This is a genomic window from Burkholderia sp. 572, from assembly GCF_040545135.1.
In the GTDB taxonomy this organism is placed as follows: domain Bacteria; phylum Pseudomonadota; class Gammaproteobacteria; order Burkholderiales; family Burkholderiaceae; genus Burkholderia; species Burkholderia cepacia.
This window is the reverse complement of record NZ_JBEPLH010000001.1, coordinates 564,347-674,824: the sequence shown is the minus strand read 5'-3', so window position 1 is coordinate 674,824 and position 110,478 is coordinate 564,347. Positions and strand designations below refer to the sequence as shown.

The 110,478-nt window shown below is 68.6% G+C and carries 107 protein-coding genes and 2 pseudogenes (1 of these 109 running past the window's edge); 59 read left to right on the top strand and 50 right to left on the bottom strand.

What is annotated here, in order from left to right; all coding sequences use genetic code 11:
* Window positions 1-65 precede the first annotated feature (65 nt).
* Complete coding sequence (locus ABIC51_RS03105; RefSeq protein WP_027790450.1) at window positions 66-1,052, top strand: LysR family transcriptional regulator; 987 nt, start codon at window positions 66-68, stop codon at window positions 1,050-1,052.
* A 159-nt stretch (window positions 1,053-1,211) separates the two neighbouring features.
* Here the strand turns inward: ABIC51_RS03105 and ABIC51_RS03100 are convergent, their stop codons facing one another.
* Both ABIC51_RS03100 and ABIC51_RS03095 read right to left on the bottom strand, forming a co-directional pair.
* Window positions 1,212-2,327: a succinylglutamate desuccinylase/aspartoacylase family protein gene (locus ABIC51_RS03100; protein WP_175854566.1), complete on the bottom strand. Its 1,116-nt coding sequence runs from the start codon at window positions 2,325-2,327 to the stop codon at window positions 1,212-1,214.
* A gap of 59 nt (window positions 2,328-2,386) precedes the next feature.
* Window positions 2,387-3,160 carry a transporter substrate-binding domain-containing protein gene (locus tag ABIC51_RS03095; protein WP_059699752.1) on the bottom strand — a complete coding sequence of 258 codons (774 nt, stop codon included), beginning with the start codon at window positions 3,158-3,160 and terminating at the stop codon, window positions 2,387-2,389.
* A 136-nt stretch (window positions 3,161-3,296) separates the two neighbouring features.
* On the opposite strand from ABIC51_RS03095, the gene ABIC51_RS03090 reads away from it, so the two are divergent.
* The gene (locus ABIC51_RS03090) at window positions 3,297-4,217 is read left to right on the top strand and encodes a LysR family transcriptional regulator (RefSeq protein WP_059523296.1); all 921 of its coding nucleotides are present in this window, start codon (window positions 3,297-3,299) and stop codon (window positions 4,215-4,217) included.
* A 41-nt stretch (window positions 4,218-4,258) separates the two neighbouring features.
* On the opposite strand, the gene ABIC51_RS03085 is transcribed toward ABIC51_RS03090, so the two are convergent.
* Together ABIC51_RS03085 and ABIC51_RS03080 are read right to left on the bottom strand one after the other, a co-directional pair.
* Window positions 4,259-5,590 (bottom strand): MFS transporter, encoded by a 1,332-nt coding sequence (locus ABIC51_RS03085; protein ID WP_175854564.1) that lies wholly within the window; start codon window positions 5,588-5,590, stop codon window positions 4,259-4,261.
* A gap of 59 nt (window positions 5,591-5,649) precedes the next feature.
* Window positions 5,650-6,840 carry a M20 aminoacylase family protein gene (locus ABIC51_RS03080; RefSeq protein WP_060194062.1) on the bottom strand — a complete coding sequence of 397 codons (1,191 nt, stop codon included), beginning with the start codon at window positions 6,838-6,840 and terminating at the stop codon, window positions 5,650-5,652.
* 218 nt (window positions 6,841-7,058) lie between these two features.
* On the opposite strand from ABIC51_RS03080, the gene acuR reads away from it, so the two are divergent.
* The 4 genes from acuR (at window position 7,059) to zwf (ending at window position 11,342) form a co-directional block, all read left to right on the top strand.
* Window positions 7,059-7,697 (top strand): acrylate utilization transcriptional regulator AcuR, encoded by a 639-nt coding sequence (gene acuR / locus ABIC51_RS03075; RefSeq protein ID WP_059684112.1) that lies wholly within the window; start codon window positions 7,059-7,061, stop codon window positions 7,695-7,697.
* A gap of 45 nt (window positions 7,698-7,742) precedes the next feature.
* Window positions 7,743-8,726 carry an acrylyl-CoA reductase (NADPH) gene (gene acuI, locus ABIC51_RS03070; protein WP_175854562.1) on the top strand — a complete coding sequence of 328 codons (984 nt, stop codon included), beginning with the start codon at window positions 7,743-7,745 and terminating at the stop codon, window positions 8,724-8,726.
* Between the two features lie 85 nt (window positions 8,727-8,811).
* Window positions 8,812-9,390, top strand: coding sequence for a peroxidase-related enzyme (locus tag ABIC51_RS03065; protein ID WP_048023467.1), 579 nt, complete (start codon window positions 8,812-8,814; stop codon window positions 9,388-9,390).
* A gap of 476 nt (window positions 9,391-9,866) precedes the next feature.
* Window positions 9,867-11,342, top strand: coding sequence for a glucose-6-phosphate dehydrogenase (gene zwf / locus ABIC51_RS03060; protein ID WP_060083781.1), 1,476 nt, complete (start codon window positions 9,867-9,869; stop codon window positions 11,340-11,342).
* Window positions 11,343-11,516: 174 nt separating this feature from the next.
* Here the strand turns inward: zwf and ABIC51_RS03055 are convergent, their stop codons facing one another.
* A complete protein-coding gene (locus tag ABIC51_RS03055; RefSeq protein ID WP_059684104.1) occupies window positions 11,517-12,461 on the bottom strand; it encodes a LysR family transcriptional regulator in 945 nt (314 codons plus the stop codon).
* 101 nt (window positions 12,462-12,562) lie between these two features.
* Between ABIC51_RS03055 and ABIC51_RS03050 the strand changes: the two genes are divergently transcribed.
* The 7 genes and pseudogenes from ABIC51_RS03050 (at window position 12,563) to ABIC51_RS03020 (ending at window position 18,085) form a co-directional block, all read left to right on the top strand.
* Window positions 12,563-13,765, top strand: a complete 1,203-nt coding sequence (locus ABIC51_RS03050; protein ID WP_059699765.1) for an MFS transporter — start codon at window positions 12,563-12,565, stop codon at window positions 13,763-13,765.
* Window positions 13,766-13,793: 28 nt separating this feature from the next.
* Window positions 13,794-14,117 carry a MoaF-related domain-containing protein gene (locus tag ABIC51_RS03045; RefSeq protein WP_060173973.1) on the top strand — a complete coding sequence of 108 codons (324 nt, stop codon included), beginning with the start codon at window positions 13,794-13,796 and terminating at the stop codon, window positions 14,115-14,117.
* 13 nt (window positions 14,118-14,130) lie between these two features.
* Window positions 14,131-15,087, top strand: coding sequence for an LLM class oxidoreductase (locus ABIC51_RS03040; protein WP_059684101.1), 957 nt, complete (start codon window positions 14,131-14,133; stop codon window positions 15,085-15,087).
* A 151-nt stretch (window positions 15,088-15,238) separates the two neighbouring features.
* The gene (gene dkgB / locus ABIC51_RS03035) at window positions 15,239-16,045 is read left to right on the top strand and encodes a 2,5-didehydrogluconate reductase DkgB (protein ID WP_146253739.1); all 807 of its coding nucleotides are present in this window, start codon (window positions 15,239-15,241) and stop codon (window positions 16,043-16,045) included.
* 64 nt (window positions 16,046-16,109) lie between these two features.
* Window positions 16,110-17,225, top strand: coding sequence for an alkene reductase (locus ABIC51_RS03030; RefSeq protein WP_175898374.1), 1,116 nt, complete (start codon window positions 16,110-16,112; stop codon window positions 17,223-17,225).
* Window positions 17,226-17,236: 11 nt separating this feature from the next.
* Window positions 17,237-17,425: pseudogene (locus ABIC51_RS03025) on the top strand (cyclase family protein); the annotation flags it as partial.
* A gap of 141 nt (window positions 17,426-17,566) precedes the next feature.
* Entirely contained in the window at window positions 17,567-18,085 is a 519-nt protein-coding gene (locus ABIC51_RS03020) for a DUF3455 domain-containing protein (protein ID WP_059699776.1), read from the top strand.
* A gap of 138 nt (window positions 18,086-18,223) precedes the next feature.
* Here ABIC51_RS03020 and ABIC51_RS03015 read toward each other — a convergent pair whose 3' ends face one another.
* Window positions 18,224-18,889, bottom strand: a complete 666-nt coding sequence (locus ABIC51_RS03015) for an O-methyltransferase (RefSeq protein WP_175898376.1) — start codon at window positions 18,887-18,889, stop codon at window positions 18,224-18,226.
* A 48-nt stretch (window positions 18,890-18,937) separates the two neighbouring features.
* Here ABIC51_RS03015 and ABIC51_RS03010 point away from each other — a divergent pair, with 48 nt between their 5' ends.
* The 3 genes from ABIC51_RS03010 (at window position 18,938) to ABIC51_RS03000 (ending at window position 22,378) form a co-directional block, all read left to right on the top strand.
* Entirely contained in the window at window positions 18,938-19,615 is a 678-nt protein-coding gene (locus tag ABIC51_RS03010) for a TetR/AcrR family transcriptional regulator (protein ID WP_146253741.1), read from the top strand.
* Window positions 19,616-20,170: 555 nt separating this feature from the next.
* Window positions 20,171-21,559, top strand: a complete 1,389-nt coding sequence (locus ABIC51_RS03005) for an NCS2 family permease (protein WP_021156467.1) — start codon at window positions 20,171-20,173, stop codon at window positions 21,557-21,559.
* Between the two features lie 216 nt (window positions 21,560-21,775).
* Complete coding sequence (locus ABIC51_RS03000) at window positions 21,776-22,378, top strand: hypothetical protein (protein WP_136470183.1); 603 nt, start codon at window positions 21,776-21,778, stop codon at window positions 22,376-22,378.
* Here the strand turns inward: ABIC51_RS03000 and ABIC51_RS02995 are convergent.
* Together ABIC51_RS02995 and ABIC51_RS02990 are read right to left on the bottom strand one after the other, a co-directional pair.
* A complete protein-coding gene (locus ABIC51_RS02995) occupies window positions 22,365-22,766 on the bottom strand; it encodes a CopD family protein (protein WP_027790419.1) in 402 nt (133 codons plus the stop codon). The two genes, ABIC51_RS03000 and ABIC51_RS02995, sit on opposite strands and share 14 nt — an antisense overlap.
* The gene (locus ABIC51_RS02990; RefSeq protein ID WP_027790418.1) at window positions 22,763-23,071 is read right to left on the bottom strand and encodes a DUF3817 domain-containing protein; all 309 of its coding nucleotides are present in this window, start codon (window positions 23,069-23,071) and stop codon (window positions 22,763-22,765) included. The genes ABIC51_RS02995 and ABIC51_RS02990 overlap by 4 nt, the downstream gene beginning before the upstream one ends.
* Window positions 23,072-23,177: 106 nt before the next feature.
* Here ABIC51_RS02990 and ABIC51_RS02985 point away from each other — a divergent pair, with 106 nt between their 5' ends.
* The 4 genes from ABIC51_RS02985 (at window position 23,178) to ABIC51_RS02970 (ending at window position 27,462) form a co-directional block, all read left to right on the top strand.
* Window positions 23,178-24,125 carry a GlxA family transcriptional regulator gene (locus ABIC51_RS02985; RefSeq protein WP_175898378.1) on the top strand — a complete coding sequence of 316 codons (948 nt, stop codon included), beginning with the start codon at window positions 23,178-23,180 and terminating at the stop codon, window positions 24,123-24,125.
* Between the two features lie 67 nt (window positions 24,126-24,192).
* Complete coding sequence (locus ABIC51_RS02980) at window positions 24,193-25,113, top strand: LysR family transcriptional regulator (protein WP_021156472.1); 921 nt, start codon at window positions 24,193-24,195, stop codon at window positions 25,111-25,113.
* A gap of 226 nt (window positions 25,114-25,339) precedes the next feature.
* A complete protein-coding gene (locus ABIC51_RS02975; RefSeq protein WP_027790415.1) occupies window positions 25,340-26,122 on the top strand; it encodes an ABC transporter substrate-binding protein in 783 nt (260 codons plus the stop codon).
* A gap of 224 nt (window positions 26,123-26,346) precedes the next feature.
* The gene (locus ABIC51_RS02970; RefSeq protein WP_027790414.1) at window positions 26,347-27,462 is read left to right on the top strand and encodes a succinylglutamate desuccinylase/aspartoacylase family protein; all 1,116 of its coding nucleotides are present in this window, start codon (window positions 26,347-26,349) and stop codon (window positions 27,460-27,462) included.
* A 150-nt stretch (window positions 27,463-27,612) separates the two neighbouring features.
* Here the strand turns inward: ABIC51_RS02970 and ABIC51_RS02965 are convergent, their stop codons facing one another.
* Entirely contained in the window at window positions 27,613-28,419 is an 807-nt protein-coding gene (locus tag ABIC51_RS02965; protein WP_027790413.1) for a MetQ/NlpA family ABC transporter substrate-binding protein, read from the bottom strand.
* Window positions 28,420-28,727: 308 nt separating this feature from the next.
* On the opposite strand from ABIC51_RS02965, the gene ABIC51_RS02960 reads away from it, so the two are divergent.
* The 10 genes from ABIC51_RS02960 to ABIC51_RS02915 all read left to right on the top strand — a co-directional run bounded on the left by ABIC51_RS02960 (window position 28,728) and on the right by ABIC51_RS02915 (window position 38,308).
* Window positions 28,728-29,885: a porin gene (locus tag ABIC51_RS02960; protein ID WP_027790412.1), complete on the top strand. Its 1,158-nt coding sequence runs from the start codon at window positions 28,728-28,730 to the stop codon at window positions 29,883-29,885.
* Window positions 29,886-30,092: 207 nt separating this feature from the next.
* The gene (locus ABIC51_RS02955; protein ID WP_011353838.1) at window positions 30,093-30,353 is read left to right on the top strand and encodes a DUF2866 domain-containing protein; all 261 of its coding nucleotides are present in this window, start codon (window positions 30,093-30,095) and stop codon (window positions 30,351-30,353) included.
* A 124-nt stretch (window positions 30,354-30,477) separates the two neighbouring features.
* Entirely contained in the window at window positions 30,478-30,861 is a 384-nt protein-coding gene (locus ABIC51_RS02950; RefSeq protein WP_027790411.1) for a DUF6232 family protein, read from the top strand.
* A gap of 187 nt (window positions 30,862-31,048) precedes the next feature.
* The gene (locus ABIC51_RS02945) at window positions 31,049-31,276 is read left to right on the top strand and encodes a hypothetical protein (protein ID WP_060372861.1); all 228 of its coding nucleotides are present in this window, start codon (window positions 31,049-31,051) and stop codon (window positions 31,274-31,276) included.
* Between the two features lie 268 nt (window positions 31,277-31,544).
* Window positions 31,545-33,815: a TonB-dependent hemoglobin/transferrin/lactoferrin family receptor gene (locus ABIC51_RS02940; RefSeq protein WP_175898380.1), complete on the top strand. Its 2,271-nt coding sequence runs from the start codon at window positions 31,545-31,547 to the stop codon at window positions 33,813-33,815.
* Window positions 33,816-33,864: 49 nt separating this feature from the next.
* The gene (locus ABIC51_RS02935; protein ID WP_027790408.1) at window positions 33,865-34,956 is read left to right on the top strand and encodes a hemin-degrading factor; all 1,092 of its coding nucleotides are present in this window, start codon (window positions 33,865-33,867) and stop codon (window positions 34,954-34,956) included.
* Window positions 34,953-35,870, top strand: coding sequence for a heme/hemin ABC transporter substrate-binding protein (locus tag ABIC51_RS02930; protein ID WP_027790407.1), 918 nt, complete (start codon window positions 34,953-34,955; stop codon window positions 35,868-35,870). Before ABIC51_RS02935 ends, ABIC51_RS02930 begins: the two co-directional genes overlap by 4 nt.
* Window positions 35,871-35,885: 15 nt before the next feature.
* Window positions 35,886-36,974: a FecCD family ABC transporter permease gene (locus ABIC51_RS02925; RefSeq protein WP_027790406.1), complete on the top strand. Its 1,089-nt coding sequence runs from the start codon at window positions 35,886-35,888 to the stop codon at window positions 36,972-36,974.
* 19 nt (window positions 36,975-36,993) lie between these two features.
* Window positions 36,994-37,815 (top strand): heme ABC transporter ATP-binding protein, encoded by an 822-nt coding sequence (locus tag ABIC51_RS02920; protein WP_119338817.1) that lies wholly within the window; start codon window positions 36,994-36,996, stop codon window positions 37,813-37,815.
* Between the two features lie 109 nt (window positions 37,816-37,924).
* Window positions 37,925-38,308, top strand: coding sequence for a VOC family protein (locus ABIC51_RS02915; RefSeq protein WP_059496288.1), 384 nt, complete (start codon window positions 37,925-37,927; stop codon window positions 38,306-38,308).
* Window positions 38,309-38,329: 21 nt separating this feature from the next.
* On the opposite strand, the gene ABIC51_RS02910 is transcribed toward ABIC51_RS02915, so the two are convergent.
* Window positions 38,330-38,941 (bottom strand): trimeric intracellular cation channel family protein, encoded by a 612-nt coding sequence (locus tag ABIC51_RS02910; protein WP_027790403.1) that lies wholly within the window; start codon window positions 38,939-38,941, stop codon window positions 38,330-38,332.
* An 8-nt stretch (window positions 38,942-38,949) separates the two neighbouring features.
* Window positions 38,950-41,070: a penicillin-binding protein 1A gene (locus ABIC51_RS02905; protein ID WP_175898384.1), complete on the bottom strand. Its 2,121-nt coding sequence runs from the start codon at window positions 41,068-41,070 to the stop codon at window positions 38,950-38,952.
* A gap of 237 nt (window positions 41,071-41,307) precedes the next feature.
* Here ABIC51_RS02905 and ABIC51_RS02900 point away from each other — a divergent pair, with 237 nt between their 5' ends.
* Window positions 41,308-42,102, top strand: coding sequence for an aminoglycoside phosphotransferase family protein (locus ABIC51_RS02900; RefSeq protein WP_175898386.1), 795 nt, complete (start codon window positions 41,308-41,310; stop codon window positions 42,100-42,102).
* A 302-nt stretch (window positions 42,103-42,404) separates the two neighbouring features.
* Here ABIC51_RS02900 and ABIC51_RS02895 read toward each other — a convergent pair whose 3' ends face one another.
* A complete protein-coding gene (locus ABIC51_RS02895; RefSeq protein WP_175898388.1) occupies window positions 42,405-43,838 on the bottom strand; it encodes an aldehyde dehydrogenase family protein in 1,434 nt (477 codons plus the stop codon).
* Between the two features lie 119 nt (window positions 43,839-43,957).
* Between ABIC51_RS02895 and ABIC51_RS02890 the strand changes: the two genes are divergently transcribed.
* Entirely contained in the window at window positions 43,958-44,884 is a 927-nt protein-coding gene (locus ABIC51_RS02890; RefSeq protein ID WP_166741981.1) for a LysR family transcriptional regulator, read from the top strand.
* Between the two features lie 150 nt (window positions 44,885-45,034).
* On the opposite strand, the gene ABIC51_RS02885 is transcribed toward ABIC51_RS02890, so the two are convergent.
* From ABIC51_RS02885 to ABIC51_RS02865, 5 genes are all read right to left on the bottom strand, one after another.
* Window positions 45,035-45,871, bottom strand: a complete 837-nt coding sequence (locus tag ABIC51_RS02885; RefSeq protein WP_027790398.1) for a bifunctional allantoicase/(S)-ureidoglycine aminohydrolase — start codon at window positions 45,869-45,871, stop codon at window positions 45,035-45,037.
* Between the two features lie 892 nt (window positions 45,872-46,763).
* Entirely contained in the window at window positions 46,764-47,201 is a 438-nt protein-coding gene (locus ABIC51_RS02880; RefSeq protein WP_027790397.1) for a hypothetical protein, read from the bottom strand.
* 378 nt (window positions 47,202-47,579) lie between these two features.
* The gene (locus ABIC51_RS02875; RefSeq protein WP_027790396.1) at window positions 47,580-48,239 is read right to left on the bottom strand and encodes a methyltransferase family protein; all 660 of its coding nucleotides are present in this window, start codon (window positions 48,237-48,239) and stop codon (window positions 47,580-47,582) included.
* Window positions 48,240-48,395: 156 nt separating this feature from the next.
* The gene (locus ABIC51_RS02870) at window positions 48,396-48,560 is read right to left on the bottom strand and encodes a hypothetical protein (RefSeq protein WP_162836114.1); all 165 of its coding nucleotides are present in this window, start codon (window positions 48,558-48,560) and stop codon (window positions 48,396-48,398) included.
* 254 nt (window positions 48,561-48,814) lie between these two features.
* Window positions 48,815-49,234 (bottom strand): HIT family protein, encoded by a 420-nt coding sequence (locus tag ABIC51_RS02865; protein ID WP_021159927.1) that lies wholly within the window; start codon window positions 49,232-49,234, stop codon window positions 48,815-48,817.
* A gap of 80 nt (window positions 49,235-49,314) precedes the next feature.
* Between ABIC51_RS02865 and ABIC51_RS02860 the strand changes: the two are divergent.
* A pseudogene (locus ABIC51_RS02860) lies at window positions 49,315-49,597 on the top strand (hypothetical protein); the annotation flags it as partial.
* 191 nt (window positions 49,598-49,788) lie between these two features.
* Window positions 49,789-51,198: a serine hydrolase domain-containing protein gene (locus ABIC51_RS02855; RefSeq protein ID WP_175898391.1), complete on the top strand. Its 1,410-nt coding sequence runs from the start codon at window positions 49,789-49,791 to the stop codon at window positions 51,196-51,198.
* A gap of 79 nt (window positions 51,199-51,277) precedes the next feature.
* On the opposite strand, the gene ABIC51_RS02850 is transcribed toward ABIC51_RS02855, so the two are convergent.
* From ABIC51_RS02850 to ABIC51_RS02825, 6 genes are all read right to left on the bottom strand, one after another.
* A complete protein-coding gene (locus ABIC51_RS02850) occupies window positions 51,278-51,901 on the bottom strand; it encodes a glutathione S-transferase family protein (protein ID WP_027790394.1) in 624 nt (207 codons plus the stop codon).
* A gap of 72 nt (window positions 51,902-51,973) precedes the next feature.
* Complete coding sequence (locus ABIC51_RS02845) at window positions 51,974-53,473, bottom strand: TIGR01777 family oxidoreductase (protein WP_175898393.1); 1,500 nt, start codon at window positions 53,471-53,473, stop codon at window positions 51,974-51,976.
* The gene (locus tag ABIC51_RS02840; RefSeq protein WP_354006344.1) at window positions 53,470-54,363 is read right to left on the bottom strand and encodes a thiol-disulfide oxidoreductase DCC family protein; all 894 of its coding nucleotides are present in this window, start codon (window positions 54,361-54,363) and stop codon (window positions 53,470-53,472) included. The genes ABIC51_RS02845 and ABIC51_RS02840 overlap by 4 nt, the downstream gene beginning before the upstream one ends.
* A 96-nt stretch (window positions 54,364-54,459) precedes the next feature.
* Window positions 54,460-54,930: a DUF2269 family protein gene (locus tag ABIC51_RS02835; RefSeq protein WP_021159932.1), complete on the bottom strand. Its 471-nt coding sequence runs from the start codon at window positions 54,928-54,930 to the stop codon at window positions 54,460-54,462.
* A complete protein-coding gene (locus ABIC51_RS02830; protein WP_354006343.1) occupies window positions 54,927-56,246 on the bottom strand; it encodes an SDR family oxidoreductase in 1,320 nt (439 codons plus the stop codon). The genes ABIC51_RS02835 and ABIC51_RS02830 overlap by 4 nt, the downstream gene beginning before the upstream one ends.
* A gap of 88 nt (window positions 56,247-56,334) precedes the next feature.
* Window positions 56,335-56,868 carry a GbsR/MarR family transcriptional regulator gene (locus ABIC51_RS02825; protein WP_006480371.1) on the bottom strand — a complete coding sequence of 178 codons (534 nt, stop codon included), beginning with the start codon at window positions 56,866-56,868 and terminating at the stop codon, window positions 56,335-56,337.
* A 161-nt stretch (window positions 56,869-57,029) separates the two neighbouring features.
* On the opposite strand from ABIC51_RS02825, the gene fabV reads away from it, so the two are divergent.
* Complete coding sequence (gene fabV, locus ABIC51_RS02820; RefSeq protein WP_175860373.1) at window positions 57,030-58,232, top strand: enoyl-ACP reductase FabV; 1,203 nt, start codon at window positions 57,030-57,032, stop codon at window positions 58,230-58,232.
* Between the two features lie 64 nt (window positions 58,233-58,296).
* Here fabV and ABIC51_RS02815 read toward each other — a convergent pair whose 3' ends face one another.
* Window positions 58,297-59,001, bottom strand: coding sequence for an SDR family oxidoreductase (locus tag ABIC51_RS02815; protein WP_048023522.1), 705 nt, complete (start codon window positions 58,999-59,001; stop codon window positions 58,297-58,299).
* Window positions 59,002-59,347: 346 nt separating this feature from the next.
* On the opposite strand from ABIC51_RS02815, the gene ABIC51_RS02810 reads away from it, so the two are divergent.
* On the top strand, window positions 59,348-59,932 hold the full coding sequence (locus tag ABIC51_RS02810) for a TetR/AcrR family transcriptional regulator (protein ID WP_175898405.1): 585 nt from the start codon (window positions 59,348-59,350) through the stop codon (window positions 59,930-59,932).
* A gap of 46 nt (window positions 59,933-59,978) precedes the next feature.
* Here the strand turns inward: ABIC51_RS02810 and ABIC51_RS02805 are convergent, their stop codons facing one another.
* The 3 genes from ABIC51_RS02805 to ABIC51_RS02795 form a co-directional block, all read right to left on the bottom strand.
* A complete protein-coding gene (locus ABIC51_RS02805) occupies window positions 59,979-60,557 on the bottom strand; it encodes a membrane protein (RefSeq protein ID WP_027790388.1) in 579 nt (192 codons plus the stop codon).
* A gap of 273 nt (window positions 60,558-60,830) precedes the next feature.
* Entirely contained in the window at window positions 60,831-61,616 is a 786-nt protein-coding gene (locus ABIC51_RS02800) for a YhfC family intramembrane metalloprotease (protein WP_354006342.1), read from the bottom strand.
* An 11-nt stretch (window positions 61,617-61,627) separates the two neighbouring features.
* Window positions 61,628-62,158 carry a GNAT family N-acetyltransferase gene (locus tag ABIC51_RS02795; RefSeq protein WP_027790386.1) on the bottom strand — a complete coding sequence of 177 codons (531 nt, stop codon included), beginning with the start codon at window positions 62,156-62,158 and terminating at the stop codon, window positions 61,628-61,630.
* A gap of 203 nt (window positions 62,159-62,361) precedes the next feature.
* Here ABIC51_RS02795 and ABIC51_RS02790 point away from each other — a divergent pair, with 203 nt between their 5' ends.
* The 3 genes from ABIC51_RS02790 (at window position 62,362) to ABIC51_RS02780 (ending at window position 63,780) form a co-directional block, all read left to right on the top strand.
* Window positions 62,362-62,727, top strand: a complete 366-nt coding sequence (locus ABIC51_RS02790) for an ArsR/SmtB family transcription factor (protein ID WP_027790385.1) — start codon at window positions 62,362-62,364, stop codon at window positions 62,725-62,727.
* Complete coding sequence (locus tag ABIC51_RS02785) at window positions 62,699-63,184, top strand: SRPBCC family protein (protein ID WP_354006341.1); 486 nt, start codon at window positions 62,699-62,701, stop codon at window positions 63,182-63,184. The genes ABIC51_RS02790 and ABIC51_RS02785 overlap by 29 nt, the downstream gene beginning before the upstream one ends.
* Window positions 63,185-63,303: 119 nt before the next feature.
* Entirely contained in the window at window positions 63,304-63,780 is a 477-nt protein-coding gene (locus tag ABIC51_RS02780; protein WP_027790383.1) for an SRPBCC family protein, read from the top strand.
* A gap of 31 nt (window positions 63,781-63,811) precedes the next feature.
* On the opposite strand, the gene ABIC51_RS02775 is transcribed toward ABIC51_RS02780, so the two are convergent.
* The 4 genes from ABIC51_RS02775 to ABIC51_RS02760 all read right to left on the bottom strand — a co-directional run bounded on the left by ABIC51_RS02775 (window position 63,812) and on the right by ABIC51_RS02760 (window position 68,601).
* Window positions 63,812-64,945, bottom strand: a complete 1,134-nt coding sequence (locus ABIC51_RS02775; protein WP_146253758.1) for an amidohydrolase family protein — start codon at window positions 64,943-64,945, stop codon at window positions 63,812-63,814.
* 1 nt (window position 64,946) lies between these two features.
* The gene (locus tag ABIC51_RS02770) at window positions 64,947-66,254 is read right to left on the bottom strand and encodes an MFS transporter (protein WP_175860383.1); all 1,308 of its coding nucleotides are present in this window, start codon (window positions 66,252-66,254) and stop codon (window positions 64,947-64,949) included.
* An 83-nt stretch (window positions 66,255-66,337) separates the two neighbouring features.
* Window positions 66,338-67,618 (bottom strand): CaiB/BaiF CoA transferase family protein, encoded by a 1,281-nt coding sequence (locus tag ABIC51_RS02765; RefSeq protein WP_059699830.1) that lies wholly within the window; start codon window positions 67,616-67,618, stop codon window positions 66,338-66,340.
* A complete protein-coding gene (locus ABIC51_RS02760) occupies window positions 67,615-68,601 on the bottom strand; it encodes a hydroxymethylglutaryl-CoA lyase (protein WP_027790379.1) in 987 nt (328 codons plus the stop codon). Before ABIC51_RS02760 ends, ABIC51_RS02765 begins: the two co-directional genes overlap by 4 nt.
* A 172-nt stretch (window positions 68,602-68,773) precedes the next feature.
* Between ABIC51_RS02760 and ABIC51_RS02755 the strand changes: the two genes are divergently transcribed.
* The 3 genes from ABIC51_RS02755 to ABIC51_RS02745 all read left to right on the top strand — a co-directional run bounded on the left by ABIC51_RS02755 (window position 68,774) and on the right by ABIC51_RS02745 (window position 71,554).
* Window positions 68,774-69,595: an IclR family transcriptional regulator gene (locus tag ABIC51_RS02755; protein WP_060083806.1), complete on the top strand. Its 822-nt coding sequence runs from the start codon at window positions 68,774-68,776 to the stop codon at window positions 69,593-69,595.
* Between the two features lie 152 nt (window positions 69,596-69,747).
* Window positions 69,748-70,386, top strand: a complete 639-nt coding sequence (locus ABIC51_RS02750) for a 2-hydroxychromene-2-carboxylate isomerase (RefSeq protein WP_060083919.1) — start codon at window positions 69,748-69,750, stop codon at window positions 70,384-70,386.
* A gap of 475 nt (window positions 70,387-70,861) precedes the next feature.
* Entirely contained in the window at window positions 70,862-71,554 is a 693-nt protein-coding gene (locus ABIC51_RS02745) for a phosphatase PAP2 family protein (protein WP_146253761.1), read from the top strand.
* Window positions 71,555-71,653: 99 nt separating this feature from the next.
* Here the strand turns inward: ABIC51_RS02745 and ABIC51_RS02740 are convergent, their stop codons facing one another.
* From ABIC51_RS02740 to ABIC51_RS02730, 3 genes are all read right to left on the bottom strand, one after another.
* A complete protein-coding gene (locus tag ABIC51_RS02740; RefSeq protein ID WP_226188805.1) occupies window positions 71,654-72,313 on the bottom strand; it encodes a glutathione S-transferase family protein in 660 nt (219 codons plus the stop codon).
* Between the two features lie 123 nt (window positions 72,314-72,436).
* The gene (locus ABIC51_RS02735) at window positions 72,437-73,507 is read right to left on the bottom strand and encodes a rhodanese-like domain-containing protein (RefSeq protein WP_354006340.1); all 1,071 of its coding nucleotides are present in this window, start codon (window positions 73,505-73,507) and stop codon (window positions 72,437-72,439) included.
* 124 nt (window positions 73,508-73,631) lie between these two features.
* Window positions 73,632-74,285, bottom strand: a complete 654-nt coding sequence (locus ABIC51_RS02730; protein ID WP_027790373.1) for a peroxiredoxin — start codon at window positions 74,283-74,285, stop codon at window positions 73,632-73,634.
* A gap of 293 nt (window positions 74,286-74,578) precedes the next feature.
* Here ABIC51_RS02730 and ABIC51_RS02725 point away from each other — a divergent pair, with 293 nt between their 5' ends.
* Window positions 74,579-75,484: an HTH-type transcriptional regulator ArgP gene (locus ABIC51_RS02725; protein WP_354006339.1), complete on the top strand. Its 906-nt coding sequence runs from the start codon at window positions 74,579-74,581 to the stop codon at window positions 75,482-75,484.
* Window positions 75,485-75,650: 166 nt separating this feature from the next.
* Window positions 75,651-75,863 (top strand): DUF1059 domain-containing protein, encoded by a 213-nt coding sequence (locus tag ABIC51_RS02720; RefSeq protein ID WP_027790372.1) that lies wholly within the window; start codon window positions 75,651-75,653, stop codon window positions 75,861-75,863.
* 114 nt (window positions 75,864-75,977) lie between these two features.
* Here ABIC51_RS02720 and ltaE read toward each other — a convergent pair whose 3' ends face one another.
* The 3 genes from ltaE to ABIC51_RS02705 all read right to left on the bottom strand — a co-directional run bounded on the left by ltaE (window position 75,978) and on the right by ABIC51_RS02705 (window position 78,044).
* Window positions 75,978-76,991, bottom strand: a complete 1,014-nt coding sequence (gene ltaE, locus ABIC51_RS02715) for a low-specificity L-threonine aldolase (protein WP_027790371.1) — start codon at window positions 76,989-76,991, stop codon at window positions 75,978-75,980.
* 158 nt (window positions 76,992-77,149) lie between these two features.
* On the bottom strand, window positions 77,150-77,704 hold the full coding sequence (locus tag ABIC51_RS02710; protein ID WP_027790370.1) for a YMGG-like glycine zipper-containing protein: 555 nt from the start codon (window positions 77,702-77,704) through the stop codon (window positions 77,150-77,152).
* 13 nt (window positions 77,705-77,717) lie between these two features.
* A complete protein-coding gene (locus ABIC51_RS02705) occupies window positions 77,718-78,044 on the bottom strand; it encodes a hypothetical protein (protein ID WP_175854527.1) in 327 nt (108 codons plus the stop codon).
* Window positions 78,045-78,545: 501 nt separating this feature from the next.
* Here ABIC51_RS02705 and ABIC51_RS02700 point away from each other — a divergent pair.
* Genes ABIC51_RS02700 through ABIC51_RS02690 form a run of 3 tightly spaced genes read left to right on the top strand, consistent with a single transcriptional unit; the run spans window position 78,546 to window position 81,150 of the window.
* Window positions 78,546-79,958 (top strand): cytochrome ubiquinol oxidase subunit I, encoded by a 1,413-nt coding sequence (locus ABIC51_RS02700; RefSeq protein WP_175854525.1) that lies wholly within the window; start codon window positions 78,546-78,548, stop codon window positions 79,956-79,958.
* A gap of 30 nt (window positions 79,959-79,988) precedes the next feature.
* A complete protein-coding gene (cydB, locus tag ABIC51_RS02695; protein WP_027790367.1) occupies window positions 79,989-80,996 on the top strand; it encodes a cytochrome d ubiquinol oxidase subunit II in 1,008 nt (335 codons plus the stop codon).
* Window positions 80,968-81,150 carry a hypothetical protein gene (locus ABIC51_RS02690; RefSeq protein WP_027790366.1) on the top strand — a complete coding sequence of 61 codons (183 nt, stop codon included), beginning with the start codon at window positions 80,968-80,970 and terminating at the stop codon, window positions 81,148-81,150. Before cydB ends, ABIC51_RS02690 begins: the two co-directional genes overlap by 29 nt.
* Before the next feature lie 144 nt (window positions 81,151-81,294).
* Here ABIC51_RS02690 and ABIC51_RS02685 read toward each other — a convergent pair whose 3' ends face one another.
* Window positions 81,295-81,909: a hypothetical protein gene (locus ABIC51_RS02685; RefSeq protein WP_226128786.1), complete on the bottom strand. Its 615-nt coding sequence runs from the start codon at window positions 81,907-81,909 to the stop codon at window positions 81,295-81,297.
* Window positions 81,910-82,090: 181 nt separating this feature from the next.
* Between ABIC51_RS02685 and ABIC51_RS02680 the strand changes: the two genes are divergently transcribed.
* Window positions 82,091-82,996 carry a LysR substrate-binding domain-containing protein gene (locus ABIC51_RS02680; RefSeq protein WP_060083813.1) on the top strand — a complete coding sequence of 302 codons (906 nt, stop codon included), beginning with the start codon at window positions 82,091-82,093 and terminating at the stop codon, window positions 82,994-82,996.
* Between the two features lie 76 nt (window positions 82,997-83,072).
* Here the strand turns inward: ABIC51_RS02680 and ABIC51_RS02675 are convergent, their stop codons facing one another.
* Window positions 83,073-83,267 carry a YqaE/Pmp3 family membrane protein gene (locus tag ABIC51_RS02675; RefSeq protein ID WP_354006338.1) on the bottom strand — a complete coding sequence of 65 codons (195 nt, stop codon included), beginning with the start codon at window positions 83,265-83,267 and terminating at the stop codon, window positions 83,073-83,075.
* Window positions 83,268-83,421: 154 nt separating this feature from the next.
* Between ABIC51_RS02675 and ABIC51_RS02670 the strand changes: the two genes are divergently transcribed.
* Entirely contained in the window at window positions 83,422-84,558 is a 1,137-nt protein-coding gene (locus tag ABIC51_RS02670) for a hypothetical protein (RefSeq protein WP_175898419.1), read from the top strand.
* A 90-nt stretch (window positions 84,559-84,648) separates the two neighbouring features.
* On the opposite strand, the gene ABIC51_RS02665 is transcribed toward ABIC51_RS02670, so the two are convergent.
* Window positions 84,649-86,322 (bottom strand): alkaline phosphatase family protein, encoded by a 1,674-nt coding sequence (locus ABIC51_RS02665; protein ID WP_264165554.1) that lies wholly within the window; start codon window positions 86,320-86,322, stop codon window positions 84,649-84,651.
* Between the two features lie 316 nt (window positions 86,323-86,638).
* Here ABIC51_RS02665 and ABIC51_RS02660 point away from each other — a divergent pair, with 316 nt between their 5' ends.
* Window positions 86,639-86,863 (top strand): hypothetical protein, encoded by a 225-nt coding sequence (locus tag ABIC51_RS02660; protein WP_027790361.1) that lies wholly within the window; start codon window positions 86,639-86,641, stop codon window positions 86,861-86,863.
* A 59-nt stretch (window positions 86,864-86,922) separates the two neighbouring features.
* On the opposite strand, the gene ABIC51_RS02655 is transcribed toward ABIC51_RS02660, so the two are convergent.
* A complete protein-coding gene (locus ABIC51_RS02655) occupies window positions 86,923-90,702 on the bottom strand; it encodes a DUF748 domain-containing protein (RefSeq protein ID WP_354006337.1) in 3,780 nt (1,259 codons plus the stop codon).
* 147 nt (window positions 90,703-90,849) lie between these two features.
* Entirely contained in the window at window positions 90,850-92,286 is a 1,437-nt protein-coding gene (locus tag ABIC51_RS02650) for a DUF1254 domain-containing protein (RefSeq protein ID WP_027790359.1), read from the bottom strand.
* Window positions 92,287-92,738: 452 nt separating this feature from the next.
* On the opposite strand from ABIC51_RS02650, the gene ABIC51_RS02645 reads away from it, so the two are divergent.
* Together ABIC51_RS02645 and ABIC51_RS02640 are read left to right on the top strand one after the other, a co-directional pair.
* Window positions 92,739-93,062, top strand: a complete 324-nt coding sequence (locus tag ABIC51_RS02645) for a type II toxin-antitoxin system HicB family antitoxin (RefSeq protein WP_060060997.1) — start codon at window positions 92,739-92,741, stop codon at window positions 93,060-93,062.
* A gap of 184 nt (window positions 93,063-93,246) precedes the next feature.
* The gene (locus tag ABIC51_RS02640; protein WP_175898423.1) at window positions 93,247-96,321 is read left to right on the top strand and encodes a heavy metal translocating P-type ATPase; all 3,075 of its coding nucleotides are present in this window, start codon (window positions 93,247-93,249) and stop codon (window positions 96,319-96,321) included.
* 206 nt (window positions 96,322-96,527) lie between these two features.
* Here the strand turns inward: ABIC51_RS02640 and ABIC51_RS02635 are convergent, their stop codons facing one another.
* The 4 genes from ABIC51_RS02635 to ABIC51_RS02620 form a co-directional block, all read right to left on the bottom strand.
* Window positions 96,528-97,007: a GNAT family N-acetyltransferase gene (locus ABIC51_RS02635; RefSeq protein WP_060083820.1), complete on the bottom strand. Its 480-nt coding sequence runs from the start codon at window positions 97,005-97,007 to the stop codon at window positions 96,528-96,530.
* 149 nt (window positions 97,008-97,156) lie between these two features.
* Window positions 97,157-97,312 carry a hypothetical protein gene (locus ABIC51_RS02630; protein WP_006481665.1) on the bottom strand — a complete coding sequence of 52 codons (156 nt, stop codon included), beginning with the start codon at window positions 97,310-97,312 and terminating at the stop codon, window positions 97,157-97,159.
* A gap of 175 nt (window positions 97,313-97,487) precedes the next feature.
* A complete protein-coding gene (locus tag ABIC51_RS02625; RefSeq protein ID WP_354006336.1) occupies window positions 97,488-98,903 on the bottom strand; it encodes a flagellar hook-length control protein FliK in 1,416 nt (471 codons plus the stop codon).
* A 92-nt stretch (window positions 98,904-98,995) separates the two neighbouring features.
* Window positions 98,996-99,694 (bottom strand): MgtC/SapB family protein, encoded by a 699-nt coding sequence (locus tag ABIC51_RS02620; RefSeq protein ID WP_027790353.1) that lies wholly within the window; start codon window positions 99,692-99,694, stop codon window positions 98,996-98,998.
* 114 nt (window positions 99,695-99,808) lie between these two features.
* Between ABIC51_RS02620 and ABIC51_RS02615 the strand changes: the two genes are divergently transcribed.
* The gene (locus ABIC51_RS02615) at window positions 99,809-100,918 is read left to right on the top strand and encodes an AGE family epimerase/isomerase (RefSeq protein ID WP_301764055.1); all 1,110 of its coding nucleotides are present in this window, start codon (window positions 99,809-99,811) and stop codon (window positions 100,916-100,918) included.
* Here the strand turns inward: ABIC51_RS02615 and ABIC51_RS02610 are convergent.
* Window positions 100,891-102,510: a methyl-accepting chemotaxis protein gene (locus ABIC51_RS02610; RefSeq protein ID WP_301764056.1), complete on the bottom strand. Its 1,620-nt coding sequence runs from the start codon at window positions 102,508-102,510 to the stop codon at window positions 100,891-100,893. The two genes, ABIC51_RS02615 and ABIC51_RS02610, sit on opposite strands and share 28 nt — an antisense overlap.
* A 271-nt stretch (window positions 102,511-102,781) precedes the next feature.
* Here ABIC51_RS02610 and ABIC51_RS02605 point away from each other — a divergent pair, with 271 nt between their 5' ends.
* Window positions 102,782-103,225 (top strand): PaaI family thioesterase, encoded by a 444-nt coding sequence (locus ABIC51_RS02605; protein WP_011353771.1) that lies wholly within the window; start codon window positions 102,782-102,784, stop codon window positions 103,223-103,225.
* Window positions 103,226-103,410: 185 nt separating this feature from the next.
* Here ABIC51_RS02605 and ABIC51_RS02600 read toward each other — a convergent pair whose 3' ends face one another.
* The 3 genes from ABIC51_RS02600 to ABIC51_RS02590 all read right to left on the bottom strand — a co-directional run bounded on the left by ABIC51_RS02600 (window position 103,411) and on the right by ABIC51_RS02590 (window position 105,683).
* The gene (locus ABIC51_RS02600) at window positions 103,411-103,659 is read right to left on the bottom strand and encodes a type II toxin-antitoxin system Phd/YefM family antitoxin (RefSeq protein WP_175898431.1); all 249 of its coding nucleotides are present in this window, start codon (window positions 103,657-103,659) and stop codon (window positions 103,411-103,413) included.
* 117 nt (window positions 103,660-103,776) lie between these two features.
* Complete coding sequence (locus ABIC51_RS02595) at window positions 103,777-104,829, bottom strand: CaiB/BaiF CoA transferase family protein (RefSeq protein WP_175898433.1); 1,053 nt, start codon at window positions 104,827-104,829, stop codon at window positions 103,777-103,779.
* Between the two features lie 86 nt (window positions 104,830-104,915).
* Window positions 104,916-105,683, bottom strand: coding sequence for an IclR family transcriptional regulator (locus tag ABIC51_RS02590; protein ID WP_089437261.1), 768 nt, complete (start codon window positions 105,681-105,683; stop codon window positions 104,916-104,918).
* A 134-nt stretch (window positions 105,684-105,817) separates the two neighbouring features.
* Here ABIC51_RS02590 and ABIC51_RS02585 point away from each other — a divergent pair, with 134 nt between their 5' ends.
* From ABIC51_RS02585 to ABIC51_RS02565, 5 genes are all read left to right on the top strand, one after another.
* Window positions 105,818-106,600: a crotonase/enoyl-CoA hydratase family protein gene (locus ABIC51_RS02585; RefSeq protein ID WP_175898435.1), complete on the top strand. Its 783-nt coding sequence runs from the start codon at window positions 105,818-105,820 to the stop codon at window positions 106,598-106,600.
* Between the two features lie 79 nt (window positions 106,601-106,679).
* Window positions 106,680-107,900 (top strand): CaiB/BaiF CoA transferase family protein, encoded by a 1,221-nt coding sequence (locus tag ABIC51_RS02580; protein WP_175854512.1) that lies wholly within the window; start codon window positions 106,680-106,682, stop codon window positions 107,898-107,900.
* Window positions 107,897-108,697, top strand: coding sequence for an enoyl-CoA hydratase/isomerase family protein (locus ABIC51_RS02575; RefSeq protein WP_175854510.1), 801 nt, complete (start codon window positions 107,897-107,899; stop codon window positions 108,695-108,697). Before ABIC51_RS02580 ends, ABIC51_RS02575 begins: the two co-directional genes overlap by 4 nt.
* A gap of 85 nt (window positions 108,698-108,782) precedes the next feature.
* Window positions 108,783-109,835 carry a porin gene (locus ABIC51_RS02570; RefSeq protein ID WP_027790344.1) on the top strand — a complete coding sequence of 351 codons (1,053 nt, stop codon included), beginning with the start codon at window positions 108,783-108,785 and terminating at the stop codon, window positions 109,833-109,835.
* 10 nt (window positions 109,836-109,845) lie between these two features.
* A protein-coding gene (locus tag ABIC51_RS02565; RefSeq protein ID WP_175898437.1) for an MFS transporter crosses the window boundary here: on the top strand, window positions 109,846-110,478 show its beginning. Its footprint extends 690 nt past the window's final position; 633 of the gene's 1,323 nt are visible here — the first part of the coding sequence; its start codon is at window positions 109,846-109,848; its stop codon lies off the right edge, out of view.

Here is a 110,478-nt window from a genome sequence, read left to right as displayed (position 1 = left end):
ATAGCAACCTAAGCGAGTTATCGTTGCTCAACGAGCAACACTTCAACGGCAAACGGACCGACACCATGCGCGAACTGAACCAGCGCCGCCTGCGCTATTTCCATGAAGTCCTGACGCACGGCTCGATCCGCGGCGCGGCCGACAGCATCAACACGTCGCCGTCCGTCATCACGCGGCAGATCCGGCTGCTCGAGGAAGAAATCGGGGCGCCGCTGTTCGAGCGCCAGCCGCGCGGCGTCCGGCCGACCGAAGCCGCGGCGCACCTGCTCGAATACTGGCGCGGCTGCCGCTCCCAGCAGGAACTGTTCGAAGACCGCCTGCAGGCGCTGCACGGCCTGCAACACGGCCAGATCCGCCTCGCCACCAGCGAAGGCTATATCGACTGCCTGATGGACGAGGTGCTCACCGATTTTTGCGCGCGTTATCCGAAGCTCGACGTCACCGTCGATATCCTTCCGGTCAGCACATTGCTGCAGGAAGTCGCCGAGAGCCGCGCGCATATCGGCCTCGCCTACAATCCCCCGGCGCATCCGGATATCGAGTACGTCGCCACCGCGCCGCAGCCGGTGGTGGCGCTCGTGCATCCCGGGCACCCGCTCGCCGTGCGGGGCCGGCCCGTCGCGGTACACGAACTCGCCGGGTATCCGCTCGCGCTGATGCCGCCGGCGTTCGGTCTCGGGCAGGCCGTGCAGATGCTCGCCTATGCGGAGAACATCCAGCTCCACCCGACGCTGACCACCAACTCGCTGGCCGTGCTGCGCCACTTCGTCAGGCGCAACGACGGCGTCACGCTGCTCGCGGCGTTCGCGGCCTATCAGGAACTGGAGGCGGGAGAACTCGTCGCCGTTCCCGTCGCCCATCCGCTGCTCGAGGCAGCCAACGCGCGGCTGCTGGTCAAGGCCGGCCGCACGCTCGGGGTGGCAGCCGATACGCTGCTGCGCGGCATTCTTCGGGACATGAAGATGTTTTCGGACGCGGGCGGGCGCAACGGCGGGACGACGGCGCGCGGCAAGCCAGGCAAGCGTGCTGCCGTGCGTCGCGGCGGGCCATGAACGTCCCTGCTGACGATGCAGCCTGCGTCCGCCGGCCGTCTCCAGGCGGCCGACCCGGTTCGGGGCCGGGATCGAGCGGCGAGCGATTATCTGAGGAAACCGAAGTTTCTCGACGATTTCGTAAAGGTCGGGTTCGTCGCACGCGACGCGCGCCGCTCGTCACGCGCCGAGCAACATCCCCTTGCGCACGGGCACTGCGCCCGTCACGCGGCCGAGCGGCGCGCCGGCCGTGACGAAACGGATCGCGCGGCGCATGTAGAACACGCCGTCGGTCCCGCTCGAGATCGTCGTGATCGCATCGGTCAGCGGATCGACGATGTCGAACAGCGGATCGCCGGCGCGGATCGTCGCGCCGATCGCCGCGCGGTGCACGAGGATCCCGCTCACCGGTGCGTAGAACTGCTCGCTGCCCGCGAGCGGCGTGGCCGGCGCGGCGAGCGGCGGCAGCGGCACGCGTTCGCCGCGTACCGCGCCGCGCCACACGAGATAGGCGACGAGCGCATCGGCATCGCGCTCCGCATGGTCGTACGTGACGTCGCGCTGCCCCCGGCACTCGACCGTCACGGCCACGGCGCCGGCCGCCATCGGCGTGCCGGCCGGCAAGTGCTGCCGCAACTGCGACCACAGCAGATGATGCGCATCGTCGAACGCGTGCCCGCCCGAATCCTCGGCGAGCAGCGACACCTGCGCGCCGAGATAGCGCGCAAGCGGCTCGACTTGCGGCCACGCGGTATCGCTCGTGTACATGTGCATCACCGCTTCGAGCGAGCAATGCAGGTCGATCACGACCTCGGCGTCGAACGACAGCTTCAGCAGCGCCAGTTGAAGCGCATCGAATTCCGTACGCGGTGCGATATCGTCGAGCGCCGCGCCGACACATTCGCGCACGATCGCGCGATTGCGTTCACCGTCGTCGCCGAGCCGGTCGCGCGCACGCGCGGCGAGGTCCGCGAGCGGCAGGAAGCCGCGATTGAAGTTGCGGCCGCTCGCAAGGTCGAAACGGCCGATGAACTGCCCGAGCAGATGATGATTGAGGCCGACCGGGTTCGCGACCGGCGCGAGCACGATCTCGGCCGCGAGCCGGCCTTCGGCCTCGAGCTGCGCGAGACGCCGCTTCAGCACGAACGCCGCGAGCATCGCGGGCGTCTCGTCCGCGTGCAGCGCGGCCTGCAGGTAGATCTTGCGGCCGGTGCCGGCCGGCCCGAAATGAAAGCTCGTCAGCGTGCGCTGCGTGCCGATCGACGGCGACAGGAGTGGCGTGGTGCGAATCTGCATCGAGGGTCTCGAACGGATGAAAACGGGGCCGCGGGTACAACGGCGCGGTGGCTCGGCGCTCAGTCGCCGTACGGGTTGAAGTCGAAATACTTCTTCGCGATCCGGTCGTAAGTACCGTCCTTCAGCATCGACGCGATCGCGCCGTCGATCGACGCCTTGAGCGCCGTATCCGACTGCCGCATGCCGATGCCGACGCCGCGATCGCCCATGTCGAGCGGCGCGCCGACGAACGCGAAACCGTTGCCCTTCGGCGTGCGCAGGAAGCCGTAGTCGGCTTCCACGGTGCCGAGCAGCGCCGCGTCGAGGCGGCCGTTGACGAGATCGGCGAACACGTCGTCCTGGCTCTTGTACGGCACCACGCTCACGCCGGCGGTCGCCCAGTGCGCGAGCGCCCACGATTCGAACTGCGTGCCCGACTGCACGCCGACACGCTTGCCGGCCAGCGACGCGGTCGTGCTGCCGAGGCCGCTTCCGGGCCGCGCGACGAGCCGCGACTTGAAGCGGAACAGCTTCGACGAGAACAGGATCTGCTTCTCGCGCTTTTCGGTGATCGCCATCGACGACAGGATCGCGTCGATCTTGCGCGCCTGCAGCGCGGGAATCATCCCGGAGAATTCGAGCTCGACCCACTGGCAGCGCAACTGCGCGCGGCGGCAGATCTCGTTGCCGAGATCGACGTCGAAGCCCTTCAGGCTGCCGTCGGGCGCCTTCGAATCCATCGGCGGATAGGTCGGATCGATGCCGAGGCGCACGACGTGCGCGTCGAGTGCAAACGCGGACGTGGCAGCCCAGCCAAGGCACAGGGAAACGAGCGGGACGAGGATACGTTTCATGGTCGACGGAGGACAGGAAGGAAGGCAAACGGCATCAGCCGGACTGCCTGCGATCGTAGGCGGCACGGGCCGCCGCCGGAACCATCGACTGTCTTATCATGATCGGTATTTCCGATCACCGGCCCCGCGCGTGCCCATGGCGTTCACGCTCTCCCAGCTCCGCATCTTCCAGGCCGTCGTCGAGCACGGCAGCCTGCGCGCCGCCGCACGCGCGCTCGATCTCGCGCAGAGCGGTGTCACGCAGCAGCTGCAGAGCCTCGAGGCAACGCTCGGCGCGACGCTGTTCACGCGCACCAATCGCGGGATCGTGCCGACGGCCGTCGGCCAGCGGCTGCTCGCGCGCTCCGGTTCGATCCTCGGCGAATGCGAGCAGGTCGAGCGGGAGATCCGGCAGTTGAGCGGCGCGTACGAAGGCACCGTCACGCTCGGCCTCGTGGCCGAACCGCTGATCGACGCGTTCGCGCCCGTGCTGAGCGCGTTCCGCGCGCGCTTCGACAAGGTCGACGTGCACCTGCGCACCGGCACGTCGCGGATGATGATCGGCTGGCTGCGCGAAAGCGCGGTGGATTTCGCGATCGCACTCGTCGCGAAGCAGACCGACACGACCGATCTCGCGGTCACGCCGTTGCGTGCGTCAGCGCCGGTGGTCGTGTGCCGCAACGGGCATCCGGCGATGCACGCAAAATCGCTCGCCGAACTGGCCGGCTACCCGTGGGTGTCGACGCGCTCGCCGAACCTGAGCGCCGACCCGGTCGTGAACCGGCTGCTCGCGTACTTCGACGCGCACGGCCAGCCGCCGCCGAGGATTCTCGCGACCGTCGAAGGGATGTTCGAGACGCTGCAGATCGTCACGCAGACCGATTCCCTCGCGCTCGAAACCGAAGCCATCACGCGGCACGGGCCGTTCGCCGGCGCGCTCGCGAAGGTGCCCGTGCGCGAACAGGCGGAATCGCAGGACATCTGCCTGCTGCAGCGCGCGGCCGTGCCGCTGACGCCGGCCGCGCAGGAACTCGCGACGATGCTCGCGTCGTACCTGCGGATGGTGCGCGGGCGGTAAGCGCGTACTGCAGCCCGCCGCCCGCCGTGCTGTGCCGCGCGTCAGTCGATCGAATCCCGCGCCGTCTCGCGCAGCATCGCGACCGCGATCAGCGACAGCACCACGCACGCGGCCACGTAGCCGGCCGGCGCGAGCTTGCTGCCGGTCGTCTTCACGAGCCAGCTCGCGATCAGCTGCGCGGTGCCGCCGAAGATCGTCACAGCGAGCGCATAGGCAATCGAGATGCCGGTCGCCCGCACGTGGCGCGGCAGCGACTCGCACATCAGCGCCATTTCCGACGCCGAGCCGAGCGAATAGAACAGCAGCATCAGCGCGGTCAGCGGCAGGATCACCGACAGCGTCGGGTGATGGTTCATCAGCCAGAATGCCGGGAACAGCAACAGGACCAGCACGCCGCGGCCGACGAAGATCGGCAGGCGGCGGCTGCCGAGCCGGTCCGACAGCCACCCGAACAGCGGGCACGTGACCAGCATCACGCAGCCCGACGCGACGCCGACGAACATCGACAGCTTCATCGGCAGGCCGAGCGTGTGGATCGCGTAGGTCGGCATGTAGAACGTCAGGATGTAGGTCGACACCGTGCCGCCCATCACCGTGAGCATCAGCAGCAGCACCGTGCGCGTGTGCTTCGAGAACAGCTCGTGCAGCACGCCGCGTTCGATCCCGTGATGGCTGTCGCCGGGCGCATCGTCCGCGAGCCGGCGGCGCAGGTACATGCCGACCGGCGCGATCAGCACGCCGACGAGGAACGGCAGCCGCCAGCCCCAGCTTTCGAGCGCGTCCTTCGTCATCGTGTTCGACAGCAGCGCCGCGAAACCCGAGCCCATCAGCGCGGCGCCGCCCTGCGTCGCCAGTTGCCAGCTCGCGCGGAACGCGCGGCGCGACGTGCCGCCCTGCTCGAGCAGCGTCGACGTCGCCGCGCCGAATTCACCGCCCTGCGAGAAGCCCTGCATCAGCCGCGCGAACACGACGAGCAGCGGCGCGGCCACGCCGACCTGCGCATACGTCGGCGCGATCGCGATCAGGCCCGTGCCGAGCGCCATCAGCATGATCGTCAGGTTCAGCGCGGCCTTGCGCCCCTTGCGGTCCGCGTAGACGCCGAGCACGACGCTGCCGAGCGGCCGCGTGAAGAAGCCGGCGGCGAACGTCGCGACCGACAGCAGCAGCGACGTGGTCGGGTCGCTCGACGGGAAGAACAGCTTGCCGATCAGCACCGCGAAGAAGCCGTACACGGTGAAATCGAAAAATTCCAGCCAGTTGCCGATCACGGCCGCCGCGATCGCACCGCGCCGCGTGACGGCCGGTGCGCGCAACGTGCCGACTTCGGTGCCCCCCGTCGACGCGGGGTGCAGCGCGAGATGGTCTTTCTGCATCGTTGTCCTCTCCTCTCAATGCGGCCGGAAGCGCCGGCCGCGCGCCACCGCCGCCGGAATCACCGCCCGAGGTAACGCTCCACGAGACGCGTCCAGAACGCCGCACCGATCGGCAGGTTGCGATCGTTGAAGTCGTATTTCGGGTTGTGCACCATGCAGCCGTCCTCGCCTTCGCCGTTGCCGAGCCGCACGAACGAGCCCGGCCGCTGCTGCAGCATGAACGCGAAATCCTCGCTGCCCATCAGCAGGTCGGTCTGCTCGACCACGTGCGCGTCGCCGACCAGTTCGCGCGCGACCTGCGCGGCGAAATCCGTTTCGGCATCCGTGTTGACGACGACCGGATAACCTTCGATGTACTCGACGCTGGCCGTCGCGCCGTAGCTCGCGGCCTGCGATTCGGCCAGCTCGGTGATGCGGCGCTTGAGCAGCGCGCGCACGTCGGGGCTGAACGAACGCACGCTGAGTTCGAGGCGCGCGCCGTTCGGGATCACGTTGTTCGCGGTGCCCGCGTGCATCGAGCCGACCGTGACGACCGCCGGCTGCGCGGGGTCGACGTTGCGCGCGACGATCGTCTGCAGCGCCATCACGATGCTGGCCGCGACGACGACCGGGTCGACCGTCAGGTGCGGCCGTGCCGCGTGGCCGCCGACGCCTTCGATCGTGACGATCGCCTTGTCGCCGGCCGACATGAACGGGCCGCGCCGCGTGAGGAACACGCCCGGCGCCGCGCCCGGATGGTTGTGCATGCCGAACACGGCGTCGCACGGGAAGCGTTCGAACAGGCCGTCGTCGATCATCTTCTTCGCGCCGCTGTCGACGCCGTGCTCTTCCGCCGGCTGGAAATACAGATGCACGGTGCCGGAAAAATTGCGTGTCTTCGCGAGCTGCTGCGCGGCGCCGAGCAGCATCGTCGTGTGGCCGTCGTGGCCGCAGGCGTGCATCTTGCCGTGCGTGCCGCTCGCATAGGGCAGCCCCGTCGCCTCGACGATCGGCAACGCGTCCATGTCGGCGCGAATGCCGATGCTGCGCGTGCCGTCGCCCACGCGCAGCGTGCCGACCACGCCCGTCCTGCCGACCCCGCGCGTCACCTGCCAGCCCCACTGTTCGAGCTTCTCGGCGACGAGCGCGGCCGTGTCGTGCTCTTCGTATGCAAGCTCGGGATGGTGGTGGATGTGGTGACGGATCTCGCGCAACCCGCCGGCGGCGGGCATCAGATCCTCGATTTCGGTGAAGCGGGTATCGGTGGTCATCAAGGGGCTCCTGCTGTTTGTCTGCACACGCAACCGGTGCGTGCGGGAAAGCGAGCCACTATATCGAGCCGATATCGGTTCAATAAGATGCGGAATTTTTCACCGCGATAAGGTTTTTTAATCAGGGTTAATACGGGCGTCGCTCGCCGTCCGTGCCCGATCGGATGGGCTCGACACGCGCCCGTTGATTTTTGAGACAAACGGTCTATTATTCGCGCATGGACGTTCGAACTGATCCGCCTCGCCGTCGCGGCAGGCCACCGAAGCAGCATGAAGACCTCGTCGCCACGCGGGACATGCTGTTGCGCACCGGGCTGGAAGTGCTCACCGAGAAGGGGTTTTCGGCCACCGGGCTCGACGAGATCCTCGGGCGCGCCGGGGTGCCCAAGGGCTCCTTCTATCACTACTTCGACAGCAAGGAAGCGTTCGGCCTCGAACTGATCGACCGTTATGCCGACTTCTTCGCGCGCAAGCTGGACCGCCATTTCAGCGACGCGGCGCGCTCGCCGTTGCAGCGCGTGCGCGCGTTCGTCGACGATGCCCGGGACGGCATGGCCCGCTACGAATACAGCCGGGGCTGCCTGATCGGCAACCTCGGGCAGGAAATGGGCGCACTGCCCGAAAGCTTCCGCGCACGCCTGCGCACCACCTTCGAGGACTGGCAACGCCGCCTCGCCGATTGCCTGGCCGCCGCGCAGCAAGCCGGCGAACTGGCCGGCTCGGCCGACCCTGCCGAACTCGCCGCATTCTTCTGGATCGGCTGGGAAGGCGCCGTGCTGCGCGCGAAGCTGGAGCGCAGCGATACGCCGCTGGCCCTGTTCGCGCAGTTCTTCTTCAACGGACTGCCCCGCCGCTGAATTTTTTTGCCATTAACTAGACGATCGGTCTAGAAAGGAGGACGCATGTTTCAAGGCATCGTGATCGACAGGCATGAAACCGGCCAGCAAGCGCGGCTCGAGACGCTGGACGACGCGCAGCTGCCGGCCGGCAACGTGACGGTACGCGTGGGCTATTCGACGCTGAACTACAAGGACGGGCTGGCGATCACCGGCAAGAGCCCGGTGGTCCGCAAGTTCCCGATGGTGCCCGGCATCGATCTGGTCGGGGAAGTCGAGGACAGCACGCACCCGGACTATCGCCCCGGTGACCAGGTCGTGCTCAACGGCTGGGGCGTCGGCGAAACGCACTGGGGCGGCCTGGCGCAGAAGGCCCGCGTCGATGGCGACTGGCTGGTGCCGCTGCCGTCCGCCTTTTCGCCGCAACAGGCGATGGCCATCGGCACGGCGGGCTACACCGCGATGCTGTGCGTGATGGCACTGGAGCGGCATGGCGTGCGCCCGGACGACGGCGAGATCGTGGTGACCGGCGCGGCAGGCGGGGTAGGCAGCGTCGCCACGGCCCTTCTCGCGCGGCTGGGATACCGCGTCGTCGCCGTCACCGGCCGCCCCGCCGATGCCGACTACCTGCGGCAGCTCGGCGCGGGGGAGATCCTGGAGCGGGCGCAATTCAGCGAGCCCGGCAAGCCGCTGGGCAAGGAACGATGGGCCGGCGCGGTCGACGTGGCGGGCAGCCATGTGCTCGCCAACGTGTGCGCGACCACGCGGTACCGCGGCGTCGTGACGGCCTGCGGCCTGGCCGCCGGCATGGATTTCCCCGCGACCGTCATGCCGTTCATCCTGCGCGGCGTCACGCTTGTCGGGATCGACAGCGTCATGTGCCCGCGCGCCGACCGCCTGGAGGCGTGGCGCCGGCTCGCGTCCGATCTCGACGTCGGGAAGCTGGGCGCGATCAGCCACCAGGTCGGCCTGGGCGACGTCATCCCGCTTGCCGGGGAGTTGATCGCCGGCAAGGTTCGCGGCCGTATCGTCGTCGACGTCAACGCGTAACGTCGCCGCCGACCACCGGCGCTTCATTTTTCGGACGGCCGCCCGCGCATCGAGCGCGGCCGCGCCGTCTTATCCAGGAGACCTCATGACCGCCGCAAGCACCGCCCCCATCAGCCGCTTTCCCGTGCCCGCGCTCGAAGACCTGCCCGAGGACATTCGCGAACGCATCGCGGCCGTCCAGGAAAAGTCGGGCTTCATCCCGAACGTCTTCCTGACCCTCGCGCATCGCCCGGACGAGTTTCGCGCGTTCATGGCTTACCACGACGCGCTGATGGACAAGCCGGGCAACCTGAGCAAGGCCGAACGGGAAATGATCGTCGTGGCCACCAGCAGCGTGAACCAGTGCCAGTACTGCGTGATCGCGCACGGTGCGATCCTGCGCATTCGCGCGAAGGATCCGCTGATTGCCGACCAGGTCGCCACCAACTATCGCAAGGCCGACATCACCGCCCGGCAGAAGGCGATGCTCGACTTCGCGATGAAGGTGTCGCAGGCCGCGCACCAGGTCGGCGAAGCGGATTTCGACACGCTCAAGTCGCAGGGCTTCGTCGAAGAAGACATCTGGGACATCGCGGCGATCTCGGCCTTCTTCGGCATGTCCAATCGCATCGCGAACGTGACGAACATGCGGCCGAACGCGGAGTTTTACGCGCTGGGGCGCTGAGCGCTCGGCGGGCAGTCGTGCGCTCACGCGGGCGGGACGGCCACCGGGCTGCCGAGCTTCGCAGCGTTCTTTCATGTGCCGAGCCTGACCGCTCACGCGGCATGACCCGATTCCGGCCGACGGTTTCGCGATCGTCTGTACGCTCGCGATCCAGGCCGTGTCGCTATACCGGATGCGCATGCCGAACGCCGTACCGATCGAGTGAGGCGACGCGGCTCGCAGGCCGGCGGCGCCACACCCTGCCGGCGAGCCGCCGCCCGACGACCGTCCATGCCGCTCGCCCGCTCCGGCAGCGGCCCGGCTCCTTCAACGCCCGCACCGCCTGCGACCCGCCTGCGCCCCATCCACCAGCTGCGCGACAGGAAACGGACACACACGCGATCCATCAAATGCGTGCACTATTAGGGTTTTGCCGTACCGGCGCCCGGCGCCTTCGACGTTCGTTCCACGCTCACCGTTTCAGACGCGAACCTCCCATGACGAATCAGCCTACCCAGACCGCGGCCGACCGGCCCGTTGACATGATCATCTTCGGCGGCGGCGGCGACCTGGCCGCCCGCAAGCTGTTGCCCGCGCTGTACATGGCGCACCTGCACTGCAACCTGCCGCCCGAGACGCGCATCATCGCGGTCGGCCGCCGCGACTGGGGCATCGACGGCTATCGCAAGTTCATGGACGAGCAGTCGCGCCCGTTCATCGACGAAAAGGCGTTCGATCCCGCCGCCTGGAGCCGTTTCCTCGACCTGTTCAAGTACGTGCTGATCGACGTGAACGCGCCGGACGACTACCTGCGGCTCGCGGAAGCGGCGCGCGGCGACGCGATCCGCGTGTTCTACCTGTCGACGTCGCCGGAGCTGTTTACGACGATCTGCGACAACCTGTCGGCCGCGCATCTCGTCGACAGGCACTCGCGCGTCGTCCTCGAAAAACCGCTCGGTCACGACCTCGCGTCCGCGAAGGCGATCAACAATGCGGTCGGCAAGCACTTCGAGGAATCGCAGATCTACCGGATCGACCACTATCTCGGCAAGGAAACCGTGCAGAACCTGATGGTGCTGCGCTTCGGCAACCCGATCTTCGGGCCGCTGTGGCAGGCGCCGAGCATCCGCAGCGTGCAGATCACGGTGGCGGAGACGGTGGGTGTCGGCAGCCGTGCGGGCTTCTACGACCATACCGGCGCGCTGCGCGACATGGTGCAGAACCACCTGCTGCAGCTGCTGTGCATCGTCGCGATGGAGCCGCCCGTGTCGCTCGACCCGGACGCGGTGCGCGACGAGAAGCTGAAGGTGCTGCGCTCGCTGCGGCCGATGGCGCTCTCCGACGTCGCCCGCGACACGGTGCGCGGCCAGTACACGGCCGGCGCGGTCGACGGCCAGCCGGTGAAGGGCTACCTCGAGGAAGACAACGTGCCGGCCGACAGCCGCGCGGAAACCTTCGTCGCGCTGCGCGCGCACATCAACAACTGGCGCTGGGCGAACGTGCCGTTCTTCCTGCGCACCGGCAAGCGTCTGCAGCGCCGCCAGTCGGAAATCGTGATCGAGTTCGCGGACATGCCGTTCTCGATCATCCCGACCGGCCCGCGCCACTACAGCAACCGCCTCGTGATCCAGTTGCAGCCGGAAGAGTCGATCCAACTGCAGATGCTCGCGAAGGAACCGGGCAGCGGGATGAACATGGTGCCCGTGAGCCTGAACCTCGACCTGCAGCAGGCGATTCCGGAGCGGCGCGCGGAAGCATACGAACGGCTGCTGATCGACGTGATCCGCGGCCGCCTCACGCACTTCATGCGGCGCGACGAGCTCGAAGCTGCCTGGTCGTGGGTCGAGCCGATCCTCGACGGCTGGAAGCAGCTCGGCGACCGGCCGCGCCTGTACACGGCCGGCACGTTCGGGCCCGCGGCTTCGTCGGCGCTGCTCGCGCGCGACGGGATGTCGTGGTCCGAGGAAGCGTAGGAAGCGCGGCACGCGACGGCATGTCGGCAGCGCAAGCGCCGTCGGCATGCCGAATCACATCGGCGCGCCCGCCGCGCACCGCCCGCCTCCGCGCCGTTCGCTTCGGCCGGAGGACGTCCGCCGAGCTGTCCTGCGCGGGAACGGCGCCCGGCGGCAACGATGCAGCCGCCCCGGCTACACCGTCCCCATCCACGCCGCCTTGCGCCGCGCCGGCGCATCGCTGCCGCCGCTCCCGCCGCCCAGCACCTCGATCATGTAATCGACGAACGACGCGATCCGCGACGAAATCGCGGTATTCCGGTAATACACCGCGTTGATCGGCTGTTCGACCTCGAGCGTCTGGCGTGCGAGCACCTGCACGAGCCGCCCGGCCTCGCGATCCTGCGCGGTCATGAAATCCGACAGGCAGACGACACCCGCGCCCTCCAGCGCGAGCTGCCGCAACGTCTCGCCGCTCGACGAACAGATGTCCGGCTCGATGCGGCACGCTTCGCCGTCCGCGCCGAGGATCGGCCACACGTTCAGCGATTCGGGCTGCGTGAAGCCGAGCAGCGTGTGCTTGCCGAGATCCTCGACCTTGCGCGGCTGGCCGTGCGCTTCGAGATACGCGGGGCTCGCGAAGATGCGCAGCCGGCTGTTGCCGATGCGCCGGCTGTGCAGCGTCGAATCCTTCAGCCGCCCGATCCGGATCGCGACGTCGGTGCGCCGCTCCAGCAGGTCGATGATGCCCTCGTTGCTGTTCAGTTCCAGCTCGACTTTCGGGAAGCGTTCGCGATAGCCGCGTACGAGCGGCACGATCACGTGCAGCATGAACGGCGTCGCCGCGTCGACGCGCAGCCGCCCCGACGGCATCTCGCGCCGCGCGAGCATCTGCTCTTCCGCCGTCTCGACCGATTCGATGATCGCGCGCGCGTCCTGCAGGAACGCGCGCCCTTCCTCGGTCAGTTCGAGCCGGCGCGTAGTCCGGCGCAGCAGCGTGGTCTTCAGCTTCTCCTCGAGCCGCGCGAGCGTGCGGCTCGTGGCCGACACGGTGAGGTCGAGCTGCTGGGCCGCCGCGGTGATCGAACCGGTGTCGACCACGGCGGCAAAGGCCTGGAGTTCGTCGAGCGTGATCTTCATTGTTGATCTGAAATCAAAACAATTTGGTTTATAGACCAGTTTTTCCGCAAAAGTAAAGTCGGCACACTGCGATCCATCCTTACTGGAACCTGGATCCCATCATGCCACTCGCCCTGCTTGCGCTGACCATCAGCGCCTTTGCCATCGGCACGACCGAATTCGTGATCGTCGGGCTGATCCCGACGATCGGCGCCGATCTCGGCGTCAGCCTGCCGTCGGCCGGCCTGCTCGTCAGCCTCTATGCGCTGAGCGTCGCCATCGGCGCGCCGCTGCTCACCGCGCTCACCGGCCGCGTGCCGCGCAAGACGCTGCTCGCCGGGCTGATGGCGCTCTTCACCGTCGGCAACCTCGTCGCCTGGCAGGCGCCGGGCTACGAATCGCTGATCGTCGCGCGCGTGCTCACCGGCCTCGCGCACGGCGTGTTCTTCTCGGTCGGCTCGATCATCGCGACCACGCTCGTGCCGAAAGACAAGGCCGCCAGCGCGATCGCGACGATGTTCAGCGGAATGACCGTCGCATTCGTCGCCGGGATTCCGCTCGGCACCTTCATCGGCCAGCACTTCGGCTGGCGCGCGACGTTCCTGATCGTCGCGCTGTTCGGCCTCGTCGCGTTCCTCGGCGCGGTGGCGTTCGTGCCGCGCGGCCTGCCGCAGACGCCGCCGGCGCCGCTCGCCCGCCAGTTGCGCGTGCTGGCCCAGCCGCGCCTGCTGCTCGTCTATGCGATGACGGCCGTCGGCTACGGCGGCTCGCTGATCGCGTTCACGTACATGGCGCCGCTGCTCGAACAGATCGCCGGCTTCACGCCGTCGCAGGTCAGCCTCGTGCTCGTCGGCTACGGCGTGTCGGTCGCGTTCGGCAACGTGTGGGGCGGCAAGCTCGCGGATGCCGTCGGCCCCGTGAAGGCGCTCAAGCGGATCTTCCTGCTGCTCGCGATCGTGCTGCTCGCGCTGACCTTCACGATCCACGTGAAATGGCTCGCGGTGCTGACGATGCTCGCATGGGGCGCGGTCGCGTTCGGCAACGTGCCGGGGCTGCAGGTGTACGTCGTCAAGCAGGCGCGCCACTTCGCGCCGGACGCCACCGACGTCGCATCGGGTTTCAACATCGCCGCCTTCAACCTCGGCGTGGCCGGCGGCTCGTCGCTCGGCGGCCTGATCGTCGCGAACGTCGGCCTCGGCCACACGCCGTGGATCGCCGCCGTCGTCACGCTCGGCGCGTTCGCGCTCACCGCGCTGAGCGGCCGTCTCGACCGCCGCCACGGGCTGCCGGAACGCACGGCCGAACCCGTCGAACTCGCTCATTGAACGTCACTTTTTGCAGGAGCCAACCAGCATGAACGCATCGACCCAACGTCCGCCGTTCGCCGGCAAGACTTTCGAAGTCCGTTACGACGGCCTCACCGCGCTCAACGCGTACGACGAGGACGGCCTCCACATGCGCTACGAGATCACCGAAGGCCCGTACGCGGGCGCGAAGGGTGAAGTCGAATACACGTGGCAGCACGTCGCCGGCGACACCTACGCGATCTCGTGGCAGGAAGCCGACCGCGCGACGGTCGTGCATGTCGACGATTTCGCCGCCGGCACGTCGCGCTCGTTCTTCACCGCGGCGTCGCTCGATTTCTACCGCCTCGAAGGCAGCCTGCGCGCGGTCTGAACGGAGCCCGACCATGTCCACTTCACTCGAGAAACTCGCCGACGGCGGCTTCAGCGTCGGCATCGAACTCCCGCTCGACAACGACTGGTCGCCGGCCGGCGACGCGAAGCGCCAGCAACAGGGCCGCCGCCCCGGCGTGCCCGACCTGGCGATCCACGCGGAGCTTGCGCAGCTGGCCGACACGCTCGGCTTCCGCGCGCTCTGGGTGCGCGACGTGCCGGTGTACGACCCGTCGTTCGGCGACGCCGCGCAGGTGTTCGAAACGTTCTCGTATCTCGGCTACCTCGCCGGCATCACGAACGACATCCTGCTCGGCACGGCGGCCGTCGTGCTGCCGCTGCGCGAGCCGCTGCTGACGCTGAAATCGGCCGCGACGATCCAGGAACTGAGCGGCGGCCGCCTGATGCTCGGCGTCGCGAGCGGCGACCGGCCGGTCGAATATCCGTTGTTCGGCCGCGACTTCGCGTCGCGCGGCGCGAATTTCCGCGACCAGGTCGCGCTGCTGCGCGACGGCGCACGCGGGCACCTGCCGCCGGGCCTCGAGGTGCTGCCGGCCGCGCGCTCGCCGGTGCCGCTGCTCGTCGCGGGTCTCGCCCAGCAGACGCCCGCGTGGATCGGCGAACACATGGACGGCTGCCTCGCGTATCCGGGCACGCCGGCCGACCACGCGCAGCGCGCCGCGAACTGGCGCGCGGTGGCCGGCGACAAGCCGTACGTGAGCTTCATCCACCTCGACCTCGCGGAAGATCCGCACGAGCCGCTGCAGCGCCACCGCTTCGGCGCCCGCGCCGGACGCATCGCGCTGACGGAAGAACTCGCGGCGATGCGCGACGCGGGCGTACGGCACATCGGCCTGCATTTCCGCCGCAACCGCCGCCCGCTCGACGAGACGATGGCCGAGATCGCGTCGGACGTGCTGCCGGCATTCCACGCGAAGACGAAGGCAAACGCGCAGACGCGCGCCGCATAAGGCCGGCAACGGCCTCGAGCGAGCCCGCCGCACGACCGATATTTGAATTCAAATCAAATATTTTTGACCTCTAAAGGCGTTTATCTCATCAGTATCAAGCGCCAGAATGACTGCCATACCGCAACCGTTCCACCCCTTTCAGGAGCACTTGATGAGCAACATTCCCGCATTCGGCCTCGGTACGTTCCGCCTGCAAGGCCAGGTGGTCATCGACTCGGTGCGTAACGGCCTCGAAGTGGGCTACCGCGCGATCGACACCGCGCAGATCTACGGCAACGAAGCCGAAGTCGGCGAAGCGATCGCCGCATCGAGCGTGCGCCGCGAAGACCTGTTCCTCACGACGAAGATCTGGGTCGACAACTACGCACCGGAAAAGCTGGTCGCGAGCCTCGAGGAAAGCCTGCGCAAGCTGCGCACCGACTATGTCGACCTGACGCTGATCCACTGGCCGGCCCCGGGCAACGGCGTGTCGATCGAGGCGTTCATGACCGCGCTGGCCGACGCGAAGTCGAAAGGCCTCACGCGCCAGATCGGCATCTCGAACTTCAACATCGAACTGACGAAGGAAGCGATCGCGGCCGTCGGCAAGGATGCGATCGCGACGAACCAGATCGAACTGAGCCCGTACCTGCAGAACCGCAAGCTCGTCGAGTTCCTGAACGCCGAAGGCATCCACGTGACGTCGTACATGACGCTCGCGTACGGCAAGGTGCTCGGCGACCCGGTGATCGGCGCGATCGCACAGCGTCACGACGCGACGCCGGCACAGGTCGCGCTCGCGTGGGCGCTGCAGCTCGGCTACTCGGTGATTCCGTCGTCGACGAAGCGCGAAAACCTCGCGAGCAACCTGCTCGCGCAGACGCTGCGCCTGACCGACGAAGACATGGCGCAGATCGCCGCGCTGGAGCGCAACGGCCGCGAAGTCGACCCGGCCGGCCTCGCGCCGAAGTGGGACTAAGCGCACCGCTCTCTCAATCGAATCGTCCGCGGCCAGCCGGCCGCGGCACCGACAGGACTCCATCATGACCCAGGACCCGCTTTTCCAACCGCTGCAATTCGGCGCGCTGACGCTGCCGAACCGCATCGTGATGCCGCCGATGACGCGTTCGCGCGCCAGCCAGCCCGGCGACGAAGCCAACGAACTGATGGCCGCGTATTACGCGCAGCGCGCGAGCGCGGGCCTGATCGTCAGCGAAGGCACCTACATCGCGCCGCTCGGCAAGGGCTACGCATGGACGCCCGGCATTCACACGCCGTCGCAGGTCGCCGGCTGGCTCAAGGTGACGGACGCCGTGCATGCCGCGCACGGCCGCATCTTCGCGCAGCTGTGGCACGTCGGCCGCCTGAGCCACACGAGCCTGCTCGGCGGCGCGCAACCCGTATCGTCGTCGCCGCTCCAGGCGAAGGGCGTGAACGTGTTCATCGCCGGTGAAGACGGCAGCACGCCGGGCTTCGTGCAGGCATCCGAGCCGCGCGCGCTGTCCGTCGACGAAATCCGCGAGATCGTCGACCAGTACCGCGCCGCCGCGCGCCACGCGATCGAAGCCGGCTTCGACGGCGTCGAGCTGCACGGCGCGAATGGCTACCTCGTCAACCAGTTCATCGATTCGAACGCGAACACGCGTACCGACCAATATGGCGGCTCGCTGGAGAACCGGCTGCGCTTCCTGCGTGAAGTCACGCAGGCGCTGATCGAAGGCACCGGCGACGCATCGCGCGTCGGCATCCGCCTCGCGCCGCTGACCACGCTGAACGGCTGCGTCGACGACGATCCGGAAACGACCTATCTCGCGGCCGCGAAGCTGCTCGGCGAGCTCGGCGTCGGCTACCTGCACATTGCGGAAGCCGACTGGGACGACGCGCCGCTGATGCCGCTCGAATTCAAGCAGCAGCTGCGCGCCGCGTACCCGGGCGTGCTGATCTACGCCGGCGCGTACACCGCCGAGCGCGCACGCGAAGCGATCGCCGCCGGCTGGGCCGACCTCGTCGCGTTCGGCCGCCCGTTCGTCGCGAACCCCGACCTGCCCGAGCGCCTGCGCACCGGCGCCGCGCTCGCGCCGCACGACCGCAACACGCTGTTCGGCGGCGGTGCCAGGGGCCTGACCGATTACCCGACGCTCGCGCAAGCCGCGGCGTGACGATCGACAGGAATCCGCACACGCAGGATGAATTCCCGATCAACCAGTACATGCTCGCGAAGCGCGGCATCTACAACCTGGAGCTGATCGACAGCCGCGCGCTGGTGCGCGACAAGGCGTGGGAATTCCTGTTCGTGCTCGGCCAGCCGCTGTACGTCGGCTCCACGCAGGTCAACATCAACCCGGTTGCGATCCGCTGATCGCGCATCCGCCTTCCCCGGACAATCGCGGCCGCTAGCGCCGCGATTGTCATTTCCGGGTTGCGGCCCGCGCCATCGGCGTCTAGTGTTGACGAGATCGACTTCACACGACCGTCACCCGACCTGAGAGGACGCTCCGCCATGCCCAGCCGTTCCCCGACACGCGACATGCTGCTGGCCCTTGCGGCCGGTCTTTCCTGCGCGGCGTTCACCGCGCCCGCGCATGCCGACGAGGCCGCCGGCCTCGCGCCGCCCGAGCCGGCCACGCCGGTGCTGTCGACCACCGCGAGCGGCATGCAGGTCTATGCCTGCGAATACGATGCCGGGCACCGGCTCGCGTGGGCATTCCAGTACCCCGAAGCGCTGCTGTTCGATGCCGGCGGCACCCTCGTCGTCCGGCACGGCGCGGGCCCGTCGTGGGAGGCACTCGACGGCAGCCGCATTACCGGCAAGAAGCTCGAGGAAGCGCCGAGCGCACGCCCGGGCAGCGTTCCTCAACTGCTGCTCGCGGCCACGCCGGCCGCCACCGGCACGCTTGCCGGCGTGCGCTTCGTGCAGCGGCTCGACACAGCGGGCGGCACGCCGCCGGCCGCGACGTGCACGACCGAGCATGCGGTCGGACGCTTTCCTTACTTCGCGCGTTATGTGTTCCTGAAGTGAAGTGAGGTAACGCCCGGCGCCGCCGGCACCGGGCCTCTTCCCGCTTCCTGCCACCACGCTGCCACGCCGCCATTCATTCAGTTTTCCTGTCTTTCATGCGCGGAAGCGTGAAAGCGTCGACACCCGCGTTACGCCCGTTCAGCGTATCCGCATCGACAATTCGACATCGCCGCCGAACGGCACCGACAGATAGCCGTTTTCCGGCGCGCGCACATACGCGAGGTAGTCGGGGCTGTATTCCGCGTTGTCGGCCACGACGAACGCCCCCGCGCCGAGGCGAGGTTCGACCAGCGCCAGGATCTCCGGATACAGCCCCTTCGCGCCGTCGAGCAGCAACAAGTCGACCGAATCCGGAAGATCGGCGGCCAGCGTGCGCAGCGCATCGCCTTCGCGAATCTCCACGAGATCGGCGAGCCCGGCCGCTGTCAGGTTCGCCCTCGCGCGCGCGACCTTCGACGGTTCGAACTCGCTCGTGATCAGCCGGCCACCGCCGTTGTCACGCAGCGCGGCCGCGAGATGCAGCGTCGAAATGCCGAACGACGTGCCGAATTCGACGATCGCCCGCGCGCCGCTGCTGCGCGCGAGCATGTACAGCAGCGTGCCCGTCTCGCGCGACACGGAAAGCGGATAGTCCTTCAGGCGCGCATACAGATCGGTGTAGTCCGTCTTGCTGCGCATCAGCCGCGCCTGCTCGTCGCGCGACAGGTCGGCGAAGGCCGGGCTCGTCGCGGGCGACGCCGCCTCGGCTTCGTCGAACAGGCGCGCGAGCAGCGACGCCAGCGGGTCGTGAATCAGGGTGGTCATGCGGATCTCCGGTGTCAGGTTGAGTGCGTCAATGCGCCCGACTAGAATATGACGAACTATTCAGGTTTTACTATTCGCATTGGCCAACCGCCCATGACCGACCGCCGAAACGCCCCGATTGCCACGCGCAAGCTGCCTCGGCAGGCGCGCTCGACCCGTCTCGTCGAAGACGTCCTCCAGGCTGCTGTTCAGGTTTTGGCGACCGAAGGCGCGCAGCGCTTCACGATGGCGCGCGTCGCCGAGCGCGCCGGCGTGAGCGTCGGCTCGCTGTACCAGTACTTCCCGAACAAGGCGTCGGTGCTGTTCCGGCTGCAGCACGACGAATGGCGGCAGACGTCCGACATGCTGTGCCGAATACTGCAGGACACGCAGAAGACGCCGCCCGAGCGACTGCGCAGGGCCGTCCATGCGTTCATCCAGTCGGAATGCGACGAGGCGAGCATGCGCATCGCGCTCGACGACGCCGCACCGCTCTATCGCGACGCCCCCGAAGCGCAGGAAGTGAAAGCCGAAGGCAACCGGGTCTTCAACGCGTTCATGCGCGAAGCGTTGCCCGGCGTGCCCGACACCACGCATGCGCTCGCCTGCGAGCTGATCATGACGACGCTCACGTCGGGCGGCAAGGCGTTCTCCGAAACCGCGCGCACGCCGGCGGAAATCGACGCCTATTCGACCGCGATGGCCGACATGTTCTGCGCGTACCTCGCGCATCTCGCAAGCGACTGACGCGACCGGCGCGACCGAAGCGACGAGGGCCGGAACGTGCGAGCGCAAGCCGCGTGCGGCACCGGTATCATCCGGGTGCCGCCTGCGCACGGCCGCGCACCGCGTCTCGCGCTGCCGTTTTCATGCGCGCGCACCGCCTCGATGAAAGATATTCGTAAGATTCAATGCCTCACCCGCTCCCGCCCTGCCCGTCGACCCTGCATTCAAATAGTCGCCTTAACGGATTCGAACTAGGCGTATACACGCGTGTCGTCGCGACGGAGCCCGGTCGCACGCCGATATAAGCGCTGCGACATGCGCTGCATGCACTTCCCCCGATGGGACGTGATGGGCCGCTCGCCTAACCTTCGCTACGGCAAAGCACACGTGACGGGGTCGACCACACCACGCGTCGTCCGACGCGACACCCTCGCGATCGTTTCGATTCGCACGTAACGACATGCATCACGCGTCATTCGTCCCCACGACGTTGCCGACAAATCCCAACCAGATACGAGACACCCTGACGACGGTTCGCTACGGGCCGTTTCAGCATGCTGATAAAGGAGCAAGCTCATGAGTGATACCCCGGTGCAGCCGACGGTCGACGTCGGCGCGGCAGAATCTGACTTTGGCACCCAGGGAGTCATCGACCGGTACTTCGGCATTTCGTCGCGCGGCAGCACGCAACGCACCGAGATCGTCGCCGGCGTCACCACCTTCCTCGCGATGGTCTATTCCGTGTTCGTCGTGCCCGGCATGTTCGGCAAGGCCGGCTTCGACACGAGCGCGGTGTTCGTCGCGGTCTGCCTCACGACCGCGTTCGGCTCGCTGCTGATGGGCCTGTGGGCGAAGCTGCCGATCGCGATCGGCTGCGCGATCTCGCTGACCGCGTTCACCGCGTTCGGCCTCGTGCTCGGCAAGGGGCTGCATCCGACGGTCGCGCTCGGCGCCGTGTTCCTGATGGGCCTCGTGTTCACCGGCATCTCGGTGACCGGCGTGCGCTCGTGGATCCTGCGCAACCTGCCCGCAGGCGTCGCGCACGGCACCGGGATCGGCATCGGCCTGTTCCTGCTGCTGATCGCATCGAACGACGTCGGCCTCGTGATCAAGAACCCGGGCGCCGGCCTGCCGGTCTCGCTCGGCCAGATCACCGCCCTCCCGGTGATCATGTCCGTCGTCGGCCTCGCCGCGATCTTCGGCCTCGAGAAGCGTCGCGTGCCGGGCGGCATCCTGCTCGTCGTGATCGCGATCTCGATCTTCGGGCTGATCTTCGATCCCGCCGTGAAGTACCACGGCGTCTTCGCGCTGCCGTCGCTGAGCGCACCGGGCCACGCATCGCTGATCGGCGCGATGGACATCAAGGGCGCGCTGTCGATGGCCGTGCTGCCGAGCGTGCTGGCGCTGGTGATGACCGCCGTGTTCGACGCGACCGGCACGATCCGCGCGGTCGCGGGCCAGGCCGGCCAGCTCGACGAGAACGGCCGCATCATCAACGGCGGCCGCGCGCTGACCGCCGATTCGATCAGCTCGATCTTCTCCGGTTTCCTCGGCGGCGCGCCGGCGGCGGCCTACATCGAGTCGAGCGTCGGCGTGGCCGCCGGCGCGAAGACGGGCCTCGCGGCCGCCGTGGTCGGCCTGCTGTTCCTCGTCGTGATGTTCTTCTCGCCGCTCGCGGGCCTCGTGCCGTCGTACGCCACCGCACCCGCGCTGATGTACGTCGGCCTGCTGATGCTCGGCAGCGTGAGCAAGCTGCACATGGACGACATGGTCGACGCGATGTCGGGCCTCGTGTGCGCGGTGTTCATCGTGCTGACCGCGAACATCGTGACGGGCATCATGCTCGGCTTCTCGACGCTCGTGATCGGCCGCATCGCCAGCGGCGAATTCCGCAAGCTGAACGTCGGCACCGTGCTCATCGCGGCCGTGCTCGTCACGTTCTATCTCGGCGGCTGGGCGATCTGACCGCGAAACATGCGCGACGTTGCCTGCAGAAGGGCGGCGCGCATCGGGACGACATCGTCTCCTCCACCATCGTCGTTGATGGTCTCCAGGCCTGGGAACGCAAGTTTCCGGGCTTTTTTTGTGAGTGCAGTGCAGCACGACGCGCGTCGCGGAAACGGCGCGACGCAAATTCGCGCCCGGTGCTACGATCGCGCTTTGCCCCCTTCAGGAGCCGCGATGAACGCGCTCGGCATCGTCTCCGAATCGAGCACCCGGACCTCGGCGCGCAAGCCGCCGTTCATCCCGTCGTTCGGGTTCCACGAAGTGCATGAATCGCAGCCGATCGACGCGCCGCCCGCGCGCATCATCGACGCCGTCGCGTCGCTCGACATGCGTGCCGATCCCGTCATCGACGCACTGCTCGTGGTGCGCGAATTCCCGGCCGCCGTCGCCGGCGCGCTCCGCAACGGGCCGGCCCGCCCCGAACACGCGCGCTTCGGCTTCGACTCGTTCACGCTGCTCCACCGCGACGACACGTCGCTGTCGCTCGGCCTCGTCGGCCGCTTCTGGCGTCCCACGCCCGACGTTCGAACGATCGCCGACGCAACGGCCTTCGTGCGGCACGACGACCCGCGCGATGCGAAGCTGGTGCTCCGCTTCGAGGTCGTCGGGCTCGCATCGGGCGCGCACATGCTGCGCACGGAAACGTTCATCCACTGCCCGAGCGAGCGCACGCGCTGGCTGCTCACACCGTACTGGCTCGCGATCCGGCTGGGAAGCGGCTGGATCCGGCGCCGTACGCTGGCGGCCGTCGAAACGGCACTCGTCAGAACGGCTTGATCACGACCAGCCCGACGACGATCGCCGTCGCGGCCACGACCGCGCCCGCCGCCTGACCGAGCCACGGTGTCGGCACGACGACGAGATCGTCGCGCTCCATGCGCCGCAGCGTGCCGGCCAGCATGCCGTGCAGCGCCGACAGCGCGACGACGATCGCAAGCTTCACCGACAGCCACGCCGCGCCGAACCAGTGACCGCTCAGCGCGATCGCGATCCCCGTGATCCAGACGATCGCGAGGGCAGGCGCCGTCACCGTGCGATCCCAGCGCCGCACCGCGCGATGCACGGCGAGGTTCGCGATCCGGACACCGACGGACAGCATCAGCAGCCCGCCGACGAACGTGACGACGGCCGCCACGTGCACGGTCTTCATCATCAGGTAGATCATCGCGCGTGCCTCCGGCGCGCGATCCATCCCGCACTCGCCAGCCCCGCGAACGGCACGACGGCCGACAGCACGAGCCGCGCGACGTCGCCCCTGCTCCACAGCCCGCTCGATGCGGTGCCGACGACCGCCCACACGTACATCGCGAACGCGATGCCGTGGACCGGCCCCATGATCGATACCGCGACCGGATAACCGGCCAGATGCTTGAGCGGCACGGCGACGCACACCAGCACGACGAGCGTGGTCGCCTCCAGCAACGACAGGTACTGCAGGTTCCGCAACGCATTGCGATCGTCTTGTTTCATCGGCAGGCTCCAGGTTGATCCGCCGCGATTGTCGCGCGTGGTGCGGGTTCGAGCCATTGGCTAGAATGACATCTTTCAACGGATTCCGGCCACGGCCGCGAACGCCATGCACACGGTCGCCGTTCTTGCCTTGCCCGATGTCGTCCCGTTCGACCTGGGCGTCGCCTGCGACACGTTCGTGCGCGTGCGGTCGCCCGACGTCGCGCCGGCCTACCACGTGCGCGTGTGCAGCGAGCAGCCGCGCGTCACCGGCGACCTGTTCGAGCTGCGCCCGCCGTTTCGGCTGGACGCGCTGGCCGGCGCCGATACGATCATGGTCCCCGGCACGTCCGAGCCGCTCGCGCCCACGTCGCCCCGCGTGCTCGCGGCGTTGCGCGCGGCTGCCGCGCGCGGTTGCCGGATCGCGTCGATCTGCAGCGGCGCGTTCGTGCTCGCGGAAGCCGGGTTGCTCGACGGCCTGCGCGCGACGACGCACTGGCTCGCGGCCACCGAACTCGCACGCCGCTATCCGGACGTCGACGTCGATCCGAACGTGCTGTTCGTCGACAACGGGCGCATCCTGACGTCGGCCGGCGCGGCGGCCGGCCTCGACCTGTGCCTGCACATGATCCAGGCCGACTACGGTGCGGCGGTTGCCGTCGACGCCGCACGCAGCGCGGTGGCGCCGCGCGTGCGCGAAGGCGGCCAGGCGCAGTTCATCGCGCCGGAATGGCCGGCCGGCGGCGACGGGCTGCACGACCTGATGGACTGGCTCCAGGCGAACCTGCGCAAGCCGCTCACGCTCGACGAGATGGCCCGCAAGGCATCGACGAGCGTGCGCACGCTGACGCGGCGCTTCCAGGAACAGACCGGCACGTCGCCGCGGCAATGGCTGCAGACCGCACGCGTCAGGCACGCGCAGCAGTTGCTGGAGGTGACGGCGCTGTCGATCGAGCATGTCGCGACGGAAGCCGGATTCGGTTCGGTCACCGCGTTTCGCGAGCGGTTCGTGCGCATCGTCGGCACGTCGCCGCAGCGTTATCGCCAGACGTTCCGCGCACGCGCCGGCGCGTGACGTTCGTCAGGATCACTACCTGAAGCATCCAGCCGCCGCCCCCTTTCGCGCCAACCGGACCCGATCGATGACCCGCATCCGCAATCCCCTGAACATCGCGCAGCTCCAGGCGTTCGTCTCCGCCGCGCATCACAAGAGCCTGCGCGCCGCGGCGCGCGAACTCGGCGTCACGCAGCCCGCGATCACGCATACGATCCGCGAGCTCGAAACGGCGCTCAACGCGGAGCTGCTCGCGCGCAGCGTCCGCGGCGTCGAGCTGACCGCGTGCGGCCATGCGCTGCTGCCGCGCGCCGAGCAACTGCTCGGCGATATCCGCCGCACGGTCGAGGCCGTCGAACAGGTGAAGGGCGAGATGTCCGGCCGCGTCGCGGTCGGCACGATGCCGTCGATCGCACTGACGGCGCTGCCGCGCGCGGTGACGGCATTTCGCCGGTCGATGCCGGACGTGAGCCTGCATCTCGAGGAAGTGACGGTGCCCGACGCGCTCGCGCAGTTGCGCAACGGCACGCTCGACATCGCTGCGATGCACCACGTGCCCGCGCTCGATCGCGATTTCACGCAGTTGCCGCTGCTGTCCACCGAATTCACCGTCGTGATGCGCGAAGGCCACCCGCTCGCGCACGCGCGCCGGTTAGAGGAATTGCTCGATGCCGAGTGGATCGTCACCGTCGGCGCCGAGCAGTTTCCGCACAGCGTGATGGTCGGGATGTTCCAGGCGCACGGGCTGCCGCTGCCGAAGCGGCTCTTGCGCTCGCCGATGTCGTTCGCGGTGACGCTCGGGCTCGTCGCGCGCTCGGACGTGATCGGCTGCTTCACGCGCCCGCTCGCCGCGACGGTCGCGCCGCTCGGCATCCGCACGGCCGAACTCGACGAGCGCATGCCGCGCTTCGACCTGTCGATCATCGCGCGGCGCGACCTGCTGCCCACGCCCGCCGTCACGCAATTCGTCACGTGCCTGCAGCGTGCGGTCAACGAAACGCTCGGCTGAATCGTTCCTGTGTCTGAAACGGCGGCGCACGCAACGCGCCGCCGCCGGGCCCGGTATCGGGGCTTGTCCTAGGCGCCCTGCCGGTATTTTGTCTTGATAATCTTGCGCACGTCGCGCGCCCGCATCGGGTGGGCGAAACGGACAGCCTGACGCGAAGCCGCGGCGGGCCGAAGGCTTACGGCGCGGCACAACCGCGCACCCATCGAACAAAACGAGGAGTCACCTGGTGAAAAAGATTCTTGCGGCTGTGACCGTTGCCCTGCTCGCCGTATCGGCCGGCAGCGCGTATGCGAAGGACTGGTCGACCGTGCGGTTCGGCGTCGACGCAAGCTACCCGCCTTTCGAATCGAAAGGCGCTGACGGCAAGGTTGTGGGTTTCGACGTCGATCTCGGCAACGAAATCTGCCGCCGCATGAACGCGAAGTGCGTGTGGATCGAAAACGACTTCGACGGGATGATCCCGGCACTGAAGGCCCGCAAGTTCGACGGCGTGCTGTCGTCGATGTCGATGACGCCGGCGCGTCAGGAACAGATCGCCTTCTCGGCGAAGCTGTTCAACACGCCGACGCGCCTCGTCACGAAGAAGGGTGCCGGCCTGATGCCGACGGCCGAATCGCTGAAGGGCAAGTCGGTCGGCGTCGAGCAGGGCACGATCCAGGAAACCTACGCGAAGACGTACTGGGCCCCGAAGGGCGTGAACGTCGTGCCTTACCAGAACCAGGACCAGGTCTACGCCGACCTGATCTCCGGCCGTCTGGACGGCGCGCTGCAGGACGCGGTGCAGGCCGAAATCGGCTTCCTGAAGACCCCGCGCGGCGCGAACTACGACTTCGCCGGCAAGGATCTCGACGATCCGAAGACGCTCGGCGAAGGCGCCGGCATCGGCCTGCGCAAGGAAGACACCGACCTGAAGGCGAAGATCGACAGCGCGATCGCCGGCATGCGCAAGGACGGCACGTACGCGAAGATCGCGAAGAAGTACTTCGATTTCGACGTCTACGGCAAGTAATCCGCCACGCAAGCGCACGCTTCGCTTCGGCACGAACGGGCTCCGCAAGGAGCCCGTTTTTTTCGTGCACGGCGGCCGCGGCGTTATTTTTTCCGCACCAACCTGATGATTCGCAACGAAAATCGGCACGTTCTGGCGCCGGTTTGATGGGGGCGAGGAAGGCAACGTACAATCGATCTTCCACGCACACCGGATCATTCGCGGCTGCGCCGCACTCCCCCATCATGCAAACGCAGACCCATCCGCTGATTTCCCCCGCCGTCGGTACCGAACGCCAGATCACGAGCTTTCACTACGGCCCGCGCGGCGGCAAGAAGGTCTACATCCAGTCGTCGCTGCACGCGGACGAACTGCCCGGCATGCTGGTCGCCACGCTGCTGCGCCGCAAGATCGCCGCGCTCGAAACGGCCGGCAAGCTGCGCGGCGAAGTCGTCATCGTGCCCGTACCGAACCCGATCGGCCTGTCGCAGCACGTGTTCGGCGATCACCTCGGCCGCTTCGAGCTCGGCTCGATGCAGAACTTCAACCGCAATTTCTACGATCTCGCGGCGCTCGTGCTGCCGCGCGTCGAACACCGCCTCACGCACGATGCGCAGCACAACCTCGTCGCCGTGCGCGCCGCGATGCGCGAAGCGCTCGACGAGCAGAAGCCGCGCACCGAGCTCGATTCGCAGCGCCTCGCGCTGCAGAAGCTGTCGTTCGACGCCGATATCGTGCTCGACCTGCACTGCGACAGCGATGCGGTGATGCACCTCTACACGAATCCCGATCTGTGGACCGACGTCGAGCCGCTGGCGCGCTATCTCGACGCGCAGGCGTCGCTGCTCGCGCTGAATTCGGTCGGCAATCCGTTCGATGAAATCCACAGCTTCTGCTGGTCGGATCTGCGCAGCCGTTTCGGCGACCGCTTCCCGATCCCGAACGGCGCGATTTCCGTCACGGTCGAACTGCGCAGCGAACGCGACGTGTCGTACGAGTTCGCCGAAAAGGACGCGCAGGCGATCGTCGAATACCTGACCGAGCGCGGTGTCGTCGAAGGCACGCCGGCGCCGCTGCCGCCGCTCGCGCATCCGGCCACGCCGCTCGCGGGCACCGATCCGCTCGTCGCGCCCGTGTCGGGCGTGATCGTGTTCCGCACGCCGGTCGGCGTGATGATCGAGGCCGGCCAGGCCGTGGCCGACATCGTCGATCCGCTGACCGATCGTGTCGTCACGCTGAAGAGCAGCGTGTCGGGCGTGCTGTACGCACGCCAGATCGTGCGCTTCGCGACGGCCGGCATGGAAGTCGCGCGCATCGCGGGCGCGACCGCGATCCGCACGGGTTCGCTGCTGTCGGCCTGAGCGGCCGGCCCGCGCGCCGGGTCACGGCGCGTATCGGGCATCTCCCGGCGCTCACCCGCGCGCACCAACGAAATCGCCCGCTTGCGCGGGCGATTTGCTTTCCGGAATGCCCGGCGATCCATCCGGCCGGGCGAAGGCACGCGTGGGCGTTCAGAACGCCGGCACGATCGCGCCGCCGAACTTCTGGTCGATGAACTTGCGCACGTCGGCCGATTCATAGGCCGCGACGAGTTTCTTCACCCACGGCTTGTCCTTGTCCTGCGCGCGCACGGCGATCAGGTTCGCGTACGGCCCGCGCAGGTCCTCGATCGCGATCGCATCCTTCACCGGCGTGAGCCCGGCCTTCACCGCGTAGTCGGTGTTGATCGACGCGGCGTCGAGATCGGGCAGCGCGCGCGGCAGCTGGGCGGAGTCGAGTTCGACGATCTTGATCTTCTTCGGGTTCTCGGCAACGTCGAGCGGCGTCGCGTTCACGCCGTTGGTGCCGACGCCCGGCTTCAGCTTGATCACGCCGTATTTCTGCAGCAGCAGCAGCGCGCGGTTGCCGTTCGACGGATCGTTCTGGATCCCGACCTTCGCGCCCACCGGCAAATCCTTCAGCGACTTGATCTTCTTCGAATAGAAACCCATGGGCGCCGTGTAGGTGAGCCCGACGTTGACGATCTTGTAGCCGCGCTGCTTGATCTGGCTGTCGAGGAACGGCTGGTGCTGGAAGCCGTTCGCGTCCAGGTCGCCGGCATCGAGCGCCGCGTTCGGCTGCACGTAGTCGTTGAATTCGATGACCTTGATCGCGAGGCCTTCGCGTGCGGCGACCTTCGTCACCTCGGTCCAGATCTGCGCGTCGGGGCCGCTCATCGTGCCGATCTTCAGCGTTTGCGAGTCGGCGTGCGCGCCGGGCGCCGCGAATGCCAGTGCGGCTGCGAGCGCGCCGAGGCCGGTCAGGAATGAACGTCGCATGGTGTCCTCTTGTCCCGTGTCGTTTGTTGGAAGACGGATCGTGGCACGGGGCCGGAACGCCACCAACCAAGCTTATTTCATGTGCATATTCCGGGGCCGGATCGATTCTCAGCCGAATTCGGTATAACCCCGGGCAGCGCAACCGGGCAGAATTCAATGTCGCATCGGCGCCACACATTCTTCATATGACAGTCGCTGTCATATTCATTACGTGGCCCCTCGATAAAGTTGCCGCCGGTCCGTGAAAGCGCCCACAGAGAGCGCCGGAACCGCAACTGGACACGCCATTTATTCGCTCGGAGAATCCTTTGAACAAGAAACTGTTGACCATCGCCGTCCTGGCAGCAACGGCCGGCACGGCGCACGCACAAAGCAGCGTGACGCTGTACGGCGTCATCGATGCCGGTATCAGCTACGTGAACCACAGCAAGACCGCCAACGGCGGCTCGGGCAAGCTGTTCAAGTATGACGACGGCGTTGCCCAAGGCAGCCGTTGGGGCCTGCGCGGCACCGAAGACCTCGGTGGCGGCCTGAAGGCGATCTTCGTGCTCGAAAACGGCTTCAACAGCGGTAACGGCACGATCGGCCAGGGCGGCGCGATCTTCGGCCGCCAGGCTTACGTCGGCCTGAGCCAGTCGCAATACGGCACGGTCACGTTCGGCCGCCAGTACTCGTTCTCGACCGACATCCTCGGCTCGAACTACTCGACGGGCGGCAACACGGTCGCGGGCAACTACGCGTACCACGTGAACGACATCGACCAGCTCACGTCGAGCCGCATCAACAACGCCGTGAAGTTCCAGAGCGCGAACTACTCGGGCTTCACGTTCGGCGCGTTGTACGGCTTCTCGAACTCGACGGACTTCGCCGGCGCACCGGCAACGACGTCGGGCACGACGACGACGGCAGGCTCGTCGCGCGCATACAGCTTCGGCCTGAACTACGCGAACGGCCCGCTGTCGGTCGGCGCAGCCTACACGGACATCCGCTTCCCGAGCCAGTCGACGCCGGCCTTCTCGACGTCGATCGCGAACCTGAGCACGGGCAACGTCCGCGACCTGCGCACCTACGGTGTGGGCGGCCGCTACGTCTGGGGCCCGGCAACGGCATGGCTGCTGTGGACGCGTACGCAGTTCTCGACCGTCTCGGGCGCGGGCGGCACGTTCTACAACGCGTATGAAGCAGGCGCGAAGTACGCGTTCACGCCGGCCCTGTCGGGCGGCCTGGGCTACACGTACACGAACGCGACGCAGAACGGCAACTCGTGGCACTGGAATCAGGTCAACGGTATCGCCGACTACGCACTCAGCAAGCGTACGGACGTGTACGGCCTGGTCGTGTACCAGCAGGCATCGGGCAAGGGCGTGCAAGCGCAGATCGGCTCGAGCACGAGCTACTTCAACACGTCGGGCACGGGTTCGAAGAACCAGATCGCCGCTCGTATCGGTATCCGTCACAAGTTCTAAAGCATCCGCTTAACTCGCGGATCACGACGGCAAGAAGCGCCCCGCTCCACGCGGGGCGCTTTTTTATGGGCTTTTAAGTTTCGCTTAATTCTGGGCTGAGAGGATGCTCTCACCCCCCCTGTTGGCCGCCTGAACATCGGCGGCTTTTTTTTTGAACCGCCGACGGCGCCGCCATCGATTGCCCACAAGACAGGATCGGAGGCCATGATGATCGAAGATACCGTTTTCAGCCATCTGCACGCGATTCTGACGTGCCAACACTCGATGCCGGTCCAGAGCTGCCGCGTATCGGTCGAAATGCAGCGCCCGTGGGGGCGGCCGTATCGTCTCGTCGAATGGACGATGCATCTCGACGCACCCGCGCGGCGCCAGATCGTGCCGGCCGAATCGACCGACGAAGAAATCGCCGAGGTTGTCGCGTCGCACGTGCCGGGCCGGCTTTACGGCGACGGCCGGCTGCAGTTCTGAACGCCGTCCCGTTCCACCCGCTGCCTGTCTTTCGAGCGCGCCGCACGCATCGTGCGGCAGTCGGTCTCGTTTGATGCAGCAACGAAACCTGCTACGCTGCGCGTTTTCGTCCACGCAACACACGATGGAAAACGCATTCAACGAACGCGGCGTGATGATCACGCGCAACGGCCTGTCGGCCGCCGGGCAGGTATTCGCGCTGCGTGACATCCGCCACGTCGATGTCGTCAAGATTCCGAAAAACCGCCTCGTGCCGTCGCTGATCTCGCTGATCGGCGCGGCCGCCGCCGTCGCGGGCGGCATCGCCGGATCGAGCGCCGCGCTCGTCGTCGGCGTGATGCTCGCCGTCGTCGGCTATCTCGCGTGGACCACGCAGGACGTCACGTATCGCCTGATGGTCGAGATGCCCGACGGCAACCGCGAAGCGCTGTCGAGCGTCGACGTCGAGTTCGTCGAACGCGTTGCGCAGGTCGTGCGCGATGCGCAGGCCGCAACGACGGCCGGCTGATTCCGTTCACATCCCTGCACGCTTCAATCCGTGGTGCCCGGCCGCGCGCGGCGCGTTTCGCGTCGCGCAACGGCGCCCTCGATTGCCCCGTCGAATCGCATTCCGCCAACGCCTCGCCTGCGCTGCGTACGCCGACCGCCTAGTATGGAAAGAGCGGCTCGTCGCCGCATCGTCCGAGGAGGCCAGCATGAACGTCCAGACGCTGTCCGGCACGCTTCGCGCGCAGGAACTGCTGATCGTGTCGATGGTCCGCGCGCTGCCCCCTGACGCACGCCGTGTGCTCGTCGACCTCTACACCGAGCAGATCGCGTTCGCCGAGCAGGCCGGCCTCGAAGGCCACGGCGATCGCGCGACGCACGATGCGTTCATCACGCATGCGCGCAACCTGCTGATCCGCATCGAAGCACTCGCCTAGAGCCTGTTCACGCTCGTGGCGGGCTTGCTCCACGGCCCGCGTTTCTTCCGAATTTTTCGACGCAGCTCGCCCGAGCCGCGCAGGTGAGCGCTCACCCACGCGCGCCGCTTTTCGTTCTTGTATTGATAATAATTCTCATTTACACTGGCAAAATTGTCAGTTGCCTTTCAATTCGCCGCTCGCCGCATTCCGTGCGCGGGCGGGCCAGCCAGGTGAACGCGTCACCCAGCCAGCCTTCGGGCTTGTTTTCGTCAATGGGAGACCACCTGTGCATTGCTATACGCTGGCGCGGCGGCCGATCTGTGCCGCGCTGTTCGGCGCGTTCGGCCTGTCCGCCGCCCCGGCTCACGCCGATTCGTCGCCGCAAGGCGCCACCCCGCCTTCCACCCTGCTCGTTGCCGCGTCCACGCGCGGCGATGCGGCGCTGCTCGATCCCGTCACCGTCACGGCCAACCGCACCGCAACGGCCACGAGCCGCACGGCTGCGTCCGTCTCGGTGATCACCGACGAGGATCTGGAAGAACAGCAGGCCACCAACATCAAGGATGCACTGCGCTACGAGCCGGGCATCACGGTGCGCCGCACCGCGTACCGGCCCGGCAGCGCCGCGCTCGGCGGCGGCCGCGACGGCGATTCGAGCATCAACATCCGTGGCCTCGAAGGCAATCGCGTGCTGCTGATGGAAGACGGCATCCGCCTGCCGAACGCGTTTTCATTCGGCCCGCTCGAAGCGGGGCGCGGCGACTACGCCGATCTCGACACGCTCAAGCGCATCGAGATCCTGCGCGGGCCGGCGTCGGCGCTCTACGGCAGCGACGGCCTGACCGGCGCAGTGAACTTCATCACGAAGGATCCGCGCGACCTGCTGTCGCTCTACAACAAGCCCTACTACTTCTCGTTCCGGCCCAGCTACGACTCGGCCGACCGCAGCATCGGCGCGACCGTATCGGCCGCGGGCGGCAACGAACGCGTCCAGGGAATGATCATCGCCGACGGGCGGCGCGGCCACGAGGTCGACACGCGCGGCAGCAACAACTCGGCGAGCACGCTGCGCACCACGTCGAACCCGCAGGACGTCTATTCGGAATCGCTGCTCGGCAAGCTCGTACTGACGCCGACCACGCGCGACACGTTCAAGCTCACCGCCGAAACGGTGCAGCGGCGCGTGAGCACCGACGTGCTGTCCGCGATCAATCCGCCGAACACGCTCGGCCTCACGACGAACGACCGGCTCGAGCGCAACCGCTTCAGCGTCGACTACGATTTCCGCGACGATGCGTTCCGCTGGTTCCAGACCGCGCACGTGCAGTTCTACTACCAGGACGCGAAGCAGGACCAGTACGCGTTCGAGACGCGCGGCGCGCCGCTGAAATCGCGTTCGCGCGACAACCAGTACAAGGAACGCACGTTCGGCGGCTCGGCGTTCGCCGAAAGCGGCTTCGCGACCGGGCCGTTCGCGCACAAGCTGCTGTACGGCGTCGACGGCAGCGTGTCGCGCGTGACGAACCTGCGCGACGGCACGGTGCCGGGCGTCGGCGAAGCGTTCCCGAACAAGGCGTTCCCCGACACCGACTACACGCTGTTCGGCGCGTTCCTGCAGGACCAGATCGGCTACGGCCGCCTGCTCGTCACGCCGGGCCTGCGCTTCGACACGTACCGGCTGAGCCCGACCGAAAACGATCCGCTGTTCACCGGCAAGGCCGTGTCGACCAGCGCGAACGAACTGTCGCCGCGCGTCGCCGTGCTCTACGAGATCACACCCGCGGTCATTCCGTACGTGCAGTACGCGCACGGCTTCCGCGCACCGACGCCCGACCAGGTGAACAGCAGTTTCTCGAACCCGGTGTACGGCTATACGTCGATCGGCAATCCGAACCTGAAGCCCGAGACGAGCGATACCTTCGAAGCCGGGCTGCGCGGCAAGGCCGGCACCGGCTACGGCGTCGTGCGCTACAGCGCGGCCGCGTTCACGGGCCGCTACCGCAACTTCATCTCGCGCACGACGATCGCGGGCAGCGGCCGGCCGGCCGACCCGTTCGTGTTCCAGTACGTGAACTTCGCCGACGCGCGTATCCACGGCCTCGAAGGCCGCGCCGAATGGGTGATGCCGAACGGCATCACGCTGAAGACGGCGATGGCGTTCACGAAGGGCTCGACGCAGAACGACGGCGCGGCGAGCCAGCCGCTCAACACCGTCAACCCGTTCTCCGCCGTGTTCGGCGTGCGCTACGAGCCGACCGAACGCTGGTTCGTGCAGACCGACCTGCTGTTCCAGGCCGCGAAACGCGACAAGGACATCGACAAGTCCGACTGTTCGAACAAGACGTGCTTCTCGCCGCCGTCGTCGTTCGTCGTCGACCTGCGCGGCGGCTACCGCTTCAACAAGCACGTGAGCGCGACGATCGGCATCCGCAACCTGTTCGACCGCAAATACTGGAACTGGTCGGACGTGCGCGGCATCGCAGCCGATTCGCAGGTGCTCGATGCGTATACGTCGTCCGGACGCACGGTCGCCGTCAGCATGAAAGTGGATTTCTGATGCGCGCCGCCCGCGCTGCCACCCCAACCGTTACTTGAAGGAGTCCGACATGATGCAATCCGCCCTTCCCGGTCAACCGGCCACGCCGGCCCGCGCGGCCGCCGCGCTGCGCGACGCGTTCATCAAGCTCAAGACCGAGCGCCAGCTGCGCAACCGCGACGTCGCGCAGGCGCTCGGCGTCAGCGAAGGCGAGGCGCTCGCCGCGTTCGTCGGCGAGCACGTCGTGCGGCTCGACGCGCGCTTTCCGGCGATGTTCGAGGAAATGCCGCGCCTCGGCCGCGTGATGGCGCTCACGCGCAACGACACGGCCGTCCACGAGAAGGACGGCGAATATGCGCAGATGAGCCATGACGGGCCTGTCGGCCTCGCGCTCGGCGATATCGACCTGCGCATCTTCTATCGTCACTGGGTGTCGGCGTTCGCGGTGCGCGACGAGACCGCGCACGGCCCGCTGAAGAGCCTGCAGTTCTTCGACGCGCAGGGGCATGCGATTCACAAGGTCTACCTGCGCGCGCACAGCGACCACGCCGCGTACGACGCGTTCGTCGAGCGCTGGCGCGCGCCGTCGCAGGAGCCGGGACTCGAAGTCGCGGCCGCCGCGCCGAAAACGCCCGAGCGCGCCGACACCGAGATCGACGTCGCGGGTTTTCGCGCCGCGTGGGACGCGATGACCGACACGCACCAGTTCTTCGGCATCACGCAGCGCTTCGGCGTGAGCCGCATGCAGGCGCTGCGCCTCGCCGATCCGCAATACGCGTATCCGGTCGAAACCGCGCATGCGCTGCGCCATGTGCTCGAACAGGCCGCCCAAAGCGGCCAGCCGATCATGGTGTTCGTCGGCAACGCGGGGATGATCCAGATTCATACGGGCCCGGTCGCGAACGTGCGCGAGGTCGGCGCGTGGATCAACGTGCTCGACCCGGGCTTCAACCTGCACGTGCGCGAGGACCTGATCGCCGCCGCGTGGGTCGTGAAGAAGCCGACGAGCGACGGAATCGTCACGTCGCTCGAGCTGTTCGACCGGCAGGGCGACCACGTCGCGCTGCTGTTCGGCGAGCGCAAGCCCGGCAAGGTCGAACGCGACGACTGGCGCGCGCTCGTCGCGACGCTGCCGGCCGCGGCACGCGGAGGCGCGCGGTGAGCGCGCGACCGTTCGATCCGCGCCGCCGCGTCATGCTGGCGGGCGCGGCGGCCGGCGCGCTCGCCGGCGCGCTGCCCGGCAGCGTGCTCGCCCAGGCCGCACCGGCTGCGCCGAAGCGCGTGGTCGTGATCGGCGGCGCACTCGCGGAAACCGCGTTCGCGCTCGGCGGCGCCGAGACGCCGCGCTACCGGCTCGTCGGCGCCGACACGACCTGCACGTATCCCGATGCCGCGAAGCGTTTGCCGAAAGTCGGCTACCAGCGCGCGCTGTCGGCCGAGGGGCTGCTGTCGCTGCGGCCCGATCTCGTGCTCGCGTCGGCGGAAGCCGGCCCGCCCACCGCGATCGCGCAGGTGAAAGGCGCCGGCGTCGCGGTGACGACCTTCGATGAACGCCACGACGTCGAATCGGTCCGCGCGAAGATCACGGGTGTCGCGCTGGCGCTCGACGTGCGCGACGCGGGCGCCGCGCTGCTGCAACGTTTCGACCGCGACTGGCAGGCCGCGCGCGACGCGGTCGCTGCCCGCGCGCCCGGCGGCGCGCAGCCGCCGCGCGTGCTGTTCGTGCTGAACCATACCGGCAACCAGGCGCTCGTCGCCGGCCAGCGCACGGCCGCCGACGCAATGATCCGCTACGCGGGCGCACGCAACGCGATGCAGGGTTTCGATCACTACAAGCCGCTGACGACTGAAGCGCTCGCGGCCGCTGCGCCCGACGTCGTACTGATTTCCGACGAAGGGCTCGCGGCAGTCGGCGGGCGCACGGCGCTGCTCGCCACGCCCGGCTTCGGCGCGACGCCGGCCGGCCGCGCGCAACGCGTCGTATCGCTGGATGCCCTGTTCCTTCTCGGCTTCGGCCCACGCCTGCCGCTCGCCGTCACGACCCTGCACCGACGGCTGTCGGATGCGCTCGCCTGATTCCGGATCGCCCCGATGCCCGCTCACGCTTCGCCCTTCCCCGCACCGTCGCCCGCGTCGCGCTCCGGCGCCGCGCGCATGGGCATGTCGCGCCGCTTCGCGCCGTTCGCGCTGGCCGCGCTCGCCGTTCTCGTGTGCGCGATGTCCGTCGTCGCGCTGTGCGTCGGCGCGTACCGCATTCCGCTCACGGAAGCCTGGGCCGCGCTGACCGGTGATGCCGCCGCGCAGCAGGCGCGCGCGGTACTGCTCGACATCCGCGCGCCGCGCGTCGCGCTCGCGCTGCTGGTCGGCGGCGGCTTCGGCGCGGCCGGCGCCGCGATGCAGGCGCTGTTCCGCAACCCGCTCGCCGATCCGGGGCTCGTCGGCGTGTCGAGCGGCGCGGCACTCGGCGCGACCACGATGATCGTGCTCGGCCCCGCGCTGTTCGCCGCGCACGTGGGTGCCGCCGCGTTGCCTGTCGCCGCGTTCGCGGGCGCGCTCGCGGTCGCCGCGCTCGTCTACCGGCTCGCCGCGTCGCGCGGCCGGCTCGCGTTGCCCCTGCTGCTGCTCGCCGGCATCGCGATCAATGCGCTGGCCGGCGCGGCGATCGGGCTGCTCACGTTCGTCGCCGACGATGCGCAGCTGCGTTCACTGACCTTCTGGAGCCTCGGCAGCCTCGGCGGCGCGCAATGGTCCGCGCTGGCGGCCGTCGCGCCGTGCGTCGCGATCGGCTGCGTGCTGCTCGCACGCGAACGCGACGCGCTGAACGCGTTGCAGCTCGGCGAAACCGAGGCGCTGCACCTCGGCGTGCCGGTACAGCGGCTGAAGCGGCGCGTGCTCGTCGCGGTCGCGCTCGCGGTCGGCGCGCTGGTATCGTGCGCCGGCATCATCGGCTTCATCGGGCTCGTCGCGCCGCATTGCGTGCGCCTCGCGTGCGGCCCCGACCAGCGTGTCGTGCTGCCCGGCGCCGCGCTGCTCGGCGCGTTGCTGACGCTCGCCGCCGATCTCGCCGCGCGCACGGTCGCGGCGCCGGCCGAAATTCCGCTCGGCGTGCTGACCGCGCTGCTCGGCGCACCGTTCTTTCTCGCGCTGCTGTGGAAAAGCCGCGGCGCGCTCGGCGGGTAACCCTTTCTTCACGACGACCATGCTGACCGCTCACCATCTCGACGTCGCGCGCCGCCACAACGCCATCCTCCGCGACCTGTCGCTGTCGATCGAACCGGGCCGCGTGACCGCGCTGCTCGGCCGCAACGGCGCAGGCAAGAGCACGCTGCTGAAGACCTTCGCCGGCGAACTGACCGGCAGCGTCGCGCCGAGCGGCGTGCGCGTGACCGGCGACATCACGCTGAACGGCGAACCGCTCGCGCGCATCGACGCGCCGCGCCTCGCGTGCCTGCGCGCGGTGCTGCCGCAGGCCGCGCAACCGGCCTTTCCGTTCAGCGTCGACGAAATCGTGCTGCTCGGCCGTTATCCGCATGCGCGGCGCAGCGGCGCGACATCGCATCACGATCGCGACATCGCGTGGCGCGCGCTCGAACGCGCGGGCGCCGACGCGCTCGTCGGCCGCGACGTCACGACGCTGTCGGGCGGCGAACTCGCGCGCGTGCAGTTCGCGCGCGTGCTCGCGCAGCTATGGCCGGACGACGACGCAACGGAGAGCGGCCCGCGCTACCTGCTGCTCGACGAACCGACCGCCGCGCTCGACCTCGCGCACCAGCACCGGCTGCTCGACACCGTGCGCTCGGTCGCGCGCGAATGGCGGCTCGGCGTGCTCGCGATCGTCCACGATCCGAACCTCGCCGCGCGGCACGCGGATACGATCGCGATGCTCGCCGACGGCACGATCGTCGCGCACGGCACGCCGCGCGACGTGATGACGCCCGCGCATATCGCGCAGTGCTACGGGTTTTCCGTGAAGATGGTGGAAACCGGCGACGGTGCGCCGCCGGTCATGGTCCCGGCATGACGCCGCGGGCGCGTGCGGGGAGACCGCTTCCCGGTTGTCTCCCGGCCGTCGATCGGCGCGCCCGGCTTTCAAGCAGCCTCATTCGCGCTTCCCCTTCGAGGAGACTCCCATGCCGCTTCCGATGACCCGCATCATCCTGTACGTCCAGGACGTCACGCTGCTGAAGGCGTTCTATCAACGCCATTTCGATCTGCCTGTCATCGAGGAAATCGACGGTGAATGGGCGGTGCTCGACGCGGGCGCGATCGAACTCGCACTGCATCTGGCCGGCCCGGCGTTTCGCCACGCGGCCGCGCCGTCGAATGCGAACCCCGCGACGAACAACGTGAAGCTCGTCTTCCGGATCGACGCCGACATCGACGCGCATCGCGACCGTCTCGCGCGCGACGGCGTCACCGTGCGCGACGTCAAGCGCTTCGACGGATTCCCGTACCGGCTGCTCGACGGCATCGATCCGGAAGGCAATGTCTTCCAGGTGATGCAGCCGGACTGAACGCCGCCGCGCGGCGGCGCGTCAATGCCCGACGTCGGCCGCGCCGAAGGTCCGCATCTTCCACCCGAGCCGCACGGCCAGCATCCGCATCGAGAAACCGGCCGCCAGCGCGACCACGGTCGCCGCGCCCGCATCGATGCCGAGATGCTGCATCCCGACGTACAACGCACCCGTCACGAACGCGACGCTCGCGTACAGTTCCTCGCGCAGGATCAGCGGCATCTCGTTGCACAGCAGGTCGCGCAGCATCCCGCCGCACACGCCGGTGATCGCGCCGGCCAGCACGACGATGATCGGCGCGGCGCCGGTCGACGCGCCGATGTCGCAGCCGATGATCGTGAACGCAGCGAGGCCGATCGCGTCGACGGTGACGAACAGCGTCTTCATTCGCGCGACATGCCGGGCGGCCCACGATGCGACGGTTGCCGCGGCGAGCGTGATCACCAGGTATTCGGGATGCGCGATCCAGCCGAGCGGATAGTGGCCGAGCAGCACGTCGCGCACGGTGCCGCCGCCGAGCGCCGTCACCGCGCCGACGAGCGCGAGCCCGAAGCGGTCCATCCCGCGCCGCATGCCCATCAGCGCACCCGACATCGCTTCCGCGACGATCGCAATCAGATAAAGCGTATGCATGGTGCGCGTCAGTCGTCGGTACGGAACAGGTCGAGCACGCGCTCGCGCTCGGCTGCGTCGACGGCCGCGGGCATCGGCTCGTCAGGTTTGCCGCTGCCGGCCGGCGCATCGGAGGCGTCCTGTGCCGCCGCGCCGCCGCAGGCGAAGCGGCTGCGGATGTACGACGGCACGTCGGCCGTGCACGTGCCGCGCGTGTATTCGGCGTAGACGAAATCGCCGTCGACGAGCGCGACGTCCTGCGGCGGCGTCGCATCGACCGGCGTGCGTCCGTTGACGGCCGTCTTCATGTAGTCGAGCCAGACCGGCAGCGCCAGCGTCGCGCCGGTCGCGCGCCCCATCGGGCGCGGCGTGTCGTAGCCGAGCCACGCGACCGCGACGACCCCCGACGAGTAGCCGGCGAACCACACATCCTTCGACCCGTTCGACGTGCCCGTCTTGCCGGCCGCGTCGTCGCGGCGCAGCGCGAGCGCGCCGCGCGCGGTGCCGGCCTTGACGACGTCGCGCAGCATGCTGTCCATCAAGAACGCGTTACGCGCCGACACGACGCGCGCGCCTTCCGGCGTCGTGGCCTCGTACATCGCGCCGCCGTGGCGCTGCTTCACCGACAGGATCAGGCGCGGCTCCATCCGCGTCCCGCCGTTCGCGAACACGCTGTACGCGCTCGCGAGTTCGAGCGGCGTCACCGCGCCCGCGCCGAGCGCGAGCGGCAGCGACGCCGGATTGCGCTGCGCGTCGAAGCCGAAATGCACCGCATGCTGCTGCACGTAGCGCGCGTCGGTGGCCTGCATCAGGCTGACCGCGACCAGGTTCTTCGAGCGCACGAGCCCGCGCCGCACCGGGATGAAACCCTCGTAGCGGTTGCCGAAATTGCGCGGGCGCCACGGCCGCGCGCCGGTTTCCTCATGGGTGAGCGTGCGCTGCGTATCGTCGACGAGCACACCCGGGAAGTAGCCCTTCTCCAGCGCGGCCGAATAGACGAACGGCTTGAAGCTCGAACCCGGCTGGCGATACGCCTGCAGCGCATGGTCGAACACGTTGCGATTGAAATCCGCGCCGCCGACGAGCGCGAGCATGTCGCCGGTGGCCGCATCGAGCGACACGAGCGCGCCTTCGAGCCCGTTGCGCGCATCGCGCTTCGCGCCCGGCTGCCGGCTCAGCGTACGCTGCAGCGCGGCTTCGGCCGCGCGCTGGTCGCGCATCGAGATCGTCGTCGTCACGTCGAGGCCGAGCGTATAGGCGTCGTCGTGAAAGCGCTCGACCATCATCCGGCGCGCGCGTTCGGCGACGTACGGCGCGGCGACGATCCCGGGCGGCGGCGTGGTCGCCAGCGCGATCGGCGCGTCGACGGCTGCGCGATAAGTCGCGTCGTCGAGCTGGCCGAGTGCATGCATCCGCCCGAGCACGTAGTTGCGCCGCGCGGTCGCGCGCGCCGGATTGACGACCGGGTTGAACGCGGACGGCGCCTTCGGCAGCCCCGCGAGCACGGCCGCCTCGCCCGCGTTCAGCGCGTCGAGCGGCTTGCCGAAATACACGTTCGCCGCCGCCGCGAAACCGTATGCGCGCTCACCCAGGTAGATCTCGTTCATGTACAGCTCGAGCAGCTTGTCCTTGCTGTATTCGCGTTCGAGCTTGGCCGCCATCAGGATCTCGGCGAGCTTGCGGCTCAGCACCTTGTCGCGCGTCAGGTAGAAGTTGCGCGCAACCTGCATCGTGATCGTGCTCCCGCCCTGCCCCGGCTGCCCCGTCACGACGTTCGCGAACGTCGCGCGCGCGAGGCCGCCGACATCCACCGCGCCGTGCTGATAGAACTTCGCGTCCTCGGCCGCGAGCAGCGCGTGCCGCATCAGCGGCGGGATGCGTTCGAGCGGCACGAACTCGCGCCGCTCGACGCCGTATTCGGCGAGCAGATCGCCGTCGCGCGAGAAGATCCGCAGCGGCAGCGCGGGACGATAGACGGCGAGGTGCTCGACGGACGGCAGCTGCGTCCAGATGCGATTGATCGTCCATGCGCCGATGCCCGCGCACGCGAGCGTCAGGCCGAGCAGCGCGCCCGCGAGCGTGCGCCATGCGCGATGGCGGCGCGGCGGCGGCACGGACGGCGGCGGAGGGGATGCGGTGTGGTCGGTCATGTCGGGCTCCTTCTTCGATGCTGCGACGGCCGGCGCGCGATATGCACCGACCGGTCACGAAAGGCGCGCATTGTCGAAGGGATCGCGCGAAACCGGAACATTCTTTAGCCAAAGTTTGGCTGGCTAAATTTTATTTAGGAAAGGGTGTCGGGCCATTCACGTCGAACGTGCGGGCACGTCAAACGCGGCCGGAAGAACCGCGCTGCGCGCGATCCGTTTCGCCTGTAGCATCGTGTGATGTTCGATCGATACCTCGGCCTGTGGGGCCTCGTACCCGACGGCGGCCCGATCCTGACCGCGAGCGGCGGCCTGTTGCCCGTTCTCTGGCAGGCGCGGCCCGCGATGCTGAAGGTCGCCACCTGCGACGAAGAGCGGCGCGGCAACGCGCTGATGACGTGGTGGAACGGGCACGGCGCGGCGCAGGTGTGGCAGCACGACAGCGACGCGATCCTGCTCGAGCGCGCGCAGCCCGCGCCGTCGCTGGCCAAATTGTCCGCATCGGGTCACGACGACGACACGATGCGCATCGCATGCGGCGTCGTCGCCCGACTGCACGCGCATCGCGCGCCGGAGCCGGCTTCGGTCGTGCCGCTGCGCGACTGGTTCCGTTCGCTGCTGTCGGACGACATCGGCGACGACGTGCTGCATTGCTCGGCAACGATCGCGCGCGAGCTGCTGGCCGGGCCGCCCGTCGACGAAGTCGTCCTGCATGGGGACATCCATCACGACAACATTCTTCATTTCGGCGATCGCGGATGGCTCGCGATCGACCCGAAAGGGCTGCGCGGCGATCGTGCGTTCGACTACGCGAACCTGTTCTGCAATCCGGCGCACGAGATCGCGGCCGATCCGGCGCGCTTCACGCAACGCGTCGTGTGCGTGGCCGATGCCGCACGACTCGATCGCCGTCGGCTGCTGAAGTGGATTCTGGCGTGGGCGGGCCTGTCGGCGGTGTGGCTGATGGAGGATGACCTGCTGCCCGACACCCGGCTGGCGGTCGCGCAGCTCGCCGCGCACGCGCTCGGCTTGTAGCCGCGCAACGCAGCGGCATCCGCGAGCAGCCACGCATCGTCAGGATGCGCCGCATGCGTGCGTTCCACCTCCGAGGCTTGGAATCACCGGCCGCGCCTTTTCACCAGCGATGCGCGTGCGATGTGCAGCCGCATGAGATACGCAAACGCGGCCGCACGGCGGACAAGGGCATTGAGGGCAAGTGCCTGCTCACGCGACCCGGCTTGCGCGCCCGATCACCGGTGATGCATGCGTGATGCATCAGCATGAGAGACGCAAACGCCCCCGCACGACGTACTGGGGCATCGAATGCGAGCGCCCGCTCACGCGACCTGGCTTGCGCTCCCGATCAGGGTCTTGGGCTCCAGATACGCGCCGATGCCCCACCGGCCCATTTCCCGCCCCAGCCCCGAATGCTTGAAGCCGCCGAACGGCGCAAGCGGCTCGTGGGCCAGCGTATTGACGAGCACGCGGCCGGAATCGATCTGCAGCGCCACGCGCTCACAGCGTTCGGAGTCCTTGCCCAGCACCATCGCGCTCAGGCCGTAGCGCGTATCGTTGGCGATGGCGATCGCATCGGCGTCGTCTTCGTAAGGGATGAGGGTCAGCACCGGCCCGAAGATTTCCTCCTGCGCGATCCGCATCCGGTTGTTCGCCCGGGAAAAGACCGTCGGTTTCACGAACCACCCGGCCTGCAAGCCGTCCGGCCGCCCTTCACCGCCCGCCAGCAGCACCGCGCCTTCTTCCTGCCCGATGCGGATGTAGTGCTGCACCCGCTCCCATTGCTTCGCGCTGACCATCGGCCCGATGTCGGTGCCGGCATCGCGCGGATCGCCTGAGCGCACACGCGCCACCGCCTGGCTGATCGCGTCTTCGAATTCCGCGAGCCGATGGCGCGGCACCAGCACGCGCGTCCCCGCGATGCAGGCCTGGCCGCTGTTCATGAATCCCGCCTGCAGCACGAGCGGCATGATGCTCGCGAAATCCGCATCGTCGAGCACCACCGTCGGCGATTTGCCGCCGAGCTCCAGCGTCACGCGCTTCATCGTCGCCGCGCCGGCGCTCACCAGATGCTGGCCCACCGCGGACGAGCCGGTGAACGAAATCTTCGCGACGTCGGGGCTGCGCGAGATCGCGTCGCCGACCACGTCGCCGCGACCGTTGACGATATTGAACACCCCCTTGGGCAAGCCCGCCGCATGCAGCGCCTCGGTGACGACCTGCGTCTGCATCGCGCTCATCTCGCTGGGCTTGATGACCGCGGTGCACCCTGCCGCCAGCGCGGTGGCCAGCTTGTTGCAGATGAACCCCGCATCGCTGTTCCACGGCGTGATCAGGCCGGCCACGCCGACGGGCGTCATGATCACGCGGGCCGAGCCGGCCTGCTCCTCGAACGCGAACGTCTCCAGCGCGGCGATGGCCTGCCGGATCGCGTCCGCCGGATAGGTCGCCATCCAGCGGCCGCGCTCGACCGGCGCGCCGTATTCGGTCACGACGGCCTCCATCAGGTCGTCTTCCCGCGCGACGACGGCGTCGCGCATGCGCTCGAGCGCGGCGATCCGTTCTTCCCGCGTGGTGCGCGACCAGCCGGGAAACGCGGCCTTGGCCGCGGCGATCGCCCGTTCGGCATCCTGCTCGTCGCCGAGGCGGACCTGCCCGATCACCCGCTCGGTGCTCGGGTCGTGCAGGTCAAACCATTCGTCGCCGTGCGGCGTCACGAATTCGCCGTCGATGTAGATCTGTTCGATGCGTTGCATGGTGCGTACTCCTTGTGTGCGTATCCGACAAGACGTCATGACACGCAGTCTAGGAATACATTACTGTTCCGATAAGCCGCCTTATCTCTGATGACTCATCCCGAAAATCAGGACAATCGATGCACCGCACCGGAATGACCGAGCTGGAAGTGGTCCTGGCCGTCGCGCGCCGCAGCAGCTTTCGCGGCGCGGCGCTGGAGCTGGGCATGTCGACGACGGCGGTGAGCAGCGCCGTGGCCGGACTGGAAGCGCGCCTGAAGGTGCGCCTGTTCAACCGCTCGACGCGCAGCGTGTCGCTGACCGATGCGGGCCAGCGCTACGTGGAGCGCATCGCGCCCGCGCTCGCCGAAATCAGGAGCGCCGGCGAGGATGCCGCCGCCGGTCCCGACACACCGAGCGGCACGCTGCGCATCAACGCGCCGCAGGGGGCCGCGCATCTGTTGCTGGGGCCGCTGTTCCATCCGTACGCGCAGCGTTACCCCGACGTCCGCATCGACATCGTGAGCGAGTCGCGCCTGATCGACATCGTCGCCGAGGGGTTCGACGCCGGCATCCGTCTGGCCGAAGCCGTGCCGCAGGACATGATCGCCGTCGCGCTGTCGCGCGATATCCGCATGCTGGTGGTCGCAACGCCCGAGTATCTGAAGCGCCACGGCACGCCGCGCCATCCGCGCGACCTCCTCAAGCACCAGAGCATCGGCATGCGCATGGCCCACGGCGGCATCTATCACTGGGAGCTCGAACGCAACGGGCAGAAGCTGCAGATGGACCTGCCCGTGCGGTTCGCGCTCAACGAACTGGCCGCGATCAAGCAGGCGATCCTGTTCGGTCTGGGCATCGGCTTCATTTCCGAATGGTTCATCGGCGAAGAACTGAAGAGCGGCGCGCTGGTGCCGGTGCTGGCGCCGTGGTGCCCGTCGTTCGGCGGGCTGCGGCTCTACTATTCGGGCCATCGCTTCGTGCCCGCGCGGTTGCGCGCGTTGATCGACCTCGCGCATGAGCTGCGCCTGACCGATGCGCCGTTGAGCGTCGGACGCAAGGGATGACGCACGGGATGGCCCGCGCCGCCGCCGTTCGGGCGACGGCATGGTTACCGGCCCTGGAATCGACATGCGCATCCCGGACAACCGCCGCGCAAAGAAAAAACCCGCCGGCATGCGCCGGCGGGTTTTTACATTCGACTGCTGACGCGGCGCTCAGCGCGCCGGGTTCAGCGTCAGGTTCATGTGACGGTTCACGTCTTTGTACAGCAGGTAGCGGAAGCGGCCGGGGCCACCCGAATAGCATGCCTGCGGGCAGAACGCGCGCAGCCACATGAAATCGCCCGCTTCGACCTCGACCCAGTCCTGGTTCAGGCGATAGACGGCCTTGCCTTCGAGCACGTACAGCCCGTGCTCCATCACGTGCGTTTCAGCGAACGGAATCACGCCGCCCGGTTCGAACGTCACGATGTTCACGTGCATGTCGTGGCGCATGTCGCTCATGTCGACGAAGCGCGTCGTCACCCATGCGCCGTTGGTACCCGGCATCGGGATCGGCTCGACGTCCTGCTCGTTGGTCACGAATGCGTCCGGCAGCGGAATGCCGTCGACGGCCTGGTAATGCTTGCGCACCCAGTGGAAACGCACCGCGGCATCGCTGACGTTGTGCAGCGTCCAGTCCGCGCCCGGCGGAATGAACGCGTAGCCGCCCGGCTTCAGCACGTGCTTCGTGCCCTGCAGCGTCAGCTCGGCTTCGCCTTCGACGACGAACAGCACGGCTTCGGCGTTCTTGTCCTGCTCGGGCTTGTCGCTGCCGCCGCCCGGGTTCACTTCGACGATGTACTGCGAGAAGGTTTCCGCGAAACCCGACAGCGGGCGGGCGATCACCCACAGGCGCGTGTTCGTCCAGAACGGCAGCCAGCTCGTGACGATGTCGCGCATCACACCCTTCGGGATTACCGCGTACGCCTCGGTGAACATCGCGCGATCGGTCAGCAGATCGGTCTGCGGCGGGTGGCCGCCGTGCGGCGCGTAATACGTTGTCTTAGACATAGTGCATCCAGGCAATGGGTTGGTCCGGCCCCGGGCGCCAACGGCATCGGGCGGCACGCATGCGCGTGGGGCACGCATGCGGCGGCGGGACATCGTTGCCGGGGTGGCTTGAAGGCGCACGCGCCTTCGTTCGGTCGGCCAGGCTTCGCGACGGGTTCGTCCGGTTCATCGGACGCAGCGGCCCATGCTTGCGGGGCCGGCGGCCGGGCCGTGGCGCTCCCGTTCATGCGACGACGCGCGGCCGGCGGCACGGTTCGACGCCGTACGCGAGCATCGCCGACGATAGCGAAGTCGTTCGCAATCGACCAATTAAATGTTGCGATGGATTCCATTCGATTTCCCACTACCTGCCGGCACCCGCGATACACGGTGAGGGAGCGTGGCGCCACGGTCTGGCTATCCGGGAAATCCTGACGGGCGGGGCCGTGCAAACGCACGTCGGCGGCGCTGCAGGCGCGGGCATGCAACTGCGGTCACGCCGGTCGCGCACGCGGGTCGCGATACATCCGGTTACGCAGATTGGCGTGCGCCGAAGCGTGCACGGCTGCGAGCCGCTCCGCACCGATCATGAGCCGTCGTCGGACTGAAACGGGCCAACGGGGCGGAACGAGGATCGAACGGGGATCGAACGGAACACCAAGGATGTCGACGCTGCCCAGACGCATTCCGTCGCGAGAGGCGGTGTAGCAGGAAAACGGGGAAATGCTGCGAGGAGGGGAAACTGGCCGGCCCGTCGATCGGGCATCCGGCCGCGGCTGGTGAAGCCGGAAAATGTTCGCCGGTCTGGCCGGCGATGGCGGCCCGGCAGGCCGCCGGGCCGAATCTCGCGTCGGAAGCCGACGCCGTCTACGCGCCGGTGCGCGGCTCGCGCACCGTGCCGCGCGAGCGGCGATCAGTCCCAGTCGCGGTGGTGACGATGCTTGCGGTGGCGATAGCCACGATCGCCATGATCGCGCTCGTACGAGCTGCGCGACATGTTGCCGCCGAGCGCCGCGCCGGCGCCGCCGCCGACCGCCGCACCCAGCAGGCCGCCCGTGCGGCCGCCCATCGCGTTGCCTGCCGCGGTGCCTGCGCCGCCGCCGAGGGCGCCGCCGATGATCGCGCCGGTGCGCTCGCGACGGTTCGACGTCACCGCGCCACCCGCGCCGCCGCCGATGGCGCCGCCGATCACCGAGCCCGTGCTGCCGCCGAGCGCACCGCCGACCGCTGCGCCGGCTACCCCGCCGAGCGCGCCGCCAAGCGCGTTGTTCATGTCACCTGCCAGAGCCGGCAGCGCAGTCGCGCCGGTCAGCGCGGCGACGACGAGAGCGGGGGCGATTTTCTTCCACATTCCCGTATTCTTCCTTGTTCGCAATCTGGTTATCGAAGGTCCGCTCGGTACGACGATCTGAATCGATCGACGTCGGGTCTGGCATTGTGCCGAACCGTGGACCAATTCATTTCAATGAGCTTGCGGCGAAGAATAGCACCGGTCCCGCATCCTTGCCGTCGACATTCTGGTAACAAGTTGTTTACGAACAGGCCCCCCCGAACGCCCGCACCAGAATGCCCGCAAACCCGCGCCGGCATTGGCTCCGCCGAGGTTCCGGCCCTGCGCGACGACGGGACGTCCATGCAGGGCGTCGCACGTTTGCGACACACGTGGCAACACATCGGGCACGTGTCGTGAGCGGGCCCGGAAACGACGGTCGGGGAAAAATGAAGGGGGTCAGTACACGCCGGGCAGCAGCCGCCAGGTTCGCGCGCAATACGCGTCGTACTCGGCGCCGAATTGCGCACGCAGCAGCGCCTCTTCGGAGCGGATACGCGCGACGAGCGGGATCATCGTCAACACGACCAGCAGCACGCCGACACCCGAGCGGAACGCGAGCGCCCAGCCGACCGAATTGACGAGCAGGCCGAGATAGCTCGGATTGCGGATGCGGCGGTAGATGCCGTCGGTCACGAGCGTATGGCCCGGCTGGATCGCGACGAGCCCGCTGAAGCGCTTGCCGAGCACGAACACGGGCCAGATGCGCAGCACGCCGCCCGCGATGTAGAGCGCAACGCCGGCCCAGCGCACCGCGTCGCCGCCGAAGGTCCAGAAGTCGAGCCGGTCGGTCAGCGCGGGCAGGTAGGCCAGCAGGAACCCGCTCACCCCGAACGCCGCGAGCACCCAGCGGTTGTCGCGGTTCTCGCGCTCGCCGCTGCTCAGGTTGCCTTCGGTGAACATCGCCGCGACGGCCATCGCGAGTGTCGCGACGACGACGACGATCAGCGGCGGATGCGAGAAGAAGGCCGCGAACCCGCCGCTGCCGAGCACCGCGAGCCCGAGATAAACGAGCGTGGAGATGCCCGACAGGGCGGCGACCTTGCGGGTGACTGTCATGACTGCCTCGCCGGAGTGCGCTTTCCTGTGAAGTATATGAACCGCGCACACGCCGCGCGGCGCGCCGCCGTCATGCGGCGCGCGAATCCGCGCGCATCGTCCGGCACGACGCCACGACCCTGGCCGGGACGGCCAGGGCCCGCGCCCGGTGCCGGATCAGCGAATGCGGAAGTTGCCGCCGATCCCGACGCTGACAGGCGGCGCGTAATACGCCGGCGCATAGCCGTAGTAGGCCGGCGCGGGCGCATAGCCGTACGGCGGCGCGACGTAGCAGCCGGACAGGCCGCCGATCAGGGCAAGCGTAATGAGAAGTCTGGACATGGCTCGATTCCCGGCGCGAAAGACGAATGGCACCTCGCGAAAGCCGCGCCGCCGCGAGGTGCGGCGGCCGGCACGAAGAGGCGATCCGCCCTTCCTGTCGCTCGATGAAGCAATGCGCCGAGTCTAGCGCCGGGTCGGCCGGGCCGAGTTTCGCCGGCGGTTACACGTGTTACCTCGCATGACCGCCGAAACAGGTAATGGCGCGACGGCCGGCCGGTGTGCCGTGGCGCGCCGTGCCGCGTGCAATCGACGCGTTACACGAAACGCGCGCGAATGCGCTGCGCGAGCGCTTCGAGCGTCGCCGCGTCGGCGATCTCGCGCGCGTGCATCCGCAGCTCGGCGCCTTCCCAGCGCGGGATCACGTGGAAGTGCACGTGCGGAACCGTCTGGCCGGCTGCCGCGCCGTTGAACTGGCCGATGAACACGCCGTCCGGCTCGAGCGCCGCGCGCACCGCCGCCGCGACGCGCTGCGTCATGCGGATGCCGGCCGCGGCTGCGTCGCCGGACAAGTCGAAGATCTGCGCGGCCGGCTCCTTCGGGATCACGAGCACGTGGCCGTCGGCCTGCGGCATCAGATCCATGATCGCGAGCGTCGTGTCGTCTTCCGCGACCTTCACGCACGGCAGTTCGCCACGCAGGATTCTGGCGAACGGGTTGTTGTTGTCGTAGGACATGTCGGGTTCCGATATCGGTTGGACTGGGAAAGCGGGAGTGCAATGCCGGACGATTATCGGCCGACGACGGGTCGGATTTCAACTTGCCGGGCCGGGTCGCGCTGGCGCTCGCACCGAACGGCCATCTCGTGACCGCGAACGGCGACGCGTCAACGCCAACCCGCTGCAGCCGAGCGAGATCGTCGAATTCACGGTGGACGGGCGCTTCGTCGCGCAAATGCAGGTCGACACCGTTCCGGGGCCGCGTTCGGCCAGGCGTTCGGGCACGGCAGCAAAGGCCAGCCGCAATTCGCGGCCGTCGACGACGACACGAATACCGCGACGGTCTGGACCCTGCGCTCCGACCACGACAACGCGCAGTGATACACCGCTTGAACGGGCCGCACGCGGCCCGTTCGACCTCGGCGATCGACACAGACGATTCGCGCAGGCCGGGCAATCCGCGCCGTGTCGACGCTGCCCGGCATCGCCGCCCTCGCGATTGCCACCGCCGATCCGAACCTGCGACACTGCCGGTTCGTGTTCCGCCTTCAGACAACCGAGGACACCCGCGCATGACGATCCCCTTCAAGAAGCCGATCCTGCGCGGCGTCGCGCTCGCGGCCGTCGCCGCGATCGGCTACACGGGCTACATGCTGTCCCGGCTCGCGCCGGTCGCGACCGGTTATGCGGCGAAGGCGCTGTGTTCCGGCGTGTACGTATCGGGCCGCCCTGCCGCGTCCGTGATCGACGTCGACATCATGGCCGGCGTGCATCCGCTGCTGAAGCTGGTTCGCCCGTCGATCGATCCCGACCATCATCGCGCCGTGGCGACCTTCGCCGGCTTCGCCGGACGCGAAGCCGACTTCCGGCCCGGGCTCGGCTGCACGCTCGCGATCGGGCCGTCGCCCGGCGCGTTGCCGGCCGCGCTGCCGCCCCTCCCCGATCCGCCGCCCGCGCAGCCCGCACCAGCAGCGCCGGCCACGCCACCGGCCGGCATCGACGCACGGAAACTGCAGACCGCGCTCGACCGCGCGTTCGACGAGCCCGATCCGGCACGACCGCGGCGCACGCGCGCGGTCGTCGTGATGTGGCGCGGCCAGGTGATCGCCGAACGCTATGCGCCCGGCTTCACGGCCGACACGCCGCTACCCGGCTGGTCGATGACGAAGACTGTGACGGCCGCGCTGGTCGGCGCGCTCGTCGCGCAGCACAAGCTGTCGCCCGATACGGCGGCGCTGCTGCCCGAATGGCGCGGCAGCGGCGATCCGCGCGCGGCCATCACGCTCGACGAGCTGCTGCGGATGACGAGCGGCCTGCAATTCAATGAGGACTACGACGACCCGCTGTCCGACGTCGCGTTGATGCTGTTCACGCAGCCCGACACCGCGCGGTTCGCATCGGCGAAGCCGCTCGCGGCGACACCCGGCACGCAGTGGTCCTACTCGAGCGGCACGAGCGCGATCGTCGCACGCGTGATGCGCGAGGCGCTGGGCGGCAGCGGGGACGACTATCTCGCGTTTCCGCGTCGCGCGCTGTTCGCGCCGCTCGGCATGCGCAGCGCGGTGTTCGAGCCCGATGTGTCGGGCACACTCGTCAGTCCGTCGTACATGTATGCGAGCGCACGCGACTGGGCACGCTTCGGGCAGCTTCTGCTGCAGGACGGCGTGTGGGACGGGCAGCGGCTGCTGCCGGACGGCTGGGTACGCTATCTGACGCGCGCGACGCCCCAGTCGTCGCGCCAGGAATACGGCGCGCAGCTGTGGGTCAAGGTGCCGGAGCCGTTCAACGATCGCGACCCGCACGCGGTCGCAATGCCGGCCGACGCGTTTCATGCGGTCGGCCATGAAGGCCAGTTCGTGAGCGTGGTGCCGAGCCGTCAACTGGTGGTCGTGCGGCTCGGGCTGTCGCGGCCGGAATCCGCGTGGAACCACGAGGCGTTTCTTGCGCGCGTGCTCGACGCGCTGCCGGCGCCCGGCGCGTGACGACGGGTACGTGGATCGATGAATCAGGCGTGAAGCGGCAGCGATTGCAACACGGCCGCTTCACGCGCTACCGGCCGGCTTACGGATTCGCGCTGCCCGCGTATTGCTTGAAGCCTTCGCGCGTCGCGAGACGTTCGATATAGCGTGACACCGCCGGCAATTCCGGATGCTCGAACGGCGTGCCGAACCAGCGGTTCACCGACAGGCCGATCGGAATGTCCGCGAGCGTGAACGTGTTGCCGGCCACGTACGCGCCCGTCTTTTCGAGCTGCGCGTTCAGCACCTGCATGTGCTTCGTCCAGCCTGCGATCGACTGCGCGATGCCGGCCGGATCCTGGTGATCGGGCGATTTCCGCACGAGGCCGAGGAACGCGCCGACCCACGAGCGGTTCAGGTCCGCGCCCTGCCAGTCGATCCATTGGTCGACCCGCGCACGCGCCTGCGGCTCGGCCGGATACAGCGCGTCGCCGCCGTAACGATTCGCGAGGTAGCGGATGATCGTGTTCGATTCCCAGAGCACGAAATCGTCGTCCTTGATGACGGGCACGAGCGCGTTCGGGTTCAGCGCGAGATAGGCCGGATCGTTGGTCGTGCGAAAGCCCGCGCCCCAGTCTTCCTGTTCGAACGGCAGGTTCAGTTCGGTGCACAGCCACAGCACCTTGCGGACGTTGATGGACGGAATCTTGCCGAGGATGTGCAGCATGCAGTCTCCTTGTGAGGTCGGATGCGGAGCGTTCGGGGCGCACGGCGCGCCACGAACGCATTCACGCCGAATTTATACACGACGGCGCGGCAAACGACATGCCGTACGCGGAAAATCCGCGTGCGGCCGGTTCGTCAGGTCGCGCAGCGCGTGCTCGGCCGTCGGGAACCGGAACATGAATCCGTCCTGATGCAGCCGCGCCGGCATCACCCGCTGCCCGTCCAGCAGCAGCGCGGCCATCTCGCCCATCGCGACGCGCAGCGGCGCGGCCGGCACGTGCAGAAACGCGGGGCGACGCAACACCTTCGACACGACCTGCACGAACTCGCGCTGGGTCAACGGCGCGGGTGCGACCGCGTTGTAGACGCCGTGCATGCCCGGGTTCGACATCGCGCGTGCAATGATCCGCAGCACGTCGTCCCGGTGTATCCAGCTCATCACCTGCGTGCCGTCGCCGAATCGCCCGCCCATCCCGAAGTAGTGCGGCATCAGCATCGGGCGCAACGCACCGCCGGGGCCGAACACGAGGCCCAGCCGCAGCACCACCGAGCGCACGCCATGACGCTCGAGCGCCTGCGCGGACTGCTCCCACTGCCGGCACAGCCCGGACATGAAGCCGGTGCCGGCGCTGCTGCGCTCGTCGAGCCGCTCGTCGGAAGGCCGCACGCCGTAGTAGCCGATCGCCGACGCCTGGATCCACGTGCGGGGCTTGACCTCGGCGGTCTCGACCCAGCGCATCAGCGATTCCGTGACACCGACGCGGCTGGCGAGCAGCACCGCCTGCCGGCGCTTGCTCCAGCGCGCGCCCAGCACCGGCGCCCCCGCGAGGTTGATGACCGTGTCGAAACGCTCGTGCGGCTGCAGTTGACCGGCGGACGTCACGCTGCGCACACGGCCCTGAAACTGGTAGGCCGCGCGCAGCGGGTCGCGCGCCAGCAACGTGACCGTATGGCCCACATCGAGCAGATGGTTCACGAGGGTTTCGCCGATGAAGCCGGTTCCGCCTGTGACGAGCACGTTCCCCGGCGGCTGCCCCGCGAACGGATTGGCGGCCGGCGCGCGTTGCGCGATCCGGCAGGCCGCGATTCCGTCGCGGATGCCCGATACCGCCACGCCGACGGCAAACACGCTCAGCAACCCGCCGCGCCAGCCGAGGTCGAGTACCTGAAGCGCGGTCGGCTCGTGCGCCCAGACGGCCAGCTGCATCGCGATCATCCCGAACAGCGCGCCGCCGTTGACGGCCAGCAGCGTGTGCAGCACGCGCTCGGTCGCCGGCAGCTTGCGGCTCTGGTCCTCGACGACGAAATCCCACAACGTCAGCACCACCTCGACGACCACCACCGCCGCGAGGGCCGCGACCCACGCGCCGTGAAAAGCGACGTTCGCGATCGACGCGAACACGAGACCGTAGAGCACGGAGCGCACCGCGTGAATCCCCAGCTCGAGCCGCGCACGCGGGCTGTGCGGCAGATCCTGCGTGAGCTCGTGGTGATAGAGCGTATCGAATGCGCCCATCGCGCCCTGCACGATCAGCAGGTTGAGCGCCCAGTCGTAAGCAGGCAAGGTGTTCATGGGGTATCCCTCCTCCACAGCCACACAAGTGGCGGCACCATCGCAACGAGTGCCGCCGCGTCGATCGCCACGTGGCCCGATACTCGGGCCTGCAATGAAAACAGCATGTCCTGCGGCGCCCAGATCGCCAGGCCGGCCAGCAGCCATCCCCACACTTCCCGCCGGCGCAGCCGGTTGCCGAGGTCGACGAGCGCCAGCATCCAGACCGACGCGCATTGCACCGTCGCGCCGATCAGCGACATCCACCAGACCTGCTGCGCGCGCGCCGGGCCGGGCGCCGCGCCCGCCCAGAAATGCAGCTCGATGACGCGGTGATACGCGTCGAGCCACGGCGTGCCGGCCGCCCACGGAACGGCGATGCCGACGAGCAGATGGGCGAGCGCCGCGCCGTACATCCAGGTCACCACGATGCGGCGCATGTCATCGCGTGCGGGACGATCGGCCGCGGGTTCAGCGGGTTCAGCGGGTTCGGCGGGTTCGGCGGCACGGTCGCTACCGCACGCCGGCCCGTCGCACGCCGCTTCGGCGCGATAGCCGAGCCAGCGCGAAACGGCGTGCCGGTTGCGCGCGAAGCGGCGATACAGCGGTGCCAGCACACCGCGCACGACCGGCACGCGAAGCAGCCGGACGAGCCAGCCGCGCCCGGTCAGCGCATGGGCGGCGAGGATGCCGTCCACGCCGGTCAGCATGCGTCCGTCCGGCAGACGCGCATGAAGCTCGCGATTCAGCGCGGGCAGGCCGACGCCCAGCGGCGCCGGGTCGAAGCCCGGCCCGGCGATATCGACGAAAGCCAGCCGCTGCTGCGCGTCGCGGGCGCCGAGACGCCGTATCTGCGCGACACATAACGGACATCGTCCGTCGAAGTACAACACCAGTTCACTTGATTCCATGATTCGCATTCCTTCTTGTCTTTGCGTGCATCGTGAATCGATCGACTGCTTTCCCGCACGCCGTACCGCCGCTCCCGTGCGGCGGCGGCCACGCGCTTACATCGGCTTGAGCACCATCAGGAAGTAGACGGACAGCATCGCGAAGAACGCCGGGTAGCCGAGCAGTTCCCAGCGCTTCGCATAGCGCCAGTAGCGCTCCGGCAATGCCGCGTCGCCGTTCGCATGGGCGAGCTTCGCCATCGATGCAAGTTCGAGCTGCAGCCACACGACCGGCAGCCAGCACGCCCCGGCGATCGCATACAGCACGATCGATGCGAGCAGCCACGGCGTATGCCACGGCCAGCCGGCGGTGTGCGCGAGCCAGAGCCCCGATGCCGGCTGGAAGATCACGGCCGGCGTCGTGAACCACCAGTCCGCGCGCACCACGAGGCGCGACACGGCCGCGATCGCGGGCACCGACTGCGTGCGGTTCGCGAAAAAGAGGTAGAACGCGGTGCCGAAGCCGGTGCCGACCAGCAGCACCGAGGACAGGATGTGAAGCGCCTTGATGACGAGATAGGTATTCATGCTTGTTCTTCTTCTGAAAAAAGGATCAACAGGATCGCGAGAATCGGCACGTTCTTGAGCACGGGGCCGAACGGCTCGGCGAGCAGCGCCGGCATCGTGACCGCGATGACGGCCGAGTACGCGACGATCAGCGCCGCTTGCGCCGCCCACAGGCGCCGTGAAGGCGCTGCGACGGTCGCGATGCCGAACGCGAAGTCCAGCGCGCTGGCCGCGTACAGCGCGATCAGCGCGGGCAGCCCCGTGAGATGCGCTGGCGCGAGCAGCGCGAGGCTCGCGGGCAGCGGATGGATGAACGCGCTGGCGATGGCCGTCCAGATCCACACGATCGCGAGCGCGCCGCGCAGCAACGGCCGACGCCACATCGCCAGCGCATCGCGACGCAGCGCGGCGGCCTCCGTGCCGATGAAGCCGTCGATCCCGCGCGGCGGCCGGCCGAGCATGGTCGTGACGGCGGCCGGATCGCCGGTGTTCCCGCCACGCAGCATCGTCCACGTGTCGCGCGTGAACATCGCGCCCGGCAGCGTGCCGAGCAACGCGGCCGCCGCGCCGGCCAGCGGGCCCGGCAGCGTCACGCGGGCGGCCGGCGGAAATCCCAGCGCGGCACGGTAGCGGGCCAGCATCTCGCGGTATTCGACTTCGTCGTTGCCGACCACGTCGATCACCGCGCGGCCGGCCGCCGACGCATCGCCCGGTTGCACGACGAGCCGCGCGACGACTTCGGCGAGATCGTCGACGTGCACGGGGCGCAGCCGCTGACGGCCGCCCGCCGGCAGCACCTGCACGGGCAGGCTCGCGAGCATCCGGAAAAACCGCGCGGACGCGCCGTCCGTGCCGTAGACGAGCGCGGGCCGCACGATCCGGAAGTCGATCGGCAGCGTCTGCAGGAAGCGGTCGGCGGCCAGCTTGCTGGCGAAGTAGCGCGTGCCGCCGCGCTCGACGCCGAGCGCCGAGATCTGGATCACGCGCCGCACGCCGGCGCGGCAGCACGCGGTAAAGAGTGCGCACGGCGCGGCACGGTGCACGGCGTCGAGCGTCGCGCCGCGCCGATCGGCGAGGATGCCGACCGCATTGATCACCACGTCGACGCCCTTCAGGCGCGCGAGCCACGCGTCGGGATCGATGTCGGCGGCGAAGTCGATCGCGACGTCGCACGGGCCGGTCGCATGCCGCACGCCGCGCAGCACGCGATGGCCGCCGGCTTCGAGCTGCGCGCACAGTGCCCGCCCGATGAAGCCGTTCGCGCCGCACACGAGGATCGTCATGCGGCGCGCCCCGGTGCGGCCCTGCGGGCAGGTCGACGGCAAGACAGCGTTCATTTTCATCCTCTACTTACAGTTATTTCTGTACAGACAGAAATAAGAACCCCAAAAAAAGCGGGCTGCCTGCCCGCACTGCGCGTAACGCTTACTTCGACGGCTTGCGCCTGACCGTCTGGCTGATCTTCGCGCCGATGCCGAGCGCCTTCATCAGCGTATCGGGCTTGAGCCGCAGCATCTCGTCCGACCAGGTCGTGAGCGTCTCGACGAACTGCAGCGTGTCGCGGATGCGCTGCTCGGTCTCGCGGCTCTCGTTCGCGATCTCCGGATTCGTCAGGCAATCGCGCAGCACCGTGAGCGTCGGCTCGATCTCGCGCTGCCGCCGCCCTTCGACGATCAGCTTGAACAGTTCCCAGATGTCGGTCGACGTCTCGAAGTGGTCGCGGCGATCGCCCAGCACATGCACGACCTTCGCGAGCCGCCATGCCTGCAGCTCCTTCAGGCTCGTGCTGACGTTGGAGCGCGCGACGTTGAGCGTCTCGGCGATCTCGTCGGCCGCGACCGGCCGGCCGGCCAGATACAACAGCGCGTGGATCTGCGAGACGGTGCGGTTGACGCCCCACCGCGAGCCCATTTCGCCCCAGTGGAGAATGAATCGTTCGGCAATCGGTGTGAGTTCCATGGCGTGAAATTTAGGCATTTCAGTTATTTCTGTCAAGAGAGAAATAACCGGACGATCCGCCAGGTTCCGGCCGCGCCCGCCCGCGATCGGCCGCTTCCATTACAATGCGCGGGATTTTTCCGATTTCAGGCCGTTTCTGCCTTTCTGACTAGAGGGTTTCCATGATCATCAAACCGCGCGTGCGTGGCTTCATCTGCGTGACGACTCATCCGGTCGGCTGTGAAGCCAACGTCAAGGAACAGATCGACTACGTGACTTCGCACGGCCCGATCGCCAACGGCCCGAAAAAGGTGCTCGTGATCGGCGCGTCGACCGGCTACGGCCTCGCCGCCCGGATCTCGGCCGCATTCGGCTCGGGCGCGGACACGCTCGGCGTGTTCTTCGAGCGCGCCGGCAGCGAAACGAAGCCGGGCACGGCCGGCTGGTACAACAGCGCCGCGTTCGAGAAATTCGCCGCCGAAAAAGGGATCTATGCGCGCAGCATCAACGGCGACGCATTCTCCGACAAGGTCAAGCAGGTCACGATCGACACCATCAAGCAGGATCTCGGCAAGGTCGATCTCGTCGTCTACAGCCTCGCGGCGCCGCGCCGCACGCATCCGAAGACGGGCGAAACCATCAGCTCGACGCTCAAGCCGATCGGCAAGACGGTCACGTTCCGCGGCCTCGACACCGACAAGGAAGTGATCCGCGACGTCACGCTGGAACCGGCGACGCAGGAAGAGATCGACGGCACCGTCGCCGTGATGGGCGGCGAGGACTGGCAGATGTGGATCGACGCGCTCGATGAAGCCGGCGTGCTGGCCGACGGCGCGAAGACGACCGCGTTCACGTATCTCGGCGAGCAGATCACGCACGACATCTACTGGAACGGCTCGATCGGCGAAGCGAAGAAGGATCTCGACAAGAAGGTGCTGTCGATCCGCGACAAGCTGGCCGCGCATGGCGGCGATGCGCGCGTGTCGGTGCTGAAGGCCGTCGTCACGCAGGCGAGCTCGGCGATCCCGATGATGCCGCTGTACCTGTCGCTGCTGTTCAAGACGATGAAGGAAACCGGCACGCACGAAGGCTGCATCGAGCAGGTGTACGGGCTCTTCAAGGACAGCCTGTACGGTGCGACGCCGCACGTCGACGAGGAAGGCCGCCTGCGCGCGGATTACAAGGAGCTCGATCCGCAGGTGCAGGCGAAGGTCGTCGCGCAGTGGAACCACGTGACGAACGACAACCTGTACGAGCTGACCGACTTCGCCGGCTACAAGACCGAGTTCCTGCGGCTGTTCGGCTTCGAGATCGCCGGCGTCGACTACGACGCGGACGTGAACCCGGACGTGAAGATCCCGGGCATCATCGACACCACGGCCTGACGGCCCGGCCCGCCGGCCGTACCGCACACGCGGCGCGGGGGGCGGGTTCGAGGTTCCGGCGGCGTCAACGCGGCGCCGGTTCTTCCAGATAGACGCCCGACGACAGCGTAGCCTTCACCTGCCGCGTGAACTCGTCGGTCGACACTTCTTCTTCCCCTGCTTCGATCGCTTCGTACGCCTGGCGCACGACGTCGGCCGGCGTCGCCTTCGGCACGTCGAGGCCGGCCGTCAGATCGGTATCGATGAAGCCGGCATGCAGCCCGACGACCTGCGTGCGCTGCTCGCGTAGCGAATGGCGCAGCCCGTTGGTCAGCGCCCACGCGGCCGATTTCGACACGCCGTAGCCCGACAGGATCGGCCGGTTCACCCAGCTCGCGACGGACAGGATGTTCAGGATCGCGCCGCCGCCATGGCCGGCGAGGATGCCCGCGAACGCGCGCGACATCGCCAGCATCCCGAACACGTTGGTTTCGAAATGGTCGCGCAATGCGTCGGTCGCACCGTCGTCCGTCAGGCTGCCGAGTCGCGCGATGCCCGCGTTGTTGATCAGCAGCGTGACGTCGCGCGCCGCGTCGGCGGCCGCCGCGACGGCCGCCGGATCGGTCACGTCGAGTTTCACCGGCACGACGCCCGGCAGCGTCACGGTGGCCGGATCGCGCGCCGCCGCATAGACCTTGCGCGCCCCTCTCGCAAGCGCCTGCTTCGCGAACTCGAGCCCGAGCCCGCGATTCGCACCCGTGACGAACACCACTGCACCTTCGATCTTCATGACGCTTCCTTTCGCATGATGAATCGCATGCGCGCCGGCTCGCCGCGCGCGTGAGATCCGGTGAAAAACCAGGCTGCCATTGCGTTCCGAACCGGTACGCCGCCGGCAGACGGCGAGCCGCCCGTTGGCCGATACACGTGCCCCGGCGGCGCCCAAGACGCCGATCGATTGCCATCGGCCGTTCCGGCAGCGGCTTTGCACCCTCCGCCAAGTCGGCTACACTCGATGTCAATGTCGATCACCATTGTCTTTGCCGTGCATTGTGTTCACGCAATTTGCTCATGTCAATGGTGGTCGCCATTGTGATTTTCAATCGACGCGATCGGCAAAAATCAGGGAGGGATCGATGGGCGTTTCAAGACAGCAGGCTGCCGAGAACCGGAGCGCGATTGTCGCGGCCGCCGAGCGGCTGTTCCGCGTGCGCGGAGTCGACGCGGTAGGACTCACGGAGCTGATGAAGGAAGCCGGCTTCACGCAGGGCGGCTTCTACAACCACTTCAAGTCGAAAGACGCGCTGGTTGCCGAGGTGATGGAAAAGGCCATGCAGGACCGCGCGGATTCGCCGAACGCCGGCAGTCTCGACGCGCAGGTGGCGTCGTATCTGTCGGCCGCGCATCGCGACAACGTCGAGGCCGGGTGCCCGCTGTCCGGTTTCGCGGGCGATGCGCCGCGACTGACCGATGCGGCGCGTGCGTGCTACGCGCACGGCCTCGCCACGTATCTCGACCGGCTGGAACGGATGGTGGCCGTCGAAGGCGGGACGCCGGCGCAGACGCGTCGCGACGCGATCGCCGTCTTCAACCAGATGGTCGGCGCGCTCGTGCTGTCGCGCGCGATCGCCGGCACCGAGCCCGCGCTGGCCGACGAAATCCTCGCGGCAGGGCGGGACGCGCTCACCGCCGGGCGCGACGATCCGGTCGCGCCGGCATGACGGGCAGACGGCGGGGCAAGACGGCGCGCTCGGCGCCCTTGCCGCGCTATTCGACCGCCCGCGCGGCCTCCCACAGCGGCTGCCCGCCCAGCGCCGCATGCCATGCGCCGAAACGCGTGCGCCACGCTTCGAACGGCTCCGCCAGCGGATGGCGCGGATCGTCGCTGAGCGAATACGCCATCCCTTCGATCAGCCAGCGCGGCTTGGTCACGACGGCCAGGTTGCCGAGCACTTCCGCCTGGCGGTGATGGATCAGCTCGTGCGCGAGAAAGTAGGTCTGCCAGCCGCGCGGTGCGACAACCACGCCGAAATTCCCGAGCGTCAGCGCCGCGCGCTGGCCGAGGCCGAATGCATCGGCGCACGCGCGGGTCGAACAGAACACGACGCGCGGCGCCTCCCGGAACGCACCGACGGCTGCCGCCGCGCGTGCATAACCGTCGCGATAGAGCTGCCGTGCGTCGCCGAGCCTCGCGGCATCGTCCGTGCAGATATCGGCGCTCGGGCACGACACGCCGGGGACCAGCGCAGGCGCGACGACGCGCAGCGGCTTGACCAGCGCATACGCGGCAATCGGCAGCGCGACGAGCAGGCCCGTGAGGGCGTAGACGATATGGGAGCGTTTCATCGAGGCGGGGGTTCCGGGGCGTGCTGCTGAAATCTTCCTGCGTGACTATATCGGACTGGCGACGTCTCCGGCCCTGCCTGATTCCCGGACGGAGCCCGGTCGCCCCGGGCCCTGCGCTCGCCGCGACCGGGGAGACATTCCGGCGCTTGCCGTTGAGACCTGCCGTTTCGTCGAACCGGGGACCTTTAACCAGCTGATGCTGCCCGGATAATCAGATGCGCCCGCCATCCGGCGGCCGAACCCGCTGCAAACGGCTGACACGCTCCCTGCCCGTCACGCGACGTGCCCCGTGCTCGCGCCTCCGGCACCCGCCGCCCGGCGGCTCCAGCGAATGCCCAGCAACAGGAGCACGGCACTGCACACGAACAGGGTCGCCTCGACCAGCACCGTATCGACATGCCAGTACCGCGTCAGCAGCACGACAACGAGGTCGAACACGAAATGAAGCGTAATCGCATACACCAGCCAGCGCTTCGTTCCGCGCACGAACGTCTGCAGCACGATCAGCGACAGCCCCACATGCGCGGCCAGCGCGCTCGTGCGCTCGAGCAACGCGAGAACGGGCGACGCGAGCGTCATGCCCGCGAACTGCGACCCGACCAGCGACTGCACGCCCTCAGGCACCACGACACCCGCGTGCGCGAGCAGATAAGCCGTGCCGAGCGCGAGAAACCCGACGCCGACCAGCAGCATCGCCTCCAGTCCGCCGTGCCCGAGCCCGAGCATCACGGCCGTCGGCGCATCATGCCGCTTCGGCAGCAGATACCGGAAGGCGACCCAGCGCCCGCATTCCTCGAAGAGCCCGGCGGTCAATGCCGCGAACACGAGCATCGGCAGGTGCCAGCGCGGGTCGTGAGCAAGCCAGCGGTATAGCGGAATCTGCCACGACATGCGCAGTACCGGCTGGAACACGAAGAAGGTCAGCATCCCGTAGAAAAACACGCGAAGCGGCACCTGCGTGCGGCGTCGCCACGCGGCCGCGAGCCACGCAGGCGCGAGCAGCGCGACGAGACCGGCCGCGAGCGTAAGGAACAGGAGCGCGGGAGCGACGGGCTGCATCGCGCGCCCCGTTACGCGAGTTGCTTGTGGAAAACCGTCGTCGCGCAGGGCGTGCCGTCGGGCATCAACGCATAGTTCGGCACGACGCCGACGCGCTGCCAGCCGGCCCGCTCGTACAGCCGCTCGGCGTCGCCGCCCGTCACGGTATCGAGCACGAGCACGGTCTTGCCGGCGTCGCGCGCGGCCGCGTCGGCCGCCGCCATCAGCCGCCCGGCGATGCCCTGCCGGCGCGCGTGCCGCGACACGAGCATCTTCGCGATATCCGCGCGATGCGGCTGGTTCTCCGGCTGCGCGGTCACGACCTGCACGGTGCCGACGATCCGGCCGGCCGCGTCCTCGGCAACGAGCAGGATGCGCTCGCCGTTCGCGACGCCGTGGGCGACGTGGGTCCAGAACGCGACGGCGGTCGGCCGCCCGATCGGCAACATGAAGCTGACGGACGCGCCGCCCTCGACGCAATCGATCAGCACGTCGGCCAGCGCATCGACGCAGGTCATCGCTTCGCCCGCGTCGATGCGGCGGACGGTAACGGATTCGGTCATGCCATCCCCGTAATCAGGTGGGCCGCCCGCACGGGTTCGGCGGGCGGCCGGATCGGAAAGAACACCGGCCGATCGTCGCGGCTCGCGCAACGGCAGCAGGCGTGCGGCGATACCGCGCCCGGTCGGCGCGTGTTACCGCCCCATCATCCTACGCGACGAAAATTCCCGTTGCATCGCCGTTCGCATTGCCTACACTTAGCCACATGGCTAACTTTCAACCCGGCATCAGCGACGTCTTCCACGCCCTCTCCGATCCGACGCGCTGCGCGATCGTCGGCGCGCTCGGCCAGGGCGAGCGGACCGTCTCCGCACTGGCCGAGCCGTTCGACATGGCGCTGCCGTCGTTCATGAAGCACGTGGCCGTGCTCGAGCGCAGCGGCCTCGTGCAGACCCGGAAATCCGGCCGCTCGCGCACCTGCACACTGGTCGGCAGCCGGCTCGCCGAGGCCGAGGCATGGCTCGCCGCGCAACGCGCGCTGTGGGAAGCACGATCCGATCGTCTCGTCGAATTCGTCGAACGCCGTCACCAGGAGGAGCACGATGTCAGCCAGCCCCGTCGACCCCGCTGAAGCCCACGATCTCGTCATCACGCGGACGTTGCACGCGCCGCGCCACGCGCTGTGGCGTGCGTGGACCGACCCCGAACTGCTGAAGGAATGGTGGTGCCCGAAACCGTGGACCACCGAAGTGCGCGCATTCGACCTGCGTCCGGGCGGCGCTTTCCACACGTTCATGCGCGGCCCCGACGGCGGCACGAGCGACAACCCCGGCTGCTTCCTCGAAATCGTGCCCGAATCGCGCATCGCGTTCACGTCGATGCTCGCGGGCGGCTGGCGGCCGCAAGTGCCGTGGATGGGGTTCACGGCAGTCGTCACAATGGCCGACGCCGATGCGGGCAGCCGCTACGAGGCGCGCGTGATGCATCCGGACGCCGCCACGCGCGAGCGCCATGAAGCGCTCGGCTTCTTCGAGGGCTGGAACACCTGCATCACGCAGCTCGACGCCTTCGCGGCCGCGCTGCGCTGAGCGCGGCCGGGTGCGCGATCATTGCATGCCGCCTCGCGCGCGCCTAGGATTCCTGAAGGAAGCGCGACGACACGCCGGCCGCCGGCATGCACCGTCGCGCGCGCTCCGCGGGAGGCGACATGTTGCACACGCACACGCATTCGACCCGGGTCAGCCGGCACCTGAACGCCCCGCGCGGGCGCGTCTACCGCGCGCTGCTCGATCCGCACGCCGTCGAACAATGGAAGGTGCCCGACGGCATGACGTGCCGCGTGCATGCGTACGACGCGCGCGAAGGCGGCGCGCTGCGCGTGTCGCTGAGCTATGACGCACCGTCGGCCGGCACCGGCAAGACCACCGCGCGCACCGATACCTATCACGGCCGCTTCGTCACGCTCGTGCCGGACGAGCAGATCGTCGAGATCGACGTGTTCGAAACCGACGATCCGATGCTGCGCGGCGCCATGACGATCACGATCACGCTGTCCGACGAAGCGGGCGGCACGCGCGTGGACGCCGTGCACGACGGGGTGCCGCCCGGCGTGCCGGTCGCCGACAACGAAACCGGCTGGCAAATGGCGCTGGCGAGGCTGGCCGCGCTGGTGGAGGCGGAGTGAGCAAGCGCCGGGCCTGTCGTCGCGACGCGCGTCAGCCGAGCCGGTAAGCCCGCGTGACCGTGCCGCGGAACAGCGCGTCGCGCTCGTCCGGGCTTGCCTGCGCCGTCAGGCGCTTGAACGCATTCCAGCCGTTCACGAACGAATACGAGCCCTTGTCGACCGGAAAATTGCTCTCGAACATGCAGCGCTCGGGGCCGAACGCGTCGATGCAGGTCATCATCCACGGCTTCCACGCGTCGGCGAGTTGCACGGAAGACGGCGGCCGCGCGCCTTTCTCGAAATCGAAACCGTTGATGCGCATCCCGAGCCCGCCGACCTTCACGTACACGTTCGGCAGCCGTGCGAGCGCGCGCATCGACGCCGACCAGCGCTCGAACACCTCCGGCCGCTTGTCGGCATAACTCGCGATCCGTACGACGCCGCCGCAGTGATTGACGATGATGCGCGTATCGGGATTCGCCTTCGCGAGCTCGAACAGTTCAGGTAGCTGGGGAAAGAACAGCCACGCGTCGTACGACAGCCCGAGCGGCGCGAGTTGCGCGACGCCCGCCCGGTACGCGGAATCGAGCAGCATGCCGCGCGGCACCGCCGATAGCGGATTGGCGAGCGTCGGATCGGCATCCCAGGTCGTCAGGTGACGAACGCCGCGAAACCGCCCGCGTCCGGCTTCGAGATGTGCTTCGAGCACCTCGCGCACGCGCTCGCCGAGACGCAGGTCCGCATGGCCGACGATGCCTTTCGCGACAGCCGGGCGGCCGTGCTGCTGCAACGGCTCGGTCACGCCGGCAACGTAGGCCGTCTCGCCCGCCGGCTTCAGTTCGACCGGGCCCGCATCGCGATAGCGCGTCTGCGCCTGCATGTAGACGGACGCCTGGAGGTTGTGGCCCGAGCGCGCGTCCTCCAGATAGTCGTCGAGCATGTAGATCCAGCCCGGCCGCTCATAGAAATGATGATGCGCGTCGACGATCGGCAGGTCGGGCTCGAGCACGGGTTCGAGCGCCGACGCAAGCCAGTCGGGGCGGACCGCCAGATAGTTGCTTTGCGTCGTCATGCGGGAAACTCCCTCCTGGGTCGCCGCGCGCGTCTCGGCGAACGCGGGCAGCGCGAGCGATGCGGCGGCCGCGCCGAGCAGCCGGCGCCGCTTGATCGAAAGCGTCGTGTCCATGTCATTCGCTCCGGTCGAACGCATACAGCGACAGCGTCAGCAGCGTCGTGATCGCGAGCACGATCGCGAGGCCGAGCATGCCGGCGGTAAAGGTGCCGAAGCCGTCCTTCAGGTAGCCGACGAGATAAGGGCCGGCGAAGCCGCCGAGCGCGCCGATCGAGTTGATCAGCGCGAGCCCGCCGGCCGCCGCCTGGCCGGACAGGAAGCGCGAGGGCAGCGTGTAGAAGATCGTGCGGCCGGCGATCGTGCCGACCAGCGCCAGCGTGATGCCGGCGAGTGCGGGGCCGAGCGTCAGGAAGTGCGTCGAGACGCCGAGCGCCACCGCGCCGATGAACAGCCCGATCGCCAGGTTCGCGACCGGGCCGCCGCGACGGTCCACGCGCTTCGCCCACCACAGCAGCGCGACGGTCGCGAAGAAGTACGGCACCGCGGACAGCCAGCCCGTCTGCATCGTCGACATGCCGTGCGCCTTGAGCATCTGCGGCAGCCAGATGCCGATCCCGTAAGAACCCATCGTGAAACCGAACGAGATCAGTGCGAGCACGTACACGCGCACGTCGCGCAGCGCGACGCCGAAGCGCTTCTTGCGGCCGGCGGCCGCGCCTTCGCGCTCGAACGCGCGCTGCAGCGCGGCACGCTCGTCGCCCGTCAGCCACGCGGCATCCGCGGGCGAATCGGACAGCAGCTTCAGCACGAGAAAACCGAGCGCGCACGCCGGCAGCCCTTCGACGATGAACATCCATTTCCAGCCGGCCAGCCCGAGCGCGCCGTCGAGTTGCAGCAGCCACGTCGACAGCGGCCCGCCGATCAGCGACGACAGCGGCGTCGACACGGTGAACCACGCCAGCACCCGCGTGCGGTAGCTCGCCGGAAACCACACGGCGAGGAAGAAGATCACGCCCGGAAAGAACCCGGCTTCCCCGATACCGAGCAGCAACCGGATCGCATAGAAACTCGTCGGCCCGGTCGCAAGCGCGGTCGCGGCCGCCATCACGCCCCACGTGATCATGATGCGGGCGAGCCAGCGGCGCGCGCCGAAACGGTACAGCGCGAGATTGCTCGGCACCTCGAACACGCAGTAGCCGGCGAACATGATCCCCGCGCCCCAGCCGAACTGCGTCGCCGTCAGCCCGAGATCGCGGTTCATCGTGAGCGCCGCGAACCCGACGCTCGTGCGGTCCAGGTAATTGAAAAAATACGCGAGCGCGAGCAGCGGGATGAAGCGCCATGCGGCCTTGCGCACGGCCCGCTGCTCGATCGATGCATCGGTCTCGCGATCGGCGGCCAGCGCCGGGAATGCGGATGTCATGGTTGTCTCCGTGGATAGGGCGATCCTCGCCCGCGCGTGGCGCGGTCGGGACGCCTTTGTTCGATCAGGGGATCGCGGCCGCGCTACGCGCTCGCCAGTTCGTTCGGGGACGGCGCGCCGCCCGCCGCCGCGCCGTCCGCGTCGTGCCGCCCGGCCACGACGCCGGCTTCGATCAGCGCGCGCGCCTCGTCCGGCGTGTAGCCGAGTTCGCCAAGCAGCGCGCGCGTGTCTTGCCCGAGCGCCGGCGGCGCCGAGCGCAGCCGCAGGCGCTCGCCCGCGAGCGTGAGCGGCAGCAGCGCGGTGCGCGTGTCGACCGGCCGCCCGGCGCTGCTCGCATCGGCCGGCAAAGTCACGTCCGCGAGGCCGCCCGTCGCCAGCAGGTGCGGATCGTCGAACAGGTCCTGCGGCTTGGTGATCGGTGCATACGGCAGGCCGATCGACTCGAAGATCGCGCCGATCTCCGCGGCCGAATGCGGCGCGAGCCGCGCGCGCAGTTCGGGCAGCAGCCACTCGCGCGCCTGCACGCGCAGGTTGTTGGTCGCGAGGCGCGCATCGTCCTTCAGCGCAGCCAGCCCGAACGCATCGCAGAACAACGCCCACTGCGTATCCGACACGACCGCGAGAAAGATCTGCTCGCCGTCCTTCACGGAGAACACGTCGTAGACGGCCCACGCGGAAATCCGGCTCGGCATCGGCGATGCGGCCTGCCCCGTCACCGCGAACTGCATCATGTGCTGCGCCACGAGGAACACGTTGTTTTCGAACAGCGAACTCTGCACCTGCTGGCCGCGGCCGGTGCGCTCGCGCTGCGCGAGCGCGGCCATCGCGCCGATCGCGCCGAACATGCCGCCCATGATGTCGTTCACGCTCGCGCCCGCGCGCAGCGGCCGCCCCTCCGGGCCGGTCATGTATGCGAGGCCGCCCATCATCTGCACCACCTCGTCGAGCGCGGTGCGATGCTCGTACGGCCCCGGCAGGAAGCCCTTGTGCGACACGTACACGATGCGCGGATTCAGCGAGTGCAGCGCCGGATAACCGAGGCCGAGCCGGTCCATCGTGCCGCTCTTGAAGTTCTCGCTGAACACGTCCGCCGTCGCGACGAGCCGCAGCACGATCTCGAGCCCGCGCGGATCCTTCACGTCGACCGCGAGGCTTTTCTTGTTGCGGTTGAACATCCCGAAGAATCCCGCGCCCGAACCGCGCAGCGCGCGCGTGCTGTCGCCGGCGATCGGTTCGATCTTGATGACTTCCGCGCCGAGATCCGCGAGCAGCATCCCGCAGGTCGGGCCCATCACCATGTGCGTCATCTCGATCACGCGGACGCCGGCGTACGGCAGCATCGAAGCGGGTTGGCGGCCGTTCATTGCGCGACTCCCGCCAGGCATCCTTCCGGTTGCGGCGCGGCTGGAGAACGGCCGTCCGCGTAACGGAAGCCCTTCGGCAAACCGGCGTCCGGCACATGGCCGTACAACGCCTCGGCCGGCAGCGCCGCGTGCAGGATCGCGCGCGCGGCGAGCAGGGCGTCGACGTCGATACCCGTGTCGAATCCCGCCGATTCGAGCAGGAACACGAGATCCTCGGTGACGATGTTGCCGGTCGCACCCGGCGCATACGGACAACCGCCGAGGCCGCCCTGGCTCGCATCGATCGTCGTCACGCCCGCGTCGAGCGCCGCGACGACGTTGGCGAGCCCCTGCCCGCGCGTATTGTGGAAATGCGCGCCGCCCGCCTTGTCGCCGACTTCCCGGCGCAGCCGGGCAAACAGCCGGCGCACCTGCGCCGGGTTCGCATAGCCGCTCGTGTCGGACAGCCCGATCTCGTCGACCCCGCATTCGGCCATCGCCACCGCCATCGCGATCGTCTCGTCGTCGCTGACGGCGCCCGCGATCGTGCAGCCGAACGCGACCGACACGCCCGCCTCGATCTGCACCGACGGGAACCGCGCATCGCGCAGCGCGACGATCGCGCGCACCTCGTCGATCATCTGCGCGGGCGTCTTGCGGATATTCGCCAGCGAATGCGCCTCCGTCACCGATACCGGCAGCGTGAGCTTGTGCACGCCTGCTTCGAATGCGCCCTCGGCACCGCGCAGGTTCGGCGCGAGCGCGGCGACATGCAGCCCGGGAATCGCCAGCGCATGCGCGACGACCTCACGCACGTCGGCCATCTGCGGCAACAGCCTCGCCGGCACGAACGACCCGACCTCGATCTCGCGCAAGCCGGCCGCGGCCAGCGCCGTGATCCAGCGCAGCTTGCCGGCCGTCGGCATCACGGCCCGGATGCTCTGCAGGCCGTCGCGCGGCCCGACCTCGCTGACCAGCACCTTCGGATATTCGGAAACGCTCATTTGATACTCCATCGTTCTACCTGAAAGAACATCGTTCTGTTTGACAGAACTCTAAGCGTGCGTCGAACGCGCTGTAAGCGGGGTATACCCGTGAAATTGCGATTTTCTGGAACTTGAGTTCTGTCAGGCAGAACGATATAGTCGACCGATCATCCTCTGAAGGAAGCAGGCAGTGCCTACGACTCACACCGATCACGCCGGCAGCGAGCCCGATTCGCCGGCCGAAGAAGCGTCCAGCGGCGTCGCCGTCCTCGATCGCGCGTTCGCGATCCTCCGCGCCTTCGGGCAGACCGACGACCGGCTGTCGCTCGCGGAGCTGTCGCGCCGCACCGGGCTGTACAAGAGCACGATCCTGCGCCTGCTCGCCGCGCTCGAGCATGGTGGCTTTATGCGCAAGCTCGACGACGGCCAGTACGCGATCGGGCACGAGCCGCTGCGGCTCGCCGCGCTGTACCAGCGTTCGTTCCGGGTCGGCCCGGTGGTCGAGCCGCTGCTCGAAACGCTCAGCCGCGAACTCGGCGAAACGGCATCGTTCTACGTGCGACAGGGCGACATGCGCTCGGTGCTGTACCGGGTCGAGCCCGCCCGCGCGGTGCGCGTGTCGATTCGTGTCGGCGAGGAATTTCCGGTTCGCCAGGGCGCGTCCGGGAAGGTGCTGCTGGCGTTCACCGACACGCAGGATGCGCAATGGCACGACGTGCGCGAACGACTCTGGGCCGCGTCGTACGGCGAGCGCGACCCCGAGACGGCTTCGGCGTCCGTACCCGTGTTCGGTGCGGCCGGCGAGTGTGTCGGCGCGCTGACCGTGTCGGGCCCGAAATCGCGGCTCGCCGCCGCACCGGCCATGGCGGCAGCGCTCGCGATGCTGCTGCCGCTCGCGCAGAAGGCGACCGTGGCGCTCGGCGGCGCAGGCGCGCGCTACGATGCGGCGGCCGTACGTGACAGCCTCGCGCAGTTCGCGCCGGCAGCAGGCCACGGCGACACGGCGTCATGACCGGCGGCGCGCGCCCCGCCACGCAACAGCGCTACAGCAACAACGCAAAGGGCAGCCGCGTGCGACACTGGCCGCCGATGCATGCATCGCGCGCCGCCTGCGGGCGTGCCGCGCATGCCACCGCCAACCGGACACCCATGAGGGCAGCCACCATGAACGCCGCGCGCACCGCCATCTGGTATTTCGATTTCGTGTCGCCATTCGCCTACCTGCAGCAGGAACAGTTCGACCGGTTGCCGGCCGCCGCCGCGTTCGAGCCGCGGCCCATCGTGCTCGGCGCACTACTCTCACACTGGGGCCAGAAAGCGCCGGCCGAGATCGCGGCGAAACGCGTCTTCACCTATCGCCACGCGCAATATCGCGCGGACAAGCTCGGCATTACGTTCCGGATGCCGCCCGCGCACCCGTTCAATCCGATCAGGCCGCTGCGTCTCGCGATCGCGATGGGCAGTTCACCCGACGCGATCCGCCGGATCTTCCGGCATATCTGGCGCGACGGCCGGGACGTGTCGACGCCGGAAGGCTTCGCCGCACTGTGCGAAGCCGTCGGCTTCCCGGAAGGCGTGACGGCCGTCGAAGCCCAGCCGGTCAAGGACGCGCTGCGCGCGAACACCGACGATGCGATCGCGCACGGCGTATTCGGCGTGCCGACCTTCGAACTCGACGGCGACCTGTTCTGGGGAGAGGATGCGACCGACATGTTCGCCGACTGCGCGACGTCGCGCGCGTGGCTCGATTCGCCCGAAGTGCGCCGCATCAGCGCACTGCCCGAAGGCATCCGGCGCGGCTGACGGCGCCGCGGCCGCCCGGCGCTCACGGCACGAATCCGGCGCCGCCGAATTTCCGCACCGCACGCACATGGCGGGCAGCCCCACAGGGCTTGCCCGCCTTTTCTTTTATTTTCGATCGGCGCACGCATGACGCCGCGCGGCCCGGCAGATTCGCGCGCATCCGGCGCGAGAACCGCTCATTTGGTGCAAGATCCAGACCGGCCCGCGCGACTGTCCAGTTCTACCGATTATTTTTCCGATGGCCGCGCGCATCGACGCGGAAATATCGGACGATTCCGATCCCCCCGCCACGCGGCGCCCGCCCATCCGGCCCCATCGCACAGCCCCGTTTCATCAGGGGATTCCCGGTATTTTTTCGCATTTTCTTCGAAATAACGGGTGACATACTTGCCCCCCGTTGCGCTCCGGTGCGAGCGCGCTTCCAGATCCGGCCGGCCGCGCGCGATGCACCGGGCGTCCGCCGGGATCGCACGACATGAACAATTTCGATACCACGATCCAGACCTTCCTCACCCACATCACGTTCGGACCGCTGATGAATCACGCGATCCGCGTGATCGCGGGCCTGTACACGTTCAAGGGCTTCGTGCTCATTCCCGTGCTGTGCTGGCTGTGGTTCCAGCCGGGCCCGAACCGCGAGCGGCAGCGCGAGCTGGTCGTCGCGACGATCACGAGCGGGCTCGTCGCGCTCGCGTTCGGCCGGCTGCTCGCCCAGGTGCTGCCGTTCCGCGTGCGGCCGATCTACAACCCCGAACTGCACCTGCACTTCCCGTCGGCAGGCCTGCGCGCGGCCACGCTGCAGGCATGGAGTTCGTTTCCCAGCGATCACGCGATGCTGTGGATGGCGATCGCTACCGGCATCTTCATCATCGCGCGCCGCGTCGGCGTGCTCGCGCTGCTGTATGCGGTCGTGTTCATCTGCGTACCGCGCGCCTATCTCGGCTTCCACTACCCGACCGACCTGATCGCCGGCGCCGCGATCGGCATCGCGATCGCATGGCTGCTGACGCGCGACGCGATCCGTTCGCGCTTCGCGCCGCAGGTGCTGGCGACGATCCGGCGCTTCCCCGCGCCGGCCTATACGCTCGCGTTCCTGCTGTGCTTCGAGCTGATCACGCAGTTCGACGAACTGCTGACGCTCGCGCAGTCGGCCACCCGCACGATGTAACGGGAGACGCCGCGATGCTGCCGCTGCTTTCGTTCCGTCGCCCCGGCACGCGCTGCCGGCCATGCGCGGCGTCGGCGCGCCGCGCAACGCCCGCGCCGCTCAGTCGCGATCGGGCGCGCCCAGCGGAAAGAACGAGCGATACGGCCGCGCCTCGTCGACCGCGCGCGCAAACGACGGCCGCGCCAGCAGACGCTTGCGATACGCGATCACGTTCGCGAACGACGGATCGATCCGGTGCGTCCAGTCCGCATAGAACAGGAACGGCGCCGCGCCGCAGTCGGCGAGGCTGAAGCGGTCGCCGGCCGCCCATTCGCGATCGGCCATCTTCCTGTCCAGCCACGCATACGACGTGTCGAGCATCGCGCGCGCATCGGCGACACCGCGCGCATCGCGCTCGGCTTCCGGCCGCAGCGCATCGAACACGACCTTCTGCTGCGGCGTCGACACGTAGTTGTCGAAGAAACGATCCATCGTGCGCACCTCGAGCGCCGCGTGCGGATCGTCGGGCAGCAGCCGCACGGGGCCCGGATGGTTCAGGCCGAGGTACTCGATGATGATGGACGCCTCGATCACGGTGCGGCCGGCATCGACCAGCACCGGAAAGCGCTTCAGCGGCCACAGCGCGGCCAGTTCCTGCATCGGCTTCGGATCGTCGTGCGCGAGCACGCGATACGCGAACGGCGTGCCGTTCTCGTACAGCGCGGTCAGCACCTTCTGGCAGTAGGACGAAAAGGGATGGGCGTAAAGCGTCGGTATCATCGTGCGGTCTCTCCGGGTTTCGGCGCCGCGTCGTGCGGCGCCACGTGATCGGATACCTTGACGACGAACGGCCCCCGGCCGTTTCGACAGCGGTCCGGAATTTTTTTCGTGCGACTTGTGCCGTTACGACCGGCCGTCCATCACGACGCGCCCCTCGGCACGCCAGCGCAGCATCCCGCCGCCGAGATTGGCGACCGTGTCGAAGCCGGCTTTCAGCAGGATCACGGTCGCCTGCGCGGATCGCCCGCCGGCCCGGCACACGGTCACGACCGGCCGGTCGCGCGCGATCTCGCCGGCACGCGCGGCCAGTTCGCCGAGCGGAATCGGCATCGCGCCGGGCAGGTGACCGAGCGGGCCCGTGAATTCGTCCGGCTCGCGCACGTCGACCACCTGCACCGCCTGCAAATGATCCTCGAGCCATTGCGGATCGATTTCCCAGAACCCCGCGAACGTATAGACGAGCGGCGCCCAGTCGGGTGCCGCCTGCGCATCGGGCGCGTTCGCGGCGACGCCGCATTGCAGGTTCGCCGGCACCGCGACATCGATCTGGCGCGGGTGCGCGAGCCCGAGGTTGCGCATGTAGCCCGCGAAATCGTCTTCGCTCAGATCACCGCCGAGGCGCGGATTGAAGCGCCGCTCCTCGCCGACGCTCGTCACCGTGAGCCCGCGATAGTCGTGCGCCGGATACAGCAGGCACGCGGCCGGCAGCGTGAAAAGCCGGCCGTGCACCGCGCGATACAGCGCGCGCGGGTCGCCCTGCTGGAAGTCGGTGCGACCGGTGCCGCGGATCAGCAGGCAATCGCCGGTGAACGTCATCGATTCGTCGTCGAGCACGAGGCTGATGCAGCCGCTCGTGTGGCCGGGCGTCGCGCGCACGGTCAGGTAGCGCGCGCCGAACGCACAGCGGTCGCCGTCGTTCAGGTAACGATCGGCGCCCTGCGCGCCGCTCGCGGCCGAGATCGCGATCGTGCTGCCCGTGCGCTGCTTCAGCAGCCACGCGCCCGTCACGTGATCGGCATGCACGTGCGTGTCGACGGTCGCGACGAGCCGCAGCCCGAGCTCGTCGAGCAGCGCCGCGTCGCGGCGCACCTGCTCGAACACCGGATCGATCAGCAGCGCTTCGCGCGACGCGCGGTCGGCGAGCAGGTACGTATACGTCGACGACTGCGGGTCGAAGAGTTGCCGGAAGATCATCGCGAAGTCGCTCCGTCGCTGGTTGATGCGCATTGTCCGGCCCGCGCCGCCGCCGCCGCCGCGGCCGCCGCGCGGGCCGCCCCGTCGTGGTCCTGCACTGCCGGCATCCGGCCGGCACGGCGCGTCAGCCCGGCTGCGTCACGTAACGCAGGTACGGCTTCAGCGTCCGGAAGCCCTGCGGATACTTCTGCTTCGCCGCATCGTCCGACACCGACGTCGGAATGATGACATCGTCGCCGGGCCGCCAGTTGACCGGCGTCGCCACCGTATGCTGCGCGTTGAGCTGCAACGCGTCGAGCAGGCGCAGCACCTCGTCGAAATTGCGTCCCGCGCTCATCGGATAAACGAGCATCGCCTTGACCTTCTTGTCCGGCCCGATGACGAACACCGAGCGCACGGTCGCGTTGTCGACCGCCGTGCGCGGGCCGCCGCTCGCATTCGGATGAATCATGTCGTACAGCTTCGCGACCTTCAGCTCGTCGTCGCCGATCAGCGGATAGTTGACCGCGTGACCCTGCGTCTCGGCGATATCCGCCACCCACTTCCGGTGATCGCTGACCGGATCGATCGACAGCCCGATGATCTTCGTGTTGCGCTTGTCGAATTCCGGCTTGAGCCCGGCCATGTAGCCGAGTTCGGTCGTGCATACCGGCGTGAAATCCTTCGGATGGGAAAACAGGATCGCCCAATGGTCGCCGATCCATTCATGAAAGCGGATCGTTCCCTCGGTGGTCTCCGCGGTGAAATCGGGCGCGTCCTCGCCTAGTCGAATCGACATGTTCGTCTCCGTCAAATGGGAATCGTCACGACGCCCGCGCCGCGGCTTGCGCGCGACGCGCGATCGTCCGCGCGCGGAGTGCAGGCATGGCACATGCCCGGGTTCCGCGCGTTCATATAGCCTAGTTCAAAATGCGCGCACCACCGGGATGCGGTGTGCGGTGTGCGTCATGCCTTGGCCGATTCCGACGACGAATGCGGCACGGCAGCACGATGCGCCGCAACCGGGCGCGCGTGCGGGCTGCCTTACACTAGCGGCTCCTCTCGTCTTACGTTCACAGGAATGCCGCCGACATGTCGATGACGATCGATCCGAAGCAGGCCGCCGCACTGCTGGCCGTCGCCAACACGGGCAGCTTCGAGCAGGCGGCCGTGCGCCTGCACGTGACCGCATCAGCGGTCACACAGCGGGTCCGCGCACTGGAAGCGAGCCTCGGCACGCCGCTCGTGCTGCGCACGCGGCCGTGCCGCCCGACGGCGGCCGGGCAGCGCGTGCTGCAGCACCTTCGCCGCGTCGCGCTGCTGCAGGCCGACCTGCAAAGCACGCTCGCGACCGAGCGCGAATCGCCGATCTCGGTCACGATCGCGCTCAATTCCGACAGCCTCGGCACGTGGTTTCTCCCGGCACTGACGTCCGTACTCGCCGGCGAGCGCATCCTGTTCGAGCTGATCGTCGAAGACCAGGACCACACGTTCGCGCTGCTCGAAAGCGGGATGGCGGTGGGCTGCGTGACGACCGAGCCGAAGCCGATGCGCGGCTGCCTCGCGACGCCGCTCGGCACGATGCGCTACCGGCTGCTCGCGGCCGCCGCGTTCGCGGTGCGCTGGTTCCCGCGCGGGCTGAACCGCACGAGCGCGCGCAAGGCGCCCGTCGTCGCGTACTCGCGACGCGATACGCTGCAGTCGTCGTTCCTGAAGGAGAAGTTCGGGCTGCCCGAGGGCGCCTACCCGTGCCATTACGTGCCGGGCACCCATTCGCACTTCGCGGCGGTGCGGCACGGGCTCGGCTACGCGATGGTGCCGGAGCCGCTGATCGGCGCCGCGCCGCTCGACGCGCAGGGGCTCGTCGATCTCGCGCCCGCGCATCCGACCGACGTCACGCTGTACTGGCACGCGTGGACCGTGCAGTCGCCGACGATGGCGTCGTTGTCGGAACGCGTCGTCGAGGCGGCGCGCCGGCTGCTCGCGCCGCTGCCGTGACGCGCGGGTGATCGACACCGCCAGGGCGGTGCATGGCGCGCGGCGCGGTACGCATCGCAGCGAGAAACCCTGCCGCGCCGCCTATACTTTTTCCATCGGCCTCGCGAACGCGCCGCGCGGCCGATCACGCACATCCGGCCGTTCCCTTTCCCGCAAGGAGAACATCATGTCCCGCCGCTATATCGATTGCCGCGAGTTTCCCAGCGCGACGCATTGCTCGGTCGCGATTTCCGCCGACTCCGACAACGAACTGCTGGAGGCCGCCGTGCAACACGCGGTGCTGGTGCACCAGCACACCGACAGCGCCGAACTGCGCACGCAACTGAAAGCGCTGTTCCGCGACGGCACGCCCCCCGCCGACGCACCCCGGCAAGCGTAATCCGCCGGCTCGCCCGATATCGACAGACGGGTTGCCCCGTCGCCCCCGTCGCCTCTTCGCTCCCTGCTTCGCGCCACCTCGTGCCGGCTCTCCCGCCGGCCGGCGCATTCCCCGTTACGCGCGGCGCTGCGCGAAATACGCGCCGACCGCGTCGACGAAGGTATCGATGTCCGCGCGCGACACGTCGCAGTGCGTGACGAAGCGCGACGCGTACAGCATCTGCGTGAGGATCCCGCGTTCCTTGAGCCACGCCTCGAGCGGCGCGCAATCGGCTTCGGGGAATTGCGCGAACACCATGTTCGTCGCGTGCGACAGCACCTTCACCGCGTCGATGCGCGCGAGGCCCGCCGCGAGATGCGCGGCGTTCGCGTGATCGTCCGCGAGCCGCTCGACGTTGTGGTCGAGCGCATACAGGCACGCGGCCGCGAGAATGCCCGACTGCCGCATCGCGCCGCCGAGCACCTTGCGCCAGCGCTGCGCGCGCTCGATCAGCACGCGGTTGCCGACCAGCACCGAGCCGACCGGTGTACCGAGCCCTTTCGAGAAGCAGATCGACACGGTGTCGAACGGCGCGCACAGCTCGGCGATCGAACGGCCCGACGCGACGGCGGCGTTGCACACGCGCGCGCCGTCGAGATGCAGCGCCAACCCGCGGCTGCGCGCGAACGCGGTGGCTTCCTGGACATAGCCTTCCGGCAAGACCTGGCCGCCGATCGTGTTTTCCAGCGCGAGCAGGCGCGTGCGGGCAAAGTGATTGTCGATCGGCTTGATCGCCGCGGCGATCTTCGCGAGCGGCAGCGTGCCGTCCGGCGCGTTCTCGATCGGCTGCGGCTGGATGCTGCCCAGCACGGCCGCACCGCCGCCTTCGTACTTGTAGGTGTGCGCGAGCTGGCCGACGATGTACTCGTCGCCGCGTTCGCAATGGGCCATCAGCGCGGCGAGGTTGCTCTGCGTGCCGCTCGGGAAGAACAGGCCGGCTTCCTTGCCGGCGCGCTCGGCCATCACCGCCTGCAGGCGCAGCACGGTCGGGTCGTCACCCCATACGTCGTCGCCGACTTCGGCGGCAGTCATCGCGGCCAGCATTGCCTGGCTCGGACGTGTCACGGTATCGCTGCGTAAATCGATCATCGCTGAGTCCTGGGTAAACGCGGACCGGAACCGATGCGCCCGGCCCTGCCGAAACGAGACTCAGAGTGTACGCAATTCACGCAGCGTGTGTGTGCCGACGGCCGACGCGAGCACGGCGCACCGGCATGCGATGCGGCACGCCGCCGCCCGGGCCGCCGTCAGTAGCGCGGCGGCGGCGGCTGGACACCCGCCGGCGGCATCGGCGGTGCCGCGCGCGGTGCGCCGCCGTATCCGCCACCGCCGTATCCGCCGCCCCCACCGCCGCCGCTCATCCCGCCCGGCACCGGCACGCGGTTGCCGGTCGCGTACATGCATTGCAGGTAGCCGTAGTCGTAGCGGCGCTGGATGTCGTAGGCCGAGCCTTGCGCCGCACCGGCGCCGACCACGCTGCCCGCGAGCAGCCCCGCGCCTGCGCCGACGGCCGCACCCGTGCCGCCGTTGAACGCCGCGCCGGCCGCCGCCCCGAGCGCGGTGCCGACGGCCGCGCTGCCGACCGCGCTCGCGGTCGACGCCTGCCCGGCACTCACGCCGCCCGATTGCTCGAACGCGTATTGACGGCAGTTCGCATCGTCGGCACGGAACTGGTCGAACGACTTGCCGGTGCCGGGCAGCGCCATCACGCTCGGCCCGGCCGGCATGTACGCGCACGCGCCGAGCAGGCCGGCCAGCGCCAGCGCGGCCGGCACGCGCAGTGGTCGAAACAGGGATTTCATCGTCGCGCCTCCGTCACTGCGGCCGTGCCGGCACCGATCGCCAGCCCGACTTGCAGGTCTTCACATGCGGGTAGTAATGCTTCGACGCGTCGCAGTAGTACCAGACGTTCGCGTCGCCGTCGTCCCGCGGCTGACCTTTCTCGACGTACTCGGGCGGCGGCCCCGGGTCGACGGGTACCGCGACGACGGGCGGCGGGTAGTAATAAGGCGCAGGGACGACGGGGTAGTAATACGGGTAGCCGGGGCCGACATAGACCCCGACCCGGGCGGCATGCGCCACGCCGCCCGTCGCGATCGCCACTGCGGCCACCGCGCCCAGTGCGAGCTTCAATCCATTCACGTCACGTTCTCCGGCTGGCGGTTCGTCGATGCGAACCCGACATACCGAACGCTACGCCGCGCGCGATCCGTCATCCATTACGGGCGCACGCGCCAATGTTGCGCGGCGTTACCGATGTGACAGACCCCATCACCCGCGTCCCGCCGGCGCGAGCGGGTGCGTTACGCGATAACGCACCGCAACGGTTCGGCCGCGCGCGGGCGCCGAGGGGGCGGTGTCGCGCAGCGTTCGCGCCCGGATCGAACCGTTCCGATGACGCGACGCGCCATATTGACGCACGTGCGTCAGACCGCCACGCCGCGGCCGCGCGCGCCGCAAGCAGCCTTCTTGATACGAATCAACGATTTACCCCGGAATCGCGCGCGCCGGGCTGGACATCTGCGACGAGTTGGCGCATTTCGCGGTGCAACATCGCGGCCCATACTCCAGCCAACCCCGACGCCCGTCCGCCGGGGTCCGCCGGCACCCGCCGGCGGGTATCGTCAGCCTCGGTCAACTGGTATGGACACCGCTCTTTCGGCCCTCGATCTGGCCCGCCTGCAATTCGCGTTCACCGTCTCCTTTCACATCGTCTTTCCGGCGCTGAGCATCGGCCTCGCCAGCTTCATCGCCGTCCTCGAATATCGCTGGCTGAAAACCGGCAAGCAGTACTACAAAACCCTCTGCCTGTTCTGGTCGAAGATCTTCGCGGTCGCGTTCGGGATGGGCGTCGTTTCCGGCGTCGTGATGAGCTACCAGTTCGGCACGAACTGGTCGGGCTTCTCGAGCTTCGCCGGCGCCGTCACCGGGCCGCTGCTGATGTACGAGGTCATGACCGCCTTCTTCCTCGAGGCCGGTTTCCTCGGCATCATGCTGTTCGGCTGGAACCGCGTGAGCCCCCGCGCGCACTTCGGCGCGACGCTGATGGTCGCGATCGGCACGCTGATCTCGACGTTCTGGATTCTCGCGTCGAACAGCTGGATGCAGACGCCGCAGGGCTTCGAGATCGTCGACGGCCGCGTCGTGCCGACCGACTGGTTCGCGATCATCTTCAACCCGTCGTTCCCGTACCGCCTGTTCCACATGGCGATCGCCGCGTTCATCGTCGCCGCGCTGGTGGTGGCCGCGACGGGCGCATGGCACCTGCTGAAGGGCCGCCGCGACAAGGGCGTGAAGAAGATGTTCTCGATGGCGCTGTGGCTGCTGCTCGTGCTCGCACCGCTGCAGGCCGTGATCGGCGACCAGCACGGCATCAACACGCTGAAACACCAGCCCGCGAAGATCGCCGCGATCGAAGGGCTGTGGGAAACCGAGAAGGGCGGCACCGCGCTCAACCTGTTCGGCATCCCGGACATGAAGGCGGAAACGACCCGCTACGCGGTGAAGGTGCCGCACCTCGGCAGCCTGATCCTCACGCACAGCTGGGACGGCGAGATCCGCGGGCTGAAGGAATTCCCGCCGGAAGACCGCCCGAACTCGACGGTCGTGTTCTGGAGCTTCCGGATCATGGTCGGCCTCGGCATCGCGATGATCGGCCTCGCCGCGCTCGCGTGGCTCCTGCGCCGCCGCGGCAGCCTGTATGAATCGAAGTGGTTCCAGCGCTTCGCGCTCGTGATGGGCCCGACCGGCTTCGTGTCGCTGCTCGCGGGCTGGGTCACGACCGAAGCAGGCCGCCAGCCGTGGGTCGTGTATGGCGTGATGCGCACCGCGCATGCGGTGTCGCCGCTGTCGGTGCAGCAGGTCAGCCTGTCGATGATGACGTTCGTGATCGTGTACTTCCTCGTGTTCGGCACCGGCGTGTACTACATGCTGAAGCTGATGAAGGCCGGCCCCGCGCTGCCCGACATGAAGCACGACGACACACCCGACACGCGCCCCGATCACACCGCGCGCCGCCCGATGTCGGCCGTCGACGAGCTGATCGAGACCGTCTGAGCCCACCCCATTCCGCATACGAGAAAACCTATGGACGTCACCGTAATCTGGGCCGCGATCATCGCATTGGGGCTCTTCATGTACGTCGTGCTCGACGGCTTCGACCTCGGCATCGGCATCGTCTTCCCGTTCTTCCCGGACGAGAAGGAACGCGACCTGATGATGAACACGGTCGCGCCCGTGTGGGACGGCAACGAGACGTGGCTCGTGCTCGGCGGTGCCGGGCTGTTCGCGGTGTTCCCGGTCGTCTATTCGACCGTGTTGTCGGCGCTGTACCTGCCGCTGATCTTCATGCTGGTGTGCCTGATCTTCCGCGGCGTGTCGTTCGAGATCCGCGCGAAGGCGCGGCGCACGAAGCAGCTGTGGGATCTGGCGTTCATCGGCGGCTCGGCCGGCGCGACGCTGTTCCAGGGGATCGCGCTCGGCGCGTTCCTGCAGGGCATCAACGTGAAGGACGGCGTGTTCGCGGGCGATGCCTTCGACTGGCTCACGCCGTTCAGCCTGCTGACCGGCCTCGGCCTGATCGTGACCTATGCGCTGCTCGGCTGCTGCTGGCTCGTCGCGAAGACGGAAGGCGACCTGCAGCGGCGCCTCCATCGCGTCGTGTGGCCGCTGACGCTCGTGCTGCTCGGCTTCATCGCGGTCGTCAGCCTGTGGACGCCGCTGCAGGATCCGGCCATCGCGCAGCGCTGGTTCGATTCGGGGCTGTTCTGGCGCCTGCTGCCGGTGCCGTTCCTGGTCGCCGCGTGCGCGGTATGGATGCGCCGCGCGGTGCGCGACCGGCATGACATGACGCCGTTCGTGCTCGCGCTGGCGCTCGTGCTGCTCGGCTACGTCGGCCTGCTCGTCACGCTGTTCCCGTATGCGATTCCTCAGACGATGACGATCTGGGAAGCCGCGGCGCCGCGCTCCAGCCAGACCTTCACACTGGTCGGCGCAGCGGTTATCCTCCCGATCATCATCGCCTACACGACGATGGGTTACTGGGTATTCCGAGGCAAGGTGCGCCATGAAGACCAGCATTACTACCACCACTGATTCCGCCGAACACTCCGCCGCCGCGGCCCCCCGGCCGCGGATGCGCGGCTGGATGTGGTTCGTCGTCCTGTGGGCCGGCGGCGTGATCGGCGCCGTCACGCTCGGTTACGCGTTCAAGATCTTCATGAACCTGACGCTGTTCGCGGTGAAGTAGGCTCCTTCCGCGTTGCACGCCGGGGCGCATGCCGGGCCCGTTCCGCGCAATCCGCCTCCGGCGCGCCACCGTCGCCGCCGGCACGCCGCCGTGGCGATCCTCCTCCCCGGCATTCACGCTTTCACGCGCCGGCGCGCACCCCGCTCACCGCTCGCACTTCGTCGCGCACATCGCCTTGTCCACTTCCGCGAAGAACGCCTGGTAGTACTCGGGCTCCATGACGGTCTTGGTACGCGAATCGCCGGCGCTGTCCCACACCGTACGATCGAATCGCGCCCGCACGATCGCGACGTGCGCGTCCCGCCCCGCCCGAACCGTCACGATCGCGGCCACGCGTTCATGATCGGGCTTCGTCGGCAGCATCCCGATGCGCGCCTTCAGCGCGCCGCGCAGCAGCTGACGCCACTTCGGGATCAGCGTGTCGCTGCGCCCCGCTTCCACCAACCCCGAATCGCGATCGACCGTCACCGGCGCATAACCCTGCGCGCGCAGCGCGCCGGCCACCGCGTCGAGCGCGCGCGCCTGCGTCGCGTCCGCATAGCGGCGGTCGCTGAGCATGCGCAGCGTCTGCTGCTCGGCATCGGTCAGGTCGACTTCGGTCTGGCTCGAGCTGTAGCGCACCAGCGATCCGCCGTTGCCGATCTGCCGCTCGTTGTCGGGTTTCGTCGCGCATCCGGTCAGCGCCGCGAACAGTCCGGCACAGACGAGCGCCAGCGCGCCGCGGCCGCGCACGGGCGGCACCGCGGCCGGGCGGTTCATCTCACGACGTGCCGCGCGCCGGACGCGTAGACGGTGGCGAAATCCGGTTGCCCGGGCGTCGGGTGGCAATATGATCGTCATCGGGGCGTTCTCTCCTGTCGGCGCCATGATAGGGAGGCGCCCCGGCCGCCACAAACGACATTTTTTGACCCACTGTGTAGCTTTTCTTCGCGATCTCACGATGCGCCGATTGCCGCCCCTGAATGCGCTGCGCAGCTTCGAAGCTGCCGGCCGCCTGCAGAGCCTCACCCTCGCCGCCGACGAGTTGAACGTGACCCAGAGCGCGGTCGCGCAGCAGATCCGCGTGCTCGAATCGTTCTTCGGGCAGAAGCTGTTCGAACGCGACGGGCGCTCGTTGCGGCTCACGCCGCGCGCGCGGCATTACCTCGTCGACGTCGCGAGCTGCCTCGGCCGGCTCGCGCAGGCCACGAGCCAGATGCTCGAACCGGTCGGCGGCCATCCGGTGCGGATCAACACGTCGGTGTCGTTCGCGCATGGATGGTTGCTCACGCAACTGGCCGCGTTCCAGGCCGGGCATCCGGATATCGACGTGCAACTCGTCACGACGCCCGACACCGAACGCGACCAGTTCGACGAAACCTGCGACATCGTCATCCGCCGCTATACGCCGGAGCTGCGCCGCAAGGGGTTCGTGTCGCGGCCGCTGCTCGCGACCGTGGCGGTGCCGGTGTGCGCGCCCGGCCACCCGGTGCTCGATGACGCGCGCACGCCGGCCGACCTGCGCAACGCGCCGCTGCTGCATTACGCGGGCTTGCCGCAGGCATGGCAATACTGGTTCCACCAGGCGGGCTCGGTCGTCACCGAGACGCTGCGCGGGCCGTTCTATCGCGAGTTCTTCCTGATGACCAAGGCTGCCGCGAGCGGGCTCGGCGTGTGCCTCGCGCCGCGTGCGGTCGTGCGCGACGATCTCGAGCACGGGCGGCTCGTCGCGCTGTTTCCGGAAGTCCACCTGGAAGGGCCGCCGTTTCATTGCCTGTATCGCGACGACGGCGATGCGTCGCTGCGCACGTTCGTCGACTGGCTGTTCGCGCGGGCAGAGGCGCTGGAAGGGGCGCCGCCGGGATAGCCGGCGACGCGCACGGCACTCGCCGCTTCCGCTGCCGGATCGACGAAGCCCGGTATACGGGGAATCGCCCGGGCGCTTACTTTTGCCCGCGCAGCGCCGCTTCGATCTTGCGCTCGGTCTTGTACTGGCTCAGCGCATACACCGACCAGATCGCGGCCGGCAGCCAGCCGACGATCGTGATTTGCAGGATCAGGCAGATGATCCCGGCGATCGGGCGGCCGATCGTGAAGAACTGGAACCACGGCAGCAGCAGGGCAAGCAGAAGGCGCATGAACAAACCTCTCGGTGCGTCGTTGAACGGGTGATGCGTGGCGAATATGCCGGTACGGGCGACAGAATTCAAGCCGTTCGTCGCGATACCCGCCTGCTACACTCGCGCGTCGTCGAACGAAGCACGACGAGAACAACAACGGAGAAAGAGGGCAATGAACACCCCGTCGTCACACCACGGCCACGAGCCGCCCGCCGTCACGCCCCCGAAGAAGGCCCGGCACCGCTGCGCGGCCGTCGCGCTCGCCGCGCTCGCCGCCGTCGGCGTCGCGCACGCCGAAACGAAGCCGACGATGCGCTACGCGATCAACCTGACCGGCGACAGCGGCAGCGAAATACCGCTGAGCAGCGAGCCCTACAGCTGGACCACGCACGACGGCAAGGTGCTGTCCCGAGGCGTGACCGATGACAAGGGGCATGCCGCCGTCGCACGGCAGGCGGGCGAGACGCACTATGTGCTGGAGACCGTCAACACCCGCTGGATCTACACGGTCGACAACGCGTGCTGGGCGCGCCGCGACGCCGCCTTCGCCCGCTGCGCGAAACTGACCGACGCCGTCAACCTGGTCGCGCAGCGCATGGCCGACGACACGCGCGACGAGCAGGCCGCGGCCGCCCGGCGCCGCGATGCCGCGCTCGCCCGTTACCGCGCGGCCGCGGCGGCCAACGACGACGAACTCGTGTGGCTGGGCCCGCTGCCGGCCGAATGGTCGAGGGACGACGTCCAGAAACAGCTCGACGACGTGTACGGCAAGATCAAGCACGAACTCGACAATCTCGGCGATGCCGACATCGACGTGTCCCGCTTCGTGTGCAGGTCGCCCGACCAGATCGGCCCGGCTCCGGACCAGCAGGCCGTGATCGACTACATGAGCAGCCTGCGCGAACCCGGCTCGACGACGCCCGCGCAGTGGACGGCGCTCGTCGAGGCCGCGCGCAAGGGCAACTGGCTCGCGCGGCTGCAGATCTTCGTCGCGCTCGGCTCGCGCCCGAAGGACGACCTCGTGTCGGTCTACCGGCGTATCCAGCTGATGGGGTGGCTGCAGGCGAACCACGTCGGTGCGCTGTACACCTACTACCTGGGCGAACTCGCCGCAACCGGCTATTTCGAAGGGCCCGGCCCCGGCGCCACGTCGCCGATTCCGTTGTATGCGGCGATGCACGGCAGTTATGCGGCGATGAAACGCGCGGGCGATTCGCTCATGGCGCGGGACGAGCCGGACGTGCAGGCGATCGGCAAGCGCATGCACGATTGCGCGCTGCAGATGATGCCGGTGCTGTTCGCGAAGTAGACGCGGGCAGCACCTCACGCGGCATCTCACGCGACACACAGGCAGCCCGCCGCGCGGCCGGCGGCGGGCAGTCCTGCGGCGTCGCGTCGCTCAGCGACCGATACCGAGCCCCGGCAGCACGCCGGTATTCTCGGCCACCACCGCATGCAGCAGGCGCGGGTCGGCACCGAGCAGCCCGAGGATCGTCGGCGCGACCTGCTTCGTGCCGACCGTGTCGGTCACCGTGCGCGCGCGATGCAGGCCCGGATACGACACGAGCAGGCCGAGGTGGCTGTCGTCCGGCGCGTTGCCGCCGTGCTCCTCGTCCTTCTTCGTGCTCGACGTGTAGATCACGCCCGGATTCGGCTGGACGACGATGTCCGGCGTGCGGCCGTTGGCCGGATCGCCGAACCGCTCGGCGAGCGCCGCGCCGTACAGGATGTACGCCTGCGGGCCGTCCGCGCAGATCCCCGGCGCATTGCAGCCCAGGTTCGCCTTCAGCGTCTGCACCACGGCCGTGCGCTGGTTGCGGTCGCGCAGCCAGATCAGGCCGACGTCGTCGGTCTGCACGAAGCCCGTGCCGACCAGGCCCGAACCGTCGTTCAGGTTGCCCGTCTTCGTGTTGTTCTGGCCGAAGTTGCCGTTCGGGTCGAGATAGTTGTTCGCTTCGAGCAGCTTCGTCAGCGTGTCGCCATTCTTCACGAGCTTCGTGTGATCGGTCGGCGACTGGCCATGCTTCGACGTGACGATCACGGCCGTCGACGAATACAGGTTCGCCTGCTTCAGCGCCTCGACGACATGGCCGATCGCGTTGTCGACATACGTGATCGCGTTCGCGACCTGCCCGTTCGGCGTGAAGTTCGCATCCAGGTAGCCGCCGCCCTTCGTCACCACCGCCTTCTGCGCGACGCTCAGCGTCTGGAAATCGGCGCCGAACAGCGTCGGCACCGGCGCGCGCTTCGTGCCCGTCGAGTCGCGGCCGTTGATCTGGTTGATCAGCGCCTGCACATGCAGGTTGTCGAATTGCGCGGTATGCGAATAGACGTCCGTGTAGTCCGTCTGCGTCGCCGGGTCGATCGAGTTGATCTCGGTGCGCGCGAGATCGTCGACGCCGGTGCCCGACGGCCCGTTCAGCCAGTCGTAGCCCCATGCGTGCTTGTCGGCCCACGCGGTGGTCGCGTTCGGGATGCCCGCCTTCACGGCCTCGAACACGGTGTTGGTCTTCACGTAGTTGTGCGGATAGACCGGCACGCACTTGCCGTCGACCTTCGCGTTCGGGATCGCCTGCGGATTGAATGCGCCGCCGCCGTTCAGGTGAACCAGCGCGCCGCCGTTCTCCGCGTCGATACCGGTCGTCTCGTCGAACACGACGTTCCAGCCCTGCTTGCCCGAACAGCTCGTGTCGCCCGGCGCGTACAGGTTGCGATCGTACGACACGTCGTAGAACAGGCCGGCCGTCTTCGGCGAGCCGCCGGTCACGAGCGCGGCGAGGCCCGGAAACGAATCCGACAGGCCGGGCGTATAGGCATTCGTGTAGGTCACGCCGCTCTTCGCGAGCACCGCGATATTCGGGCACGTGTTCGCGCCGATGCAGCGCGCGAGATCCTGCTCGTGCAGGCCGTCGACGCTGATCAGCAGCACGTGCTTCACGACGCGGCTCGCGTGGCCGCGGTCCTCGCCCTGACGGTTGCCGTCCTGCTGCGCCGCATGCGCGCCCGCGCCTGCGAGCGCCAGCGCGCCCGCCACCATCCCCACCCACTTCCGCTGCTTCCCAAGGAAAGACATGATCACCCCACCTCATCGATTGACGTTGAACTGCGTGACTTGCCATCAGGCGCGCAAGAATATGGCTGCGCCGTGGGTCGTTCGCATGAAGCGGGGCTTTCTGTTTTCTATCAAACGTAACCAATCGCAAGTGACACGACGCGGTCGCAAACCAGCGTGGCCGGGCGCACGTCGCGGATTCGCGCGCTCACCGGCAAGCACCGCCCCGGTGCATCGGCCACCGTCCGCGGCGTCACCCGCCGCACGATTTTTTTTCCGGCTTGGCGCGCGACTATTGGCGTGTGATAAAGGGTTTTCCCTGACCCGGAGCATGAGTATGTCGACCCTGGAAGCCCTCCGGTTCGTGCTGGACGATGCACGCACCCCCGAAATCATTCGCCACCACGTCGTCGACGCGTTGCAGTACGCGTTGCGCAATTACGGACAGGTGTTCACCGCGAAGGAAGTCGAATGGCTGGCGCAGTGGGACGACGCGCGTCTGCCGCTGGCCGCGAAGAAGGAATTGGGCAAGCGCGAGGAACCGGCGATCGCCGCGCGCTGAAGGCAGCGCGCCGCCGCGCCCGAACGGAGGAACGGACGCGGCGGCGGCGGACGGCCTGCTTACTGCAGGCCGAAATCGACGCGGGTGGTCGCGCCCTTGTCGTCGATGCCCTTCGCATCGAGCTTCGGTGCGACGACGAACACGCGGCTCGAATCGATCTTCCCCTCGAGGTACTGGCGCACGGCCTGCGCGCGCTGCTGCGCGAGCGCGCGCAGCGCGTTGTCGTCGGCCGGCGCGTGTTCGGCGAGCGCCTTCTTCATGTCGGCATCGGGCAGCGTCTTCTGCAGGCCGATCAGGTTGCGCGGCTTCTTGAAGTCGGCGGCCTTGTACGCGCGCGTCAGGTACTTGCTGTACTCGGCCGGCTCGACCTTCACCGACATCGGGTCGATGCTCTCGCCCTGCCCGATCACGTCCTTCAGCTTCTGCTGGCGCACCAGCCGCTCGACGTACGCGTCGCCGAGCCCCGACGTGTCCTTTGCCGGGTCGACGCGGCCGATCAGGTCGAGGCGGATCGACGGCTTCTCGGTCAGCATCTTCACGACGGTATCGAGCTTCTTCTGCTGCGCGTCGTCGAGCTGGTACGAGCCCGGCGCGAATTCGACGTAGCCGAGATCCTCGCCGCCGCTGCCGAACGCATGCGCGAGCAGCGAGAACGGCGACGTGACGGCCTTCGCGATCAGGTTCAGCACCGCGCGCCAGATCAGCCCGCCGACACTGAACTCGGGGTTCGACAGCGAGCCCGACACCGGCAGGTTCACGTCGATCTGGCCGCGCGTGTTCTTCAGCAGCGAAATCGCGAGTTTCACCGGCAGCTTGGTCGCCGTGTCGTTCTCCACATGGTCGCCGAACGTGAGCTGGTCGATGAAGATGTGGTTGTTCGCCTTCAGCTGGTCGTTCGCGAGCTCGTAATGCAGGTCGACGTTGAGCTTGCCCTTCGTGATCGGGTAGCCCGCGTACTTCGCCGAATACGGCGTCAGGTTGGTCAGCTCGATGTCGTGCGCGGTCGCGGTGAGGTCGAGCGCCGGTTTCTCGATCAGCGGGTTCACCGAACCCTTGATCGAGATCGGCCCGTTGCCCGCGAGGTTCGCGGCGACGTCGACCGGCGCGGACGTCGTCGAATCCGTGCCGAACGCGCCGACCGTGCCCTTGATCGCGACCAGGTTCGCCGTGTAGTTCGGCTTGATGAAGTTGTCGGTGTAGGTGACGCGGCCGTTCTGCAGCAGCAACTCGCCGAAATGCATCCGCACCGGGTTCTGCGGCGGCTGCGCGGCCTTCACGACCACCGTCGCCGACGCGGCGGTCGGCGCGGATGCCTGCTGCGCGGCAGCCGGCGGCGTCACGCCCGGCGACAGCGGCACCGGTTCGCCCTTGCTCGCGTCGCGCGTGAGCGACTGCGCCGGGCCCGTCTCCTTCGCGACCACGTCCTTCAGGTTCAGCCGCCCCTGCGCATCGAGCAGCACGCGGCCGTAGAAGTTCGAGAACGTCACGCGCGCCGCGTCGACGTCGGTGCCCTTCTCGTCGTAGTTCGCCTTCAGGTTCGTCAGCGCGAGCGAGCGCCAGCCCGCGAACGGGTCGGAGGTCGCCTTGTCGAGCATCCGCACGTCGACGAGCGCGACGTCGCCGCGATAGGTCGCGCGCGGTGCGTCCTTCACCTGCGCGAACGTCAGGTTGCCCTGCGCGTTGAGCAGCGCGCTGGCGATCGTCGCGTTCAGCGCGCTGCCGAAGTACGGCTCGAACGCGGCCGCGTCGAGGCGGTTGCCGTTGATCTTCAGGCCGAGCTTCAGCGGCTGCGCGGTCACGTCGCCCGTCACGTTCAGCGAGCCCTTGCGGTTCAGCGTCGCCTTCAACTGCACGGGCAGCGGCTTGCTCATGTCGTCGCTGATCTTCTGCACCGACAGGTCCAGCGGCTTGATCGCCAGCTTCACCGGGCGCGGCGTCGACAGGTCGGTGAAGTTCGCGGACGAATCCTTCACGTTCAGCGCATCGATCCGGTAATGCCACGACGGCGCGGCAGCCTCGGCCTTGCGCGCGACTGTGCGCTTCGGCACCGACGCCTGCGCGGGTTCGGCCAGTGCCGCGAGGTCGATCTTGCCGTCCTTCAGGCGCTGCACGTCGAGCGCGAGCCCGCTGGCGTCGACGCTCGCGATCTCCGCGGTGCGCGCGGCAACGTCGACCTTCGCGATCTTCGCGCTCGCGTCGGGCAGCACGATCGCGGGCGCCTTCGCGTCGGGCGTCGCGATCTTCAGCGACTTCAGGCTGACCGTGCTGTCGGCGACCTGCGCGGCGAGCGGCGTCTTGCCCCAGTCGGCCTTCGCGTTGACGGTGGCGCCGAGCGTGCCGTCGAGCACGCGCGCACGCGTGGCCTCGCCGAGGTACGGTTGCAGCGCCGGCAGCGCGAGTGCGGCGACCGTCAGCTTGCTGTCGGCCTGCTTCTCCGCGAGATTGAACGTGCCTTCGGCCGTCACGTCGCCGCCGCGCGACAGCGACGTCGACAGCGTGTATTTCGCGGGGGTCTTGCCCTGCATCGAGAAGCCGTCGAGCGTCGCGGCGAGCTTCGTGAGCGACAGCGCGGTCGGCGTTGCCGGCACGCGGTCGTCGACGTTGACGGTGCCGCCGTCGATCGCGAAATGGCGGATCGTCAGGTCGAGCGGCGGCGCCGCCTTCGCGGCGGCTTCGACCTTTGCGCCGCTGGCGGCGGCTGCCGCAGCCGCGGAAGCGGCCGCGGCGCCCGGCGCCGCCGGCTTGCCCGCGGCGGCGTTCGATGCGGCTGCCGGCTGCGCGGCGAGCTTCTCGACGTTCAGCACGCCCTGCTTGTCGCGCGACAGGTCGACCACCGGCTGGTCGATCCGGATCTCGTCGAAGTGCAACGCGTTGCGCAGCGGCTCGAGGCTGGCCGCCGCGACATGCACGCCGCGTGCGGCGAACAGCGGCGCAGACGCGCGGTCCGTCACCTTCGCGTCGTTCAGGTCGACGGTGCCCGATACGCGCAGCGCGGGCGTCTCGCCGCTCATCACGAAATTGACCTTGAGGTCGCTGCTCAGCAGGCCGCTCGTCACGGCCACCGGCAGCTTCGCGGGCACGTACGAGATCAGCTTCGGCACGTCGAGGCCGTCGAATTTCAGCGCGATCTCCGATTCGCGCGACTGCGCGAACGGCTTGGTCTTGCCGTCGATCGCAATCGGGCTGCCGTCGAAGCGCGCGCGCAGCTTCGGCTCGACGAAGATGTCGGTCTTCGATGCCAGCGTCGCGATATACGGAATGCCGAGCGTCCAGTTGTCGACGACGTGCTTTTCGTTCAGCAGGCGGTCGTCGAAATCGATCCGGCCGTTGTTGACCTGGATGTTCGACACCGAGAACTGCGTCGGCTTGCTTTCCGGTTTGGGCGACGGCGTCGAGAATTTCTCGATCAGGTCGGTGAAATTGAAGCGCTGCGCATCGTAGCGAACGATATGGAAGCGCGGCGAGTCGAGGCGGATTTCATTGACGATCGGCGCACCGCGGAACAGCGACGACCACGACGGCCGCACGACGAGCTTCGCGATGTCGATGAAGTCGCCCTGCCCGCCCTTGTCGCCGAGATGGATGCCGTCGGCCTCGAGGTTCAGCGTGTACGGGTTCAGCGCGATGCGCCGGATCGTGGCGGGGCGGTCGAGCTGCTGGCTCAGCTGCTGTTCGGCGATATGGCGGATCAGCGGCGGCGCCGCGAAGAACCCGAGCAGTCCGAATAAAACGAGGAAGATCAGCAGGCCGAGGCCGATGCGCCGGGTGCAGCGCGAGCGTGCAACGCCACCGAGGGCATGGAGGGTCGAGGATACGGTTTCTTTGTCTGCGCTTGCCATGCTTGAATGCCTCGGGATGGGATGCCGGCCGTACCGGAGAACCGGTCGGCCGCGCACGCTATCCCGAAAGTATAGGCTCAGGAGGTGACGGTACGGGGTTCGGGCGCCGTCGCGCCCGCCGGTCGGACAACGCCGCCGGTCATCCGTTCATTTCCGGACGACGACGGGCGGCATCCACGACCCGTCGCTCGCCTGCGGCTTCGGTGCGTACAGGCGCAACGCGAGTGCGAAATCGGCGCGCGGCGCCGGCAGCCAGTTGCCCGCATGCGTGCCGCCCGGCGACGCCGACACGACGATGTCGATCGACCCGTCGTGATTGCGGCGCAGGCGGTCGCGATCGCCGAGCGAGCGGCGCGCCGACCCGACGTCGGGCAGCGCGCCGTTCGTCGCATACGGCGTGAGCGTCCAGAACGCGCGAACCGGCGGCAGCGCGCCCGGCGCGAAATGCAGCACGTAGCGGTTCGCTCCGTTCAACTGATGGCCGTCGCTGTCGACACGTACGACCGCGAGCGTTTCGTCGTCGCGCGTCGCGGTGCCGAACTGCGTGTAGGCCGCGTACGCGCGCAGCGTGTAGTCCTGGCCGTACTTGCCGGCCGTATCGCCGATCCAGCTCCAGCCGTTCGCGTTCAGCAGGTTCGACGGCGGGGTCGCGAGCCGCGCGCGCGCCTCGGCGACGCCGGCCGTCGCGGCCGCGAGGCGGTCGCCCGTCCACAGCACCGGGTAGCCGGCCGACACGCCGATGTCGCCGAGCAACGCCTGCGCGTGTGCGTCGTCGGCGGGCGCCGGGTTGTCCTGCAGCGCCTGCGCGAAGCGCGCGAAGAACGCCTTCGGGTCGAGCGCGGCCACCTGCTCGGCCGGCGTGCCGCCGCCCACCGCCTCGGACGGCGCGCTGCCCGCATGGACCGCCACCGACGCGCCGCGCGCCGCGCCCGTGTAGACCGACAGCGGCACCACGCGGATCGCGCGCTGCAGTTTCTTCACGTTCGTCAGGTCGCGCCCGCCGCTCGTCTGCAGACGGACTTCGAGCCACGCGTTGGCCGACGGGACGTCGATCCGGACCGCCCCCTTCGGCAGCGTGCCCTGCCAATCCTTCGCGGCGAAGGCAATCGTTTGCGATCGCACACCGCCGCGTGTGCCGCGTGCAGCCACGCTCGACGACGACCACAGCACGTTCGTCCACATGTCGAGCGCACGCGCGTCCCAGTAGCGGCCGCGCGTGTCGGGCAACGTGACGATCACGGGTTCGGCGGCGACGTCGAGCCAGCCGGTCGAGTCGAGCGTGTCGACGCCCGGCAGCGGCGGATTGACCGCGCCGACGGGCGGCAGCGCCTGCGCGTGGCGCAGCGTGTTGAGCGGCGCCTGCCCCGGCTGCGCGCCGTCGCCGCCGGTCGCCGCTTCCTTCGCGACGTCCATCAGCACGAGCGGATACGCGTATACATAGGAGTCCGCGACTTCCGCGCGCATCCAGCCGGTTTTCCGCTGAATGGCATCCGGTTGCGACGCGCACCCCGCAAGCAACGCCGCCATGGCCAGCGACGCACACACGCGCCGCAGAGAAACTGATTCCTGCTGGTTTTCAATCATCGAGTACTGGCCGAATATCGTTCTTTTCAGTCAACGCCTTGTGCGACGCGCGAATGGCGAAAGCAAGGCACCCCAGCGTGCCCGGATAACCGTTTCGTGACGTTGCGTAACGGTGGGCGCTGATGTCAGGCCGGTATCATAGCGCCTACGGGCATCCCCTAATATGCCGAATAGCTGGCCGAACGCTAGCCGTATTGTCGACAAATTCGAAATAGTGCTGGCGATTTGCAACAAAACAGGGGATATCGGAGCGACACACGCTCAAGGCGAAACAATCTCGAGTGCGGGGGCCGGTTGGTCGATTGACGAATGGTGTCACTAATGACACCATTCGATGCGGCGAGCGTATGGAAGATCCTCGAACTCATGAGGCGCGAGCCCGCGAACGTGCGATTCAACGATCAGATGCGACAGGTTCTCGACGCGATCGATCGACTGAAGGAACAGAAATCATGACTCAAGACCACTTTACGTACCGCGTAACGTGGTCCCCGGAGGACGGGGAGCACGTTGGCCTGTGCGCGGAATTCCCGTCTCTTTCGTGGCTCGACGCAACGCCGGAAGGTGCGCTGGCCGGTATTCGCCGGCTCGTCGCCGAGGTCATTCGCGACATGACCGCAAACGGAGAAAAGGTGCCCGAGCCGATCGCCGACCGCACCTACAGCGGTGAATTCAAGGTTCGCATCCCGCCGCAGGCACACCGCGCGCTGGTGATCCAGGCCGCCGAGCAGGGCGTCAGCCTGAATCGTCTCGCGAGCGCCAAGCTCTGCGCCTGATCGCGCAGTCGAGCGCAAAGGCCCGCCCCTCCCGGATGTCGGTCAGGAATCCGGGAGATTGCTTTTTCCGCGTTGTGACACCCTGTGTGCATCTGCATGCGCTGCCACCGCTTGACCTTACCATCATGGGAATGTTGATACTGGTTCCATTCGCGGCACGAGCCGCGCATTCAGGGAATCCGACATGACAGAATCACTTGCCTCCACAGCGCTGCACACGATCGAGCTGAGCGTCGACGGCATGCATTGCGGCGGCTGCACGAGCCGCGTGCAACGGGCGCTGGCCGCGGTGCCGGGCGTCGTCGAGGCGGCGGTCGACCTCGACGCGCACGCGGCGACGGTGACTGCGCAGGAAACCGTCGACGCCGCGCGACTGATCGAGGCGGTCGGCGCAGCCGGCTACGGCGCCTCCGTACGCGCACCAGTGCTCGAAGTCGCCGCCGCCACGCAGGCGCATCCTGTTGAGGCATCACCCACGCCGATGGCCGCAGCCGCTTCGACTGCCGGCCGCCCGCTCCCGGCCACCAGCACCGTCGAACTCGATATCGACGGGATGACCTGCGCGTCGTGCGTGTCGCGCGTCGAGAAGGCGCTGGCGAAGGTGCCGGGCGTCACGCGCGCGTCGGTCAACCTCGCGACCGAACGGGCGACCGTCGATGTCACGGCCGACGTTTCCGCCGCACAACTGGTGGAAACCGTGAAACAGGCCGGCTACGGCGCGACACCGACCGTAACGGATGCAGGCTTTACCGCGCTTGCCCCCACCTCGCCTGCCGCGCCCGCCAGCATCGAACTCGACATCGACGGCATGACCTGCGCGTCGTGCGTGTCGCGCGTCGAGAAAGCGCTGGCGAAGGTGCCGGGTGTCACGCGCGCGTCGGTCAACCTCGCGACCGAACGGGCGACCGTGGACGCCGCGCCCGACGTTACCGCCGCCCGGCTCGCCGAAGCCGTCAAACAGGCCGGATACGGCGCGACGCCGGTTGCCGGCGCGGCCATCCCGCCGGCTGCTTCCACCGCCCCTGCCGACCTCGAACTCGACATCGACGGCATGACCTGCGCGTCCTGCGTCGGCCGCGTCGAAAAGGCGCTGGCCGCCGTGCCGGGCGTCGCCCGCGTTGCGGTCAACCTCGCGACCGAGCGCGCGTCGGTGCACGGCGCCGGCGCCCTCGACGCCGCCACGCTGATCGCGGCCGTCACCACCGCCGGCTATCGCGCGTCGCTCGCCGACGCGTCGTCAGCCGGCGCCGACGCGCAACCGGCCGGTGCCGCGCAGGACCCCGAAACACGCAAGCGCCTCGAAGCGATCCGCGAACGCGATCTCGTGATCTGGTCTGCGGTGCTGAGCGCGCCCCTGATCGCGCCGATGCTCGTCGCGCCGTTCGGCATCCACCTGATGCCGAACGGCTGGGTCCAGCTCGTGCTCGCCTCGATCGTCCAGTTCGGCTTCGGCGCGCGCTTCTATCGCGCGGCCTGGCACGCGGTGAAGGCGCGCACCGGCAACATGGATCTGCTCGTCGCGCTCGGCACGTCGGCCGCGTACGGGCTGAGCCTATGGATGCTGCTGCGCGGCACCGGCCATTCCGGCCATCTGTATTTCGAAGCGTCGGCCGTCATCGTCACGCTGGTGCGCTTCGGCAAATGGCTCGAATCGCGCGCGAAGCGCCAGACCACCGACGCGATCCGCGCGCTGAACGCGCTGCGTCCCGACCGGGCCCGCGTCGTCGAGCACGGCATCGAACGCGACGTGCCGCTGACGCAGGTGCGTGTCGGCACCCGCGTCAGCATCCGGCCCGGCGAGCGCGTGCCCGTCGACGGCCGGATCGTGTCGGGCCGCTCGCATGTCGACGAATCGCTGATCACCGGTGAAAGCCTGCCAGTGCCGAAGGACGACGGCGACCCTGTCACGGCCGGCTCGATCAACGGCGAAGGCGCGCTCGTCGTCGAAACCACCGCGATCGGCGCGGAGACGACGCTCGCGCGCATCATCCGCCTCGTCGAATCCGCGCAGGCCGAGAAGGCGCCGATCCAGCGGCTCGTCGATCGCGTGAGCGAGGTGTTCGTGCCGGCCATCCTCGGCATCGCGGTGCTGACGCTGGCTGGCTGGCTGATCGCCGGCGCCGGGACGGAAACCGCGATCCTCAACGCGGTCGCGGTGCTCGTCATCGCGTGCCCGTGCGCGCTCGGCCTCGCGACGCCCGCCGCGATCATGGCGGGCACGGGCGTCGCGGCGCGGCACGGCGTACTGATCAAGGATGCGCAGGCGCTCGAACTCGCGCAGCGCACCACCGTGATCGCGTTCGACAAGACCGGCACGCTGACCGAAGGCAAGCCGTCCGTGACGGCGTTCGAAGCCGTCGGCGTGCCGCATGACGAAGCGCTCGCGCTCGCGGCGGCGGTGCAGCGTCAGAGCGACCATCCGCTCGCGCGCGCCGTGGTCGCCGCGCACGACGCCGACGTTGCCGCGCGCGGCGGTGCGGTGCCGCCGGCAAGCGCGGCCGATGCGCGCGCGGTGGCGGGACGCGGCGTGGAAGCCCGCGTCGGCGGGCAGTTGCTCGCGCTGGGCAGCACACGCTGGCGCGACGAGCTCGGCATCGCCGTGCCGCCCGCGCTCGACGCGCGCGCGGCGGAGCTCGAACGCGCGGGCAACACGATCTCGTGGCTGATGCGTGCCGATGCGCCGCGCGCGTTGCTCGCGCTGATCGCTTTCGGCGACACCGTGAAGCCGGGCGCCCGCGACGCGATCGCGGCACTGTCGGCGCGCGGCGTCGCGAGCGTGCTCGTGACGGGCGACAACCGTGGCAGCGCGGCGGCCGTCGCGGCGTCGCTCGGCATCGGCGAGGTGCATGCGCAGGTGCTGCCCGACGACAAGGCGCGCGTCGTCGCCGAGCTGAAACGCACGCACGGCGGAATCGTCGCGATGGTCGGCGACGGGATCAACGATGCGCCCGCGCTTGCCGCGGCCGACGTCGGCATCGCGATGGCCACCGGCACCGACGTCGCGATGCACACGGCCGGCATCACGCTGATGCGCGGCGACCCGGCGCTCGTCGCCGATGCGATCGACATCTCCAGACGCACGTACCGGAAGATCCAGCAGAACCTGTTCTGGGCATTCGTCTACAACCTGGTCGGCGTGCCGCTCGCGGCGCTCGGCTGGCTGAACCCGGTGATCGCGGGCGCGGCGATGGCGTTTTCCAGCGTCAGCGTCGTGACCAATGCGCTGCTGCTGCGGAGATGGAAAGGGCGCGCGCACTGAGCGGGTGTGGGCGTCGCGTGCAGGACGGTCGAAGGGTCGGAGGGCCGTTCGGCTGTCGGTGTTTGATGGTCGGGGTCGGTTGCTTGGGGCTTGGGGCTCGGCGCTCGGCGCTCGGCGAGCAGGAAGGATCGGGAGTGTGGACGGTGCAGGCCGCCCGCGACATACCCGGTTGACCGCAAGTACCAGCTGAGCGCCTGCCAGCAGATTCAGCCCGGAATGACCGGCTTGATCAACGTCGTCGTGATCGGCGCGAAGCCGCACGCACGATACAGCGCGCGGGCCGCCGTGTTGTGATTGAACACCGACAGCCCGATCTCGGTGATGCCGTAGCGGCGCGCCTCGGCGTCGAGCGCATCGAGCGTGCGTGTGGCCCAGCCCTGGCGACGCCGGGACGGGACGATGTCGAGGTCGTAGATGAACAGCGTGCGGTTCGGCCCTTCGGGCACGATCGCGTACCAGAGGTCGCCCACTGCGTCGCCGCTGGCGGTGTCGACGAGCACGACGAGGGTCTGGCCGGAGGTCCGCAAGCCATCCGGCAGCAGCGTGTCGAAACAGGCGCGCGCCCGGCTGGTCGCGTCTTCGACAGCATTTTGTCCGGATGAGACGAGATCGCGCGCGTAGCCGTCGATGGCTCGCGTACGGTACGCGTGGAATTCTCTGGCCGTCATCGGCCGCATCTGCAGCATGGCCCGGTCACCGTGAACGGATTCGGACTTCCAGTGTAGCGGGACGGTCGCGCCGGCGCGCGATGCGGCGGCGGAAAGCGGGCAGGCAGGTGCGGCGGGGGCCGCGCTGGCCGCGAATCGGCGAATCAGCGAATCAGCGAATCAGCGAATCAGCGACGATACAGGACGATCGGCACGAGGTGCGCACGGCGCACGCGCTCGGCTTCGGCACGACGCGCAGCGTACGAGTATTCGGCGTCGAGCGGCAGGTGGGGCGACACGAAGAGGTCGTCGATCTTTTGCAGCAGGGCGAGGATGAAGCTCATGTGAGACTCCTGACAGACGTGGCTAGGGTTTTCCCTTAGATGGACGCTATTCTAAGGGTTTTCCCTGAACTCTGCCAGCGCACCGCATCAGTTTGCCGCATGCGCGCGGCGCCTGATCGCCGACGCGGAACCGCGATCCTTGCTCGGTCGGGCTCCCAGGATAGGGTCGAAACGATTAGCGCGTGCGGTGCGCACGTTTCACGACGGCCGCCTCACGATTCGCGTTGCGCTGGAGCCGGTCGACTTGCGACAGAAGCGCCTCGTGATGCTCCTCGAGCGTCATCAGCGTTGCCTGCTGCGTCGACAGATCGGCCGCGAGGCGATCGATCCGCTGCTGCTTCGTGGCGACGTCCTGCTTCAGATGCGCGATCTGCCGCGTCTGAAGCACCAGCGCAACGAGCCCGGCCAGCACGACGACGGCCAAGGCCAGCAGCAGCCGGTTGACGCGGCGCATCTCGCGATCGGCGGTGCGCGTCAAACCGTCGACGTCGGCCTGCAGCGCGGCGAGGCGGTCGGTCAGCGGGCGCAGGTGCGTATCCGGATCGAAGACCGGCGCGGCCGGTTGCGCGCGCTCCACCGACGGCTTCGTGACAAAGGACGCAGCGGAAGCCACCGGCTGGGTGGCAGGGGATACGGTGGTGTCGGGGTGCGGCGCGGCGTCCACGGCCTTCGCAATATTCGCCGGGTTCGCCGGGTTCGCCGGGTTCGCGGCGATTGCCGGCTTGGTCGGCTCCGCCGACGCCTGAGGCTCGACGATCGACACCGCGTCCGGTGCCGGGCTCGCCCCGGCCGCCGCTCGCGCCGTGTCGACGCTCGTCACGACTGGCGCAGATTGCTCTGCTGTCGCATCACTTGCACCGGCAGCCGCCCGACGTTTGCCGCCCGACGACGCACGACGCTCCTTCACGGCGTCGCCGGAAGATCGCCCTTCGCGGGATTTGACGGCGGCGGCAGCGACAACAGCCTGCTCGACTTCGCCGCCAGCTGCTTGCGCTTCGGCCACCTTCGGCGCCGTATCATCGGCCGCCTGCAGCCTGGTCGCCGCCATCGTGACGGCGTCGGCCGCGGGCACATCGGCGGATTTCGTTGCAACGCCACCCGCCACGGGAATATCGACCGCCTTCATCGCAACAGCCCCGGAGGCCGGCACGATGTCGGCATCTGCAACCTCCTCACCTTGCGGCACCGAAACGCCATGGGCCACCGTCGCGACTTCCGGCGTCACCGCGCCCTCTGCCGCTTCCGCATGTGCCGCCGCGCCCGCCCCTTCCCGCGCACCGAACCCGTCCAGCGCGGGCTGCCGCCCGGAGGCCACATCGTCCGCGATATCGACCGCTGCATCGGCCTGCGCCCCCGCTTCGTCGCGAACCGCAACCGGCGCGCGTTCGCCCGGCTCGAACACCGGATCGCCGAACAGGTCGAGCGTTCGCTCGTCCCGCGACGCGTCGGCGGCCGGCGCACTGCCGGACCGCGCCGTCGCCCTCGCGGACGTACTCCCCGCGGCAGCAGCCGAGCGCTGGCGGGAACGGGCCGACGAACGATTGGAACGGGAACGGGAACGGGAGCGAGGCGAGGAAACGGATTCGGTCATGGAAATCGGATAGCGGGGCCCGCGAACACGGAACCGGATGTCGAACGGAATCGGTGGTCGGCCATTGTCGCATGCCCCGTTGCCGATTCAGCCTATTCGTCGCCCGACAGCCCGTTGCCCTCTTCAAAACGCGTCACGCCCTTCAGCGCGCGCAGCTTGTCGCAGATCGCCTGGTATTCGAGCGCCGACACCCGCGCGAGCGCGATGCGCACCTCGTCGTGCTCGCCCGTGTCGTCGGCACGCTGCACGATGAACTGCTTCACGCGCGCACTGTCCGGGCCGAGCGCCGCATGCAGCGAATCGAAGTTCAGCGTGCCGCTCACGACCGTCAGCGCGACCTGGCGGCGCTGCCGCACCGTGAAATAGCGCCGCTCCAGCGGCTTGATGCCGGCCAGGATGATCAGGATGATGATCGTCGCCGAAATCGACGCGACGTACAGCCCGCCCCCCACCGCAAGGCCGATCGCGGCGACCGACCACAGGCTCGCGGCGGTCGTCAGCCCGCGCACGATCTCGCCGCGCAGCAGGATCGAACCCGCGCCGAGGAAGCCGATGCCCGAGACGACCTGCGCGGCGATCCGCGACGGATCGAGCATGATGTGCTCGCTGCTGCCGAGCACGTCGGCGAAACCGAACGCCGACACGATCATGATCAGCGTCGAACCGACACAAACGAGCATGTGCGTGCGCAGGCCGGCGGCCCACGACAGGCGCTCGCGCTCGAAGCCGATGACGCTGCCGAGCGCCGCCGCGAGAACGAGCCGCATCACGAGTTCCAGGTTGCTCAGCATGCGATTTATCTCCTTTTTTGGTGCCGGCCGCGCGGAATGTTTTATCCTTGGCCCCGGCCGCGCCGATCCTCCGGGCCGCGCCGACACGTTTCGAACCCAGCGCTCAACCCCGTCATGTCCGTTTCCGACTCCGCTTCCGCCCAGGCCGCCCAGCTGCGCCACCATTTCGCGCACGTCGTCTTGCCGATCTGGCGGGGTTCAGGGTTCGACCAGACATTGCAGTTGCCGTTCGAAGCCGTCGATCCGGCCACCCACGCGCCGCTGCCCGTGACCCGTTATCGCGCAATGGCGTGCGCACGGCAACTGTTCGTGTTCGCGCAGGCCGGCGACACCGCACACGCAGCCACGCTGTTCGACGCGCTGGGCCGGCGCTTTCGCGACACGCGCCACGGCGGCTGGATCTACAGCGTCGACGCGCAGGGCGCGCCGCTCGACACGACCAAGGATCTCTATACGCACGCATTCATCGTGTTCGCGTGTGCCGCCTGGTATGCGGCGTCGGGCGACGCCGCCGCGCGCACGACGGCCGAGGAGACCGCCGCGCTGATCCGCGACCGTTTCGCGCCGCGTCCCGGCGACGCGCTGCTCGATGCGGCGCGCCACGCCGATTTCTCGTCATCCGGCAGCGGGGCGCTGCAGAATCCGCTGATGCACCTGACCGAAGCCTGGCTCGCGGCTGCCGATGCATTCGGCGACGCGGCGTTCGACGACGCGCTCGCGCACACCGCGCAGGCCGTCGAGCGCACGTTCGTCGACGCGGCGACCGGCTGCGTCGCCGAGCTGCCGCTCGGCGCGGCAGACAACCGTTTCGAGCCCGGTCATCAGTTCGAGTGGTTCTATCTGGTCGATGCGGCCGGCGCGCGGCTCGCGCAAACGGGGCTCCCCGCTGCGCTGTCGCGCGCGTTCGGCTTTGCGGAGCAATACGGTGTCGATCCGCAGACGGGCGGCGTCTGCGCGGCGCTCGATGCGCAAGGCGCGTGCGTCGACGGCACGCAGCGGATCTGGGCGCAGACGGAGTACCTGCGCGCGCTCGCGACGCACGGCGGCACGCCGGCCTCCGCGCCGCTCGCGCGGCAGATCGAACGCTTCGCCGCGCGCTTCCTGCATCCGCGCGGCTGGTTCGAGTGCAAGACGGCTGACGGGCAGGTGTCGCGCGCCGACATGCCGTCGACGACGCCCTACCACCTCGCGACCGCCTACGCGGCGCTGCCGGCCGGTTCGTAACCCGTCCCGGCGAACGACGGCGCCGCGCGTTCATCGCGTGCGGCACGGCCATCGCCCAGTTCGAATACCGACACAGCCTGCATCAGGTGCGCGGTCTGGTCGTTCAGCGACGCGGCCGCCGCCGCGACTTCCTCGACCAGCGCCGCGTTCTGCTGCGTGAGCTGATCCATCTGCGTGACGGCCTGGTTCACCTGCTCGATCCCGACGCTCTGCTCGACCGACGCCGAGGTGATCTCGGACATCGTCTGCACGACGCGCGTGATCGACATCGATACCGTCCGCATCGCTTCGCCGGCGCGCTCGACGAGCTCCGCGCCGCCGTTGATCTGCGCGACCGAATCCTCGATCAGCGCCTTGATCTCCTTCGCCGATTGCGCGCTGCGCTGCGCGAGCGAGCGCACTTCGCCCGCGACGACCGCGAAGCCGCGGCCCTGTTCGCCGGCCCGCGCGGCCTCCACGGCCGCGTTCAGCGCCAGGATGTTGGTCTGGAACGCGATGCCGTCGATCACCGAGATGATCTCCGCGATCCGCCCCGAGCTCTGCGCGATGCCGCGCATCCGGTCGATCACGCTGTCGACCACGCCGCCGCCGTGGCTCGTCGCCTCGAGCGCCGCGTCGGCCAGCGCGCTCGCCGCGCGGGCGCTGTCGGTGTTCTGACGGACGGTTGCCGTCAGCTCCTCCATGCTCGCGGCCGTTTCCTCGAGCGACGCGGCCTGGGTGCCGGTGCGCGCCGACAGGTCGGCGTTGCCGCCCGCGATCTCGCCCGCGCCGAGGTGGATCGCATCGGACGCCTGGCGCACCGTGCGCACGGTGCCCGCGATGCTCGTCTGCATCGTCGCGAGGCCGCGCAACATCCGGTCGATCTCGAACACGCCGCCTGCCCGCACGACTTCATCGAGCCGGCCCTGCGCGATCCGCTCGAAATGGCGGCCGGCTTCTTCCAGCGGCGCGACGACCGCGCGCCGCGCGGCCGCGTAGATCGCCGCGCTCGCCACGAGCATCGCCACCAGCAGCACGATGCCGACCGACTTGAACCACAGCATGCCGCCGTCGATCGTATCGAGCGCCGAGCGGCTCGATGTGCCGCCGTAGTCGGTGAAGCGGCGCAGCTCGGCGATATAGGCGTCCTGGATGCTCTGCGTCGGCTGGTCGAGGAATGCCTGGATGTTGTCGGCGTCGAGGAACTGCACGAGTTCGCCCAGCGCGCCGCGCAGCGCGCGATAGCGCTCGGTGAGCGCCGCGACGCGCGCGCGGTTGGTCTCGTCGACCGGCTGCACGGCCGTCAGCGCGGCGAACGCCTTGTCGGCTTCCGCGAGCGACGCGCCGGCATGGCGGATGATGTCGTCCGGCTTCGGGCCGCCGCGCACCATCCGCGTGCCGGCGCGCGACAGGTTGATGCGCGCGTCGAGCAGCTGCTGGGTGGCCTGGCTCGCCGCGCCGACCTGCGTGATCGCGACGTTCGACAGGTCGTCGACGCCGCTGCGCGTCGACGTGAGCGCCCAGAAGCCGAGCGCCTCGATCGCGAACAGGAAAAGGCAGAACACGGTCAACACGCCGAGCAGACCCGACGCGAGCTTGATTTTTCCGAACATGGGGGAGATTCCTGGAAAGCGGACGATGAGGCAATGCCCCGGCATTAGCGGCATTTCTTCGTCGGACTTTAGGACCGGGAGACGGCAAAGTTCACGTTGCTCCTGCATTCCCGCGGAATCGCCGACAAACCGGGGGATCTTCGGTATTCGACGCAATAATCGCGTCGCATCGCGCCGGAATTTGCACGAAATGCGGACGAATTTCCTTGCTTATCCGCAGCCCCCTTCCTAGAGTTCAGCGCAAGCGGGCGTTCATTTCGAAGGAAGTTCGATGACCGACATCACGGATCACGCGCGCGGCGCATTGCGCGCGCAACCGTTCAGCATGCTGCTGGGCACGGAGCTGATGCATATCGGCGACAACGAAGTGTCGCTGTGCCTGCCCGTGCGCGAGGAACTGCGGCAGCAACACGGGTTCGTGCACGGCGGCGTCATCAGCTACCTGGCGGACAACGCGCTGACGTTCGCCGGCGCGCTCGTGCTGGGCCCGCGCGTGATTACGGCCGAATACAAGATCAACTATCTGCGGCCGGCCGTGAACGGCACGCTCGTCGCGCGCGCGAAGCTCGTGTACGCGGGCCGGCACCAGGCGACCTGCCAGTGTCACGTGTTCGTCATCGACGGCGATCACGAACGGCTCGTCGCGATCGCGCAAGGCACGATCAACCGCGTCGGCGACGGAAAGATGCCGGATGCGCCGGAAGAGACGGCCTGACGGGCGGCACCGGCCGGTTCGACGAGACAAGCCGCGAAACGCCGAAGCCACAGCGCGTGTCGCACGGCCTGGCCGAAGGAATGCGAGGATTTTCGAGCCGTTCGGCAAGTCTCGCCTCGAACCGATCGCGAACGGCGCGATCGAGCTTCTTCCACGCCTTCAACGCAGGTTCGAGCAACGCGAACTCAAAGGTCAACCAGTTTGACCTCGACGACTTTCCCGTTGGCGCGCGACTCGACGAGCGCGTTGTCTTCGATATCCTCGAGACGTTCGACCATCGCCTCCCATGTCTTCGCCGGGACGCAGTAGAACGCCGGTTCGTTGTGGCTCAGGATCGCGACCGGGAAGCCCTCGCCCGCCGCCACGGTTCCCGTCGGGTTCCGCTTCAGCTCCGAAACGCTCGCCGTCACGCTGGCCAGAATGGTGTGGGGCATGTCCGCTCCTGATTCGATCGAGATTTCACCGTACCTTGTTCGGTACCAACTTTAGCTCTGTCCAGAATGCCCTCACGATAACGCCGGGTTTGCTCCCGAACCGTGAGCTTCGACGCGCTACTCGGCCTCATCCCCCGCCAGCGGCAAAAACCGCGGCGCCACCCGCGCCCGCACGTGGCCGTTCTCGTCCGTTCGATAGATCCCGCGTGCGACGTTATGCGGATGCGCGACCGCGTCCGCCACGCTCAGCAGCGGCGCGAAGCACACGTCGGTGCCTTCGAGCAGCGCGCGCCAGTACGCGGACGGCTGCTGCGCGAACACGTCGGCGAAACGCGCCTTCAGCGCGGGCCAGCGTGCGCGGTCGTACTGCGATGCCGGATCGACGTCGGTCAGTCCGAGCCGTTCGACCAGCAGCGCGTAGAACGGGGGCTCGAGCGCGCCGATCGTCACGCACTCGCCGTCCGCGCAGCGATACACGTCGTAGAACGGCGCATCGTGGAACAGGCTCGGCTGCGCGCCGTCGAGCTGCCCGTTCGCGCGCGCCCACAGCGCGAGCGAACCGAGCATCGACACGATGTCGACGATCGCGCCGTCGACCACCCGCCCCGGCCCGCCGCCGCGCACGTCGAACAGCGCACAGACGATCCCGAACGCGAGCCCGAGCGCGCCGCCCGCATCGCCGACGATGGTCGGCGGCAACCCCGGCCGGCCGTCGCGCGGCGCGGACAGCGACAGCAGCCCTGTCAGCGCGACGTAGTTCAGGTCGTGCCCGGCCGCGGCCGCGAGCGGGCCGTGCTGGCCCCAGCCGGTCATCCGGCCGTACACGAGCTTCGGATTGCGGCGCGCGCAATCTTCAGGCCCGAGGCCGAGCCGCTCCATCACGCCGGGCCGCAGGCCCTCGATCAGCGCATCGGCCCGCGCGATCAGGTCGAGCGCGGCCTCGCGGCCGGCCGGCGACTTCAGGTCGAGTTCGACGATCGTCTTGCCTTCGCGCAGCAGGTCGCCGTCGCGGGCCTTCAATGCGTCCGGCGCGCTCGTGCGGCCGGCCGGGCGCGCGATCAGCGTGATCCGCGCTCCCATCCCCGCGAGCATCCAGCCCGCGAGCGGGCCGGGGCCGAGACCTTCGAATTCGATGATGCGGATGCCGGAAAGCGGCGCGTTCAATGACATGACAGCCTCGCTGAAATGCAGTCGGGACAAGAGCGGCGAAACCGCCCGATTCTATGCGAATGCCTGCGTGCGCCGGCCTCGGCCGGCTAGCCCGCCGCCGCATCCGTACGCTGCGCGTCCAGCGCCTCCCGCATCGCCCGCACGATCGCGTCGCGACGCGCGCCGATCCGCTCGACGGGCCCGGCCACGCCCATGGCCAGCGGCAGGCCGTTCCAGCCGTCCGCGATCACCATCGAGATCATCGCGGCGCCCTGCGTGACCGTATGCGCCGAATAGGAATAACCGAGCCGGCGCGTCTGTTCGACCTTGTCGAGCACGACGTCCTCGTCGATCGTCCTGCCCGATTTCCCGATCCGGCGAATGCTGCGCGATACGAGCCGGCGGATCGTGCTGTCCGGCTGAAGGCTCAGCAGCGCCCAGCCGAGCCCCGACATGCAGATCTCGCGACGCGTGCCGATCGGCGCGTAGAACTGGATCGGAATCGTATGCGAGCCCTCGACCGCGTCGATGTACTGCACGTACAGGTCGCTCTGCACCGCGATCACGACCGCCTCGTGCGTGCGCAGCGCCAGCCGTTTCGCGACGGCATGCCAGTGCCGCCGGCTGCCGGCCGCCGAATCGACGAGCGCTTCGCCGAGGTTGACGAGCCGTGCGGTCGGCGCATACGCGTGGGTTGCGTCGTCGTACGAAAGATAGCCGAGCGCCTTCATGCTGGTCAGCAGCGCCGCCGCGCTCGACCCCGGATACCCGCAACGCGTGGCGATCTCGCGCACGCTCAGCGGCCGCTGCAATGCGCTGAAGAGTTCCAGCACCTCGAACACGCGCGCCGCGCTCTTGACCACGTTTCCGCTCATCCCGCCCTCTCCGCTGCAACCGGGACGGGCCTTCCACATATGTGGAACGGAATTTCCCGCCGCCAACCGTCGTGACGATACTAGGCTTCGGCCCGCGGCGTGAAGCCCCGCGGCACAGAACACACGGAGACATCATGGCAGCCTTTCTGATCCGTGAACGGCAGGGCCCGATCCTGACCGTCACGATGAACCGTCCCAAAACCCGCAACGCCATTTCGGACACCGATGCGATCGACGCGCTGACCGAATGCTGCGACGACGCGAACCGCGACGAGTCGATCCGCGTGCTGGTCCTGACCGGCGCCGGCACGACGTTCTCGTCGGGCGGCAACGTGAAGGCGATGCGCGCATTCATGGAATCGGAGTCGCACGACCTTGCCGCGATCCGGTCCAGCTACCGCCACGGCATTCAGCGCCTTGCACGGGCGTTCCAGCAACTCGAGGTGCCGGCCATCGCGGCGGTCAACGGCCCGGCGATCGGCGCCGGCACCGACCTCGCATGCATGTGCGACATCCGCATCGCCGCCGACGGCGCGCGCTTCGCCGAGAGCTTCATCGCCCTCGGCCTCGTGCCCGGCGACGGCGGCGCGTGGTTCCTGCCGCAGATCGTCGGCGCCGCCGTCGCCGCGGAAATGTCGTTCACGGGCGATGCACTGGACGCGCAGGCCGCGCTGCGCTGCGGGCTCGTGTCGCGCGTCGTGCCCGACGGCGACCTCCTCGCGCACGCCCACGAACTGGCCGGCCGCATCGCCCGCCACTCGGGCACCGCGTTGCGCCTGACCAAGCGCCTGCTGCGCGAAAGCCGCCATGCAAGCCTCGACACGGTGCTCGACCTGTCGGCGTCGTACCAGGCGTTCGCGCACGCGACCCCGGAACATCGCGCGGCGGTCGACGCACTCTTCGCCGCACGCGGCTGAACCCCGACGCATCACGGCCGTGCAGCCGGCGCGTGCCGGTCTGCCGGCGCATCGCATCCCCATCGAAGGAGACATCGTCATGACCAGCAGTAACGAAGGCGCGCTCGCGGGCGTGCGTGTGGTGGACCTGAGCCGCGTCTATGCGGGGCCGTTCTGCGCGCAGACGCTCGCCGACCACGGCGCGGACGTCATCAAGATCGAACCGCCGCAGGGCGACGAAACGCGCGACTGGGGGCCCGCGATGCCGAACGGCCTCTCCAGCTACTACTGGGGGCTCAACCGCAACAAGCTCAATCTCGCGCTCGACCTGTCGCATCCCGACGGACGCGACGTGCTGTTCCGCCTGCTCGAGAAAGCCGACGTGCTGGTCGACAACTTCAAGCAGGGCACGCTCGAACGCTGGGGCATCGGCTACGAAGACTGCCTGCGCGAGCGCTTTCCGCGCCTCGTCCACTGCTCGATCTCCGGATACGGCACCGACGGCCCGCTCGCGCGGTTTCCGGGCTACGACGCCGTCGCGCAGGGCCTCGCCGGCTTCATGTCGATCAACGGCGAGCCGGGCGGCATGCCGCTCAAGGTGCCGTTTCCGGTCGTCGACTTCGCGGCCGGCATGAGCGCCGTATCGAGCGTCCTGCTTGCGCTGGTCGAACGGACGCGCTCCGGCCTCGGCCAGCACGTCGACATCGACCTGTTCAGCACGGCGCTGTCGATGCTGCATCCGGTCAGCACGAGCTGGATGGCGACCGGCGAGGTTCCCGTCGCGACCGGCAACGTGTACGGCGCGATCGCGCCGTACGGCGTCTATCCGTGCAAGGACAAGCCGGTCGCGACCGGCGCCGGCAACAACCGCACGTTTGCGCGGCTCGTCGAAGCGCTCGGCGTGCCGGAGCTGGCGCGCGATCCACGGTTCGCGACCAACGCGCAGCGCGTCGCGCATCGCGATGCGCTCGACACGCTGCTCGGCCAGCTGACCGCCGAGCTGCGTGCCGACGAGGTCGTCGAGCGGCTGATGCACGCGGGCGTCGCGACGGGGCCGGTGAACACCGTCGCCGACGCGTTCGGCCATCCGCAAACCGCTCGCAACGCGATGTTCGTCGACACCGACACGTACACCGGCGCGGGCATCCCCGCCAAGCTTTCCCGTACGCCCGGATCGATACGCCGGCCGCCGCAGCCGTTCGCCGCCGACACCGACGCCGTGCTCGACGCGTTCGGTATCGACGCGGCGCGCCGGGACGCGTTGCGGCAGGCGGGCGTGCTCCACGACACGCGCGCGAATGCTGCCGGGAGCGCGTCATGACCACGCCGGGCGCATTTTCCTCGCTGACGGGCGACGACGCCCCGTCGATCCTGCGCAACGACGACGACGGCATCGCGTGGCTGACGATCCATCGCCCGCACGTCGCCAACGCGCTGTCCGCCGACGCGATCCGGCGCCTGTGCGACGAACTGGTCACGCTCGACGACAACCCGGCGATCCGCGTCATCGTGATCCGCGGCGCGGGCGAGCGCGCATTCAGCGCGGGCGTCGATCTCGGCGATCCCGAGATTCGCGGGATGCGGCCGATGCGCGGGCTCGCCCGCAACGTGCACGAGCTGATCCTGGAACTGCGCAAGCCGACCATCGCGGCCATCAACGGCTTCGCCGTCGGCGGCGGCTTTGAAATCGCGCTCGCGTGCGACCTGCGGATCGCCGCCGATCACGCAACCTTCGCGCTGCCCGAGGCGCGCGTCGGGATGGGCGCGAACTTCGCGAGCGTGCTGCTGCCACGCCTGCTGCCGCGCGCGATCGCGATGGAGCTGCTGTTCACGGGCCGCCGCCTCGACGCGAACGAGGCGCAGCGCGTCGGCTTGCTGAACCGCGTCGTCCCCGCCGCCGCGCTCGACGACACCGTGCGCGAACTGGCGCGGACGATCTCCGAAAACGCGCCGCTCACGATCCGCCGCATCAAGGAAACCGCGACACGCAGCCAGGGGCTGCCGGCGGCCGCCGCGCTGCGGCTGGACGTCGGCCCCGACGTCTACGCGAGCGAGGACCGGATCGAGGGCGCCCGCGCGTTTCTCGAGAAACGCAAGCCGGTATTCAAGGGGCGCTGAACCGACGCGGCACGGCGGCACCCCGCGCGCAACCGCTCCCAGAACGCGGGCGCGCCACAACAAGACATGGAACGGAGACACCTTCATGCAACGGAAAGCATTCCTGATCGGCGCGTGCGTGCTGAGCGCCACGTCGGCGCACGCATCGTCGGTCACGCTGTACGGGATCGTCGACAGCTACGTCGAATTCGACCGCATCGGCAGCCTGTCGAGCCTGCGGCAAAGCGGCGGCGGCTCGTCGACGAGCCGCATCGGACTGACGGGCGTCGAGGATCTCGGCGGCGGCACGTCGACGAAGTTCGTGCTGGAAAGCGGCTTCTCGCCGGCCGACGGATCGTTCCAGGGCGGCACGCTGTTCTACCGGCAGGCCTACGTGTCGCTGCAGAACACGCGCTACGGCGACCTTCGGCTCGGCCGCCAATACACGCCCGCGTTCTACGTCGTGTACGACGGCGATCCGTTCGGGCTCAACGAACGGCTGTCGCCGCTCGCGCTGCTCGCGACGTCGACGGACACGATCACGAGCAACACGACGCCGCCGATTCCGCGCTTCAACCAGGCGGCGTCGTACCTGAGCCCCGACTGGAACGGCCTGCGCGTGATGGCCACGTACGGCTTTCCGACGCCCAACGCGCTGTCCACGCAGGCCGGGCGCAACTACGGCGCCGGGCTCCAGTACCGGATCGGCGGGCTCTATCTCGGCGCCGGCTTCCAGGGCGACACGTCGGCCGGCAACCTGGCGCCCGTCGTCTCGCCGTCGACGACGCGCCACTACGTGTTCGCGGCCAACTACGCATTCGCGCGCGTCAAGCTGTACGCCGCGTTCCTGTACGGCGTCGGCACGGCGGCGCACCTGCCAGCGTTCTCGACCGCGAGCGCCGGCGCGTCGATCAACGTCGGCGCGCTCGATCGCGTGCTCGTCTCGGTCGTGCGTCGCGACGTGAAAGGCTCGGCGAACGACGCGACCGCGCTCGGCATCGGCTGCGACCATCCGCTGTCGAAGCGCACGTCGCTCTACGCCCGCTATCTGTACGTGAAGAACGGCGGCGGCGCCCGCAACACGGTCGTCGTCGGCCTGCAGCCGCAACCGGGCGGCACCGGGCAGGTGTTCGCGCTCGGCATCGCCCACCGCTTCTGACGGAGTGTCCATGACCCCGACCCTTTCCACTCACGCGGCCGCCGCCGGCGATCACGCGACGCAGGCGCTCTACCGCCGGATCTCGCGCCGGCTGCTGCCGTTCCTGATCCTCTGCTACACGCTGTCGTTCATCGACCGGATCAACATCGGTTTCGCGCACGCGCAGATGGCCGGCGAACTGCACTTCTCCGACGCCGTCTACGGGCTCGGCGCTGGCATCTTCTTCATCGGCTACATGGCGTTCGAGATTCCGAGCAACGCGCTGCTGGCGCGGATCGGCGCACGCAAGACGATTGCCCGGATCATGGTGCTGTGGGGGCTCGGCTCGGCCGCGACGATGTTCGTCACGACGCCCGCGCAGTTCTACGCGTGCCGCTTCCTGCTCGGCGTGTTCGAGGCCGGCTTCTTCCCCGGCATCCTGTTCTATCTCGGCGCGTGGTATCCGCCGCGGCAGCGCGCGAAGGCGTTCGCGCTGTTCATGACCGCGCTGTACCTCGCCGGGCTGATCGCCGGCCCCGTGTCGGGCGCCATCCTCTCGTTCTTCGACGGCGCCGCCGGCCTGAGCGGCTGGCAGTGGCTGTTCCTCGTCGAAGGGCTGCCGAGCAGCGTGCTCGGCCTCGTCGCGCTGCGCTTTCTCGACGAC

What these genes read in the sequence shown, in the direction of transcription:
- ABIC51_RS03105 (WP_027790450.1), top strand. Translation starts at nt 66, where the DNA reads ATGCGCGAACTGAACCAGCGCCGCCTGCGCTATTTCCATGAAGTCCTG.
- ABIC51_RS03100 (WP_175854566.1), bottom strand. Translation starts at nt 2,327, where the DNA reads ATGCAGATTCGCACCACGCCACTCCTGTCGCCGTCGATCGGCACGCAG.
- ABIC51_RS03095 (WP_059699752.1), bottom strand. Translation starts at nt 3,160, where the DNA reads ATGAAACGTATCCTCGTCCCGCTCGTTTCCCTGTGCCTTGGCTGGGCT.
- ABIC51_RS03090 (WP_059523296.1), top strand. Translation starts at nt 3,297, where the DNA reads ATGGCGTTCACGCTCTCCCAGCTCCGCATCTTCCAGGCCGTCGTCGAG.
- ABIC51_RS03085 (WP_175854564.1), bottom strand. Translation starts at nt 5,590, where the DNA reads ATGCAGAAAGACCATCTCGCGCTGCACCCCGCGTCGACGGGGGGCACC.
- ABIC51_RS03080 (WP_060194062.1), bottom strand. Translation starts at nt 6,840, where the DNA reads ATGACCACCGATACCCGCTTCACCGAAATCGAGGATCTGATGCCCGCC.
- acuR (WP_059684112.1), top strand. Translation starts at nt 7,059, where the DNA reads ATGGACGTTCGAACTGATCCGCCTCGCCGTCGCGGCAGGCCACCGAAG.
- acuI (WP_175854562.1), top strand. Translation starts at nt 7,743, where the DNA reads ATGTTTCAAGGCATCGTGATCGACAGGCATGAAACCGGCCAGCAAGCG.
- ABIC51_RS03065 (WP_048023467.1), top strand. Translation starts at nt 8,812, where the DNA reads ATGACCGCCGCAAGCACCGCCCCCATCAGCCGCTTTCCCGTGCCCGCG.
- zwf (WP_060083781.1), top strand. Translation starts at nt 9,867, where the DNA reads ATGACGAATCAGCCTACCCAGACCGCGGCCGACCGGCCCGTTGACATG.
- ABIC51_RS03055 (WP_059684104.1), bottom strand. Translation starts at nt 12,461, where the DNA reads ATGAAGATCACGCTCGACGAACTCCAGGCCTTTGCCGCCGTGGTCGAC.
- ABIC51_RS03050 (WP_059699765.1), top strand. Translation starts at nt 12,563, where the DNA reads ATGCCACTCGCCCTGCTTGCGCTGACCATCAGCGCCTTTGCCATCGGC.
- ABIC51_RS03045 (WP_060173973.1), top strand. Translation starts at nt 13,794, where the DNA reads ATGAACGCATCGACCCAACGTCCGCCGTTCGCCGGCAAGACTTTCGAA.
- ABIC51_RS03040 (WP_059684101.1), top strand. Translation starts at nt 14,131, where the DNA reads ATGTCCACTTCACTCGAGAAACTCGCCGACGGCGGCTTCAGCGTCGGC.
- dkgB (WP_146253739.1), top strand. Translation starts at nt 15,239, where the DNA reads ATGAGCAACATTCCCGCATTCGGCCTCGGTACGTTCCGCCTGCAAGGC.
- ABIC51_RS03030 (WP_175898374.1), top strand. Translation starts at nt 16,110, where the DNA reads ATGACCCAGGACCCGCTTTTCCAACCGCTGCAATTCGGCGCGCTGACG.
- ABIC51_RS03020 (WP_059699776.1), top strand. Translation starts at nt 17,567, where the DNA reads ATGCCCAGCCGTTCCCCGACACGCGACATGCTGCTGGCCCTTGCGGCC.
- ABIC51_RS03015 (WP_175898376.1), bottom strand. Translation starts at nt 18,889, where the DNA reads ATGACCACCCTGATTCACGACCCGCTGGCGTCGCTGCTCGCGCGCCTG.
- ABIC51_RS03010 (WP_146253741.1), top strand. Translation starts at nt 18,938, where the DNA reads ATGACGAACTATTCAGGTTTTACTATTCGCATTGGCCAACCGCCCATG.
- ABIC51_RS03005 (WP_021156467.1), top strand. Translation starts at nt 20,171, where the DNA reads ATGAGTGATACCCCGGTGCAGCCGACGGTCGACGTCGGCGCGGCAGAA.
- ABIC51_RS03000 (WP_136470183.1), top strand. Translation starts at nt 21,776, where the DNA reads ATGAACGCGCTCGGCATCGTCTCCGAATCGAGCACCCGGACCTCGGCG.
- ABIC51_RS02995 (WP_027790419.1), bottom strand. Translation starts at nt 22,766, where the DNA reads ATGATCTACCTGATGATGAAGACCGTGCACGTGGCGGCCGTCGTCACG.
- ABIC51_RS02990 (WP_027790418.1), bottom strand. Translation starts at nt 23,071, where the DNA reads ATGAAACAAGACGATCGCAATGCGTTGCGGAACCTGCAGTACCTGTCG.
- ABIC51_RS02985 (WP_175898378.1), top strand. Translation starts at nt 23,178, where the DNA reads ATGCACACGGTCGCCGTTCTTGCCTTGCCCGATGTCGTCCCGTTCGAC.
- ABIC51_RS02980 (WP_021156472.1), top strand. Translation starts at nt 24,193, where the DNA reads ATGACCCGCATCCGCAATCCCCTGAACATCGCGCAGCTCCAGGCGTTC.
- ABIC51_RS02970 (WP_027790414.1), top strand. Translation starts at nt 26,347, where the DNA reads ATGCAAACGCAGACCCATCCGCTGATTTCCCCCGCCGTCGGTACCGAA.
- ABIC51_RS02965 (WP_027790413.1), bottom strand. Translation starts at nt 28,419, where the DNA reads ATGCGACGTTCATTCCTGACCGGCCTCGGCGCGCTCGCAGCCGCACTG.
- ABIC51_RS02955 (WP_011353838.1), top strand. Translation starts at nt 30,093, where the DNA reads ATGATCGAAGATACCGTTTTCAGCCATCTGCACGCGATTCTGACGTGC.
- ABIC51_RS02950 (WP_027790411.1), top strand. Translation starts at nt 30,478, where the DNA reads ATGGAAAACGCATTCAACGAACGCGGCGTGATGATCACGCGCAACGGC.
- ABIC51_RS02945 (WP_060372861.1), top strand. Translation starts at nt 31,049, where the DNA reads ATGAACGTCCAGACGCTGTCCGGCACGCTTCGCGCGCAGGAACTGCTG.
- ABIC51_RS02935 (WP_027790408.1), top strand. Translation starts at nt 33,865, where the DNA reads ATGATGCAATCCGCCCTTCCCGGTCAACCGGCCACGCCGGCCCGCGCG.
- ABIC51_RS02925 (WP_027790406.1), top strand. Translation starts at nt 35,886, where the DNA reads ATGCCCGCTCACGCTTCGCCCTTCCCCGCACCGTCGCCCGCGTCGCGC.
- ABIC51_RS02920 (WP_119338817.1), top strand. Translation starts at nt 36,994, where the DNA reads ATGCTGACCGCTCACCATCTCGACGTCGCGCGCCGCCACAACGCCATC.
- ABIC51_RS02915 (WP_059496288.1), top strand. Translation starts at nt 37,925, where the DNA reads ATGCCGCTTCCGATGACCCGCATCATCCTGTACGTCCAGGACGTCACG.
- ABIC51_RS02910 (WP_027790403.1), bottom strand. Translation starts at nt 38,941, where the DNA reads ATGCATACGCTTTATCTGATTGCGATCGTCGCGGAAGCGATGTCGGGT.
- ABIC51_RS02905 (WP_175898384.1), bottom strand. Translation starts at nt 41,070, where the DNA reads ATGACCGACCACACCGCATCCCCTCCGCCGCCGTCCGTGCCGCCGCCG.
- ABIC51_RS02900 (WP_175898386.1), top strand. Translation starts at nt 41,308, where the DNA reads ATGTTCGATCGATACCTCGGCCTGTGGGGCCTCGTACCCGACGGCGGC.
- ABIC51_RS02895 (WP_175898388.1), bottom strand. Translation starts at nt 43,838, where the DNA reads ATGCAACGCATCGAACAGATCTACATCGACGGCGAATTCGTGACGCCG.
- ABIC51_RS02890 (WP_166741981.1), top strand. Translation starts at nt 43,958, where the DNA reads ATGCACCGCACCGGAATGACCGAGCTGGAAGTGGTCCTGGCCGTCGCG.
- ABIC51_RS02885 (WP_027790398.1), bottom strand. Translation starts at nt 45,871, where the DNA reads ATGTCTAAGACAACGTATTACGCGCCGCACGGCGGCCACCCGCCGCAG.
- ABIC51_RS02880 (WP_027790397.1), bottom strand. Translation starts at nt 47,201, where the DNA reads ATGTGGAAGAAAATCGCCCCCGCTCTCGTCGTCGCCGCGCTGACCGGC.
- ABIC51_RS02875 (WP_027790396.1), bottom strand. Translation starts at nt 48,239, where the DNA reads ATGACAGTCACCCGCAAGGTCGCCGCCCTGTCGGGCATCTCCACGCTC.
- ABIC51_RS02870 (WP_162836114.1), bottom strand. Translation starts at nt 48,560, where the DNA reads ATGTCCAGACTTCTCATTACGCTTGCCCTGATCGGCGGCCTGTCCGGC.
- ABIC51_RS02865 (WP_021159927.1), bottom strand. Translation starts at nt 49,234, where the DNA reads ATGTCCTACGACAACAACAACCCGTTCGCCAGAATCCTGCGTGGCGAA.
- ABIC51_RS02855 (WP_175898391.1), top strand. Translation starts at nt 49,789, where the DNA reads ATGACGATCCCCTTCAAGAAGCCGATCCTGCGCGGCGTCGCGCTCGCG.
- ABIC51_RS02850 (WP_027790394.1), bottom strand. Translation starts at nt 51,901, where the DNA reads ATGCTGCACATCCTCGGCAAGATTCCGTCCATCAACGTCCGCAAGGTG.
- ABIC51_RS02845 (WP_175898393.1), bottom strand. Translation starts at nt 53,473, where the DNA reads ATGAACACCTTGCCTGCTTACGACTGGGCGCTCAACCTGCTGATCGTG.
- ABIC51_RS02840 (WP_354006344.1), bottom strand. Translation starts at nt 54,363, where the DNA reads ATGGAATCAAGTGAACTGGTGTTGTACTTCGACGGACGATGTCCGTTA.
- ABIC51_RS02835 (WP_021159932.1), bottom strand. Translation starts at nt 54,930, where the DNA reads ATGAATACCTATCTCGTCATCAAGGCGCTTCACATCCTGTCCTCGGTG.
- ABIC51_RS02830 (WP_354006343.1), bottom strand. Translation starts at nt 56,246, where the DNA reads ATGAACGCTGTCTTGCCGTCGACCTGCCCGCAGGGCCGCACCGGGGCG.
- ABIC51_RS02825 (WP_006480371.1), bottom strand. Translation starts at nt 56,868, where the DNA reads ATGGAACTCACACCGATTGCCGAACGATTCATTCTCCACTGGGGCGAA.
- fabV (WP_175860373.1), top strand. Translation starts at nt 57,030, where the DNA reads ATGATCATCAAACCGCGCGTGCGTGGCTTCATCTGCGTGACGACTCAT.
- ABIC51_RS02815 (WP_048023522.1), bottom strand. Translation starts at nt 59,001, where the DNA reads ATGAAGATCGAAGGTGCAGTGGTGTTCGTCACGGGTGCGAATCGCGGG.
- ABIC51_RS02810 (WP_175898405.1), top strand. Translation starts at nt 59,348, where the DNA reads ATGGGCGTTTCAAGACAGCAGGCTGCCGAGAACCGGAGCGCGATTGTC.
- ABIC51_RS02805 (WP_027790388.1), bottom strand. Translation starts at nt 60,557, where the DNA reads ATGAAACGCTCCCATATCGTCTACGCCCTCACGGGCCTGCTCGTCGCG.
- ABIC51_RS02800 (WP_354006342.1), bottom strand. Translation starts at nt 61,616, where the DNA reads ATGCAGCCCGTCGCTCCCGCGCTCCTGTTCCTTACGCTCGCGGCCGGT.
- ABIC51_RS02795 (WP_027790386.1), bottom strand. Translation starts at nt 62,158, where the DNA reads ATGACCGAATCCGTTACCGTCCGCCGCATCGACGCGGGCGAAGCGATG.
- ABIC51_RS02790 (WP_027790385.1), top strand. Translation starts at nt 62,362, where the DNA reads ATGGCTAACTTTCAACCCGGCATCAGCGACGTCTTCCACGCCCTCTCC.
- ABIC51_RS02785 (WP_354006341.1), top strand. Translation starts at nt 62,699, where the DNA reads ATGTCAGCCAGCCCCGTCGACCCCGCTGAAGCCCACGATCTCGTCATC.
- ABIC51_RS02780 (WP_027790383.1), top strand. Translation starts at nt 63,304, where the DNA reads ATGTTGCACACGCACACGCATTCGACCCGGGTCAGCCGGCACCTGAAC.
- ABIC51_RS02775 (WP_146253758.1), bottom strand. Translation starts at nt 64,945, where the DNA reads ATGGACACGACGCTTTCGATCAAGCGGCGCCGGCTGCTCGGCGCGGCC.
- ABIC51_RS02770 (WP_175860383.1), bottom strand. Translation starts at nt 66,254, where the DNA reads ATGACATCCGCATTCCCGGCGCTGGCCGCCGATCGCGAGACCGATGCA.
- ABIC51_RS02765 (WP_059699830.1), bottom strand. Translation starts at nt 67,618, where the DNA reads ATGAACGGCCGCCAACCCGCTTCGATGCTGCCGTACGCCGGCGTCCGC.
- ABIC51_RS02760 (WP_027790379.1), bottom strand. Translation starts at nt 68,601, where the DNA reads ATGAGCGTTTCCGAATATCCGAAGGTGCTGGTCAGCGAGGTCGGGCCG.
- ABIC51_RS02750 (WP_060083919.1), top strand. Translation starts at nt 69,748, where the DNA reads ATGAACGCCGCGCGCACCGCCATCTGGTATTTCGATTTCGTGTCGCCA.
- ABIC51_RS02745 (WP_146253761.1), top strand. Translation starts at nt 70,862, where the DNA reads ATGAACAATTTCGATACCACGATCCAGACCTTCCTCACCCACATCACG.
- ABIC51_RS02740 (WP_226188805.1), bottom strand. Translation starts at nt 72,313, where the DNA reads ATGATACCGACGCTTTACGCCCATCCCTTTTCGTCCTACTGCCAGAAG.
- ABIC51_RS02735 (WP_354006340.1), bottom strand. Translation starts at nt 73,507, where the DNA reads ATGATCTTCCGGCAACTCTTCGACCCGCAGTCGTCGACGTATACGTAC.
- ABIC51_RS02730 (WP_027790373.1), bottom strand. Translation starts at nt 74,285, where the DNA reads ATGTCGATTCGACTAGGCGAGGACGCGCCCGATTTCACCGCGGAGACC.
- ABIC51_RS02725 (WP_354006339.1), top strand. Translation starts at nt 74,579, where the DNA reads ATGTCGATGACGATCGATCCGAAGCAGGCCGCCGCACTGCTGGCCGTC.
- ABIC51_RS02720 (WP_027790372.1), top strand. Translation starts at nt 75,651, where the DNA reads ATGTCCCGCCGCTATATCGATTGCCGCGAGTTTCCCAGCGCGACGCAT.
- ltaE (WP_027790371.1), bottom strand. Translation starts at nt 76,991, where the DNA reads ATGATCGATTTACGCAGCGATACCGTGACACGTCCGAGCCAGGCAATG.
- ABIC51_RS02710 (WP_027790370.1), bottom strand. Translation starts at nt 77,704, where the DNA reads ATGAAATCCCTGTTTCGACCACTGCGCGTGCCGGCCGCGCTGGCGCTG.
- ABIC51_RS02700 (WP_175854525.1), top strand. Translation starts at nt 78,546, where the DNA reads ATGGACACCGCTCTTTCGGCCCTCGATCTGGCCCGCCTGCAATTCGCG.
- cydB (WP_027790367.1), top strand. Translation starts at nt 79,989, where the DNA reads ATGGACGTCACCGTAATCTGGGCCGCGATCATCGCATTGGGGCTCTTC.
- ABIC51_RS02690 (WP_027790366.1), top strand. Translation starts at nt 80,968, where the DNA reads ATGAAGACCAGCATTACTACCACCACTGATTCCGCCGAACACTCCGCC.
- ABIC51_RS02685 (WP_226128786.1), bottom strand. Translation starts at nt 81,909, where the DNA reads ATGAACCGCCCGGCCGCGGTGCCGCCCGTGCGCGGCCGCGGCGCGCTG.
- ABIC51_RS02680 (WP_060083813.1), top strand. Translation starts at nt 82,091, where the DNA reads ATGCGCCGATTGCCGCCCCTGAATGCGCTGCGCAGCTTCGAAGCTGCC.
- ABIC51_RS02675 (WP_354006338.1), bottom strand. Translation starts at nt 83,267, where the DNA reads ATGCGCCTTCTGCTTGCCCTGCTGCTGCCGTGGTTCCAGTTCTTCACG.
- ABIC51_RS02670 (WP_175898419.1), top strand. Translation starts at nt 83,422, where the DNA reads ATGAACACCCCGTCGTCACACCACGGCCACGAGCCGCCCGCCGTCACG.
- ABIC51_RS02665 (WP_264165554.1), bottom strand. Translation starts at nt 86,322, where the DNA reads ATGTCTTTCCTTGGGAAGCAGCGGAAGTGGGTGGGGATGGTGGCGGGC.
- ABIC51_RS02660 (WP_027790361.1), top strand. Translation starts at nt 86,639, where the DNA reads ATGTCGACCCTGGAAGCCCTCCGGTTCGTGCTGGACGATGCACGCACC.
- ABIC51_RS02655 (WP_354006337.1), bottom strand. Translation starts at nt 90,702, where the DNA reads ATGGCAAGCGCAGACAAAGAAACCGTATCCTCGACCCTCCATGCCCTC.
- ABIC51_RS02650 (WP_027790359.1), bottom strand. Translation starts at nt 92,286, where the DNA reads ATGATTGAAAACCAGCAGGAATCAGTTTCTCTGCGGCGCGTGTGTGCG.
- ABIC51_RS02645 (WP_060060997.1), top strand. Translation starts at nt 92,739, where the DNA reads ATGACTCAAGACCACTTTACGTACCGCGTAACGTGGTCCCCGGAGGAC.
- ABIC51_RS02640 (WP_175898423.1), top strand. Translation starts at nt 93,247, where the DNA reads ATGACAGAATCACTTGCCTCCACAGCGCTGCACACGATCGAGCTGAGC.
- ABIC51_RS02635 (WP_060083820.1), bottom strand. Translation starts at nt 97,007, where the DNA reads ATGCTGCAGATGCGGCCGATGACGGCCAGAGAATTCCACGCGTACCGT.
- ABIC51_RS02630 (WP_006481665.1), bottom strand. Translation starts at nt 97,312, where the DNA reads ATGAGCTTCATCCTCGCCCTGCTGCAAAAGATCGACGACCTCTTCGTG.
- ABIC51_RS02625 (WP_354006336.1), bottom strand. Translation starts at nt 98,903, where the DNA reads ATGACCGAATCCGTTTCCTCGCCTCGCTCCCGTTCCCGTTCCCGTTCC.
- ABIC51_RS02620 (WP_027790353.1), bottom strand. Translation starts at nt 99,694, where the DNA reads ATGCTGAGCAACCTGGAACTCGTGATGCGGCTCGTTCTCGCGGCGGCG.
- ABIC51_RS02615 (WP_301764055.1), top strand. Translation starts at nt 99,809, where the DNA reads ATGTCCGTTTCCGACTCCGCTTCCGCCCAGGCCGCCCAGCTGCGCCAC.
- ABIC51_RS02610 (WP_301764056.1), bottom strand. Translation starts at nt 102,510, where the DNA reads ATGTTCGGAAAAATCAAGCTCGCGTCGGGTCTGCTCGGCGTGTTGACC.
- ABIC51_RS02605 (WP_011353771.1), top strand. Translation starts at nt 102,782, where the DNA reads ATGACCGACATCACGGATCACGCGCGCGGCGCATTGCGCGCGCAACCG.
- ABIC51_RS02600 (WP_175898431.1), bottom strand. Translation starts at nt 103,659, where the DNA reads ATGCCCCACACCATTCTGGCCAGCGTGACGGCGAGCGTTTCGGAGCTG.
- ABIC51_RS02595 (WP_175898433.1), bottom strand. Translation starts at nt 104,829, where the DNA reads ATGTCATTGAACGCGCCGCTTTCCGGCATCCGCATCATCGAATTCGAA.
- ABIC51_RS02590 (WP_089437261.1), bottom strand. Translation starts at nt 105,683, where the DNA reads ATGAGCGGAAACGTGGTCAAGAGCGCGGCGCGCGTGTTCGAGGTGCTG.
- ABIC51_RS02585 (WP_175898435.1), top strand. Translation starts at nt 105,818, where the DNA reads ATGGCAGCCTTTCTGATCCGTGAACGGCAGGGCCCGATCCTGACCGTC.
- ABIC51_RS02580 (WP_175854512.1), top strand. Translation starts at nt 106,680, where the DNA reads ATGACCAGCAGTAACGAAGGCGCGCTCGCGGGCGTGCGTGTGGTGGAC.
- ABIC51_RS02575 (WP_175854510.1), top strand. Translation starts at nt 107,897, where the DNA reads ATGACCACGCCGGGCGCATTTTCCTCGCTGACGGGCGACGACGCCCCG.
- ABIC51_RS02570 (WP_027790344.1), top strand. Translation starts at nt 108,783, where the DNA reads ATGCAACGGAAAGCATTCCTGATCGGCGCGTGCGTGCTGAGCGCCACG.